This window comes from Mycobacterium kansasii ATCC 12478, from assembly GCF_000157895.3.
GTDB lineage: Bacteria > Actinomycetota > Actinomycetes > Mycobacteriales > Mycobacteriaceae > Mycobacterium > Mycobacterium kansasii.
The window spans coordinates 3,280,968-3,396,310 of record NC_022663.1 but is presented as its reverse complement, the minus strand read 5'-3'; the positions used below and the strand labels follow the sequence as shown (position 1 = coordinate 3,396,310).

101 protein-coding genes and 7 pseudogenes (1 of these 108 only partly in view) are annotated in these 115,343 nt (G+C 65.5%); 62 read left to right on the top strand and 46 right to left on the bottom strand.

Features of this window, described 5'->3' with window-relative positions; translation table 11 throughout:
• Window positions 1-67 precede the first annotated feature (67 nt).
• A complete protein-coding gene (locus tag MKAN_RS14845) occupies window positions 68-1,219 on the top strand; it encodes a PPE family protein (protein ID WP_023369309.1) in 1,152 nt (383 codons plus the stop codon).
• Window positions 1,220-2,050: 831 nt separating this feature from the next.
• Here the strand turns inward: MKAN_RS14845 and MKAN_RS14840 are convergent.
• Complete coding sequence (locus MKAN_RS14840; protein WP_023369308.1) at window positions 2,051-4,027, bottom strand: cytochrome c oxidase assembly protein; 1,977 nt, start codon at window positions 4,025-4,027, stop codon at window positions 2,051-2,053.
• Between the two features lie 162 nt (window positions 4,028-4,189).
• Between MKAN_RS14840 and MKAN_RS14835 the strand changes: the two genes are divergently transcribed.
• From MKAN_RS14835 to MKAN_RS14790, 10 genes are all read left to right on the top strand, one after another.
• The gene (locus tag MKAN_RS14835; RefSeq protein WP_023369306.1) at window positions 4,190-4,828 is read left to right on the top strand and encodes a DUF5134 domain-containing protein; all 639 of its coding nucleotides are present in this window, start codon (window positions 4,190-4,192) and stop codon (window positions 4,826-4,828) included.
• 124 nt (window positions 4,829-4,952) lie between these two features.
• On the top strand, window positions 4,953-6,059 hold the full coding sequence (locus MKAN_RS14830) for an ABC transporter permease (protein ID WP_023369304.1): 1,107 nt from the start codon (window positions 4,953-4,955) through the stop codon (window positions 6,057-6,059).
• An 81-nt stretch (window positions 6,060-6,140) separates the two neighbouring features.
• Window positions 6,141-6,839: an ABC transporter ATP-binding protein gene (locus MKAN_RS14825; RefSeq protein WP_036395008.1), complete on the top strand. Its 699-nt coding sequence runs from the start codon at window positions 6,141-6,143 to the stop codon at window positions 6,837-6,839.
• Between the two features lie 102 nt (window positions 6,840-6,941).
• Window positions 6,942-7,604 carry a peroxiredoxin gene (locus MKAN_RS14820; protein WP_023369300.1) on the top strand — a complete coding sequence of 221 codons (663 nt, stop codon included), beginning with the start codon at window positions 6,942-6,944 and terminating at the stop codon, window positions 7,602-7,604.
• Between the two features lie 28 nt (window positions 7,605-7,632).
• A complete protein-coding gene (locus MKAN_RS14815; protein ID WP_023369297.1) occupies window positions 7,633-8,778 on the top strand; it encodes a LuxE/PaaK family acyltransferase in 1,146 nt (381 codons plus the stop codon).
• Between the two features lie 2 nt (window positions 8,779-8,780).
• The gene (locus MKAN_RS14810) at window positions 8,781-9,179 is read left to right on the top strand and encodes an iron-sulfur cluster assembly scaffold protein (RefSeq protein WP_036394872.1); all 399 of its coding nucleotides are present in this window, start codon (window positions 8,781-8,783) and stop codon (window positions 9,177-9,179) included.
• Window positions 9,180-9,243: 64 nt separating this feature from the next.
• Complete coding sequence (locus MKAN_RS14805) at window positions 9,244-10,380, top strand: cysteine desulfurase family protein (RefSeq protein WP_036395006.1); 1,137 nt, start codon at window positions 9,244-9,246, stop codon at window positions 10,378-10,380.
• On the top strand, window positions 10,377-11,483 hold the full coding sequence (locus MKAN_RS14800; RefSeq protein ID WP_023369291.1) for an ABC transporter permease: 1,107 nt from the start codon (window positions 10,377-10,379) through the stop codon (window positions 11,481-11,483). The genes MKAN_RS14805 and MKAN_RS14800 overlap by 4 nt, the downstream gene beginning before the upstream one ends.
• A gap of 15 nt (window positions 11,484-11,498) precedes the next feature.
• Window positions 11,499-11,813, top strand: coding sequence for an acyl carrier protein (locus tag MKAN_RS14795; protein WP_023369289.1), 315 nt, complete (start codon window positions 11,499-11,501; stop codon window positions 11,811-11,813).
• Window positions 11,814-11,842: 29 nt separating this feature from the next.
• Entirely contained in the window at window positions 11,843-13,492 is a 1,650-nt protein-coding gene (locus MKAN_RS14790; RefSeq protein WP_160937865.1) for an AMP-binding protein, read from the top strand.
• A 7-nt stretch (window positions 13,493-13,499) separates the two neighbouring features.
• Here the strand turns inward: MKAN_RS14790 and MKAN_RS14785 are convergent, their stop codons facing one another.
• The 4 genes from MKAN_RS14785 to MKAN_RS14770 form a co-directional block, all read right to left on the bottom strand.
• Window positions 13,500-14,306, bottom strand: coding sequence for an SDR family NAD(P)-dependent oxidoreductase (locus tag MKAN_RS14785; RefSeq protein ID WP_023369285.1), 807 nt, complete (start codon window positions 14,304-14,306; stop codon window positions 13,500-13,502).
• 568 nt (window positions 14,307-14,874) lie between these two features.
• Window positions 14,875-15,645 (bottom strand): 5'-methylthioadenosine/adenosylhomocysteine nucleosidase, encoded by a 771-nt coding sequence (locus MKAN_RS14780; protein ID WP_036395004.1) that lies wholly within the window; start codon window positions 15,643-15,645, stop codon window positions 14,875-14,877.
• A 25-nt stretch (window positions 15,646-15,670) separates the two neighbouring features.
• Window positions 15,671-16,540, bottom strand: a complete 870-nt coding sequence (locus tag MKAN_RS14775; RefSeq protein WP_023369281.1) for an SDR family oxidoreductase — start codon at window positions 16,538-16,540, stop codon at window positions 15,671-15,673.
• 31 nt (window positions 16,541-16,571) lie between these two features.
• Window positions 16,572-17,342, bottom strand: coding sequence for a DUF2127 domain-containing protein (locus MKAN_RS14770; RefSeq protein ID WP_036395002.1), 771 nt, complete (start codon window positions 17,340-17,342; stop codon window positions 16,572-16,574).
• A 294-nt stretch (window positions 17,343-17,636) separates the two neighbouring features.
• Here MKAN_RS14770 and MKAN_RS14765 point away from each other — a divergent pair, with 294 nt between their 5' ends.
• The 4 genes from MKAN_RS14765 to MKAN_RS14750 all read left to right on the top strand — a co-directional run bounded on the left by MKAN_RS14765 (window position 17,637) and on the right by MKAN_RS14750 (window position 21,450).
• Window positions 17,637-18,449 (top strand): SDR family oxidoreductase, encoded by an 813-nt coding sequence (locus tag MKAN_RS14765; protein WP_036394999.1) that lies wholly within the window; start codon window positions 17,637-17,639, stop codon window positions 18,447-18,449.
• On the top strand, window positions 18,450-18,764 hold the full coding sequence (locus tag MKAN_RS32765; protein ID WP_023369275.1) for a DUF222 domain-containing protein: 315 nt from the start codon (window positions 18,450-18,452) through the stop codon (window positions 18,762-18,764).
• 128 nt (window positions 18,765-18,892) lie between these two features.
• The gene (locus tag MKAN_RS14755) at window positions 18,893-19,879 is read left to right on the top strand and encodes an AAA family ATPase (protein ID WP_023369273.1); all 987 of its coding nucleotides are present in this window, start codon (window positions 18,893-18,895) and stop codon (window positions 19,877-19,879) included.
• A 128-nt stretch (window positions 19,880-20,007) separates the two neighbouring features.
• Window positions 20,008-21,450, top strand: a complete 1,443-nt coding sequence (locus MKAN_RS14750; RefSeq protein ID WP_232336961.1) for a DHA2 family efflux MFS transporter permease subunit — start codon at window positions 20,008-20,010, stop codon at window positions 21,448-21,450.
• 57 nt (window positions 21,451-21,507) lie between these two features.
• On the opposite strand, the gene MKAN_RS14745 is transcribed toward MKAN_RS14750, so the two are convergent.
• Window positions 21,508-23,229 (bottom strand): PE family protein, encoded by a 1,722-nt coding sequence (locus MKAN_RS14745; protein ID WP_023369269.1) that lies wholly within the window; start codon window positions 23,227-23,229, stop codon window positions 21,508-21,510.
• A 146-nt stretch (window positions 23,230-23,375) separates the two neighbouring features.
• On the opposite strand from MKAN_RS14745, the gene MKAN_RS14740 reads away from it, so the two are divergent.
• On the top strand, window positions 23,376-24,533 hold the full coding sequence (locus MKAN_RS14740; protein ID WP_023369267.1) for a Zn-dependent alcohol dehydrogenase: 1,158 nt from the start codon (window positions 23,376-23,378) through the stop codon (window positions 24,531-24,533).
• A 712-nt stretch (window positions 24,534-25,245) separates the two neighbouring features.
• Here MKAN_RS14740 and MKAN_RS14735 read toward each other — a convergent pair.
• The gene (locus MKAN_RS14735; RefSeq protein ID WP_036394995.1) at window positions 25,246-25,899 is read right to left on the bottom strand and encodes a TetR/AcrR family transcriptional regulator; all 654 of its coding nucleotides are present in this window, start codon (window positions 25,897-25,899) and stop codon (window positions 25,246-25,248) included.
• Between the two features lie 149 nt (window positions 25,900-26,048).
• On the opposite strand from MKAN_RS14735, the gene MKAN_RS14730 reads away from it, so the two are divergent.
• The 3 genes from MKAN_RS14730 to MKAN_RS14720 all read left to right on the top strand — a co-directional run bounded on the left by MKAN_RS14730 (window position 26,049) and on the right by MKAN_RS14720 (window position 28,688).
• Window positions 26,049-26,708, top strand: coding sequence for a TetR/AcrR family transcriptional regulator (locus MKAN_RS14730; RefSeq protein ID WP_036394870.1), 660 nt, complete (start codon window positions 26,049-26,051; stop codon window positions 26,706-26,708).
• Window positions 26,708-27,685 (top strand): LLM class flavin-dependent oxidoreductase, encoded by a 978-nt coding sequence (locus tag MKAN_RS14725; protein WP_023369261.1) that lies wholly within the window; start codon window positions 26,708-26,710, stop codon window positions 27,683-27,685. Before MKAN_RS14730 ends, MKAN_RS14725 begins: the two co-directional genes overlap by 1 nt.
• 196 nt (window positions 27,686-27,881) lie before the next feature.
• Entirely contained in the window at window positions 27,882-28,688 is an 807-nt protein-coding gene (locus MKAN_RS14720; RefSeq protein WP_036394992.1) for a polysaccharide deacetylase family protein, read from the top strand.
• A 36-nt stretch (window positions 28,689-28,724) separates the two neighbouring features.
• On the opposite strand, the gene MKAN_RS14715 is transcribed toward MKAN_RS14720, so the two are convergent.
• From MKAN_RS14715 to MKAN_RS14700, 4 genes are all read right to left on the bottom strand, one after another.
• A complete protein-coding gene (locus MKAN_RS14715; protein ID WP_036394990.1) occupies window positions 28,725-29,921 on the bottom strand; it encodes a PPE family protein in 1,197 nt (398 codons plus the stop codon).
• A 220-nt stretch (window positions 29,922-30,141) separates the two neighbouring features.
• On the bottom strand, window positions 30,142-31,314 hold the full coding sequence (locus tag MKAN_RS14710; RefSeq protein ID WP_023369255.1) for a CaiB/BaiF CoA transferase family protein: 1,173 nt from the start codon (window positions 31,312-31,314) through the stop codon (window positions 30,142-30,144).
• Window positions 31,314-31,901, bottom strand: a complete 588-nt coding sequence (locus MKAN_RS14705) for a UGSC family (seleno)protein (protein ID WP_023369253.1) — start codon at window positions 31,899-31,901, stop codon at window positions 31,314-31,316. Before MKAN_RS14705 ends, MKAN_RS14710 begins: the two co-directional genes overlap by 1 nt.
• A gap of 32 nt (window positions 31,902-31,933) precedes the next feature.
• Window positions 31,934-33,046 (bottom strand): hypothetical protein, encoded by a 1,113-nt coding sequence (locus MKAN_RS14700; protein ID WP_023369251.1) that lies wholly within the window; start codon window positions 33,044-33,046, stop codon window positions 31,934-31,936.
• 100 nt (window positions 33,047-33,146) lie between these two features.
• On the opposite strand from MKAN_RS14700, the gene MKAN_RS14695 reads away from it, so the two are divergent.
• Window positions 33,147-34,097 (top strand): LysR family transcriptional regulator, encoded by a 951-nt coding sequence (locus tag MKAN_RS14695; RefSeq protein WP_023369249.1) that lies wholly within the window; start codon window positions 33,147-33,149, stop codon window positions 34,095-34,097.
• Here MKAN_RS14695 and MKAN_RS14690 read toward each other — a convergent pair.
• Complete coding sequence (locus MKAN_RS14690; RefSeq protein ID WP_023369247.1) at window positions 34,094-34,699, bottom strand: TetR/AcrR family transcriptional regulator; 606 nt, start codon at window positions 34,697-34,699, stop codon at window positions 34,094-34,096. The two genes, MKAN_RS14695 and MKAN_RS14690, sit on opposite strands and share 4 nt — an antisense overlap.
• Window positions 34,700-34,764: 65 nt before the next feature.
• Between MKAN_RS14690 and MKAN_RS14685 the strand changes: the two genes are divergently transcribed.
• From MKAN_RS14685 to MKAN_RS14675, 3 genes are all read left to right on the top strand, one after another.
• A complete protein-coding gene (locus MKAN_RS14685) occupies window positions 34,765-35,595 on the top strand; it encodes an alpha/beta fold hydrolase (protein ID WP_023369245.1) in 831 nt (276 codons plus the stop codon).
• A gap of 113 nt (window positions 35,596-35,708) precedes the next feature.
• Entirely contained in the window at window positions 35,709-36,089 is a 381-nt protein-coding gene (locus MKAN_RS14680; RefSeq protein ID WP_036394868.1) for a hypothetical protein, read from the top strand.
• A gap of 151 nt (window positions 36,090-36,240) precedes the next feature.
• A complete protein-coding gene (locus MKAN_RS14675) occupies window positions 36,241-37,629 on the top strand; it encodes an acyltransferase family protein (protein WP_080674242.1) in 1,389 nt (462 codons plus the stop codon).
• A 57-nt stretch (window positions 37,630-37,686) separates the two neighbouring features.
• Here MKAN_RS14675 and MKAN_RS14670 read toward each other — a convergent pair whose 3' ends face one another.
• The gene (locus MKAN_RS14670; RefSeq protein ID WP_023369239.1) at window positions 37,687-38,157 is read right to left on the bottom strand and encodes a MarR family winged helix-turn-helix transcriptional regulator; all 471 of its coding nucleotides are present in this window, start codon (window positions 38,155-38,157) and stop codon (window positions 37,687-37,689) included.
• A gap of 77 nt (window positions 38,158-38,234) precedes the next feature.
• On the opposite strand from MKAN_RS14670, the gene MKAN_RS14665 reads away from it, so the two are divergent.
• Window positions 38,235-39,176: an extracellular catalytic domain type 1 short-chain-length polyhydroxyalkanoate depolymerase gene (locus MKAN_RS14665; protein WP_042312388.1), complete on the top strand. Its 942-nt coding sequence runs from the start codon at window positions 38,235-38,237 to the stop codon at window positions 39,174-39,176.
• A 37-nt stretch (window positions 39,177-39,213) separates the two neighbouring features.
• Here MKAN_RS14665 and MKAN_RS14660 read toward each other — a convergent pair whose 3' ends face one another.
• Complete coding sequence (locus MKAN_RS14660; RefSeq protein WP_023369235.1) at window positions 39,214-40,206, bottom strand: ABC transporter ATP-binding protein; 993 nt, start codon at window positions 40,204-40,206, stop codon at window positions 39,214-39,216.
• Window positions 40,207-40,210: 4 nt separating this feature from the next.
• The gene (locus tag MKAN_RS14655) at window positions 40,211-41,260 is read right to left on the bottom strand and encodes an ABC transporter permease (RefSeq protein WP_023369233.1); all 1,050 of its coding nucleotides are present in this window, start codon (window positions 41,258-41,260) and stop codon (window positions 40,211-40,213) included.
• A gap of 333 nt (window positions 41,261-41,593) precedes the next feature.
• Between MKAN_RS14655 and MKAN_RS14650 the strand changes: the two genes are divergently transcribed.
• From MKAN_RS14650 to MKAN_RS14635, 5 genes and pseudogenes are all read left to right on the top strand, one after another.
• Entirely contained in the window at window positions 41,594-41,971 is a 378-nt protein-coding gene (locus MKAN_RS14650; protein WP_023369231.1) for an STAS domain-containing protein, read from the top strand.
• Between the two features lie 154 nt (window positions 41,972-42,125).
• Window positions 42,126-43,898: an N-acyl-D-amino-acid deacylase family protein gene (locus MKAN_RS14645; RefSeq protein ID WP_023369229.1), complete on the top strand. Its 1,773-nt coding sequence runs from the start codon at window positions 42,126-42,128 to the stop codon at window positions 43,896-43,898.
• A 104-nt stretch (window positions 43,899-44,002) separates the two neighbouring features.
• A pseudogene (locus MKAN_RS30500) lies at window positions 44,003-44,160 on the top strand (2,3-dihydroxybiphenyl 1,2-dioxygenase); the annotation flags it as partial.
• 65 nt (window positions 44,161-44,225) lie between these two features.
• Window positions 44,226-47,231, top strand: coding sequence for a protein kinase domain-containing protein (locus tag MKAN_RS14640; RefSeq protein WP_023369227.1), 3,006 nt, complete (start codon window positions 44,226-44,228; stop codon window positions 47,229-47,231).
• Window positions 47,232-47,416: 185 nt separating this feature from the next.
• Window positions 47,417-48,385, top strand: coding sequence for an adenylate/guanylate cyclase domain-containing protein (locus MKAN_RS14635; protein ID WP_023369225.1), 969 nt, complete (start codon window positions 47,417-47,419; stop codon window positions 48,383-48,385).
• Window positions 48,386-48,395: 10 nt separating this feature from the next.
• Here the strand turns inward: MKAN_RS14635 and MKAN_RS14630 are convergent, their stop codons facing one another.
• Entirely contained in the window at window positions 48,396-51,665 is a 3,270-nt protein-coding gene (locus MKAN_RS14630; protein ID WP_023369222.1) for an MFS transporter, read from the bottom strand.
• A 367-nt stretch (window positions 51,666-52,032) separates the two neighbouring features.
• Between MKAN_RS14630 and MKAN_RS33015 the strand changes: the two are divergent.
• Window positions 52,033-52,173, top strand: a pseudogene (locus tag MKAN_RS33015) (hypothetical protein); the annotation flags it as partial.
• Between the two features lie 139 nt (window positions 52,174-52,312).
• Here the strand turns inward: MKAN_RS33015 and MKAN_RS31490 are convergent.
• A complete protein-coding gene (locus MKAN_RS31490) occupies window positions 52,313-52,495 on the bottom strand; it encodes a hypothetical protein (RefSeq protein ID WP_023369220.1) in 183 nt (60 codons plus the stop codon).
• A gap of 117 nt (window positions 52,496-52,612) precedes the next feature.
• On the opposite strand from MKAN_RS31490, the pseudogene MKAN_RS32035 reads away from it, so the two are divergent.
• Both MKAN_RS32035 and MKAN_RS14615 read left to right on the top strand, forming a co-directional pair.
• A pseudogene (locus tag MKAN_RS32035) lies at window positions 52,613-52,753 on the top strand (group II intron maturase-specific domain-containing protein); the annotation flags it as partial.
• Between the two features lie 1,116 nt (window positions 52,754-53,869).
• Window positions 53,870-54,646 (top strand): cytochrome P450, encoded by a 777-nt coding sequence (locus MKAN_RS14615; protein ID WP_023369216.1) that lies wholly within the window; start codon window positions 53,870-53,872, stop codon window positions 54,644-54,646.
• 141 nt (window positions 54,647-54,787) lie between these two features.
• Here MKAN_RS14615 and MKAN_RS30495 read toward each other — a convergent pair whose 3' ends face one another.
• Entirely contained in the window at window positions 54,788-54,934 is a 147-nt protein-coding gene (locus MKAN_RS30495; RefSeq protein ID WP_023369214.1) for a hypothetical protein, read from the bottom strand.
• A gap of 161 nt (window positions 54,935-55,095) precedes the next feature.
• Between MKAN_RS30495 and MKAN_RS33010 the strand changes: the two are divergent.
• Both MKAN_RS33010 and MKAN_RS14610 read left to right on the top strand, forming a co-directional pair.
• A pseudogene (locus MKAN_RS33010) lies at window positions 55,096-55,359 on the top strand (FAS1-like dehydratase domain-containing protein); the annotation flags it as partial.
• On the top strand, window positions 55,360-56,136 hold the full coding sequence (locus MKAN_RS14610) for a hotdog family protein (protein ID WP_082273803.1): 777 nt from the start codon (window positions 55,360-55,362) through the stop codon (window positions 56,134-56,136). It begins immediately after the preceding pseudogene.
• Window positions 56,137-56,200: 64 nt separating this feature from the next.
• Here the strand turns inward: MKAN_RS14610 and MKAN_RS14605 are convergent.
• Window positions 56,201-56,392 (bottom strand): annotated as a pseudogene (locus MKAN_RS14605) (helix-turn-helix domain-containing protein); the annotation flags it as partial.
• Window positions 56,393-56,660: 268 nt separating this feature from the next.
• On the opposite strand from MKAN_RS14605, the gene MKAN_RS14600 reads away from it, so the two are divergent.
• A complete protein-coding gene (locus tag MKAN_RS14600) occupies window positions 56,661-58,286 on the top strand; it encodes an FAD-binding protein (protein WP_023369207.1) in 1,626 nt (541 codons plus the stop codon).
• Between the two features lie 166 nt (window positions 58,287-58,452).
• Window positions 58,453-60,690, top strand: a complete 2,238-nt coding sequence (locus tag MKAN_RS14595; RefSeq protein WP_023369205.1) for an NADP-dependent isocitrate dehydrogenase — start codon at window positions 58,453-58,455, stop codon at window positions 60,688-60,690.
• A gap of 51 nt (window positions 60,691-60,741) precedes the next feature.
• On the opposite strand, the gene MKAN_RS14590 is transcribed toward MKAN_RS14595, so the two are convergent.
• A complete protein-coding gene (locus tag MKAN_RS14590; RefSeq protein WP_023369203.1) occupies window positions 60,742-60,966 on the bottom strand; it encodes a DUF2905 domain-containing protein in 225 nt (74 codons plus the stop codon).
• A gap of 217 nt (window positions 60,967-61,183) precedes the next feature.
• On the opposite strand from MKAN_RS14590, the gene MKAN_RS14585 reads away from it, so the two are divergent.
• Together MKAN_RS14585 and MKAN_RS14580 are read left to right on the top strand one after the other, a co-directional pair.
• Window positions 61,184-61,588 carry a nitroreductase family deazaflavin-dependent oxidoreductase gene (locus tag MKAN_RS14585; protein ID WP_023369200.1) on the top strand — a complete coding sequence of 135 codons (405 nt, stop codon included), beginning with the start codon at window positions 61,184-61,186 and terminating at the stop codon, window positions 61,586-61,588.
• Window positions 61,589-61,666: 78 nt separating this feature from the next.
• Complete coding sequence (locus tag MKAN_RS14580) at window positions 61,667-62,884, top strand: GNAT family N-acetyltransferase (RefSeq protein WP_023369198.1); 1,218 nt, start codon at window positions 61,667-61,669, stop codon at window positions 62,882-62,884.
• A 449-nt stretch (window positions 62,885-63,333) separates the two neighbouring features.
• On the opposite strand, the gene MKAN_RS14570 is transcribed toward MKAN_RS14580, so the two are convergent.
• A complete protein-coding gene (locus MKAN_RS14570) occupies window positions 63,334-64,251 on the bottom strand; it encodes a universal stress protein (RefSeq protein WP_036394859.1) in 918 nt (305 codons plus the stop codon).
• A gap of 343 nt (window positions 64,252-64,594) precedes the next feature.
• Here MKAN_RS14570 and MKAN_RS14565 point away from each other — a divergent pair, with 343 nt between their 5' ends.
• Window positions 64,595-67,351 carry a cation-translocating P-type ATPase gene (locus MKAN_RS14565; RefSeq protein ID WP_023369192.1) on the top strand — a complete coding sequence of 919 codons (2,757 nt, stop codon included), beginning with the start codon at window positions 64,595-64,597 and terminating at the stop codon, window positions 67,349-67,351.
• Between the two features lie 248 nt (window positions 67,352-67,599).
• Here the strand turns inward: MKAN_RS14565 and MKAN_RS14560 are convergent, their stop codons facing one another.
• Window positions 67,600-68,316: a SagB/ThcOx family dehydrogenase gene (locus MKAN_RS14560; protein WP_023369190.1), complete on the bottom strand. Its 717-nt coding sequence runs from the start codon at window positions 68,314-68,316 to the stop codon at window positions 67,600-67,602.
• Window positions 68,317-68,885: 569 nt separating this feature from the next.
• Here MKAN_RS14560 and MKAN_RS14555 point away from each other — a divergent pair.
• The 4 genes from MKAN_RS14555 (at window position 68,886) to MKAN_RS14540 (ending at window position 72,823) form a co-directional block, all read left to right on the top strand.
• The gene (locus MKAN_RS14555; protein ID WP_023369188.1) at window positions 68,886-69,491 is read left to right on the top strand and encodes a TetR/AcrR family transcriptional regulator; all 606 of its coding nucleotides are present in this window, start codon (window positions 68,886-68,888) and stop codon (window positions 69,489-69,491) included.
• Between the two features lie 27 nt (window positions 69,492-69,518).
• On the top strand, window positions 69,519-70,730 hold the full coding sequence (locus tag MKAN_RS14550; RefSeq protein WP_023369186.1) for an acyl-CoA dehydrogenase family protein: 1,212 nt from the start codon (window positions 69,519-69,521) through the stop codon (window positions 70,728-70,730).
• A gap of 23 nt (window positions 70,731-70,753) precedes the next feature.
• Window positions 70,754-71,947 carry a glycosyltransferase gene (locus tag MKAN_RS14545; protein ID WP_023369184.1) on the top strand — a complete coding sequence of 398 codons (1,194 nt, stop codon included), beginning with the start codon at window positions 70,754-70,756 and terminating at the stop codon, window positions 71,945-71,947.
• A gap of 207 nt (window positions 71,948-72,154) precedes the next feature.
• Window positions 72,155-72,823, top strand: coding sequence for a CPBP family intramembrane glutamic endopeptidase (locus tag MKAN_RS14540; RefSeq protein ID WP_225722942.1), 669 nt, complete (start codon window positions 72,155-72,157; stop codon window positions 72,821-72,823).
• Between the two features lie 91 nt (window positions 72,824-72,914).
• Here the strand turns inward: MKAN_RS14540 and MKAN_RS14535 are convergent, their stop codons facing one another.
• The gene (locus tag MKAN_RS14535) at window positions 72,915-73,634 is read right to left on the bottom strand and encodes an NUDIX hydrolase (RefSeq protein ID WP_023369181.1); all 720 of its coding nucleotides are present in this window, start codon (window positions 73,632-73,634) and stop codon (window positions 72,915-72,917) included.
• Window positions 73,635-73,734: 100 nt separating this feature from the next.
• On the opposite strand from MKAN_RS14535, the gene MKAN_RS14530 reads away from it, so the two are divergent.
• Window positions 73,735-74,649: a ribonuclease Z gene (locus tag MKAN_RS14530; RefSeq protein ID WP_023369179.1), complete on the top strand. Its 915-nt coding sequence runs from the start codon at window positions 73,735-73,737 to the stop codon at window positions 74,647-74,649.
• A gap of 245 nt (window positions 74,650-74,894) precedes the next feature.
• Here MKAN_RS14530 and MKAN_RS28795 read toward each other — a convergent pair whose 3' ends face one another.
• Window positions 74,895-75,539: a hypothetical protein gene (locus MKAN_RS28795; RefSeq protein WP_023369177.1), complete on the bottom strand. Its 645-nt coding sequence runs from the start codon at window positions 75,537-75,539 to the stop codon at window positions 74,895-74,897.
• Window positions 75,540-75,743: 204 nt separating this feature from the next.
• On the opposite strand from MKAN_RS28795, the gene MKAN_RS14515 reads away from it, so the two are divergent.
• On the top strand, window positions 75,744-76,175 hold the full coding sequence (locus MKAN_RS14515) for a hypothetical protein (RefSeq protein WP_023369174.1): 432 nt from the start codon (window positions 75,744-75,746) through the stop codon (window positions 76,173-76,175).
• Here MKAN_RS14515 and MKAN_RS14510 read toward each other — a convergent pair.
• The 6 genes and pseudogenes from MKAN_RS14510 to dnaB all read right to left on the bottom strand — a co-directional run bounded on the left by MKAN_RS14510 (window position 76,172) and on the right by dnaB (window position 83,994).
• Window positions 76,172-77,335, bottom strand: coding sequence for an AAA family ATPase (locus tag MKAN_RS14510; RefSeq protein WP_023369172.1), 1,164 nt, complete (start codon window positions 77,333-77,335; stop codon window positions 76,172-76,174). The two genes, MKAN_RS14515 and MKAN_RS14510, sit on opposite strands and share 4 nt — an antisense overlap.
• 251 nt (window positions 77,336-77,586) lie before the next feature.
• Window positions 77,587-78,594 (bottom strand): glycoside hydrolase family 6 protein, encoded by a 1,008-nt coding sequence (locus MKAN_RS14505; RefSeq protein WP_371685993.1) that lies wholly within the window; start codon window positions 78,592-78,594, stop codon window positions 77,587-77,589.
• A 296-nt stretch (window positions 78,595-78,890) separates the two neighbouring features.
• Window positions 78,891-80,105, bottom strand: a complete 1,215-nt coding sequence (locus tag MKAN_RS14500) for a cytochrome P450 (protein WP_023369168.1) — start codon at window positions 80,103-80,105, stop codon at window positions 78,891-78,893.
• 89 nt (window positions 80,106-80,194) lie between these two features.
• A pseudogene (locus tag MKAN_RS32760) lies at window positions 80,195-80,509 on the bottom strand (type II toxin-antitoxin system RelE/ParE family toxin); the annotation flags it as partial.
• 421 nt (window positions 80,510-80,930) lie between these two features.
• The gene (locus tag MKAN_RS14495) at window positions 80,931-81,647 is read right to left on the bottom strand and encodes a hypothetical protein (RefSeq protein WP_036394970.1); all 717 of its coding nucleotides are present in this window, start codon (window positions 81,645-81,647) and stop codon (window positions 80,931-80,933) included.
• Between the two features lie 535 nt (window positions 81,648-82,182).
• Window positions 82,183-83,994 carry a replicative DNA helicase gene (gene dnaB / locus MKAN_RS14490; protein WP_023369162.1) on the bottom strand — a complete coding sequence of 604 codons (1,812 nt, stop codon included), beginning with the start codon at window positions 83,992-83,994 and terminating at the stop codon, window positions 82,183-82,185.
• A gap of 313 nt (window positions 83,995-84,307) precedes the next feature.
• On the opposite strand from dnaB, the gene MKAN_RS33005 reads away from it, so the two are divergent.
• Window positions 84,308-84,622 carry a hypothetical protein gene (locus MKAN_RS33005; RefSeq protein ID WP_133163516.1) on the top strand — a complete coding sequence of 105 codons (315 nt, stop codon included), beginning with the start codon at window positions 84,308-84,310 and terminating at the stop codon, window positions 84,620-84,622.
• A gap of 156 nt (window positions 84,623-84,778) precedes the next feature.
• On the opposite strand, the gene rplI is transcribed toward MKAN_RS33005, so the two are convergent.
• The 8 genes from rplI to MKAN_RS14440 all read right to left on the bottom strand — a co-directional run bounded on the left by rplI (window position 84,779) and on the right by MKAN_RS14440 (window position 92,090).
• Window positions 84,779-85,237: a 50S ribosomal protein L9 gene (rplI, locus tag MKAN_RS14480; RefSeq protein WP_023369158.1), complete on the bottom strand. Its 459-nt coding sequence runs from the start codon at window positions 85,235-85,237 to the stop codon at window positions 84,779-84,781.
• A gap of 41 nt (window positions 85,238-85,278) precedes the next feature.
• Complete coding sequence (gene rpsR / locus MKAN_RS14475; protein ID WP_023369156.1) at window positions 85,279-85,533, bottom strand: 30S ribosomal protein S18; 255 nt, start codon at window positions 85,531-85,533, stop codon at window positions 85,279-85,281.
• 44 nt (window positions 85,534-85,577) lie between these two features.
• Window positions 85,578-86,090 (bottom strand): single-stranded DNA-binding protein, encoded by a 513-nt coding sequence (locus MKAN_RS14470; RefSeq protein WP_023369154.1) that lies wholly within the window; start codon window positions 86,088-86,090, stop codon window positions 85,578-85,580.
• Between the two features lie 262 nt (window positions 86,091-86,352).
• Window positions 86,353-86,643: a 30S ribosomal protein S6 gene (rpsF, locus tag MKAN_RS14460; protein WP_023369150.1), complete on the bottom strand. Its 291-nt coding sequence runs from the start codon at window positions 86,641-86,643 to the stop codon at window positions 86,353-86,355.
• 210 nt (window positions 86,644-86,853) lie between these two features.
• A complete protein-coding gene (locus tag MKAN_RS14455) occupies window positions 86,854-87,492 on the bottom strand; it encodes a DJ-1/PfpI family protein (protein ID WP_023369148.1) in 639 nt (212 codons plus the stop codon).
• A complete protein-coding gene (locus MKAN_RS14450) occupies window positions 87,492-89,126 on the bottom strand; it encodes a glycosyltransferase family 87 protein (RefSeq protein WP_036394968.1) in 1,635 nt (544 codons plus the stop codon). Before MKAN_RS14450 ends, MKAN_RS14455 begins: the two co-directional genes overlap by 1 nt.
• Window positions 89,127-89,131: 5 nt before the next feature.
• On the bottom strand, window positions 89,132-91,645 hold the full coding sequence (locus tag MKAN_RS14445) for a transglycosylase domain-containing protein (protein ID WP_036394850.1): 2,514 nt from the start codon (window positions 91,643-91,645) through the stop codon (window positions 89,132-89,134).
• A complete protein-coding gene (locus tag MKAN_RS14440; protein ID WP_023369142.1) occupies window positions 91,638-92,090 on the bottom strand; it encodes a DUF5318 family protein in 453 nt (150 codons plus the stop codon). The genes MKAN_RS14445 and MKAN_RS14440 overlap by 8 nt, the downstream gene beginning before the upstream one ends.
• 155 nt (window positions 92,091-92,245) lie before the next feature.
• Between MKAN_RS14440 and MKAN_RS14435 the strand changes: the two genes are divergently transcribed.
• The 11 genes from MKAN_RS14435 (at window position 92,246) to MKAN_RS14385 (ending at window position 103,455) form a co-directional block, all read left to right on the top strand.
• Window positions 92,246-93,115: a DUF1707 SHOCT-like domain-containing protein gene (locus tag MKAN_RS14435; RefSeq protein WP_023369140.1), complete on the top strand. Its 870-nt coding sequence runs from the start codon at window positions 92,246-92,248 to the stop codon at window positions 93,113-93,115.
• Between the two features lie 177 nt (window positions 93,116-93,292).
• The gene (locus MKAN_RS14430) at window positions 93,293-93,835 is read left to right on the top strand and encodes a PadR family transcriptional regulator (RefSeq protein ID WP_023369138.1); all 543 of its coding nucleotides are present in this window, start codon (window positions 93,293-93,295) and stop codon (window positions 93,833-93,835) included.
• 73 nt (window positions 93,836-93,908) lie between these two features.
• A complete protein-coding gene (locus tag MKAN_RS14425) occupies window positions 93,909-95,018 on the top strand; it encodes an inositol-3-phosphate synthase (RefSeq protein ID WP_023369136.1) in 1,110 nt (369 codons plus the stop codon).
• Window positions 95,019-95,201: 183 nt separating this feature from the next.
• Window positions 95,202-96,821 (top strand): PPE family protein, encoded by a 1,620-nt coding sequence (locus MKAN_RS14420; protein WP_023369134.1) that lies wholly within the window; start codon window positions 95,202-95,204, stop codon window positions 96,819-96,821.
• Window positions 96,822-96,967: 146 nt separating this feature from the next.
• Window positions 96,968-97,882 carry an alpha/beta fold hydrolase gene (locus MKAN_RS14415; protein WP_023369132.1) on the top strand — a complete coding sequence of 305 codons (915 nt, stop codon included), beginning with the start codon at window positions 96,968-96,970 and terminating at the stop codon, window positions 97,880-97,882.
• 36 nt (window positions 97,883-97,918) lie between these two features.
• On the top strand, window positions 97,919-98,707 hold the full coding sequence (locus tag MKAN_RS14410; RefSeq protein WP_023369130.1) for an LLM class F420-dependent oxidoreductase: 789 nt from the start codon (window positions 97,919-97,921) through the stop codon (window positions 98,705-98,707).
• Window positions 98,708-98,827: 120 nt separating this feature from the next.
• Entirely contained in the window at window positions 98,828-99,589 is a 762-nt protein-coding gene (locus tag MKAN_RS14405; RefSeq protein WP_023369128.1) for a GntR family transcriptional regulator, read from the top strand.
• A 40-nt stretch (window positions 99,590-99,629) separates the two neighbouring features.
• Window positions 99,630-101,441: an ABC transporter substrate-binding protein/permease gene (locus MKAN_RS14400; protein ID WP_036394846.1), complete on the top strand. Its 1,812-nt coding sequence runs from the start codon at window positions 99,630-99,632 to the stop codon at window positions 101,439-101,441.
• Window positions 101,438-102,184 (top strand): amino acid ABC transporter ATP-binding protein, encoded by a 747-nt coding sequence (locus tag MKAN_RS14395; protein ID WP_023369124.1) that lies wholly within the window; start codon window positions 101,438-101,440, stop codon window positions 102,182-102,184. The genes MKAN_RS14400 and MKAN_RS14395 overlap by 4 nt, the downstream gene beginning before the upstream one ends.
• Before the next feature lie 63 nt (window positions 102,185-102,247).
• Entirely contained in the window at window positions 102,248-102,748 is a 501-nt protein-coding gene (locus MKAN_RS14390) for a MarR family winged helix-turn-helix transcriptional regulator (protein WP_023369122.1), read from the top strand.
• Window positions 102,749-102,789: 41 nt separating this feature from the next.
• Window positions 102,790-103,455, top strand: coding sequence for an SDR family oxidoreductase (locus MKAN_RS14385; protein WP_023369120.1), 666 nt, complete (start codon window positions 102,790-102,792; stop codon window positions 103,453-103,455).
• A 90-nt stretch (window positions 103,456-103,545) separates the two neighbouring features.
• Here MKAN_RS14385 and leuS read toward each other — a convergent pair whose 3' ends face one another.
• Window positions 103,546-106,473: a leucine--tRNA ligase gene (leuS, locus tag MKAN_RS14380; protein WP_036394963.1), complete on the bottom strand. Its 2,928-nt coding sequence runs from the start codon at window positions 106,471-106,473 to the stop codon at window positions 103,546-103,548.
• 195 nt (window positions 106,474-106,668) lie between these two features.
• Here leuS and MKAN_RS14375 point away from each other — a divergent pair, with 195 nt between their 5' ends.
• Together MKAN_RS14375 and MKAN_RS14370 are read left to right on the top strand one after the other, a co-directional pair.
• Window positions 106,669-107,793, top strand: a complete 1,125-nt coding sequence (locus MKAN_RS14375) for an LpqN/LpqT family lipoprotein (protein ID WP_023369116.1) — start codon at window positions 106,669-106,671, stop codon at window positions 107,791-107,793.
• A 76-nt stretch (window positions 107,794-107,869) separates the two neighbouring features.
• Entirely contained in the window at window positions 107,870-108,220 is a 351-nt protein-coding gene (locus MKAN_RS14370) for a hypothetical protein (protein WP_023369114.1), read from the top strand.
• A gap of 78 nt (window positions 108,221-108,298) precedes the next feature.
• On the opposite strand, the gene MKAN_RS14365 is transcribed toward MKAN_RS14370, so the two are convergent.
• Window positions 108,299-108,907 carry a YqgE/AlgH family protein gene (locus MKAN_RS14365; RefSeq protein WP_023369112.1) on the bottom strand — a complete coding sequence of 203 codons (609 nt, stop codon included), beginning with the start codon at window positions 108,905-108,907 and terminating at the stop codon, window positions 108,299-108,301.
• A 108-nt stretch (window positions 108,908-109,015) separates the two neighbouring features.
• Between MKAN_RS14365 and MKAN_RS14360 the strand changes: the two genes are divergently transcribed.
• Window positions 109,016-110,335 carry an MFS transporter gene (locus tag MKAN_RS14360; RefSeq protein ID WP_023369110.1) on the top strand — a complete coding sequence of 440 codons (1,320 nt, stop codon included), beginning with the start codon at window positions 109,016-109,018 and terminating at the stop codon, window positions 110,333-110,335.
• An 11-nt stretch (window positions 110,336-110,346) separates the two neighbouring features.
• Window positions 110,347-111,114 (top strand): annotated as a pseudogene (locus MKAN_RS14355) (TIGR03084 family metal-binding protein); the annotation flags it as partial.
• 278 nt (window positions 111,115-111,392) lie between these two features.
• Here MKAN_RS14355 and MKAN_RS14350 read toward each other — a convergent pair.
• Both MKAN_RS14350 and MKAN_RS14345 read right to left on the bottom strand, forming a co-directional pair.
• Window positions 111,393-111,713 carry a DUF2710 family protein gene (locus MKAN_RS14350; RefSeq protein ID WP_023369105.1) on the bottom strand — a complete coding sequence of 107 codons (321 nt, stop codon included), beginning with the start codon at window positions 111,711-111,713 and terminating at the stop codon, window positions 111,393-111,395.
• Window positions 111,714-111,770: 57 nt separating this feature from the next.
• Window positions 111,771-113,003 (bottom strand): DUF5632 domain-containing protein, encoded by a 1,233-nt coding sequence (locus MKAN_RS14345; protein WP_036394844.1) that lies wholly within the window; start codon window positions 113,001-113,003, stop codon window positions 111,771-111,773.
• Between the two features lie 80 nt (window positions 113,004-113,083).
• On the opposite strand from MKAN_RS14345, the gene MKAN_RS31165 reads away from it, so the two are divergent.
• A complete protein-coding gene (locus MKAN_RS31165; RefSeq protein WP_023369101.1) occupies window positions 113,084-113,227 on the top strand; it encodes a hypothetical protein in 144 nt (47 codons plus the stop codon).
• A 4-nt stretch (window positions 113,228-113,231) separates the two neighbouring features.
• Here MKAN_RS31165 and MKAN_RS14340 read toward each other — a convergent pair whose 3' ends face one another.
• From MKAN_RS14340 to MKAN_RS14325, 4 genes are all read right to left on the bottom strand, one after another.
• A complete protein-coding gene (locus MKAN_RS14340) occupies window positions 113,232-113,537 on the bottom strand; it encodes a DUF2694 family protein (RefSeq protein ID WP_023369099.1) in 306 nt (101 codons plus the stop codon).
• Window positions 113,538-113,544: 7 nt separating this feature from the next.
• Window positions 113,545-113,862 carry an ESX-1 secretion-associated protein gene (locus tag MKAN_RS14335; RefSeq protein WP_023369097.1) on the bottom strand — a complete coding sequence of 106 codons (318 nt, stop codon included), beginning with the start codon at window positions 113,860-113,862 and terminating at the stop codon, window positions 113,545-113,547.
• Window positions 113,863-113,902: 40 nt separating this feature from the next.
• Window positions 113,903-115,174, bottom strand: a complete 1,272-nt coding sequence (locus tag MKAN_RS14330; RefSeq protein WP_023369095.1) for a DUF4226 domain-containing protein — start codon at window positions 115,172-115,174, stop codon at window positions 113,903-113,905.
• Between the two features lie 62 nt (window positions 115,175-115,236).
• A protein-coding gene (locus MKAN_RS14325) for a DUF4226 domain-containing protein (protein WP_023369093.1) crosses the window boundary here: on the bottom strand, window positions 115,237-115,343 show its 3' end. It continues 256 nt past the right edge of the window; the window shows 107 of its 363 coding nt (coding positions 257-363); the start codon falls outside the window, past its right edge; its stop codon occupies window positions 115,237-115,239.

Here is a 115,343-nt window from a genome sequence, read left to right as displayed (position 1 = left end):
CGGCCGTTGCGGCCGCCGACGCGATGACAGCCGGCTAAGTCAGCCGAGTTGGGACGAGGGCACATACATGATGGATTTCGGAGCACTGCCACCGGAGATCAACTCCGCCAGGATGTACGCCGGTCCGGGTGCGGGTTCGCTGCTGGCCGCGGCGGCGGCGTGGGAGTGTCTGGCCGCCGATCTGTACTCGCTGGCCGCCGCATACCAGTCGGTGATCTCAGGGCTGTCGGTGGGTTCCTGGCTCGGTCCGGCGTCGATGTTGATGGCGGCCGCGGCGGCGCCGTATGTCGCGTGGATGAACGCTACCGCGGCCCAGGCCGAGCAGGCCGGCATCCAGGCCATGGCGGCGGTGACCGCGTTCAATGCGGTGTTCTCGATGACGGTGCCGCCACCGGTTATCGCGGAGAACCGGGCCATGCTCATGACACTGGTCGCCACCGATATCCTCGGGCAGAACGCCGCGGCGATCGCGGCGACCGAAGCGGAGTACGCGGAGATGTGGGCCCGGGATGCCGCTGCGATGTATGGCTACGCGGCTGCCTCGGCGGCCGCGTCAACGTTGACGCCGTTCGAGGAGGCCCCGGAAACCACCCACGCCGACGGGCTTGCCAGGCAGCTCGCATTGGTCGGGGAGGTCGAAGCCGCCGCCATCAGGCAGCTGATGTCCGAGGTGCCCCGGGCGCTACGAATGCTCAGTGAGCCGGCACCGTGGCAATGGCTGGTGGAACTGTGGAGGGGGATCTCGCCACACCTGGGCACCTTCAGAGACATCGTGTCGATAGGTCAGAACTGTGTTTCGGTGACCAACAACACGCTTGCCATGACCCAGATGGGGGCCGCGATGTCCAGGGCGGTGCCCGCCGCGGTCAGCGAGGCTGCCGGTGCCGCGGCCAAGGCGATTGCGGGCGGGACGACAGCGCTGGGGTCGGCTTCCGGCGGGCTGGGCGGTTCGGGGTTAGCGGCCGGGTTGGGCCGGGCGGCTTCGGTTGGTTCGTTATCGGTACCGCAAAGCTGGGCCGCGGCCAATCACGCGATCAACCCAGCGGTTCGCGCGTTGCCGGGTACCAGCCTGGGCAGCGCTGCGCAAAGCGCGCCGGGACACATGCTGGGCGGGCTACCGCTCGGGCCGACACCCTCCGGCGGTGGCAGCGGTGTGAACGGCGCGTTGCGGATCCCGCCGCGCGCCTATGTCATGCCCCGGATCCCGGCGGCGGGCTAATGCCACGGCCGCGATCCGGTGGCGTGCGACCGGCGTCGAATTGGCATCAAAGTGCCTGCGTTCCTTGCGTTGTCGTCGGGGGTTTGCGCCGGGCTGTGCGGTTGGCCGCGCGGTGGGGTGCGCTGTGGCCGTGGCGTTGAGCGTGGGTTGACGGCGCCGACTGGGTCGTCACGGCGTTCAGCGTGAGCTCACGGCGTTGAGCGTGAGCTGGGGGCGTCGAGACGTGCCACCATGGCGTCGAACGTGAGCTGGGGGCGTCGAGTGTGAGCTGGGGGCGTCGAGTGTGCCGCCAGGGCGGTCCGACCGCGAAATCCCCGCCCTGCGTGCACGCTCAAAGCCGTAACCGCACGCTCGATACAGCAGCACCACCGCACACGCGATACAGCAGCACCACCGCACGCTCGATACGGCAAGCACGCTCGATACGGCAAGCACGCTCGATACAGCAGCACCACCGCACGCTCGATACGGCAAGCACGCTCGATACGGCAAGCACGCTCGATACGGCAGCGCGCTCGATACGGCAGCACCACCGCACGCTCAAAACCACCACGGCACACTCGATACCGCGGCATGACAATCGACGCCGGTGAGCCCGCGAGTCTGCTGGGTCCTCGCCGAATACCCTCCATGGCAAGAGGTTCGAGCGAAGCCACGCGCATCGCCGCCGAAACAGACGTCAAGGCGCGCATCCAAAGCTGCGTTCGCCGACATCGACACCCCGAAGAATCCAGGCTGGAGGTATCCGATCGCCGAACAGATCGCGCTGCGGCCGGTCCGAGTCCTCGGATTCCGAATAGGACTACCGAGGTCCGGGCTCCGGGAGCTCACTCATCGGCGCATCCGGGACAGTTCGCGAAGCATCGCGTTGTAGGCATCCAGGTCGTCATCGGCGTAGTTGCTGTCCGCATGCCGGTCCTCACGGGCAGCGACCCGCCGGTCCTGGCGCGCCCATTGCGCCACCAGCGCCACGATCACTATGATAATGGGCAGTTCCGTTGCACCCCAGGCGATTCCGCCGCCAAGATGTTGATCGGCGACAATACTCGGCAGCCAGGGAAGACCAACCGACTGGTAAAACCCGCTGCCTATTGCCGATGACGTGGTCATCAACGCGATGCCGAAGAAGGCGTGAAATGGCATCACCGCGAACAGCAACCCGATTCGACCCGGATAGGGAAGTCGGCGCGGTCCCGGGTCGATACCGATGATCGCCCAGTAGAAGAGGTACCCGACGATCAAGAAGTGGACGGCCATGAACTCGTGGCCCCAGTGGTAGCGGACCAGGATGTCGAACAACGGTGTGAAGTAAACGATGTAGGGCGAGGCCACAAAGAGGATGAACGCGGTAATCGGATGCGACAAGAACGCCGTCACCCGCGAATGCAGCAGCCAGGTCAACCACTCGCGGGGGCCGGGCGGCTGTCCGTCACCGGCGGCGGGCAATACCCGCAGCGCCAAGGTGACCGGGCCGCCCAATACCAGCAGCACCGGGACGAACATGTTCAGCGTCATGTGCTCGGCCATGTGGACGCTGAACATCGCCGACCCGTAGGCGCGCAGGCCCGAGCTGCTGGTGAAGACCAGGACGACACAGCCGGTCAGCCATGCCATCAATCTGCCGACGGGCCAGGCGTTGCCATTCTTCCGCAGACGCACGTAAGCGACCACATACCCGACGGCGAGCACCACGCCAAGAGTCCCGACCAGGCTGTCGAACCGCCACTCGGTGACCAACGTGACGACGTTCGGCGGCTGCGGCAGTTCGTACCCGAGAAAGACGTCCCACGCCGAGAACTGGTGTGTGACATACCGCGGCGCGGTCTGAATCGCCATCGCAGCCACCGCAGCCATCACGGCCATCATGGTCAGAGCCCCGGCGATACGGGCACCGCCGGAACCTGCGGGCCGGACGAACAAACCCCAACAGTCCGATAACCACACCAGCGCTACCACCAGGCCGGCCGCAAGACCGAGGCGAGCAAAGTCCGAATCGAACGACCAACCCGGGATCAGCAGATACAGCAGCACCGCTCCGTAGGACAGCGTCAGCGCTCCGCAGGCCACCTGCATCACCTGCACAGCCCGGCCCGGGGTCGCGGTGGCCACGGCCGTGGCAGTCTTCAGCCCGGTCAGCGTGGCAAGGGCCAACGTGAAGACGATCGCGGCGCTGGTCGTGTAGTCATGGTCCGGCCCCTGCCCCGCGTTACCGGTGACCGCCGTCGCAACCACGGCGATCACGGTGGGAATGAGCAACACGAAATGGCCGACCCATCGAGTGATGAGGCGCAGCGTGACCGCGACCACGAGCGCGCCGATCGCCGCCACGATCCACCCCCGTGCGACTTCGGAGGCGCCGACGGCATCGAGCAGCGCTCCACCGCCCAGCAACTGCGACGGCGCCACACCGGCATCGTGGGCAGCCTGAATGACCACCATCACCACTGCAAGCCCCAGCCAGGCAACGGAAACCCGCTCTGCCACAAGGTGAACCCGGAATGCCGCCGCATCGATCAAGCCGTCGTGCTCCGGGCGCGACGCGATCACGACGTACACCAGTGCACCCAGGCACACTGCGGTCGCCAACGACGCCAGAAAGTATCCGAGCGGCTCCGCGATGCAGAGGAACCCACCGGGATACGGGTTACCCGCCGTGGCATAGCGGCGCGCTCCCGACGCCAGCCCGTAGCCAGCCAGCACACCCGAGATGCCGAGCAGACCAAGAAGCAGCCCGGCCAATGCCCACGAGATCGACCGCGAGGCCGGCACCGCCGACGGCGAACGGTCAGCGGTCACGTCGGTCTGCACCCCACGAGCTTACGGCCCGACGTCGCACCGGACGCCCGTTGCCCAACCTCGGATTCACCGGCCCCACCTACCGGCCGCGGACCGCATATTCTTCGGAGGCCGTCGTTACCGATCCTGAAAGTGACGTCATGACCTCCCCGAATCCCGGCGATCGAGCTCCACATGGTCGATGAACTGCTGCTTCGTTGGCTAGTGACCGGACTTTTCGTGCTGAGCGGCGCCAACTACGTCGTCGCGGCCATCGGCCAGCGGGGACGGTGGGTCTACCTCGTCAGCAATGGGCTGCATCTGGTGATGGCGATTGCGATGGTGGTGATGATTTGGCCCTGGGGCATCCATGCACCGACGACCGGACCCGCGGCCTTCTTTCTGCTGGCGGCCGGGTGGTTTATCGCACTGACCGTCGTCTCGGCCAAGACGATCGCCCAGTGGACGGCAGGCAGCTACCACGCATTGATGATGCTCGCCATGACATGGATGTACGTCGTGATGAACGGTCATCTGCTGCCCGGCAACCCGGTCACCCCCCACCCGGCATCGACGGCCGTCTCGATGCCGGGCATGGAGATGTCGGCGATGCCCATGCCGCCGGAGAGCAGCCAGCCGGGATGGGTGGCCTCCGTCAACTGGTTGTGGTTCCTGGTCTTCACGATCGCGGCGATCGTGTGGACCGCCGTCTCCCTGGCCGGATGGCGGCGCGGTGCGACTGAATGCAAGCGCGACATCCTGGCGCAGACCGGCCGGATATCGATGGCACTAGCAATGGCTATCGTTTTCGCCGCCCTGCTCTCTGGTGGTTGACCGGAGTACACCGCAATCGTGGCGAGTCGGACAACTTCCATGGAACTTCTTGCCACTCTTCTGCGACTACCTCCTTTGTGGTTTGGGTTACCAGGTTCGCGTGTGATCAAGGGCTTGTAGCTGGGTGATCGTCGCCGTCAAGAATCTCGTCGCTGAACGTGCCCGGTTGGTGTTCTCGGTGTTGGGAGTGGGGATCGCGGTCCTGTTGGTGTTGGTGATCTCGGGCATCTTCGTGGGCACCACCAATCGGGTCACGACCTACATCGACCACTACAAGGGAGCCGTGTGGGTGGTACAGCCCGGGGTGTCGCAGATGTTCAAAGCGGTGTCGTGGTTGCCCGGCGACGGCAGAGAGCGCCTGCTGACCGTCCCCGGGGTGCAATCGGCGGATCCGCTGCTGGGCTCGCCGTCCGATTTTGTGCACAACGGCACCCACACCGCCTACTTCGTGTTGGGCTATGACACCCGGACCGGTGTGGGTGGCCCGTGGTCGCTGGCGCAGGGCCGCAACGTCGCCCGCTCCGGCGAGGTGGTGCTGGACCGGGTGCTGGCTACGAAGAACGGAATCCGCCTCGGCGACAAGGTTCGAATCGTCGACGAGAATTTCACCGTCGTCGGGCTGTCCAACCAGACCGCCGCGGTGACGAACTACTACGCGTTCATATCGCTGCCGGACGCTGCGCGGCTGCTGCGGGCCGGAAATCGGGTGTCCTACTTCCTGGTTCGGCCCCGGGACGGCTACACCGCCGAACAGGTCGCCGCCGCGATCCACCGTGACATGGCGGGCATGGATGCGTTGACCGCTGCGTCCTTTGCCGAAAAGAGCCGCGACATAGTCGTTTCGATGATCGGGCGGCCGTTGAAGACGATGATCGCGATCGCGGTGTTGGTGGGTGTCGCGCTGGTGGGTTTGACCGTGCTGGCGGTCACCAATGAGCAGCTGCGCGACTTCGGGGTGCTGCGGGCACTGGGCGTGCGCCCAATCCAGTTGTGCCGCACCGTGCTTGCCCAGGCCGCCCTGATCGCCGGGCTGGGCTATCTGGCCGGCGCCGCCGTCGCCTACGGCGCGCAGTTCCTGATCGCCGACCGTTTGGGCGATGTCACCGTCGAGATCACCCCAACCATGCTGGCCACGATGGCCGCCGCCACCGCCGTCATGGCCGTCCTCGGATCACTGATCCCGGTGCGCCGTGTCGTGCGGATCGATCCCGTCACCGCCTTCAGACACTGACCCGAAGTGAGGATGCCCATGCGCTGCCCGGTGTGCCATCACGACGCCTCGGCCCCGCGATGTGCTCAGTGCCGCAGGCCGATACCGGAAGACACGTCGGGTCCGGTGCTGCGACTGACCGATATCACCGTTGACTACGGCGGCGGTGCGACGGCGGTGCACGCTCTGCAGGGCGTCGACCTGTCCGTCGAACGCGGCGAGGTGGTCCTGGTGGTCGGACCCTCCGGGGGCGGCAAGACCACCGCGCTGCTGGTGATGGGTCTGCTGCTGACCCCCGACGGCGGCACGGTGCAGATCTGTGGCCACGACGCCGGCCGGTTGTCCGAGCGCCGGCGTGCTGAGCTGCGGCTGGCCCGGCTGGGCTATCTGTTTCAGGACTACAACCTGCTGCAATCACTGACCAGCGTGGAAAACGTCGCGCTACCACTGCGTTACGCGGGCGTGCGCAAGCCAGCGGCGATCGCCCGCGCCCGGCAACTGCTCCACGAGCTGGACCTGGGACATCGCGCCCACCATCGCCCAGCCGCATTGTCCGGAGGCGAGAAACAGCGGGTGGCCGCGGCTCGTGCGCTGGCCATGGGCCCGGACGTGATTCTGGCCGACGAACCCACCGCCAACCTCGACTCGGCTACCGGGAAGAAGGTCAGCGCGCAACTGGCCAGCGCGGCCAAAGCCCAGGACTCCGCGGTGGTCATCGTGACCCACGATGCACGGCTCGAAGACATCGCCGATCGGGTCCTCCACCTCGAAGACGGCCGACTACTGGCTGCCACGGCCTAGAAGCCGAACTCGCAGCCCCCCAATGTTTCCCGAGACACCCAACGCGAATGGCAGCGGCTGCGCCGCTGATGGCAACACACTCGACCGGATTGGAGCCACTTCATGACACTGACGATCGGCAGCACCGCCCCGGATTTCGAAGCCACGACCACCGATGGACCGATCAAGTTCCACGAGTGGATCGGCGACAGCTGGGCGGTGCTGTTCTCCCATCCCCGCGACTTCACCCCGGTATGCACCACCGAACTCGGCTATCTGGCCACCATCAAGCCGGAATTCGACCGACGCAATGTGAAGATCATCGGGTTGTCCACCGACCCGCTCGACAGCCACGCCGCATGGTCGAAAGACATCGCATGCACCAGTGGTACGGCGCCCAATTACCCGCTGATCGCCGACACCGACTACGCCGTATCCAAGGCATACGGGATGTTGCCCGCCACCATCGGCGGCGACCCCAGCGACCACCCGCCCGCCGAACTCGCCACGCTACGAAACGTATTCGTCATCGACCCGAACAAGACGATCATGCTGGTGATGATCTACCCCATGACGACCGGCCGAAACTTCGACGAGGTGCTGCGGGCTATCGACTCACTTCAGCTGTTGAACAACGGGTTGGCCACCCCGGCCCAGTGGCGACAGGGCGACGACGTGATCATCGCTCCCTGGATCTCCGACGAGCAGGCTCGCCACACCTATCCCGACGGCTGGCAGGGCCCGCTTCCTTACCTCCGTTACGTTCCAAGCCCCCAAGGGCTTTAGGTTGTGCTGGGGGCTGAAGGAGAACGTCGTGGATTTGGTCACCATGCTGGGCATGCCCGGCGATGCGTTGCGCGCACCGGCCTACGAGGCACGCACGTCGCTCACCAACGCGCTGCGGAAGGCATTTGAACATCACTTCCAGCACAACGGCTTTTATCGCGCACAGTGCGATGCCGCGGGGGTCACTCCAGCCGATATCCATGACTACGGCGACCTGCACCGGATTCCGCTGCTGCCGGTCGGCATGTTCAAACAAACCGGCGCCCACGTGCTGTTGACGTCGGGCCTGGAAGACATCGAGATGGAGATCCGCTCTACGGGCACCAGCGGAGTGCCGTCGGTCGCTCGCCGGGATACGTTGACCGTGACCCGCGCATCGGTCGGGCTCTTGGGCTGTTATCGCGACTTCTTCGGCATTTCGCATGGCGCGGGATTGTTCCTCTGCCCGTCGACGGCCGAAATCCCCGAAATGGGCATGGTCAAGGTGTTCAATCTGCTCACCGGCCTGCTGGACGATCACAGCTACCTCGTCCGCGACTACTCCTTTCACCCCGACGAGGCGCTCGCCCGGCTGCGCCACTGGGAAGGCAGGATGACCAGGCACATCGTCGGCCCACCGTTCATCGTCGCCCGGTTCATGAGATACCTCGAATTGGAGGCGATTTCATTGACCCTGGATCCCGAGTCGCTGATCATCATGCTCGGCGGCTGGAAGCAATACACCGGACGCTCGATCAGCCGCGCGGAGTTCAACGACAAGGCCGAACGATTGCTGGGTATCCACCGGACCCGGATCCGCGATATGTACGGGATGATCGAATCCAACATGCTGGCCATCGAGTGCGAGCACCAACGCAAACACGTCCCACCGTGGTGCTATGTGTCCATTCGCGACATCGCCGACCCCACAACCGAACTCGGAACCGGACAAACCGGTGGTATCGCGATCCTGGACGCTCTCAACACGGCCTATCCCGGCTTTCTGCTGTCCGACGACGTCGGCGAGGTCGACGAGGGCACCTGCCGCTGCGGCCGTACCGGCCAAACCGTGCACTTCCGCCGCCGCCGACATGGGGCCGAATTGGGTTGCTGCGCTGTCAGTATCGAGAAGTACCTGGATTCCCGCGAGGTCGTCACCGAATGCGAACTCGCCCAGACAAGCCGGCGGGCATAACCATGTCGCGATACAGCCCTACGGTGGTCGATCACTTCAACAACCCCCGCAACTGCGGGCGGCTTGCGAACCCTGACGTCTCGGCGTTCGTCGGCAACCCGGTATGCGGTGACCAGATACTGCTCACCGTACGAGTCGAGGCGGACGCTGTCAGCGAGGTTGCGTTCGAGGCGTATGGCTGTTCTGCTTCCCTTGCCGTCGGTTCTATCCTGACCGAACGCCTCGGCGGCATGACGATCTCCGATATCGCCGCTCTGGACGCCGCACGAATTCTGCAATGGTCGGGCGGGCTCGGACCTGACCAACACCACGTCGCAGTGCTGGGTGCCGACGCGGCGCACCGGCTTGCCGATAACTACCGCAAGGGAATTCACGACGATGGCACCTGTTTCGCCGGTTGACGGCCGGGCAGCCGTGTCCGTATCGCCGATCCACCCGGGTACCGATGGGGTCGACGGCCTCTACTTGGACTATGCGGCCACGGCGCCATTACATCCGGCTGCGGCCCGGGCTGTCCATGCCGGCCAACAGCTGCTGGGCAATCCGTCGAGCGGCCACGCGGCGGGTCGCGCGGCCGCCGACGCGCTGCGCGACGCGCGCCGCTCGATTGCCCGGCTGCTGGGGGTGACTCCCCGCGAGGTGGTGCTGACTTCCGGTGGTAGCGAAGCGAATGCGCTCGCATTGTGGGGAACATTTGCCGCCCACGGGTTCACCGGTCACCTGGTGACCACCTCGATCGAACATTCAGCCGTCCTCGAAAACGCCCGCGCACTCGAAAAATTGGATGTCGCGGTGACGATCGTCGATCCCGGCCCGGGTGGTCATGTCGAGGCGGCGGCGGTCGCGGCCGCGATGCGCCCCGACACGGTGCTGGTGTCGGTGATGCACGCCAACAACGAAACCGGCGCAATCCAGCCGGTGCACGAGATCGCGGCGCTGGCCGCCCACGCCGGCGTGGCCTTTCACATGGACGCCGTGCACACCGCCGGCAAGCTCAGCCTCGACGCGGTAGGCGCGTCGCTGATCTCGGTGTCGGCACACAAGTTCGGCGGCCCGCGTGGCGTGGGCGCACTGGCCGTCCGCAACGGGCACCCACTGGTGCCCATGGTGCGCGGTGGGCCGCAGGAGAACCGGTTGCGCGCCGGAACCGAGAATGTCGCGGGGGCCATGGGAATGGCGGCCGCCGTTGAGGTTTGCCTGCGGCGCAGGTCGATGGGCCACCGCCTGGGCATCCGCGAGCGTCGTGAGCAATTGATCCTGGGCCTGGCCGGCACCGGCGGTGTGCATGTCAACAGCACCGAGCCGGTGCTCGAGGAGACGATCAGTGTGCGATTCGACGGTGTCCGCGCCGACACCCTGGCCGATTCGCTGGATATGCAGGGCATCTACGTGTCGACCGGGTCGGCCTGCCACGCCGGTCATGACGCCGTGTCGCACGTGCTGACCGCAATGGGATTGACCGAACGGGCCGCACGATCCACCGTGCGGTTCTCCCTTGGCCCCGAGGTGACGCCCGACGACATCGACCGCGTGGTGTCGGTCACGACGCAAGCGGTCCAGCGGCTGCGTGGCATCGCCGGTACGACAGGAGCTCGTCAGTGATCATCGCCGTCAAAAATCTCGTCGTCGAGCGTGCCCGGTTGATGTTCTCGGTGTTGGGAGTGGGGATCGCGGTCCTGTTGGTGTTGGTGATCTCGGGCATCTTCGTGGGCACCACCAATCAGGTCACGACCTACATCGACCACTCCAAGGGAGCCGTGTGGGTGGTACAGCCCGGCGTCGAACAACTGTTCCGCGCCGTGTCGTGGTTGCCCGCCGACGGCAGAGGCCGCCTGCTGACGGTTCCCGGTGTCCAGTCGGCCGATCCGATCCTGGGCCAACCGTCCGACTTCGTCCACAATGGTACGCAGACGGCGTACTTCGTCGTGGGTTACGACACCCGGACCGGTGCGGGTGGCCCGTGGTCGCTGGCGCAGGGCCGCAACGTCGCCCGCTCCGGCGAGGTGGTGCTGGACCGCGTACTGGCCAGCAAGAACGGAATCAAACTCGGCGACAAAGTCCAGATTGTCGACGAAGATTTCACGGTTGTGGGGCTGTCCAACCAGACCGCCGCACTGGGCAACTTCTACGCGTTCATCTCGCTACCCGATGCAGCACGGCTGCTGCGGGCCGGAAATCGGGTGTCCTACTTCCTGGTCCAGCCGCGGGACGGCTACACCGCTACCCAGCTCGCCGCCGCGATCCACCGCGACCTGCCCGACATGGACGCTCTGGCCGCTGCCACGTTCACCGACAACAGCCGAGCCATCATCATTTCGATGATCGGGCGGCCGTTGAAGACGATGATCGCGATCGCGGTGTTGGTGGGTGTCGCGCTGGTGGGTTTGACCGTGCTGGCGGTCACCAATGAGCAGCTGCGCGACTTCGGGGTGCTGCGGGCCCTGGGGGTGCGCCCAATCCAGTTGTGCCGCACCGTGCTTGCCCAGGCCGCCCTGATCGCCGGGCTGGGCTATCTGGCCGGCGCCGCCGTCGCCTACGGCGCGCAGTTCCTGATCGCCGACCGTTTGGGCGATGTCACCGTCGAGATCACCCCCACCATGCTGGCCACGATGGCCGCCGCCACCGCCGTCATGGCCGTCCTCGGATCACTGATCCCGGTGCGCCGTGTCGTGCGGATCGATCCCGTCACCGCCTTCAGACACTGACCCGAAGCGAGAATCATGACCGAAAACCGCTCCGCGCTGATACTCCCGGAGGCCGGCGAAGTCATCGGCGCCTTCCGCGATGCCCTCGAGAAGGTGCTGGCGCCCGAGGATCTCGCGCAGGTTGACCTCGTCCGGGTCGACTCCGAAACACCGCTACTCAGCCTGCCCATCGACTCTGCCGTACTGATGTCGTTGATGACCGAGCTCGAGGACAGGTTCGCGGTGTTCATCGACGAAGAGGCGGCATTCGCGTTCGAAACCGTCGCCGATATCACGGACTACGTGCGACGACGGCTGACCGACAAGGCCGGCCGGCTGGCCGGCGCGTGAGCGTCTTCTCGCCCGGGGCGCTCGCGCATGTGCGAGCTAACGCACCGGCAATGTCAAGTGGCGCCATCGATTACACTCGGCTGCTACAGCAGGATCTGCAGCAGATCGATTTCTACGGCACCCGCGAGCACCTCGCGACGCTCCCCGGGCACGCCCTGGCGCACCAAGTGCTCGTCCGCGCCGGCGCACTCGCCGCCAACGGCCTCCGGCGCGGCGACCGGATCGTGATGGTGTCGGCCAATACCGAGCAGTATCTGGCGACGCTGCTGGCGGCCCTGCTGATCGGGGCGCTGCCCTGCGCCGTCGCACCGCCGCCCACCCCGTCAGACGAAAAGTCGGCGGGGGTCCAGCATCTGCGTGCCGCGATCCGCGTCGTCGATCCCAAGTTGGTGGTGGCGCAACCCCGCGTTGCGGTCGCGGTGCCGCACGCGCGCGTGCTCGTATATGACGAACTCCAAGAGGCCCAACCCCTTTCGTTGCCGGTCGGCCACACGCCCGAGCCGAGTGACGTCCATCATGTCCAGCTCACGTCGGGTTCGACGTCCGCGCCCAAGGCGGTGCTGCTGACGCACGGCAATGTCGCGCACAACATCGGCGCCATCGGCTACGCGACGGCCATTGCGCGGGGCCACGACCGGGCTTTCAGCTGGTTGCCGATGTATCACGATATGGGCTTCATCCAGGTGCTCGGCGGGCTGCTCTACGGATTGCGGGTGGGCATCATGACACCACTGGCATTCCTCCGGGACCCGCTGTCGTGGGTTCGGCAGATGACGCATCATGGTTCGACACATACCGCGGGTCCGCCATTCGCATACCGGGCCACCGCCGACGCTTTCCAGCGTGCCAGCGGGACAGTGGAAATCGATCTGTCGGCACTGGCATATGCGTACGTCGGCGCCGAGCCGATCGCCCACTCCACGGTGCGCTACTTCACCGACACCTTCGCCCGACTCGGATTGCGCCGCGACACCCTGGTTCCGTGCTACGGCATGGCCGAGTCGGTGCTGGCCACGACTTTGGCACTGCGACCCGCGGCCACGGCTGCAACGGATTTCGGCCGCGTCCGGGTGCGGGAATCGCGGAGACACCAGATACCGGTTGTTTCGTGCGGTAAGCCGGTGGACGGCCTGCGGCTTCGTGTTGTGGACTCCGACGGCGTGGAGCTGCCGGCAGGAACCGAGGGCCAGATCCAGGTGAGCGGTCCGTCGATCATGCTCGGCTATCGCAACGGCGACGGCTCGGTCACCTGCCCGCCCGACGGCTGGCACGACACGGGAGATCGTGGATTCGTTTCCGAGGGCGAACTTTTCGTGGTGGGCCGCAGCAAGGAGATGTTGATCGTCCGTGGCCGGAACTTCCCGCCCTACGACGTCGAGCGGGCAATCGACGCCATGCCCGACATTGGGCCCGGGCATACGATCGTCTTCTCAGTCCCAGATGCACGACGTGGCAGAGAATCCGTCATCGCCGTAATAGGCACGAATACCGCCGAAACCGAACATCATCGAATCCGCGCCGACGTCGCGACGGCGGTACGAACCGCATTCGGATTCTCTCTCGACGACATCGTGCTGGTTCCCACCGCGGAGATTCCCCGCACCACGAGCGGGAAACTGCAGCGGCTCAAGGCCCGTCAGCGATATCTGGGCCGCCGCCTGCATGTCGCGGCAACCTGATAGGGGCTCAACTGCGTTTCAGCGCCGGGTGATTGCGCGCCAGGAACGGCAGCATCCACTCGGGTGGCGCGATCCGGAAAAGACCGGCGGCGACACGGTTCACCAGACCCGGGACGACGACGGCCTTGCCGGCGGCCAAACCCTCGATTCCGGCCTGAGCCACTTGGGCGGCGGGTTTCCACATAATGCGCGGCAGGCTGTTTTCGGCTTCCTCCTTGGTGAATCCGGCCGCGTCACCGAACCCGGTGTGGACCGGTCCGGGACACAGTGCGGTCACCCCGACCCCGGTGCCACGCAGCTCGCCGCGCAGGCTATGGGTATAGGACAGCACGAACGCCTTGGCCGCGCCATATGCGGCTTGTCCGGGTAAGGGACCGAATGCGGCCACCGACGCCACGTTGAGCACCGCTCCCCGACGACGTTCGACCATGCCCGGCAGGAACCTGCTGCACAGGTCGACGACGGCGGCCACATCGACTTCCACCAGGTTGAGTTCTTGAGCAGGAACGGATTTGGCCACAACGCCCAGCGTCGAGAGTCCGGCGTTGTTGACCAGGATATCGGGTGCCAGGCCGAGCGCGACGACCCGATCCAGCAGGCTCGCCCGGTCATTTCGCTCAGACAGATCGGCGGGCAGCGGATGCGCATGCGGGCCCAGCCGACCGGCGAGTGCTTCTAAACGGTCGGCGCTGCGCGCCACCAGGACGACCTGGTAGCCACGCTGGGCGAGAATCCGCGCAAGTTCCTCGCCGATACCCGAGGACGCCCCGGTGACGACAGCGGCGCGGTCATTTCCTGGTGGGGGAAGAGGCATACGGCGACCTTACCCGTCAGCCCCCGTTGGACTCTTGCCACGTTGCCGATCCACGCCCGACCCGGGACTGCCACACAACGACCACCCAGCGAACGCTCCATGTGACTTTGGGCCGCCATATTAAAGGACTTTCGGCCGTCGCCATACCGATGATCGCGGTGCCATAGTGGTCATTGCCAGGGCAACCTGGCGGTCTGCCCGAAGTGCAGCAGCCCGTTTTTGGGCGAGGCCTGAAAGGGCCTGCTTGACCCACCGTCAGAAGACGGGGATCTGCCTTCGGGCAGACTTTTCATGTCTGCTCGGCCGCGCTCTCCGGCGACCGTCGCCAGCGGCCTACATTGGGACCGTCGTCACCATCAGCGAAGTCTTGGGCCGCGGCAATCACTCTCGTGGACCTCGGGCTCATGCCGCCGTATCGAGTGTGGGGTGACGGCTTTGAGTGTGCGTGTAGGGCGGGAACATCCGCGGGCGGCCCGCCCTGACGCCGCACTCGGCGCCATCAACGCACACTCGGCGCCAGCTCCGTCCCGCAGCGAAGTGCGCTGGTTCAGCATCGCTTCACGGACAACTAAATCGTGGCATGGCGGGTGAGCACCGGGAGCAATCGCAGCAGGATCCGGGCCGAGCCGTCGGCGACCTCGTTGACGAACCGTTTGAAGTCCAGACCGGAATCGCTGCCGGCAAGATCGGAGAGCGCACGGATGACCAGCCACGGGATGCCGAAGGATTCGCAGACCTGCGCCAGCGCACCGCCCTCCATTTCGATTGCGTGGCCGCCGAATTCGTGGTGAAGCCGGCTGCGGGTGCGCTCACAGTGCAGGTATTGATCGCCGGTCAGCACGGTGCCGAAGGTGATCCGCGGCGGGCGGCCGTGGCCACCTGCACCAGTCGACAGAGGCGGCAGGGTGAACCCGTCTAGACGGTCCCGCACGCGCTCGATCAGCCCGGGGTCCGCCCGATAGCCAAGCTGATCGGTCGGTTTGATGAAGGGGATGTGTCCGGGTTGGTAGGGCTGCAGCTGCTCGTCCTCCACGAGGCCGAAGTCGTGCTGGACCACCCTTTCGGCGATGACGACGTCGCCGATCTGCAGCTCCGCATTCAGCCCGCCGGCGACACCGGTGAAAACGATCGTGCGGCAACGGAATCGGTCGGCAAGCAGCGTCGCAACCAGACTTGTGTTGACTTTGCCCATGCCGGCCGCCGCCAAGACCACCGGGTGGTCGTCGAGCACACCGATGCCGAAGGCGACCTTGGCGATCTGGTGGCGTTCGGGCCCCGACATCAAACCCAGCAGGTAGGACAACTCCTGCGGGATCGCGCAGATGACCCCGATCGTCACGGTGAGCCCATCGGCCGCAGCCCGGTCACCGATCACCGGTAGTCATCATGCGGGAACCGCGGCGGAACCGCATGAGGTACCCGGGCAGTCGGCGCACCGGCACCGGCTTGGGCCAGTCGTCGGCCCGGAAGTATGCGTCGGAACCGCCGTCGACGAACACGACACTGCCGCAAAGGAAGTCGGCGGAGTCCGACAGCAGGAAGCAAATCCAGTCGGCCATGTGCGTGACGTCGCCGAATCCACCGATGGGAATAGGGAACGACCGAACGGCTTTGGCTTGCGTAGGGTCCGACAGCTGCTCCTGCAGTAACGGCGTCATGATGGCCCCGGGCGCAAGAGCATTCAGTCGGATACCCGCACCGGCCCATTCCGGCAGCACGGCATGGCGCCGAACCCAGCGGCTCACCGCGATTTTCGACGCCGCGTACATGATCGAAGGCGCCCCTCTGCCGAACAACTTCACTGACCGCAACGCCCCAGCGGCGTCATTCTCCAGCAGTGCTCGCACGGTTCGCCGGGGAACCGCTGGAACCGTCGTCGTCGAGTTGCTTCCGATAACGACCACCTTCGCACGTTCGGCGGCGGCCAATGCCGGCCGCCACGCGTGCAACAACTCGACCACGCCCAGGTAATTGACCTGCGCGATCCGTCGCAGCCGGTCCCGCCCCGGGCCTGGCCCCAATCCCGCAGCGAGCACGGCACCATCGAGCCTGCCGCCCGAGGCCGCCACGACCCCGTCCGCGGCCTGCGCGCGTCCCTGGGGTGTCGACAAGTCGGCGACGACGTCGGCGTCTTTGAGGTCGACGCCGATCACCGTATGGCCGTGATCCCGGAGCCGGACCGCGGCCGCGCGGCCCATCCCGGATGCCGCTCCGGTGATTGCGTAGGTGCCCATTGCGATCTCCGATCCTGCTCGTGCGACGCCATCAGGCCGTCATGGCTGCGCGTTCCAGGTCGAGCAACTGCTCGCCGTGCCGTTCTTCCTCATATGCCTGGCGGCCACCGCGCAGCCCGAACAACCGCTTCGAGATCAACAGGTACAGCACCGCAGCCATATTGATGGTGAAGGTCACCACCCGGGTCATGGTGATGCCCTTGGTCAGGTCATGGATCTCCAACGGCAGGAACAGCGAGGTGGCCACCACCGCGAAGTATTCGCCCCAACGCTTCAGCAGCCATAGGCCCACGCCCTCGACCACCTGCAAGACCGCATAGGCGGCCAGCATGAACGTGATCAGCGCCAGCGTGGAGGGCTTTGCGGCCAGCGCCTTCTCCAGTTCGTGTATCGCCGACATTTGATCGACTTTGAACCCGGCCGCCCGAAAGACCGGCAGGTCGCGATCGAGGGTGGCTTGAATGGCTCCACGTGCCCCGCGAAACTCCCACACCGCCCACGCGGCGAGACCGAGTACCACGGCCCGAAACAGCCGCTCGACCGCGAGCACCCGGATGATGATGGCCTGGCGTAACGCCTTGCCCCGCATGATCAGTGGTGCGTCTTCGGGACGGCCCCGTCCATGCGGCTCACCGAGGGTGAAGTCGCCGCAGCGAAGACAGCGCCAGACATCACCGAGCTTGGTGGTGGCGCTCAGCCGGTCTGCCAGTGCCTCGTCGTCGGGTGCATAGGTCGCGTGCCCGCTGACCGCACACGCAATCAGCTCCCACCGGTTCACGCCACGAGTTTCGCGCTTGGCCACGAGCCGATCATTCAGTGCGGGTGGCGAGCCGCGCAAGACAGCGCGCACACCTCCCGGCAGTTCCGGTCGGAACCTCGACGAGCTGCCCGGACGCTGGACGTCCGGACCCACCGCGCCGAAGAGGCCGGCCAGTTCGCCGACACCGTTCTCGGCGAGACACGGTCCCATCACAGCGGCCGTGTCGGTGTGCGACACACGAGGCCGCACCATCGAGCACGTCTAACTTAGGTTTGACCACCTGCGGCGGTGACCGGCCATCGCAGTTGTCTCCCGAACGGAGGTAGTGACATGGCTGTGCATCGCGACGTGTTGACCGTCATCGGTGTCGGCGGCATCGGTGAGGCGATTGCCCGGCGGTCTGGCTCCGGCAAGACGGTGCTCCTAGCCGACAACAACGACACGACGCTGGCATCCGTCGTCGAATCCCTCTCCGCTGCAGGCCATCAGGTGCTGGGTCACAGTGTCGACGTCGCGTCAGCGGAATCAGTTCGAGGGCTCGCCCAGTACGCTGCCTCCCTGGGCAATGTCACACAGGTGGCGCATACCGCCGGGCTCTCCCCGGCGCAAGCTTCGGCGCAAGCAATCCTGGCTGTCGACCTGCTCGGCGTTGCGCTGATGCTGCAAGAATTCGGCGAGGTCGTCGCGCCGGGCGGCGCGGGTGTGGTGATCGCCAGCATGGCGGGCCACCTGGTCCCGCCGCTGACCGCCGAGCAAGAGCACGCGCTGGCCCACAACCCACCGGGTGACCTGCTATCGCTCGACTTCGTCAGCCGGGTCGCCGAACCGGCCTTTGCCTACCCGATCGCTAAGCAGGCCAATCAGATTCGAGTGCGTGCCGCGAGCGCGCAGTGGGGCCGCCGCGGAGCAAGGATCAACTCGATCAGTCCCGGCATTATCTCGACGCCAATGGGGCAACAGGAACTGGATTCCGCCGTCGGCGACGGCATGCGGGCGATGATCGCCAGGTCGGGCACCGAGCGCATCGGTACCCCCGACGACATCGCAGCGGCGGCGGCCTTTCTGCTGGGCCCGGACGCATCCTTTATCACAGGTATCGATCTGCTGGTCGACGGTGGCGTCATCGCGGCGGTGCGGTCGGGCAGCTAATTGGCGCCCGCGCTGCACGACAAATCCGTCGTGTTGCTGGGGTTGTCGCGGATAGGTGGGCAGATCGGGTGCCCGGCTGGGTGGACCAAGCCACCCGAGCGCGCCGAAGCCCAGCTGGCCCGCCAAGCCAGCCAGTTTCGCCGCGAACAACTCGCCGAGCTGGCGGCCACGCTCGCAGATTGGCTCAACCCCGACGGCACCTACCGCTTATCAGCGCCCTTCCCATCCATCAGCGGCCGGATGCAGAGGCGGCCGACCCGGCGGCATGCGCCGATCCACATCGCCACATCCAGACGCCGACTTATCCAGACGTAGGGTGCAACCTGGTGCTAAACAGGGTTCGTGCATCGTTTTGCTCGGCATCCACTTCGCGCTCAACGCGCATCCGGCGATGTCGGACATCGAGCCATAGAGGCGAACTACACCGGCGTGGGGAGGCCGTCGTGACCCACGGAATGGTGCTCGGCAGGTTTTTGCCGCCCCATGCCGGCCACGTCTATCTTTGTGAGTTCGCGCACCGGTGGGTGGACGATCTGACGATCGTCATCTCGGTACGGGCCCGAGATCCGATATCGGGCAGCCAACGCTTGGCGTGGATGCGCGAGCTGTTCCCCTTCGATCGCGTGATTCGTCTTTCCATGGAGAACGTGAAGCATCCGTCGGAGCAACCGCCGTCGCGGGCAGTGTTGAAGGCGAGTTTGGAGAAAGTTCTCACGGTACGTCCCGACTTCGTCTTTGCTTCCGAGCCCTATGGCGCGGACCTCGCCCAAATCCTCGGTGCGCGTTTCGTGTCAGTCGATCAGGCTCGCGCAGTCGTTCCGGTCAGTGCAACCTGCATCCGCACGGACCCGTTTGCGCACTGGCAGCACATCCCACGCTGCGTGCGGCCCGCTTTCGTGAAACGGGTCAGCATCCTCAGCGCCGATCCCACCGAGGCAGGCGCCCTCGCCAGGGCGCTCGCGGAAAAACTGGGGACGAAATGGGTTCCCGAATGGTCAGGGACGCCAAGGGATTTGAACGGTGACTCGCCGGCGGGCGTGGATTGGACCGAAGTCGTTCGCGGACAGATCGCTTCGGAGGAAGCCTTGGCGCGCGACGCCGATCGAGTACTGATCTGTGCTACCGATCCGCTGGCGACCACCGTGTGGGCCCAGTTGCTGTCGGGAAGCTGCCCGCAGGAACTCCACGAATTGGCCCGGCGCCGCTACGATCTCACCCTCCTCATGACGCCCGATTCGTCGTCGGACACTGCCGGTGTGATTTATCCGCTCAACGCGGGTGTCGACTTCGTCGGCCGCTGCGAGCGCGCTCTGCGCGCGGTAGGACGACCATTCGTCGTTGTCAACGGTGGTTGGGAAGAGCGGACTGCGGCGGCCCTGCGCGCTGTCGAAAAACTGACGCCTTCCCACCGCGCGCGGGAATTGCGGTGATACGCCGCCCGGACGGGCGGCGACCCGACCCGCCCTCGCACTCCGCGAGCCGAGATCAGCGCAGCAATGCCGACAAGCTGGACGCCAGGCTGTGGTGGATAGCAGGTGTGTGCGTCCTGGGCTCATTCATGAATCTCTTGGACACCACCGTTGTCACGGTTGCACAACGCACGTTCGTCACCACCTTCGGCTCGACCCAGGCCGTTGTTTCCTGGACGATCACCGGTTACACGCTCGCATTGGCCGCCGTGATTCCGCTGACTGGTTGGGCAGCCGACCGATTCGGTACAAAACGAATCTTCATCGGTTCCGTTGTCGCGTTCACACTGGGCTCACTGCTGTGCGCGGTCGCACCAAACATCACCCTGCTGATCATCTCTCGGGTGCTGCAGGGCTTCGGCGGTGGCATCCTCACGACGCTGACCCTCACCATCGTGAACCGCGAGGCAGGTCCCAGACGGGTCGGCCGCGTGATGGCTGTGCTGGGGATCCCGATGGTGCTCGCGCCAGCATTCGGGCCTGTCTTGGGTGGTTGGCTCATCGACAGCTACAGCTGGCAGTGGATCTTCTGGATCAACCTGCCGGTCGGTGTGGTCGCAATCGGCCTCGCCGCAATCGTATTGCCCGACGACGACTCGGCACCGTCGGAAACCTTCGACGTCATCGGGATGCTGCTGCTGTCACCGGGCCTGCCGGTGCTGTTGTACGGGATGTCCGAAATCCCAAACCGCGGCACCGTGACCGACGGGCACGTCTGGATACCCCTGGCCGTTGGTACGGCGTTGATCGTCGGGTTCGTCTTTCATGCCCTCTACCGGTCGGATAAGCCCCTGATCGACTTACGCCTGTTGACCAACCGAGCGTTCACGCTCACCAATGTCGCCATGTTCTTCTACATCGTGTCCACGTTCGGCGCCGGGGTGCTGTTTCCCAGCTACTTCCAGCAGCTGCTGAACCAGACACCGTTGCAAGCCGGGATGAGCGTTGTCCCTCGAGGAATCGGTGCCGCGGTGAGTATGCCGTTGGCGGGAACGTTGATGGACCGACGCGGCGCTCGCGGGGTTCTTGTCATCGGCGTCGCGCTGAACGTCGCGGGCATGGGTGTCTTCGCTTACGGCGTTGCCCACCAACGCGAGTCCCTGCTGCTGCTGCTGGCCGGTCTGACCATGTTGGGGCTGGGCATGGGCTCCACCCGGATGCCGCTGGTCGCGGTGGCCATGCAGACACTGGCCCCAGATCAGATGGCCAGGGGTTCGACGATGGTCAAGGTCAATCAGCAGGTGGCAGCCGCGGTGGGGACCGCGCTCCTGTCGGTGATCCTGACCGGCCAGCTCCATCAACCGGTGATGTCGCAACAGCTTTCCCGGAGCGACCTTTCGCACGCCTACACCGCAGCGCTTGTGGTGGCGGTCGTACTGGTGGGATTGACTTTCATACCGCTGGCATTCTTGTACCAGAGGCCGAAAGCCATGGTGCCGAGGCACACGTCATCGCACCGAATCACACCAGAACGGGGCGAGCCCGGTGGGGCCGTGCAGCCCAGCGGGCGGTCATCTCCCGGTACTCACTGACTCGCTCGCTCTTGCGCGGCCTTCGCAACCGGCGTCTCTCGTCAGGCACCCTCGAGGTCACGGCGCGTCGAAGTTATGCAGGGTCTGATTTGTCCCCTCACTCACCGTGACGTAGCCGGCCCCGTCCGGATGGAAGGCGATCGCCTCACCCTGGGATTCATTCGAAACCGCCGGTCCCATAACGGGCTGCCGGCTGAACGGCGACCAGGCGCTGCTGTTCGGGTCCCGATTCCACAGCAGCACATCGCGATAGGTGCGGACCGCCAATTCCGAACCGTCCGGTGAAAAGTCGGCGCTGGTGACGAGTTTCGAGTTGGTATGCGCCATGTCCAGAGTCGCGACTTGTTGCAGCGTCGTATCACCGGAACTTCCCCACGCAGTTGCCGGAGCGGCATAGACGCGGGAACTGTTGGCACTGGTCTTCTCGATGACCATCAGGTTGCCCGAACGCGGATCGACGGCCAGCGACTCGGAATTGATCTTTTCTCCATTGGGATAGACAAGTCGAAGCTGATCGACTCCCGTCAACGTTGTGTTCGTGGGGTTGGTCGCCGTGCCGGTCACCGTCGGCTCGGCGACGCGGTAGATGACGACGTCGCTGCGCGACAATCCGTTGTCGCCGATGTCGCCGACATAGATGTAGGACTTGCCGTCGGCTCCGGTGGCGACCTCGATGTCTTCCCAGTCGACAGCTTTCGCACCACCAAGCGTGTAGCTGCCCAAGGTTTGACCGGTCTTTGCGTCAACGGCGAAGATTCGCGCCGAGTCCCCCGAATCATTGTGCACCCAAACAACCTTCGGATTTCTGATGCCGGCGTCGACGCCCGATATCTCCTTGAGGGCACCGTCGGTGATGGTTCCCCCGTTCGACGAGGCGAGGTCGCCGGAACGGGCCGCGTCGACCGCGTTCTGACCGGGATCAACCGGCCCGCCGGGATCCGACGGTCCACCCGGATTGCCGGGCGCACTGACCTGGGTGCCGGGGGACCCGGTGGAACCGGCATGGCCGGCCAGTCGTCCACCGGCGCCGCCGGCTCCGCCCGGGCCCGGGTCGGCACCCGAACCGCCCATGCCGCCGTTGCCGCCGTCGCCGATCAGCTGCGCGGGGCCACCGACACCGCCGGCGCCGGCCGCGCTGCCCGGCACACCGGCCCCGCCGGTGCCGCCGCTTCCGCCGTTGCCCCACAGCGCACCCCCGGCGCCGCCCCGTCCGCCGGGCGGGGCCCCCGAAACGCCCGAAGCGCCCGCAACACCGGCGCCGCCTCGGCCACCGGCGCCGCCGTTGCCGATCAGACCGGCGCTGCCGCCGTTACCTCCGGCCTGACCGGGCCCGCCCGATCCGCCGTCGCCGCCATTGCCGTACAGCAACCCGCCCGGCCCGCCGTCGTGCCCGGAGCCGGGTGCCCCGTTGGCACCGTCACCGACCAGCGGACGGCCCAACAGGTTCTGTGCGGGCGAGTTGATCAGGTTGAGCGCCGCCTGCGCGAGCGGATTGGCATTGGCCGATTCGGCGGCCGCATACGATCCCGCACTCGACGTCAACGACTCCACGAACTGCTGGTGGAAATCGCTGACCCGCGCGCTCAGCGCCTGATAGTCCCGGGCATACGCGCCGAACAGTGACGCCACCGCCGCCGAGACCTCATCCGCAGCGGCTGCCGTTATTGCGGTGGTTGGCAGCGCTGCCGCGGTGGTCGCGGAATTCAGCGCCGCGCCCATAGTTGCCAATTCGCTCGCCGCGGACGACAACAGCTGTGGAACCGCCACCACGTACGACATCGCCGTTCCTCCACCAAACTATGTAATCAATCGCTTGATAGTATCGGTATCTAGCCTTTCGCGGTGTCGTTATCAAGCAAGTAATCAATCGATTGATAGTATGTCGTCCCGCCGTTCCGGGGAGCCATGATGGATGCGAGGGATCCATGAGAAGCCGCGCCGCGATTCTCTATGAGTACGGCCGCCCGTGGACGGTCGATGAGTTCGACCTGGATCCGCCCCGTTCCGGCGAAGTCCTGGTGCGTCTCGCGGCCACCGGGTTGTGCCACTCCGACGAACACATCCGCCAGGGCAGGCTGGCTCCCCCAGCAGAAACCCTGCGCTCCCTGGGACTCCCGGCAATGTCGCCGACGATCGGCGGACACGAAGGCTCGGGCGTCGTGGTCGACATCGGCGAGGGAGTCCGGCGCTTCGCGCCCGGCGACCATGTGGTGACGTCGTTCGTCGCCGTGTGCGGTCAGTGCCGATGGTGCGCCTCGGGCATGGAATACCTCTGCGACACCGGAGCCGGGACGCTCGCACCCGGCATGCCGACCGACGGCACTTTTCGGCACCACACCGTTGACGGGCGAAACCTGGGACACATATCCAAGATCGGGGCGTTTGCCGAACACACCGTTGTGTCGGCCGATTCGCTGGTCAAGATCGATCCGGGCTTTCCGTTGGTGCCCGCCGCGCTGCTGGCATGCGCGGTTCCGACCGGATACGGTTCGGCGGCCCGTCGCGCCAGGGTGCGCGGTGGGGACACCGTGGTGGTGATCGGCGCCGGCGGGATCGGCACCGCGGCCATCCAGGGCGCGCGGATCAGTGGCGCCGCCCGCATCGTCGCCGTCGATCCCGCCGAATTCAAGCGCACCTCCGCGCCGACATTCGGTGCCACCCATGCGGTGGCGACCGCGTCGGAAGCGCTCGAGTTGGTACGCGAACTAACCCGCGGTGTGATGGCCGACGCCGTCGTTGTGTCCCCCGCGATGATAGAAGCGGCCGACGTCGACGCGGCGCTGAAGCTCACCCGCAAGGGCGGCACCTGCGTGCTCACCGGCCTGCCAGCACCGAAGACGTCCTCGGTCGACGTCGCGTTGCAGGAATTCATATTGATGAATAAGACGTTGTGCGGCACGGTATTCGGCTCCTGCAATCCCAAGAGCGACATTCCACTGCTGGCCACGCTGTACGAATCCGGGCGACTGCTCCTCGACGAAATGGTTACCAAGCGCTACGCGCTAGCCGAAATCAACGACGCCTACGCCGATCTCGCCGCCGGCGAGCTGATCCGCGGAGTTATCGACTTCGACCTGGGCTGAGACGCGCTCGGTCCCGCGTTTCCCAACGGGCAGGCGGTGGTTCATCAAAAGTGCCCGCCGCAATCACCCGGCGGGACGCTTCTCATAGGCTGTGTCGGCTCGAGTCGGGCGACGTCCGTCACCTGTCGACTCACATGCTCACCGGGTCGAATGCTGCCATGCTGCCGTATCGAGCGTGCTGCCGTATCGAGCGTGCTGCCGTGCTGCCGTATCGAGCGTGCTGCCGTGCTTGCCGTATCGAGCGTGCTGCCGTGCTGCCGCATCGAGCGTGCTTGCCGTGCTGCCGTATCGAGCGTGCGGTTACGGCTTTCAGCGTGCACGCTGGGCGGGGATTTCGCGGTCGGACCGCCATGGCGGCACACTCGACGCCCCCAGCTCACAGTCGACGCCCTGGCGACACACTCGACGCCCTCAGCTCACGCTCGACGCCCTGGCGGCACACTCGACGCCCCCAGCTCACAGTCGACGCCCTGGCGACACGCTCGACGCCCTCAGCTCACGCTCGACGCCCTGGCGGCACACTCGACGCCCCCAGCTCACAGTCGACGCCCTGGCGACACGCTCGACGCCCTGGCGGCACACTCGACGCCCTCAGCTCACGCTCGACGCCCTGGCGGCACACTCGACGCCCTGGCGGCACACTCGACGCCCTCAGCTCACACTCGGCGCGCTCAGCTAACACTCGGTGCCAGCGAGACCGCATCTGCAGCAATCAGGATGACGGGCCATGGTGTGCCGCGGACGTGGAGCCGAACAGCGCGCCTCTGACCAATACCTTGGCCGAGCTCAGCGCCGCCTGGTACTCCTCGGGCGGCAGGGTGGCGGCCAACTCGGTCAACCCGTAGATGAGCGCATAGATCGCCTCCACGGTGGCCCGCGCATCGGGATCAGCGAGTTCGCCGCGCTGATGGGCGTCCCCGACGATGCCCTCGATGATCTCGCGGAACGTCGTGAATCCGCGATCACCCACCTCGGCCGCCGCGGGCCAATCGGAGCTCACGATGTTTCCCGCCCGGATCGCCCACTCGAAGGCGGCCAGATCCGGGTACTCACGCATCAATTGGCCACATTCGTCGAGCACTGCTTCGATCCGCTCGACGATGTCGCCGGGGCCTTGCGCCGCCTTCCGAAGTCGTGGCATAGCGGCCTCGGCCCTAGCCGCGATCGTCGCCTTGATCAGTTCCGACTTGTTCGGAAAGTAGTTGTACAAGCTGGCACTGGTCATGTCGGCCGCTCGGGCGATCTCGCGGATCGTCGCCTGCGAGTAGCCGACCTCGGCCACGCACCGCATCGTCGCAACGATGATGCGCCGACGGGTCTCCTCGCCGCTGGAGCCGACGGGGCGGCCAAGCTGTGCCCGGGTCATGGTGAGCGTGTTCCTCACTGGCATGGTTGCCCGCCCTGGCGGGCGGCATGGTTCGACACGGTCGAATATATTCGACTGATCGATTAGTTCCGGCGTCCGCGCAGGCGGACGGTGGGTGACCGACAGACCAACGGAGGACGCCGCGCGGCATGACCGTTAGCTCTTCTGCGTCGGGGTCTCAATTGGGCCGACCGGTGGGCGCATATGGTGAGCAGACTCGGCAACGGATCATCGCCGCGGCCATGCGCTGCGTTGCCGAGGTCGGCTACTCGCAGGCGACGATCCGCGAGATCGCCCGAGCGGCCGACATGACCAGCGGCAGCTTGTACCACTATTTCCCCAACAAGTCCGAGTTGCTCAACGCGACCGGCGAGGAGATCGAGCAGATCGTGTTGCCAAGGCTGCGTGCGGCCGCGGCCCAGTCCGACGACGTCGTCGACCGACTCGATGCGGTGCTGGACGAGTCGACACGGCTGATTCACGACTACCCACACCTGGCGGCGTTCCTGCGGGCCGTCCGCATAGAAAGCAATGCCCGGTCGTCGCGCGACGGTCCGAAGTATCCGGGCTCCAAGGCGCTGCGCGATGTCGTCAGCGAAATCGTCGCGGACGCGCACCGGCACGGTGCGCTGTCCCCGGACACCGGCCCGACCGGAGCCGTGGAGGCCATCTGCGCGTTGACGCGCGGCCTGTCCGAGCAGGCGGCCAGCTTGGCGCCGGAGGCATACGCAGCCACGCTGGGCTCGGCAAAGAGGCTGATCCGGGGCACGTTGTTCGCGGGCGCCAGCCGCCCGGTCAGCGGGCAGTGATGAGTCTGCTCACCGCACTGCGGCTGAACATGACCAATATCGCCGATCCCGCGGGCCGGCACACCGGTCGCTATCAGGCCGCGCTGGAGATGGCCGAGTTCGCCGATACCCACGGCTTCACCGCCGTCAGCGGCGAGGAACATCATCTGTCCAGGACCGGTTGGCTTCCGTCGCCGCTGATTCTGGCCGCTGCGGTCGCTGGGCGCACTCGCAGCGTGCGGATCAGCATCAATGCCCTCATCGTTCCGCTCTACGATCCGATTCGGCTCGCCGAGGATATCGCCGTGCTGGACAACCTGGCCCGGGGTCGGTTCAGCTTTGTGGCCGGAATGGGTTACCGGCCTGAGGAATACCACGCCGCCGGCAAGGACTGGTCGCAGCGCGGCGCATTGATGGATCGCTGTCTGTCGGTGATGCTCCAAGCGTGGGCCGACGAGCCTTTCGAATATGAGGGCGCACTCGTCAACGTCACACCGAAGCCGCATACCCGCCCCCATCCGATCGTCTTCGTCGGCGGTATGACTGGTGCGGCAGCCAGGAGAGCTGCGCGCTTCGGGTTGCCGTTCTCGCCGCCGATGGCGATGCCCGAACTTGCGGCGGTGTATCAGCAGGAGCTGCGCAACCAGGGCAAACAAGGCTTTGTTTATCACCCCGAAAACGGCAGTACCGTCACCCTGCTGCACCCCGACCCGGACGAGGCCTGGTCCCGTTATGGCAGTTACGTCATGAACGAGACCGCCGAATACAGCGCCTGGAAGCGGTCGGGCGTGCCCCGGCCCAATGAGCAGCCGGCCGGCTCGGTCGAGGAGCTGCGGGACCTGAACAACGTCGAGATCCTCACGCCCGAGCAGTTGATCGGCCAGATTCGCAGCGGCCGAAAGGAAGTCGTGATGAACCCACTCGTCGGCGGACTTCCGCTCGATGCCGGCTGGGCGAGCTTGCAGCTGCTGACTGATGAGGTCTTGCCCCAGGTCTGACGCGGTCTGATGCCGTGCTCCAGATAACAGAATGCCGACCCCGCCGCGTTCAACACGACATATCGATGCTGGTAATGGTACGGTTCGCTGCTGTGGTGGCCCCGTTCTTCCTTATCGGCATCCCCGATGCGGGTGTGCCCGGTTCGCCACCTGCCCGGTTGCGCGGGCGTTCGATTGCGACCGTCCTATGTCAGAGCTGAATCGTCGCCGCTTCCTGGGATCGCTCGCCGCCGCAACGGTCGTCGGCGTGGGCGCGGCCCGGTGCATGGTCGAGCCGCAGCCGCGCACCTTCGCGCAGACCCCGGTGGCTGCCACGCCGACTTCCGGCCCGACCGTCGCCGGTTTGTTGCCCCCGCCACCGCCGAGTGCGCGAATACGGTTGCCCGGCGGCGGCGTATTGAGCCAGCTTCCCGGTAACGGCGACTTGCTTGCGCTGACGGTCGACGACGGTGTCAATACCGAGGTGGTCCGCGCCTACACGCAGTTCGCCAAGGACACCGGCGTGCGGTTGACATTCTTCGTCAACGGAACATACGACTCTTGGACCGACAACATGGCGCTGCTTCGGCCACTCGTCGACTCCGGGCAGATCCAACTCGGCAACCACACCTGGTCACACCCGGATCTGACGACGCTGTCGAAAAGCGAGATCGCTCAACAGCTCACCCGTAACGACGAATTCCTGAAGAAGACGTACGGCATTGGTGCGAAACCGTATTGGCGTCCGCCTTATGCAAAGCACAATGCCGCAGTTGACGCGGTGGCGACCGAGCTCGGTTATACGGTCCCGGTGCTCTGGTCTGGCTCGCTGTCGGATTCGACGTTGATCACCGAGGAATACATCGTCAAAATGGCCGATCAGTATTTCATCCCGCAGGCCATCGTTATCGGCCATCTCAACCATCTGCCGGTGACCCACGTTTATCCGCAACTCGTCGAAATCATCCGCGCCCGTAATCTCCGTACCGTCACCCTCAACGACGTATTCCTGAGAACGCCGTAGCCGGCACACGCGTAACGCGTTGCTATCGAATGTGTTTCAGCCAGCCGGGTAGCCAGCCGCGCCGACACCCTGCGCGTCCCAGGTGGCCGGCAGCATCGGAGCCCGGGTACTGGCGCCGAACTCGTCACCGACCACTTGGGATGCATAGTGAGTCAACCCTGCGGGCGACGAAGAAGCGACGGTGCCGTGAGTCCCGGCAAATCCCGACGTTCCAGCGCCGGGGGCTACCACCGAGAGCGACGCACCAGAAGCACCCGGTACCAATCCGGCCAGCGCGCCGAGTTGGGGTATCGCCGCGGCCGGTGCGGCAACGGCCCCGACCGCCGGGAAGGCGCCCAGGCCCGCCGCGAAACCGATAGCCGGAAGCATGCCGGCCGACAGGCCGAACGGAAGCGCAATCGACCCGCCCGTTGCGCCGGCGATGACCGCGCCCAACATCGGCCACGTCTGAAAAGCCTGGTACGCCAACGAGTAAAGCATCGGGGCCCATTTCAGGAAGGTGGCGAACGGATCGACGAGCAAGTCATTGATCTTGTTCACCACCGGGTGCACCATCAACATGACCGCCTCGTGAAAACTCCAGGTGTCGGCATCGGTGCACACCTGGCACAGTTCCCACACCCGCATCAGGTCCATGACCACTGCCTCGAGCAGGTGCCAAGGGACCCCCACCGCGGCGGACGCCGCAGCTTCGGCGCCCGAAACGACATCGGGTTTGACCACCACCGGAGCGGGCGTGGCGGGCGGTACCGAGGCCAACGCTGTACCAGCAACTGCCTCATAGACGCACATCGTGGTGGCGGCTTGGGCCCACATCCGCGCATAGTCTGCTTCGTTGAGTGCAATCGGGATCGTGTTGATGCCAAAGAAATTCGTCGCCACCAGCACTGCATGCATGGCGTGGTTGCCGGCCAGTTCGGCCGGTGTCGGCATCGCATCCAGGGCGCTGACGTAGGCAGCCGCCACGACCTCGTGCTGAGCAGCCAGCCGGGCACCGTCCACACTCGTCTCGACCAACCAGGCCAGGTAGGGCAGGTGAGCGTCCGCGTACCACCGGCCGCTGGGGCCCTGCCACGCGCCGGCTTCGACCGTCGCCAACACCGCAGTGAGTTCCTCTGCAACCGAAGCATATTCGTCGCTCAGCGCTGTCCACGCCGCAGCGGCCTCGTGCAGCGGGCCGGGGCCGGCGCCGCTGCTGAGCAACGCCGAATGCACCTCCGGAGGCGTCGCCATCCAGACCGGCGCAGCAAGAACCACTCCCGATGTCACCGCGCAGACTCTCCGATCCCATGTCGACGACAGGCACCCCGTCAATGACCGGAGCAGCCGATTACCTCCGCCGGACTTTAAATCTGACCGAACATAACTGTTGCGGAATGCGGGGTTACCAGAGCATGTCTGTGCGCCGTGAGTAGTCTGTGAGTGAGTTGTCCGGTAGCTGTGTTCCAGGTGATCACGCGGTCTTGCGTCGCGGCTTCAGGCGGGCCACCCAGGCACGGATGTCGTTGCTGTGTTCGCCGAGGCGCGGTGCCCTGGTGCGGTAGGTCACCGGTGTGGCGGATAGCTTGATCGGGCTGGCCACCTGGCGACCGAGTGCGTCGCCGTCCTCGGTATTGCGAATCGGGTGCAGGCCCAGCCGCTCGGCCAGGGCAATGGCTTCGGCGATGTTGTTGACGGCGCCGGCGGGAACTCCGCGTGCCGAGAGGGTCTTCGTCCAATGCTCGGCCGATTCGGTTGCCAACGCGCCTTCCAGGTGCTCGCGCAACGGTGCGCGATTGCGCACCCGCAATTCGTTGGTGACGAATCGCGGGTCTCGGGCCAGGCCGGAGATACCCAGCGCTTCGCAGAGCCGGCCGAATTGCTTGTCGTTGCCGACGGCGAGCACGATCGTCCCGTCGCCGGTCGGGTAGCTGTCGTAGGGGGCGATGCTGGCGTGTCCGTTGCCCATTGCCCGCGGAATCTGTTCGGCCAGAACGAAACCGGCCGACTGGTTGGCCAGCGCAGACAGTAGTGCCGACATCAGATTGATCTCGACATGTTGGCCACGCCCGGACCGGTCCCGCGCGCGCAGCGCCGCGAGGATGCCGACCGTGGCAAACAGGCCCGCCAGGACGTCCACCAGAGCGGCGCCGACCTTGGTCGGGCTGTCGCCGTCGACCCCGGTGATGCTCATCAACCCGCCGAGCGCCTGGACCAGCAGATCGTAGCCGGCCAGTTCGCGTCCCGCCGCGGTACCGAACGCCGAGATGCTGCAGTACACCAGAGCCGGATTCACCGCACGAACCACTGGCTCGTCCAGGCCGAAGCGCGCCATGGTTCCCGGGCGGAAGTTCTCCACCAGCACGTCGGCGCGTTCGGCAAGGGCCCTGGCCACCCGCAGGTCCTCGGCATCGTGCAGGTCGAGCACGATGCTGCGTTTGTTGCGGTTGACGCTCAGGTAGTAGGCGCTTTGGTCCGCGACGAACGGCGGACCCCAGGACCTGGTGTCGTCGCCGCCGGGTGGTTCGATCTTGACGATCTCGGCACCCAGGTCGCCGAGGGTCATCGTGCAGAACGGTCCGGCCAGCACCCGAGAGAAATCGGCCACCAGTAGCGACGAAAGCGGCCGTGCTGCAAAGCCATTCATCATGTCCCGACCGGCCCGAACACCGCCGGCACCTTGCCGTTGCGGCGTGGCACCGGAGTAACACCGAACCAGATCCGAAGGGCTTGCGGAGCGATCTCGGCGGCGCGGCTCTCGAGTTGGTCGAGGGTCAGGCTGCTGATCGGATGGGTGGCGACGGCAGGCTCCAGGCCCGCCATGCCGCGCGATTCACGTTGCAGCTGGGCCTCACGCTCGAACTCCGTTGTCACGATGACCACGGTCGGCACCCCCGCCTGTTCCAGCCGCACCGCGTCGTTGACGCACGCCGAGCAGCATGAGCCGCAGTCGCCGATCGCGGTGAGCGCGATGTCGTTTTCCGCCGCGATCCGCCTGATCAACTCGGGGTCGGCATCCGAGGAGAAATGGCGCTTGTCGTAGTAGGTGACTGAGGTGAATGTCAGCCTGGCGCTTGCTAATTCGCGCACGGTGGCCCGCAATAGTTTGGCGGCGTTCCATTTCGTGTTGCTCAGCACGCCCAGGCGCAGTCCGGCGAACCGGTTGGGTCGAGGGGCCATGGGGATGGCTGCCACCTCGATCGCGCCGCAGGGGTCATAGGCAAAGTCGGTCATCGGGGTTCTCCTTTGTCGAGTTCGTCGGGAATTCACAGGCGGCACGAACCGTCGGAGCACTCGAGGTCGCGTCCGCTTCCGGCGGAGCCGACGACGGAGTCCTCGACGGCACGTAGCACCGGGGTGGTCGCGGTGCTCCAGCCGGGCAGGAAGGCCGAAAACCGGCCCGCGGATCCGCCCGCGACGAACAGGTGAATGTCGTCGGGGGTGAACACGATCGGCACCCGCCGGCCCGACTCGCGCGGATACCACTTCGGCAGGTTGCGGTTGTAGGTGTGCCCGCCCGGTGGTGCGTACCGGTTGCCGTAGCTCACGTCGTCCCAGTCGTTGGTGCCGTTGAGCCACAGGTAGCGACGGACGTCGTCGCGGGTCCAGCCGAACGAGGCGATGGTGTGCGCGTGCTCCACACCGATGACCACCGTGCAGGAGCCGCCGAGCACCGCGTTGTTGTGGGCGATCGTGCTCATCGCCGAGGCGATGGAGTCCAGAATCCCCTGCGGGTCATCGGAAATGTGATTGGTCACGCTGTGCGGGGCTTCGGCCCCGATGACCAGGACGGTGCTGTCGTCCGGGGCGTAACCGTGCTCGACGTGATACGGAGCCCACGGGCTGGCCGCTTCGTTCTCAGCGATGCAGAACGTGTACTTGCCGGGGTGGCCCAGGGTGCTCTTGTCCAGCTCGCCGGGAATGCCGCCGCCGACGGTGAGCATGATCAGGCGAATCGCGCGGCCGATGGTGGCGTTGGCGCGGTTACCCGAACCGAATACGTTGCCGCCGGAGTTCATTCCGATTCGGCGGGCGATCGGCCCGTTGACCACGATCAGCGGCGAGACGACGTGCGTGGTGGCCTGAATGCCGTTGAGGTTGAACCGCGTATCGGTCAACGCCAGCACGGCCGCCCGCACCACGGGGGCGTACTCGGGTTTGCATCCGGCCATCACCATGTTGACCGCCAGCAGTTCCCGGGTCAGGCTGCCCCATCGCGGCGGGATACGCGCCACCAGTTCCCCGGGCTGCCCGCCTAACACGTCCAACACCGCGGCGACGCGCTCGGGTGTCGGCGGAACCACCGGGAGCCCGTCGCTCCAGGGCTGGTTGAAGTAGTACTCGACGAGGTCGCGTTCGTCGGTGAGCACGGCGGTCATGCGGTTGCCTTCCTGGTCTTGGGCGCTTTCGAGACCACGTTAAGGCCGCTGCATCTTCATCGTCCAAGACATATTGGCACATGCAATATATCTTCAACATATGACAGATCCGGAGTTGCGCTTGCTGCGTTACTTCGTGACGGTCGCCGAGGAACGACACTTCGGCCGCGCCGCCGAGCGACTTCACATCGCCCAGCCGCCGCTGAGTCAGCAGATCCAGAAGCTGGAACGCCAACTGGGAGTGGAGCTCATCGATCGCTCCCGCCGCCCGATCGAGCTCACCGACGCCGGCCACGCCCTTCTCGCGGAAGCCACACTGGCACTCACCCACGCCGAGCGCGCCTTTGCCGCGGCGCGCAGGGCCGCCACCGGCCAACTCGGCCATCTACATGTCGGCGCGCTGCAGGCAGCGGTGGACGGTGTCCTGGCATACGTGATGCGCGAACATCGCCGCCGCTACCCCGAGGTCAAACTCGAAGTCGCCGAACTCGATACCGCTGAGCAGACGGCGCAGCTGGTGGCACACCGTATCGACATCGGCTTCCTGCGCGGACCGGTTGACGAGCCGTCGTTGACCATCCAGACCCTTCTGGACGACCCGCTGGCCGCGGTCGTCTGCGAGGATCACGCACTCGCCGGACACCGGCGCCTTGCCCCGTCACTGCTCGCAGACCAGCCGATGATCCTGTGGACCAGAAGTGCGGCGGCTACCACCTACGCTGACGTCGTCGAACTGTTCCGCATGCACCACATCGAGCCGCCGATCGTCGACGAAGTAGCCCGGATTCAGACGATCCTCGCTCTGGTGGCATCCGGTGCCGGAAGCGCGTTATTGCCAACGTCTTTCATCAACCTCAGCCGTAAGGGAGTCCGGTTCATCCCGCTGCACGGCCCGCTGCCGTACCGCCCGCTGGCCCTGGCATGGCGTACCGCCAACCAATCACCGAGTGTGCGTTGCTTTCTCGACGTCGCCGTGGCGGAGTCGCCGCGATACCTAGAAGACCTCAGCCGGCATTATCCACAGCTCGCCGCTCAATCGGCGGAATCCTAGGCCTCCAACAACCCGTCGATGAGCCGTCGCAGCACCTGCCCGATCTCGCGGCGGGCGCGTTGTTGATCCTCGGCGGTGGCGATCGCCATGGCCGCCTCGTCTAGGGCGCCGATCATCACCGTTGCCAGCGGTCGCACCGGTAGCGCAGCCAACTGGCCGGCCCGGATGGCTTCGGTGAGCAACTGTTCGGTCATCCCCAAGCTGTAGCGCTGGGCGACGTCACGGAAGGCGCTCCAGCCCAGCACGGCTGGGGCATCCAGCAAGATCAGCTGCCGCACCTCGGGATCGCCGGACACGTCGAGCCAGGCATCGACCGCGGCACGGATCGCATCGGCGGGCGTGGTGGCTCCCGACGCCGCGACCAGGGTGGCCATCCGGGCCATCACATCATGTTCGACCGCCTCCACTACATCGCGGAATAGCGCCGCCTTGTCGGCGAATTGGTGATACATCGCACCGCGGGTGACTCCCGCCTGTTTGGCGATCTCCGGCGTTCCCACCTCCGCGTAACCCCGCGCGCCCCACAGCGTGCGGGCGGCCGAGATCAGCGCCTCGCGGGTGGCCGCGGAACGCTCTTCCTGAGTCCGCCTCTTGATTTCCATACACCCTGTCGGTAACTTACGAACAGACAGTCTGTTTGTAAGTGTATCTGGATTAGGAGTCATCCATGTCGACGATCGACATTAGTGCCGGGACCATCCATTACGACGTAACCGGACCCGCCAACGGCCGGCCCGTCGTGTTCGTGCACGGGTACATGATGGGTGGTCAACTATGGCGGCAAGTCGCCGAACGGCTTGCCGGCCGGGGTCTGCGGTGCCTGGCGCCGACCTGGCCGCTCGGGGCGCATCCGGAACCGCTGCGTCCTGGTGCAGACCAGTCCATCAGCGGTGTCGCCGGGATCGTCGCCGAATTCCTCGCCGCCCTCGACCTGCAGGATGTGGTGCTGGTCGGCAACGATACCGGCGGGGTGGTCACCCAACTCGTCGCGGTGCACCATCGCGAGCGAGTCGGCGCTCTGGTGCTCACCAGTTGTGATGCGTTCGAAAACTTTCCACCGCCCATCCTCAAGCCGGTGATCCTCGCCGCCAAGTCCAAGCCGCTGTTCCGGGCCGCCATCCAAACCATGCGGGCACCGGCGGCACGCCGGCGCGCCTACGACGACCTGGCCTACGCCGACATCGACGAACTGACCCAGGCCTGGGTGCGGCCGGCGTTGTCCAATCCGCGGGTTGCCGAAGACCTGCGCCACTTCTCGCTGTCGCTGCGCACGGAGGTCACCACCGGCGTCGCCGCCCGGTTGCCCGAGTTCGACAAGCCGGCGCTGATCGCCTGGTCGGCCGACGACAAATTCTTTGCGCTCGAGGACGGTGAACGCCTGGCCGCGACCATCCCGAACGCCCGCTTCGAGCTGATCGAGGGAGCGCGGACATTCTCGATGGTGGACCAGCCAGATCGCCTCGCCGATCTGCTGTCCACGGTGGCCGTGCGCACCTAGCGCGCACCGCGAGCTCAGTCGTCACCGCCCGCCCCACGATCCGGACAAGCTTCGCCGAAAAAGTTGGCGCGGCAGCACCGATACGGTACTGAAACGGCATAGAATTCCGCTTTGTGACGACCCCGTCGAACCCCTGGGGCGACGAACGACGGAGACTCTCGCATCAGCTGCCGATGCGCGATCACTTTTTCGGCCGTCACCAGGCACGACGGCTCAGCCGCCGCTTCGCCCGGGTGGGCGTCGAAATCCCATCGGGACGGCTACGGGAAATGTTGGTCGGTATGCCGGTCTCAGACGACGAAATGACAAGTGTCAGTTTTGCTTTGATCGCCATCCGGATAAACCACGAAAACCGTGTGGCCAAGGTGCGGCGCCTTCAGCGCCGTTGCCGGCAGGCGTTGATCTCGGTCGGCCTGGCCCTCGTCGCGTTGAACTTCCTGCTCTGCATCGGATACCTCTTCCTGACGTTGACCCAGCAGGCGTCGTCGTGGTGAATCACCGCCGCGCCGGACACCGGCCAGCCCACGCTGCTCTGCGGGAAGCGAAGCGATAGCCGCCAGCACCGCACTCCCGGTAGCCGTACCCAGCCGGAAGGGGTAGAACTACGCAGGCCTGGCGGTGCGTCGATCCGCCATGCTGCCCGACATGACAACACTCATCCGCTTTCCCGGCCCCAGCGAACTCGCCGCCCGCACCCCGGCCGACCGCGACCGTGCCATCGACGTCATCCGCATCACGGCCCTGCTTGGAGTCATCGTCGGCCACACGGTGATGGCAATCAGTGTCATCCGCGGTGGCGTACTCATCTGGGACAACCTGCTGACAACCTCGGCGGTGTTCCAGGCGCTGACCTGGATCTTCCAGATCATGCCGCTGTTCTTCTTCGCGGGCGCGGCGGCCTGCCTGACGTCGTGGCGACCAGGCACCAACTGGGGCGACTGGCTTCTGAAGCGCTGCAGCAGGCTGTTTCGCCCGGTGTTCTACTACCTCGGGTTCTGGGTGATCGCCCTGATATCTCTGTATCCGATACTGCCCCAGCATGTTTACCAGCCCGTCGCCGGCATCAGCATTCAGTTGCTGTGGTTTCTCGGCGCCTACGTGCTGGTGCTGGCCGCAATGCCGCTGCTATCTCGAATCACTACCACCGGGCGCCTGGCCGCGGGCGTGGCCGCGATCTACGCGGTAATCGCGGTCATCGACGCGGTCCGGCTGCACTGGCCCGCCGCCGCGGCGCTCGGTTATCTCAACCTCGCGGTCTGGCTCATTCCCGGCATGTTCGGCGTTGCCTACCGCCGCCGCTTGCTCTCCGGGCGCGCCGCGCTGGGCACCGCCGCGGCACTGTTCGCCGTCGACGTCGCGCTGCTTCGGTGGGGACCGTATGAGCTGAGCCTGGTCGGTATCGAAGGGCAGCGGCTGCCCAACATGAGCCCGCCGTCGCTACTGCTGGCCGGTCACGCAATCACGTTGAGCGCGTTGGCCATTGCGGCGGCGCCGGCGATCGCCCGCTGGGCCCGCCGGCCGCGAGTGTGGTGGTTGACCGCAATCGGCAATACCGGCGCCATGACGTTGTACCTGTGGCACATGCCGGTACTGCTGGCGGTGCAGCTGCTCTTCGACACCGCCGGCCACCCCCGCTACCCGGGACAGCCCGGTTTTCTCACGACCAGCGTGCAGCAGCTGCTTCTCATGGCAGCCGTGATGACGATGCTCTTCGTCGTGCTGCGGCCGCTGGAGAACAATCCGCTGCCCGGCTGGGATGGCGCACCCGCCATCACGTCGCGCTGGCGGGGGGCGGTAGTGGGCATGCTGCTGTGCGTGGCCGGGGCAGCGATCCTGGCCGCGGTGAAGTGGGGCCTCAAGGACGACGGGCTTGCCTGCGTGGCCGTCATGCTCGGCGCACTAGTGGCTGCTCGGGCCGCGGCCGCAGCACGCTGGACAGGGCCCGCCGTCAGCGGTTGTCGCCAAGGCGTTCCCGAATTGGTCACGGCTTCAGAAGGATTGGGCGCTCCTCGATGCGGCTTGCGCATGCGCTAGCCGCGATTGAAGCCGGGTACTGTCCACCTTGTACTGCTGTGACGGGGTGGCCTAAACCTAAAGCGACGCCGCGTCGGGAGTCTCGGCGTCGGACCCGGCGAGCAGCATCTGCAAGCTCTTCCGAAGCTCGGCCAGCCGGCGCCGCCCCAGGATCTGTGTCCAGCGCTCTTCCACATCGATTGCGTTGGACCGCATCACCCCAAGCGCCTGGCGACCTCGGGGCGTCAGCTGGACGAGTCGGGCCCGCGAGTCGGCGGGGTCGGGTGCTCGGGTGACATAGTCGTGGCGTTCCAGTGCCGCAACGGCCTGGGCTACCGCCTGCCGGCTAACGGCAAGGCGCTCAGCCAGATCCGAGGCGTGCAGACTCCCGGCGGCCAGCGGCACCAGCAGCACTGCCTGCGCGGGGCGCAACCCGTCGAGCCCGGCCGCGGCGAATGCCGCTCTCAACCGCGGCGCACCGGTTGCGGCCAGTAGTTGCACCAGGGCCGGCACGGTCGGTTCCCACTGGGCATCCAGAAGACGTCGCATAACCGAACAGTGTCGCACTCACCGGCATATTGACAAGTTACTTGTCATTCCGCGGGCGTGGTGTCACCATTGAGCTCATGGCCTCTGGACACGTGTGGGTGCGTATGACGGTGCTGCTGGGCGCGCTGGTGATGTCGGTGGGCGGGTGCTTTGGCCCCGGGCACGCGACCGGAGCCCCCGAGCCGACGACAATTCCCACCGGCCAGTCCAGCCAGAGCATCCGATGGCGTGGCGACAATCGGACTTTCAATCTGTACCGGCCGCAGGAACTTCCCGATGCGGTGCCGCTGGTGGTGATGATGCACGGCGGCTACGGCAACGGTACCCAGGCGGAACGGGCCTATCACTGGGATGCCGAAGCCGACCGGGGACATTTCCTGGTCGCCTATCCCGATGGTCTCAACCGCGCCTGGAATGCCGGGTCGTGCTGCGGCCTGCCGCAACGGACCGACATCGACGACGTCGGCTTCATCACCGCCATGGTCGCCGCCATCGGGCGACAGATACCTCTCGACACCACCCGTGTCTACGCCACCGGCATGTCGAACGGAGCCATGCTGGCGCTTCGGTTGGGTTGTCAGACGGACATTTTCGCCGCCATCGCGCCGGTAGCGGGCACGCTGTTGACCGATTGCTCACGCGCACAGCCGACGTCGGTGCTGCAAATCCACGGCACCGCCGACGAAAGTGTTCCCTATGCCGGTGGACCTGGTAAAGCCCTGACTGCCAACGGAACTCCTCGCGTCGACGGCCCGTCGGTGCCATCGGTGAACGCCACCTGGCGGAGCATCGACGGCTGCGGACCGCCGTCGGCGAGCACTTCGGGGGTGCTGACAACCGAAACCGCCGGGTGCCCGGACGGACGTACCGTCGAATTGATCTCAGTAGCCGGAGCCGGCCATCAGTGGCCCGGCAGTACCCGCGGCCCACTGTTGGAAAGGCTGGGCCTGCCCGAACCGTCGACAGCGCTCGACGCGACCGAAACCATCTGGCAGTTCTTCAGCGGCCACCACCGCTAACGGCACAGCGCTGACGTCGGTTGGACTCGACGCAGCATCAGTCCCCGGCCAGCGCACGGTGCTCGATCAGGTCGCGCAATCCCCCCGCACCGAGGCGCTCCCGGAAGGCCAGCGCCGTATAGCCGACGGCCGTCGCGTCGGTGCGGGCTCGCACGGTCGCCGAACGCGGCAGGTGAAACAGCACACCCATTTCGCCGAAGTAGTCGCCGGGCCCGGCCACTTTCACCAATTCCTCACCGCCGTCGGCTAATTCGTGCACGATCTCGAACTCACCTGCGGACACCACGTAGATCAGGTCGCCCATCGTGCTCTGCTCGAACAGCACCTCGCCAGCCTTCAGTTGCACCGTTTCGGGCGGCCGGTTGGTGTCGGTGAAGTCCGGCGTCAGCTCGACGACACGATCGGCCATGGGCAGCATCCGGCTGTCATGGGTCGCGACCACCACCACCCGGTCACCGTCGGCGAGTTCGCGGATCAGCCGCAACACCTCCTCCACCTGGATGAAGTCGAGGTGTGCGGTGGGTTCGTCGGCCAGGATCAACGGTGGATCCAGCGCAATCGCGCGCGCGACCGCGACCCGCTGTTGCTGCCCGCCACTGAGATCGCCGGGCCGGTGCTTCATTCGTTCGGCGAGATGGACGCGCGTCAAAAGTTCCTCCGCCCGCTTGCGCGAGGCGGCGCGCGACATCCCGGCCGCGCGCATCGGAACCATCACGTTTTCCAGGGCGGTGAGGCTCGGTACCAGATTGAACGCCTGGAAGACGATGCCTACCTTGTCGCGCCGGTATTTCGCCAGCGCGGCGCCCTCCAGCGTGGTGATGTCGACGTCTTCGAACTTGATCGCCCCCGACTTCGGCCGCAGAATGCCGCCAAGACAGGACAGCAATGTCGTCTTCCCGCAGCCGCTGGGCCCGAGCAGGATCACCAGCGACCCGGCCTCCACGTCGAGGTTCAACCCGTTGATCGGCCGCAGTGCATACCCGCCGCTGTAGTACTCGACGACGAGATTCTGGATGCTGAGATCGCCCACCGGCTCAGGGACCTCCGAACGCGAGCGCTGGATCAACGGTCACGACGCGCTTCAATCCGGCAAGGCTGGCCAGCAGGCCGATCAGGGTCGCCACCACCGGCAGCGCCAGGTAGGCCCAGCCGGGGACCGCGACGATCATCGGGAACAGCGGCGCCAGCAGCTTCGACAGGATGACGCCCACCACCGCGGCGAGCAGGGAGACGACCAGTGCCTGCAATGCCAGCCCCGCCATGATCGAGCGCGTCGGCGTGCCGATCGCCTTGAACACCGCGAAATCGCGCAGCCGTTCCAGCGCCGAGAGGTACACCACCGAGCCCACGATCAGTGCCGCCACGATCCACAGCAGCACCGCCACGATCGAGATCGAATTCACCGCAACCCGCAGGGGCCGTACCAGGTCGTGGACCGCGCCCGCGCGATCGTAGGTCTGGTAGCCGTCCGGGAGGTGCCGGGGGGCTCCGTCGACCCCGATGGAGGTGACCATCGGCTGTCCGTTGTAGGCCAGTTGCTGTAACCCCTCGGTGGTCAGGAAGATGTTGGGGATCTTTGCCAATGCGGTCGAATTGGGGACGATGCCAACGATCCGCAAGGTATGCGCACCGACCTGCAAGGTGTCGCCGAGGCGGCGGCCCAGCGTGCTCGAAACCGCCACCTCGTCCGGCTTGGCGGGGGCCCGGCCCTCCGAGATCTGCGGCATGCCCGGGCCCCGCTCGGGTGCGCCGAAAGCGGTGACATTTCGCGTCGATGTGCCCTCTTTCATGATCGTCCCGACACACCCCAGGGGTGCCGCGGCCGTGACACCGGGCTCGGCGGCCACGCGGGCCAGATCAGTGTCGGGGAACGGGGTCGAACCCAGAAACGGCCCCGCCGCGCCGGTCTTGACCACGAATTGGTCCACGCCCATCGAGTCGACGGTGTGCTGGGCCTCGACCCGGAAGCCGTTCGCGAGTCCGGTCAGAACCAGTGTCATCCCGAAGATCAATCCGGTACTGAGGACGGCAATGAAAAGGCGCCGCTTTCTCCATTGCATGTCGCGCAGGGCCGCGAAGAGCATTCCCAGAACCTACCAACGTCCCCGTCATCCCGGTCCAGGTTTGTCCGGGCGGGCCGCGTACCGGGCCGGCGACAGCGTCGAACGCCACAGGTAACATGGGCATTCGGTCGATCCCGGCCCGGGAGAGGATCGCTGGCGGGATCCTCGGGCGCTGTTGTCACGGCGACATCGCGTCGGCGTCGCGGCTCAGCTGTGCAGGATCGACAGGGTTGAGACAACAGCCCCAGGTTTGCCCCAGGCCCGCCCCCAGGCCCACCCAAGGCTCACCCCTGGCCCAATTGTGGTTGTCTGGGAACCAGCGATGTCGCTCCAGCAACGGATGTGAGATGCAGCATGATCGAACAATCTGGCGACCCGGCAACACCGACGGCTTTCGGCGTCCAGCAATCCCAGGCAGATCATGCCGTTGTACTGGCCGTATCGGGTGAAGTGGACATGCTGACCGCCCCGCAGCTCGCCGAGGCGATACAGACCGCGCTGGCTGCCGGCCCCCCGGCCCTGATCGTCGACCTGTCCAAAGTGGACTTCCTGGCCTCGGCCGGAATGACCGTCCTCGTGACCGCCAACGCTCAGGTGGTGGCCCCCACCCGTTTCGCGGTGGTGGCCGACGGCCCGGCCACCAGCCGGCCGATCAAACTCATGGGCATCGACTCCGTGTTCCCCCTCTACCTGACACTTGATAGCGCCCTCAGCAGTCTTGCCGGGGAGTGAATTCAGCGCGGCCCCGCAGCTTGACTTCGTTGACTCAAGGGATCGCGACGCTTACCGTCGACACATACGCTACGCACGGTAGCGTAATAATCCGGGGTTTGCCGCCTGCCGCGCGTCGCAGCCGGTGACCGGAAAGAGAACTCAGAGGGACGCCATGTTCGATCTGAAGATCGTCGGCGGCACCGTCGCGGACGGCACCGGCGCCCAGCGGTATCGCGCTGACATCGGCATCAAGGACGGCATGATCGTCGACGTTGTCCGCCGCGGATCCAACGACCCTGCGATGGCCGGCCTGGAGAGGGCCGGTGCCGCCGAAACCATCGACGCGACAGGGCAATTGGTGGTGCCCGGCTTCGTCGACATCCATACTCACTACGACGGTCAGATGAGCTGGGACGGCTTGCTCGAACCGTCGAGCGGGCACGGGGTCACGACGGTGGTCACCGGCAACTGCGGGGTGGGATTCGCTCCCGTTCGCCCCGGCCGGGAGGACTGGCTGATCAAGTTGATGGAGGGTGTCGAGGACATTCCCGGCACCGCCCTGACCGAGGGCATCACCTGGGGCTGGGAGAGCTACCCGGAGTACCTCGACGCGATCGACAGCCGCACGTTCGCTATCGATGTGGGCAGCCAGCTTCCCCACGGCGCCGTGCGCGCCTACACGATGGGTGAGCGCGGGGCCCGAAACGAGCCGGCAACCGCTGACGACATCGCGGCGATGAGCCGGCTGGTCACCGAGGCGGTCGAGGCCGGCGCGCTGGGCTTTTCGACATCCCGCACGTTGGCACACCGAGCGATGGACGGCGAGCCGGTGCCCGGCACCTTCGCCGCCGAGGACGAGCTGTTCGGTCTCGGCCGCGCCATGGCCGCAGGCGGCCAGGCCGTCTTCGAACTGGCACCGCAGGGGGCAGCGGGCGAGGACATCGTCGGGCCGAAGCGGGAACTGGATTGGATGCGGCGGTTGAGTGGTGAGATCGACCGGCCGGTGTCGTTCGCGCTCATCCAGGTCGACGCCGACCCGAACCTGTGGCGCGAGCAGCTGGACCTGTCTGCGGCCGCGCACCAGGCGGGCAGCCGCCTGCATCCGCAGATCGCGGCGCGCCCCTTCGGCATGATGATCGGCTTTCGCGGGCACCACGCCTTCGGCCATCGGCCCACCTACCGCCGGATCAAGGCGCAATGCGGCCGCGACGAGCTGGCACAGCGGCTCGCCGACCCGGCGGTCAAGGCCGCCATTCTCGCCGAAAAAGATCTGCCCATCGACCCGACGGTGCTGTTCGACGGCATGTCCGCCTTCGTTCAGCACGCCCTGGGACGTCTTTACGCGCTCGGCGATCCGCCCGACTACGAGCCCACGCCCGACCGCACGGTCGCCGCGATCGCGGCCGCGCGGGGCGAGGACCCGCTGGCAACCCTCTATGACCTGATGCTCGAGGCGGACGCGACTGCCATGTTGATGCTGCCGTTGTTCAACTACGCCGACGGCAACTGCGATGCGATTCGGGAGATGATGTTGCACCCCGCCGGGGTGCTGGGGCTTTCCGACGGCGGCGCCCACTGCGGGATGATCTGCGACGCTTCCTATCCCACGTTTCTGCTGACCCATTGGGCGCGCGATCGTCGCCGCGGGGACCGGCTGCCGCTGGAGTACGTGATTCGTAAGCAGTCCCGCGACACGGCGCAGCTGTTCGGCCTCACCGACCGCGGCACCATCGCGCCCGGAAAGAAGGCCGACCTCAATGTCATCGACATGGACAAACTCACCCTGCACCCCGCGGCAATGGCCTACGACCTGCCGGCCGGCGGCCACCGAATATTGCAGGGCGCAAGCGGATACACCGCCACGATCGTCAGCGGGACGGTCACGCGCCGTGACGGCGTAGACACCGGTGCCCGCCCCGGCCGCCTGGTGCGCGGTGCGCGCTAGGGGTCCACTTGGGTTGCCCGTCGGGCAGCGAAGTCGGTACGGCTGATGGCGGCTCAGTGGCAATTCACAGTTCTGCGCCCGGTCTTGCCGTCGCGAGTGATGAGGGCGTACACCTGATGGTCGAAATCGAAAACGCCGACGACGCGGGGCTGCGCCTGCACCGGGCGCTGCGCCGCCAGGCCTGCCCGTGTCGGCCACGCCGGGCCGCCACGTCAACGACCTGATGCCGTCGTTCTCTATGAAGACCCCCGGCGGGTTCGACGCAAATATTCCGCGCGGGCGGTCGCTCCACTAACCTAATGAGCAGTCCCAGCTCAAGGAGCCAGCGTGGGCATCGATGCAGCATTTGAGACCTCAATCGGGGTGGGCGATCCGATCGCCGCGGATTTGAGTGCGGCGGGCTTCAAAGATGCCGAAATAATCGGAAGGGGCGGGTTCGGCGTCGTCTACCGCTGCCGGCAGGTCGCACTGCAGCGGGAGGTGGCGGTCAAAGTCCTCAGCGTAGAGCTCGACGAGAATCGGGCCCGATTCATTCGCGAACAGCAGGCAATGGCTCGCTTGACGGGTCATCCGAACATTGTGCCGGTGTTGCAGGTTGGCGAGACGACGTTCGGTCACCCGTTCCTGGTGATGCCGTATTGCGGGCTGGGCTGTATCCAGGACCGAATCCATCGCCTGGGTGTCCTGGAGGTCGCCGAGGCACTGCGGTTGGGGGTGAAGATCGCCGGGGCGTTGGCGTCGGCGCACCAGATCGAGATTCTGCACCGCGATATCAAGCCGGCCAACATTTTGCTCAGCGACTACGGGGAGCCCGCGTTATGCGATTTCGGTATCTCCCGTATGAGCGGGGCCTACCACACGGCGACCGGGGTGGTATCGGGTTCGCCCGCGTTTCTTGCCCCGGAGTTGCTAGGTGGCGACGCGGCGAGCGCCGCGTCTGACGTATACGGGTTGGGTCTGACCCTGTTTACCGCGCTGACCGGTCATGCGGCCTTCGAGCGGTGCGATGGCGAGGAGGCGGTAGCACACTTATTGCGCATCGCCACTGAACCGCCGCCGGATCTGCGGCGATACGGCGTACCCGAACAGGTGGCCGCCGTGGTGGAACGGGCGATCACCCGCACAGCGGGTGACCGGCCCTCTGCGCTGGAGCTGGGCGAATTGCTCCAGCAGGTGCAGGCACGGCTGGGGCTGCCGGTTGACGACATGGCGCTGGAGGGCGGCCAGGGACCCGAAAGACGGCGTCGTCACTCGGTTGTGCTGTCCTCCGAGGCCGGTGCGGGGGGCAAGCTGCCCGCGCCCGTAGCCAGTTTCGTGGGACGCGGCGCAGAGACAACCCAATTGCACGAGTTGTTGTCGACGTCGCGTCTGGTCACGCTGAGCGGTATCGGTGGGGTCGGCAAAACCACCCTCGCCGCCCAGACGGCCGCCGGACTGCAGCTGCAGTTCGCCGATGGCGTGTGGTGGGTGGAGTTGGCCGAGCTACGCGACGGCGCCCTGCTGACGGAAGTAATCGCCTCGACGTTGGGAGTGCGCGATCAAGTGGGCCGCGAGCTGTCCGACGTTTTAGTCGACTACCTCGCGCAGCGTCAGGCGCTGCTGGTATTCGACAACTGCGAACATCTCATCGACGACGTGGCAAAGCTTGCCGACGTGTTACTGCGCACGTGCCGGCATCTGAAGATCCTGGCCACCAGCCGTGAAGTCCTCGACATCGAGGGGGAAGCGGTGCTGCGGGTCGCTCCGCTGCCCTGTCCGACCTTCGACGGAGAGCCCACTATCGGCGCGCTGTCGGACAACGAGGCTGTGCAGTTGTTTGTGCAACGGGCACGTGCGGCGGTGCCGGGGTTCCAACTCGACGATCACAACACCACCGCGATAGCCCGAATCTGCGCTCGGGTGGACGGGTTGCCCCTTGCTATCGAGTTGGCCGCCGCACGCATGCGTGCGATGTCTGCCGAGCAGATCGCCGAGGAACTCTCCGGCCGCTATGAGTTGCTCACCCGCGGCCGGCGCGGTGCCCACAGCCGCCAGCAAAGCATCGCTGCGTGCGTGGGATGGAGCTATGACTTGTGCACCGAATCCGAGCAACGGCTCTGGTGCCGACTGTCGGTGCTCGCCGCGAATTTCGAGCTGCCCGCTGCGCGCGATATCTGCGCCGACGACATGCCCGGCAGCCAATTCTTGGACTTGGTGTGCGCGCTGGTCGACAAGTCCATCTTGATCCGCACCGAATACGACGATGTGGTGTGCTTCCGGCTGCTGGAGACGCTGCGTGACTACGGAAAGGGGCGCTGCGCCGACGCCGAGCGTCTGACACTGGCTCGCTGCCACGCCGGTTGGTATCACCGGCTGGTCGTCGATGCGGAGGAGCAATGGTTTAGCCCCCAACAACTTCAGTGGGTCAGTCGGCTGATGCGTGAGATGCCCAATATTCGCGAGGCGTTGCAGTTCAACTTGGGCGACTGTCCAGCAAGGGCGGCGGAAATGGTCGCCGCCTTGCGCCGATTCTGGATGTTCCACGGCATGCTCAGCGAAGGGTTCCAGTGGACCAGCCGTGCTCTGGCCGTCGTAGCGTCAGAGCCGAGTGTGGCTCGCATCCGCACCTTGTTCACAGCGGCTCACATAGGCCTCGAGCGTGGGGATCTGGGCGCGGCCATGGGTTGGCTCACCGAGGCGCGTCAGCTGCTCGAAGTCATCGACGACCCGCTCACCCGAGGCAGGATCAGCTACCTCGATGGGTATACCGGACTACTCACCGGCGGCATTGACCACGGACGCCAGTGCCTATTGCAGGCGATAGCGTCTACTGACGACTTCGAAGTCCAGGTGGCCTCGATGTCGGCGTTGTGCTGGATGGACTTGATCTGCGGCGACGCCGCAAGTGCCCTGGCTTGGTCTCAGAAAGCCCTCGCCTTGACCGAAACGCGCGGCGACTGGGCGTTGCGCGGAATCGCGACCGGCGTGGTTGGGGTCGCGCACTGGGCGCTCGGTCAATTGCAGACCGCCGAGCAGCTGCTCCAGCAGGCTTTCGAGCTTTCCGTCGCGGTCTACGACACATTTGCGTTGGCTAATGGGTTCGAAGTGCGTGCATGGATCACCGAATCGCTCGGCCAGCCGCGGCAAGCCGTCGTTCTGATGGCAGCCGCTGCCGAAATAAGCCGGGTTAGCGGGGCGCCGCTGGTTTCCTCGTTCGTCGGAGGATTCCACGCCGAATGCGAACGTCGCATACGGGAGCAGCTCAGTGCCGAAGAATTTCAGGCAGCTTGGGACGAAGGCAGCGCGACCAGCATGTCCGATCTCGCAAGGGTCTTCCTTCAACCGTGTAGTTGAGGTTTGCGTTAATTTATTGAGCCCAGAAGAGGTTAAACCCACTACACTCCCAACCTGGGAGGTCGTACGGCAGCCTCACCAGCTAGGCGATGCGTAACTTCCTCGGCGCCGGCCGGGAAACTGACGATCCCCGGCGTCTTGGGCGTCGGTACCGAGCGTCTCTATTCCCGTGAGGAGGGCACAGGGTGGAGGACCGGGACTCGGCCTCGCCAGGTCAGGAAACGGCGGAACCGCTGGGTTTTCTGGTCGGGCAGGTCAATGGTCGAGATGTGGTTGTGCCGATCTTCGATCAGCTGTACGTCGGCCGCCAGTGCCTGGGAATCAGCGAGCAGCGCAGACTTCTGGTTGCCGATCAGGCGGTATCACGCAACCACCTCGAAATCCGCTTGGATGTCGTGGCAGATCAAGCTTTCGCGATCGATACCAGTACCAACGGAACATGGCTGAACGACGTGCGACTGGAACGCGCTATTCCGGTACGCATTCAAAGCCATGACCGCATCCGAATCGGCAAAGTCGAGTTGACATTCCAGACGGATCGATTCACCGCAGTTAGACACATAGATCCGAATCTGACGTACACCGAGATTAGTGAAGCGGCCATGGTGATGGTCGTTGGCGATATCACCAGCTATTCGACGATCTCGGAAGCCACGGATCACAAGTTGATTGCCCAGGGTTTGCAGGCCCTCTGGAAGCAACTTAGTCGTGTGCTGCACGAATACCATGGCACGCTCAACCACTACGCTGGTGACGCGCTATATGCCGTATGGGACCTGAAAGCCCTTCCCCAGGCCAACGAACTCGCGATCGACTTCGCATTGGCCGCAAACCACCGGGTCGAAGAGATCGGACCCGAGCTACCGCTGCGTCAAGAAGACGGCTCACCCATACAGATGGGTTGGGCCGTGGTGCAGGGAAAGGCCGCGCTCACCTCGATGGTCAGATTGTCCGAGGCCATCGTGGGTGACTCGACCAACGTGGCTTTCCGGCTGTCCGGCATCGCGGGGCGAGCCGGGCGTGCGCCAGTCATGGTCACCGATGTCGTCCACGACGCCGTCGAGTCGCAATACGTGTGGGGCGACCCCGAGGAAGTTGCGATCAAGGGCCGGCACGGGAAGCAGATCGTTTACCCGGTGCTTAAGCGCTTGTAGGTGGTGACGCTTACGCCCTGCGCCCGGCTGCCGCGGTCGTTAGCTTCATAATCTGCGGCAATGCCTCGCGGGCCGCCATCCGACCCGCTTCTCGGGCGCGATCGATCTGATGGAACTCCAGAAACCCGATGCTGCTCGTGTCCGGTTGGATGACCACATCGGCCTGGGCCATTGCCGCAGCCGACGCCATGCCGCTGCCAATCGTCATGGTGCGCATGAGGGTATCGACGATGCCGGGCATTCGGGGAACTCGCGGGCCCGGTGTGCTCGAGGTGGAGTCAGGGCTGCTGCGTGAGATTATGCTCACCGCGATCACCGGGCCTTCTTGGTCGGCCAGCGTGTCAACCGGCAGGTTGTTCAGCACTCCGCCATCGACGTGCAACGTACCGTTATAGAGCCCTGGCGGGTATAGGCCCGGGAGGCGCAGGGAACAGCCGACCACCTCGGCGAGCGGACCTCGGCGGTGCACGACGGCCCGTCGGGCGATTAGGTCGACACTGACGCAGCGGAACTGTTTTGGCAGCTCCTCGATTAGCCTGTCTCCGTAGGCCCTACGCAACAGGACCATCGTGCGCTGGCCACGGATGAGCCCGGCCCGAGGCAGAGTGTAATCCCTGATGGGGTTGTGCCGGACGAACGACTCGTAGACGCGCGCGTCCGTACCAGCGGCGTCCACACCACAGGCTGCGACCGCCGCAATGATTGCTCCCATGCTGGTGCCGGCGTACCGGTCGATCGTGATTCCGGCCGCCTCCAATTCGTCGAGGACCCCGAGGTGCGCAAAGGCCCGGGCGCCCCCGCCACCCAGGACCAGCCCGATCGAGCGGCCCGCGATGCGTGCGGAGAGCGGGCGCAGGTCGTCGTCCACGACGTCGGGTCGCACCACATGCACCGAACGCGGCGTGATCAATTCTTCCCAGGCTTGTCGCTGGTTCCGGTCTGCGGGCGGTCCCCCTAGCACTAGGTCGGCGCCCGCGGCTTGTGGTGGCAGAGGTTGTAACGGCGGCCCGGGTTGACCGGCGACCAAGATGACGCGGTCGGCGACACGTAAACAGAAGTCTCGCCATGCGAGATCGTCCTTCGTCGCATGCAGCACCACCTTGTCGGCGGCCTGCTCGGCGCGTTCGAGCCCATCGCGGTCAACCCGGCCGGGGTCCACCGCTCGTAGCTGTGTCGAAAGTAACGTGACGAGTTCACCGGCCACCAAAGGTACGGGTGCGTCGGTGTCGACACCGACGACCGATATCACCACTTGAGGCGCCGTGGGACGCGGAGCCGCCGGAATTTGCCGTAGCCGGGTGGCCAGGCTGCGGACCAGTGTCCTGAGCACGCCAGTGTTGGCAATCGCGTCGAATTGCGTCTTCGTGAGTCGCACGAGCGTGCAGTCGCGCACGGCCCGGATTGACGCAGAGCGTGGCGCGTCGACCAACAGCCCTAGTTCGCCGATCACATCGCCGCGCCCGAGCTCCCGCACCACGGCATCATGCTGAATCACATGCAGGCGGCCATTTTGCACCACATAGACGGCGTCGGACTCGTCGCCCGCATGGAAGAGGTAGCACCCGGCGTCCAGCTCGACCCGCTCCGCACGGTCCTGCAACTCCCGCAGCGTGTCGGCGTCGAGCTCGGCAAAAAGCGGCAAGGCCCGGAGGTCGACGTCGCCGGAAGGTGCGGGCGCCGGTGCTTCCGGTATGACCACCAGTGGAGCCGGGGGTTCGGATGCTGCCACGTCGACTGGTAGCGCGGGCCCGGGTTCGGGCACCGCGTGATGGACGTTGCGAGTTCGGCCCAGAACCAGCGCCCCAACCGCGACTGCCACGAAGCAGACCGCCGACGTTGTCCACCCTCGACGCAGCGCCTCGTCGGCCGCACCCCGAATGGGGCTGCCGATCACAATCACCAGGACCGCGATACCGATTACCGCGCCGACCTGGCGGGCGCTGCTGACAACCGCTGAAGCAGTCGCGTAGCTACTTCCGGCGCCCAGGCCTGCCAGGGCGGCCCCGCCGAGCATCGGCAATGTTGCGCCGACTCCCAGTCCCTGCAGTAATTGGCCGGGCAGCCAGGCACCCAGGAAATCGGGCTTGTTCCCGACGCGCTCGATGTACCACACGAGACTGCCCGCCCAGATCAGTGCGCCGACGACAACGATCGCCCGATAACCGTGCTGATCCGCGACCCGGCCGAGCACCGCAGCGACGACGGCTGCGACCAGGGCGGCGGGCGCGATTGCAAAACCCGCCTGCAGCAAGGTGTAGTGCCAAACGTAGTTCAGGAAGAGCACGTGGGTGAGCAGGTAGGCGTAGAACCCGGCGGCCGCGACAACCGTGAGCGCGGTGCCCGACACAAACGATTGAATCCGCAGAAACGCCGGCTCGATCAGAGGTGCGGGGTGGGAACGCGAGCTCAGCACGAATCCCGCCATGGCGGCCGCCGCGGCCAGGAACGATCCGATAGCTCCGGGGTTGGTCCATCCCCAGTCTGGACCTTTGATCAAGCCGAGCGTCAACAACCCCAGGGCGATGGCGAGCAGCGACGCCCCACGCAAGTCGGGTACTCGCCGCCGTCCTGGTGCACGGCTCTCGACCAGGCCGCGGCGAGCCACCACGACAGCGATGATCCCCAGTGGGAGATTCACCAGAAACACCCACCGCCAGCTCGACGCCTGCACAAGAGCACCGCCGATCGGCGGGCCCAGGCCCGAAGCGAGGGCCGCTGCCGCGCCCCACAGGCCTACCCCATGCGCGCGGCGCGCGGCGTCGAACCGCTCCACGACCAGGGCCAGTGATGCTGGCACGAGTACCGCGGCACCGACACCTTGGAGCACGCGGAAAGCAACCAACTGTGTGACGGTGTCTGCAGCCGCACACAGCACGGACGCGATCGTGAACAAGCCGACGCCGTAGATGAACATTCGCTTGCGCCCGAGCAAGTCCGCAAGCCGGCCCGCTGCCACCAGGAACGCCGCAAAGACAATGTTGTAGGCGTTGAGCACCCAGGACAGACTGCTGATGCTAGAGCCGTGGAAATACCGTTGGATGGCCGGAAACGCGATGTTGACGATCGTGGAGTCGAGGAATGCCAGAAATGCACCGAACGACGCCACCAGCAACACCGCGGTCGGGGACGGCTGGCGGCGTCGCGTGAGCACCAAAGGCGACCCGCCCGCGCGGTTACGCCGCCTGCCCGAGGTCGCGGCAACGGTGCTCTTGTCGTTGCCGCTCAACCACTCGGCACCACTTCCGGTAGTTCCCTTGTGCGCAGCAGCCTTGTGTGCCATGGCTGGTGTTCCTCCTGAGCGCCGCTACCTACTCGTCGGAAAGGGACAACATCGATAGTCAATTTCGACCGTGGTCCAGACTATGCGCCGAGTGGTGCGCTTTTCGGGAATTTGCGAACCGAATTGTCAATTCTTCCTCGGGGCCGCCGTGCCGGGTGTCGACACCGGTATGTGTGCAGTGCCGCATGAGTACCCGGCGGGCACCCTAGCCCGGCCACGCCGCGACTCCTCGGTCATACCGACGACTTCGAAACGGCTGTGCGGGAGGGTAAGTCGCTGTATCCTGCCGGAAGTTTGATCCCCGTAGTGAACGCGGACGCTCCAGCGCAATCGCCCAACACCGCAATGCCAGTCGCTGCTGAACTCCATGTTGTCCTTCTACATGAGGACCCGGCGGGTTCAAGGTCGAATTCGGCTGTGAGGGAAGGCCAGTCGAGACAAAGACTGGATCGCCCCGGAAAGCGCGGCGGTCATTGTGTCGGCCGGTATCGATTGGCGTCCTCCGTAATTCGGCTCGGAGGTCGTTTCGACCCGCATAACGTTCGGCTTCGGCTCCCCCGAAACGCCGCCCGCCCTGCTCATGCTCGCCCTCGGCGGACACCGACCCGCCCTACCCACCGACCCGCCCTACCCGTTTTGTGGTGGGCTTACCCGTCCGCGCCGGCGAGGCCGGCCAGGATGCCGCCGAGCCCACCGGAACCGTCGGCTCCATCGCTGGCGGTGCCGCTGCCGCTGTTCCCGCCGGCGACGCCGGGCGTCGCTACCGCCCGCACCACCGTTGCCGGCCAGGCTGAACGAGGTGAGATTGCCGCCAGCGTGCCGGTCGACAAGAGCAGGATCTGCCAATCGACGAGGGGTTCGAGTTCCTCGGGTTCGCATCCAGCGGCAGCTCAAGAGCGGGCACGACCAAGCACTACGTCTACACCTGGCCGTCGAAGAAGGCACTTGTGTCCCTCACCGACAAGGTCAGGAATCTGACGCGGCGACACAAACATCGAACGCTCGCTGATCTGTTGCGCCGCCTCAACCCCGTCCTGCGGGGATGGTGCAACTACTTCCAGCACGGGGTGTCCAAACGCACCTTCGACTACCTAGACCACTTCACCTGGTGGCGGGTAATGACTTGGCTGCGCAAACGGCACCACGGGCTGGGATGGGGCGTCTTCCATCGACTGGCACGCGCCTTCTCGACCACTGCCGACACCGCACTGGTCAACAACGCGGTCAACATGGCCGTCGACAACAGAACCCGAAGTGGCCCAACGATTCCGCATGCCGACCACGGCACGCAATTCACCTCCTGGGGCTTCGGGGAGAACATGCGTCGATGGGGCTTGCTCGGTTCGTTTGGGACCATAGGCGACTGCCTGCCATGGAGGCGTTCTGGGCGCGGATGCAGGTCGAGCTGCTCAACATCCGTAGATGGGCAACCACGATCGAGTTCGCCGCCGCCATGGCCTATTACATCGACAATTTCTACTAACGTCGAACGCCGCCAAAGCTACCTCGGTAATATCAGCCCTACAGAGTTCGAAACGCTCTGGACATCCACCTATTCGATCCCTCAACTCGCATGACCGTGGCTCGAAATGGCGGGGACAGATCAGGTGGACCACTATCGGAGACTTGGCGGCGCCGCCTCGGTATTCTGCTAAAATCTCGCTCACAACAAACTGTCTGCAACCATGACATTTAATAACCTGACAACGCCTGGCGCGGAATTCTGCTTGGAGCCCGTTCCGGTGGAAGCGGACCGTGAGAGGACGGCGCGCTTGAGTCATGAGCGGGGAACCGAGAACCTTGGCGAAATCGAGTTCGTACCGAGCCCCCGTATGTTCCTTTGGCTGCGCTTCTATAACGGGGCGCATGTGCACGACCACCCTCGCTGGACGCCAAGTTTGCCGTTGATGCGCCCGACGGCCAGTTCCACTGACAGTGCATGCCAATGCGGTCTCGTGTCCACTGAACGGTGACCAGATGATGAACGATCACACCGGCGAGTCAAATCGGGTCGGGCTGTTATTCCCGTCTGCAAGGACCTGCCCCTTCGACGCGCCTTCGGAGTACACCGAATTGCGAGAGGCTGGCGGCCTGCACAAGGTAACTATCTGGGATGGATCGCAACACTGGCTGGCGACACGCCCCGCCGACGTTCGCGCGGTGCTAACCAATCCCGCGTTGAGCGCCGACGTGCCGCTCTTCCAATGCCCTCTCGCGCGATTTGCTCCATCCTCGGTGTTCCTTACGAGGATCGCGCGATCTTCCAGCAGCACACCGATGCCTTCGGCGATCTCGACGCACCACCAGAGGAGAGGCAGCGCGCTGTAAACAAGTTCGTCGCGTACAGCCGCGAGCTGGTCGAATGTAAACGACACGATCCCGCAGACGACATGATCAGCCGACTTGTGGCCGAGCACACCGGTGAGGACGGTTTTGCATTAGACGACCTGCCTGTGTTGATCTTTTTCCTCGTCAATGCGGGCTACAAAACCACAGCAAATATGCTCGGACTGGGTACGTTGGCTTTGCTCCTCAATGACCCCGAGCGTCATCGATTGTGCCAGGATCCCGCGCTTGCTGCGAGCGCAGCGGAAGAAATGTTGCGCTACTGGAGCATCGTGTCCGACATGCGCCGTATTGCCTTGCGGGATGTCGAGATCGGCGGACACCTCGTCCGTGCGGGCGAAGGCGTGATCGTGTCGCTGCTCGCCGCAAATCGTTGCCCGGAGGCGTTCGGCTCCGACGCCGAGCGCATCGATATCGCACGCAACCCACGCCAGCACCTTGCGTTCGGGTTCGGTCCCCACCTGTGCCTAGGTCATAACCTGGCCCGAATCGAATTAGAAGTTGCCTGGCCACGGCTATTCGAACGAATTCCCGACTTACGCCTCGCGACATCCGTGGATGAAATCGAATTCAAGCAGAATTCAATCGCATACGGCGTCAAGTCACTGCCGGTCAGCTGCGGAGACAAGCCGTGACCACTACCGAGCCGACGCGGGTGTCCGGACGGCCACGGCAGCCAGCACGCCGCTGCGGCCACCGCAGTGCTCGGAGAAGGAGGAATCACCGATGACCGAAAGGGTCATTGACAGTGGCGAGTGGACCGAGGAAGTTGACGCCTATATTGCCGGGATGAACGCGATCGCCGGGAAATCCGGACCGTCGCCGCTGTTCGATGAGAACTTTTCCATGAAATCGACTGGGTGGCTCGAGGACAGCATGTCGTTGATGAGTTCGTCGGTAATGGCCAGCAATGTGTCGCGCATACCCCGTGTGTGCTTCAGACTGAATTAACGTGTGAGCATGCGCCGCAGTCGCACGTGCTCGGGGCCATCGAGGCGCAAGAAGACGCCGCCTTCGACGTCTTTTTGGTTCGGATAGATTAGCGGAAATCCGTCGATGCGTACTCAACGTCTGCGCGGCGGCCGTGGGTGACACCAACCCACTGTGGACTGACCCCGAATACGGAGCTTCGACGGCCTGGGGGTCTCCGATCGGTCAGCCGGTGCTAGAGGCCTGCCTGTCCGAGGGCAGTTCCATACCGCAGCTACCGCAGCAACCCGGGTGGCAAGTGATGAACGGGGGGTGCCAGCGTCGGTACCAGGAAACGTTTCGGCCGGGTGACGTAATCCGGGGGGAGGATGTTTGGCACGGTTTCGAGGAGAAGATCCGCCCAGGTAGGCGCAACCGGTTGTTCATCGCGAGATCGGAGCGCCGTTACATCAATCAATACGACCGTGTGGTGGTGACGCGTCTTGGCGGGGCTGTGATCAGCGTATGGCCGCCCGAGTCGGGTGAGCCGGCCGGCCGCAACCTTGCCGCCAGGCGACGCCGCCGTTATACCGCAGACGAGTTGGCCGCAGTGCGTGCCGATTACGAGCGGGAGTGTTCCGGTGAGGCGCGCCGCGGCGCGCGGCCACGCTTCTGGGAAGACGTTGAAGTTGGGCAACCCGTGATCGGCGGGCTGAAGGGCCCCTATGACATCTCTGACGCGGTCGCGTTTGCCGGCGCCGTCAGCGCCTGCTCAGCGTTCGCCACGAGGTGGCGTGAGCCGACCGGTGTCGACCAGGCTCTCGTCGATCCCGAGACGGGTGCGCCGCACCACGTCGTCGATTGGCACTTCGAGGACCGGATAGCACAGCAGCGCGGCGTTCCCTACGCACTTGCGTTTGGTACGCAAATGGAGATGATGCTGTTGCATGCTGTCACGAACTGGATGTCCGACGAGGGTTTCATCACCTTTGTCGATCTCCAGACTAGATCGGTGCTGTTGATGGGCGAAATCAGTTGCACCACGGGCAAAGTCATTGATAAGCGCCGAGACGGCAGGTGCCACCTTATCGAACTGGAGATGGCTTCGCAGACGTTGGATGGAGTGCCCTACATGACGGGAAAGGTTGTCGTGGACCTGCCTTCACGCGACGGATACTCACCCGCCGCCAGACGGCTAGAGCAACCGACACCCTAGTCACACACACACCGCCGTCCGCCGCGTAGAACATCATCTGGATTGAGTGATGCCAGCCAACTCAAACCAGGATGGCTTCTTTGGATTCGAAGTGGTCATACCGGCTGCCCGGCGGAATGCCTGCAGCGTCGGCGGTTTCCTGCAGCGAAGTCCGCAATCCCGATGACGCGATCAGCGAGGCGGCGGTCTCGAGGATCTCGGTCGGGCGGGTTCCGGTGTCGCTAGCGGTACCGGCTTTGGCCATGGCTGGCTGCATCGCGACCTTGTTGAGTGCGGCGATCACCTCCGGGTGGGCCACCGCGTGGCCCAGGCGAGCGCCGGCCAGCCCATACGCCTCGGAGAATGTCCGCAGTCGAGCTTCTGGAGAAATGGGAGCGATCAGATCTTGTTTCGCATCGGGTGACCCGGCCGCCGATACGCCCCTCCTCGGGCACCCCAGATTCGACCGCTCGACCGAGATGGAGACAGAATTAGAACCTGTTACAGTTCACCCCACAACGCGCAACCCGAGTGGGAGTACTGGCATGGCTGGTGACAAGTCGGCGCGCATCGGCGAGTCCGCCGATGTCGTGGTGATCGGGTTCGGCGCAGCAGGTGAGTGCGCGGCCATCGCCGCCCGCGAACGCGGCGCAGATGTCATCGCGCTGGACCGCGCCAATGGTGGTGGTGCAACGGCGATCTCGGGCGGGATCATCTATGCCGGCGGCGGCACCAAAGTTCAGCGGCAGGCCGGGGTCAACGACAGCCCCGAGCAAATGCTGGCCTATCTCCGCCTCGAAGTCGGTGATGCCGTCAGCCAGGAGACCCTGGAGTCATTCGTGCGCTCCAGCCCCGAAATGATCGACTGGCTGAGCAGCTACGGGGTGCCGTTCAGCCCCGCATTGTGCCCGTACAAGACCTCGTTTCCGAACAACCACTACTACCTTTATCACTCGGGAAGTGAAAACGCCGGCGCGTTTCGCTGCCACACCCCGCCCGTCCAGCGCGGGCATCGCGTGCAGGGCCGCGGCACCTCGGGCCGGAAATTGTATGCGCCGTTGGCCAAGGCTGCACTGGCCCTTGGCGTTCGGTTCTGGCCCCATACCACGGTCACGAAACTGATCCAGGATTCTTCCGGTCGGGTGACCGGAGTCGATGTGCTCACCATGCACTTCGCGCCGCCACGCATCCAGCGCCGTTACGCTGCGGCAGCGAAGCTTTCGGCAAAGCCGGGCATCTACTACCCGCCACTTCGCCGCCTGATGGAAGGGCAGTTGCGAAGGCTCGAGCGGCGTTACGCCCAGCCGGTCCGCATCCATGCGCGCCGCGCCGTGATCATCTGCGCCGGCGGCTTCATCGCCAATACCGAGTGGGTGCAGCGGTTCGCGCCCCAATACGTGGGCGGTCTGCAGTTGGGCACCAGCGGCGACGACGGTACCGGCATCGCACTGGCGCAGAGCGTCGGAGCGGTGACCGACCGGATGGACAATGTCTCGGCCTGGCGCTTTATCACCCCGCCGAGCGCGTTCATCGGCGCCGTCATCGTCGACCGGGGCGGGCATCGCGTCATCGACGAAAGTCGCTACGGAGCCGCGGTTGGGCAAGCCATGATCCAACAGCACGAGGGCGCCGGCTGGCTTCTCGCCGATGCCGCGTTGATGCGGGAGGCCCGGCGTCAAATGATCAAGCAGCCGTTGTGGTTTCAGCGTGCCCAGGTTGCGGCGCTGATGTTGGCCGACGCGGTGACGGCGCCGTCGCTGCCCGAGGTCGCGAAGGCAGCCGGTATCGATCCCGACGGCCTGGTGGCCACGGTCGCGGCACACAATGCCGCGATCGACGCCGGCGCACCGGACCCCGCCGGAAAGCCCGCCGAGTTTGTGCGGCGGATCAGCCAGGCGCCGTTCACCCTGCTCAACATTTCGGTGCGGCCAAGCCTGCTCAACCCCACTCCGATGCTGACCCTCGGCGGTATCCGAGTCGATGAGCGCAGCGGAGCCGTCGTCAACGAATCCGGGGATCCGATTCCGGGTTTGTTCGGCGCTGGGCGCACCGCTGCCGGCGTCTGCTCCAATTCGTACGTCAGCGGGCTCTCGCTGGCCGACTGTGTGTTCTCGGGCCGCCGCGCGGGAGCACACGCCGCCGCGGCGCCGGCCGAGCAGAGCTCACGTTGACCGATGTGGCTGGTGTGGCCAGTGCCGTCGCGCTCATGAAATCGGAGCAGGCGCAGCGAACACTTCCCGAATGATTTTCGGCACAATGGAGCCGCGATACTGGTTAGGCGCCGATCCAACGCTGAGCCCTCGAATCTGACCAATAGCGACGCCGGGAGACACACCGATGAGTGACGAGCAGCCGACCATCATCTACACCCTGACCGATGAGGCGCCGCTGCTGGCGACCTACGCCTTTCTGCCGATACTTCGCGCCTTCGCCGAGCCGGCGGGCATCAAGATCAAGAGCAGTGACATCTCCCTGGCGAGCCGGATCCTCGCCGAGTTTCCCGATTACCTGACCGAGGACCAACGCGTGCCAGACGATCTGGCCGAGCTGGGACGGTTGACGCAGCTACCGGAGACCAACATCATCAAGCTGCCCAACATCAGCGCCTCGGTGCCGCAGCTGGTGTCGGCCATCAAAGAACTGCAGGGCAAGGGCTACAAGCTTCCGGACTACCCCGCAGATCCCAAGACCGACGAGGAAAAAGACATCCGGAACCGCTATGCCAAGTGCCTGGGCAGCGCGGTGAACCCGGTGCTGCGGGAGGGCAACTCCGACCGTCGCGCACCCAAGGCGGTCAAGGAATACGCCCGCAAGCACCCCCACAGCATGGGCGAGTGGTCGATGGCCTCGCGCACCCATGTGGCTACCATGAAGCACGGCGACTTCTACCACGGCGAGAAGTCCATGACCTTGGACCGCGCGCGCGACGTGAAGATGGAGCTGGTGACCAAGAGCGGCGAGACGCTGGTGCTCAAGCCCAAGGTCTCGTTGGGCGAAGGCGACATCATCGACAGCATGTTTATGAGCAAGAAGGCCCTGGTCGAGTTCTACGAGGAGCAGATGGAGGACGCGCGCAAGACCGGCGTGATGTTCTCACTGCACGTCAAGGCGACGATGATGAAGATTTCGCATCCCATCGTCTTCGGCCACGCGGTGCGGACCTTCTACAAGGACGCCTTCGCCAAACACCAGGAGCTGTTCGACGAATTAGGTGTCAACGTCAACAACGGGTTGGTCGACCTTTACAACAAGATCGAGTCGCTGCCCGCGTCGCTGCACGATGAGATCATCCGGGATCTGCACGCCTGCCACGAACATCGTCCCGAGCTGGCCATGGTGGATTCGGCCAAGGGCATCTCGAACTTCCATTCGCCCAGCGACGTGATCGTGGACGCTTCCATGCCGGCGATGATCCGAGCCGGCGGCAAGATGTGGGGCGCCGACGGCCGGCCCAAGGACACCAAGGCGGTGATGCCGGAGTCCACCTTCTCCCGCATCTACCAAGAGCTGATCAATTTCTGTAAGACCAACGGCGCCTTCGATCCACGCACCATGGGCACGGTGCCCAACGTCGGGCTGATGGCGCAGAAGGCCGAGGAATACGGCTCGCACGACAAGACATTCGAGATTCCCGAGGACGGCGTTGCCAACATCGTCGACCTCGACACTGGCGAAGTGCTGCTGACCCAGAACGTGGAAACCGGTGACATCTGGCGCATGTGCACGGTCACCGACGCGGCGATCCGCGACTGGGTCAAGCTGGCCGTCACCCGGGCCCGCAACTCCGGAATGCCGGTGCTGTTCTGGCTCGACCCCTACCGCCCGCACGAGAACGAGCTGATCAAGAAGGTCAAGCTCTATCTGCAGGACCACTACACCAACGGCCTGGATATCCAGATCATGTCGCAGGTGCGCGCCATGCGGTACACGCTGGAGCGGCTGATCCGCGGGCTGGACACCATCGCCGCTACCGGCAACATCCTGCGCGACTACCTCACCGATTTGTTCCCGATCCTCGAATTGGGCACCAGTGCCAAGATGTTGTCCATCGTTCCGCTGATGGCCGGTGGCGGCATGTACGAGACGGGGGCCGGCGGTTCGGCGCCCAAGCATGTCCACCAACTCGTGGAGGAGAATCACCTGCGCTGGGATTCGCTGGGCGAGTTTCTGGCAATCGGCGCCAGCCTGGACGACATGGGCGCCAAGACGGGCAACAAGAAGGCCAAGATCCTGGGCAAGACGCTGGATGCGGCGATCGGCAAGCTGCTGGACAACAACAAGAGCCCGTCACGCAAGACCGGTGAGCTCGACAACCGGGGCAGTCAGTTCTACCTCGCCATGTACTGGGCGCAAGAACTTGCCGCGCAGAACGAGGACCAGCAGCTCCGGGAACACTTCGCACCCCTGGCCGACTCCTTGGCCAAAAACGAGGAAACCATCGTCGCCGAACTCGCCGCGGCGCAGGGCGCGGAGGCGGACATCGGCGGCTACTACGCGCCGGACCGGGAGAAGACCACGGCGGTGATGCGGCCGAGCAAAACGTTCAACGAGGCGTTGACCGCCGCACCGGGCTGACACCCTCCTGCGCCGCACTACAGCGGCGGCTCAGGCGCGGCCTGCCGGGCATCATCGGCGAAACAGGTGCAGCAGAATTGTCAGCACCACGCTGCCGACGATCGAGATGACCAGCATCGAGACCACCGGGACGTAGATGCGCACGTTTCCTCGCTCGATTCTGATGTCGCCGGGAAGCCGTCCGACCCACCAGAGTCCGCCGACCCACGTCAAGACACCCAGCACCGCGATGATGATTCCGGCCACCACGAGGAACGGACCTACGTTGCGGCCCATTGGACCTCCCACCCGATAAGTCAGTCGCCAGCGATCATAACCGCCCTTTTTGTTGGCTAGGGCTAGGCTAGGTACCCACTCACGTTGCGCGGCGTGGGACCAAAGGCCCTAGGCCGTCTGCGCCAGCAGACCTACCATGGGCAGACCTGAAGGCCCCACTGCGCGAGGATATTTCGTTCGCCGGTAATCGCTCCTCTGCCGAGAAAGAAGGCCGGTCATGGCGGTCCTTGATACCGTGCGAGTGTTCAACAAGCACGTGCTGAATCCGGCCATGATGCTGGTGGCTGGTCGAAAGTACTGGTACGCCAGCGTCATCGAACACATGGGGCGCCGCACCGGCAAGCGGTACGCCACACCCGTGGTGGCGGAACGAGTAACCGACGGCTTCATCATTCCGCTGCCCTACGGCACGCATACCGATTGGCTGCGAAATGTCTTGGCTGCGGGGCACGCCACCATCCGCGTTCATGGAGAAACATCTGAGGCTGTCGACCCGCAGATCATCGACCCAGCGACTGCGGCCGGGCAACTGGCCCCTCGTCAGAAGCGCGCCTTCGACCGATTCAATGTCAAGCACTATCTGAAAATGGTGCCCGCGGCCGTACCGCCGGCGCGGAAGTGATTCAGCTCGGTCGGGTTGGGCGCAGCGTCGGTATGGTCCGGCCGAGCTGCCGTCGAGGGCACCCGCCATGATGGCCGGGTGGGCATCGAGATCCGTGTTCTCGACAGTGAAGACGACCTCGTCGCGGCGGCTGGTATTTTCCGGGCCGCCATGGTCGGGTTGCCGCCCCCGCCGGACCTGCCGCCAGGCGAGCTCACCACGCTGTTCGAACCAGGCCGTACGGTGGGCGCTTTCGCCGGACGACAGCTGGTCGGCACTGCTGATGCCGTCACCTGCGGACTGACACTTCCCGGCGGAGCGGTCGTGCGGCATGCCGCCGTGACGCACATCGGGGTGCTGCCGTCGTTCACCCGTCGAGGTATCGCCACCGAGCTGATCCGTCATCAGCTGCACGACATCGCCACCCGGGGAGAAGTGGTCGCGACACTGCGCGCCTCTGAAGCGACAATCTATGAACGGTTCGGCTACGGCGTGGCGAGTTCATCGCAGAGCGTGGAGGTTCATACCCGGCGAGCCGCGCTACGTCCGGGCGTCGGAGCCGGCGGACCGGTGCGGCTGCTCGACACCGCGCAGGCATGGGACGTGCTGCCCCGAATCTACGCCGGGAACCGGTCGTCCCGGCCGGGAACGGTTGAGCGCGCACCGGTTTGGTGGCGGGGCCTGCGGCTGCGCGCCGAAGCATACTCTGGGCCTTGGTATATCGCGGTGCACGGTGAGCCGGGGGCGGAGTCTGGCTTCGTCCGCTACCGCCCCCTCGACACCGAAAGCTGGTTCGTCAGCGAACAACGCACCATCGCGGTCGAGGACTTCTTCGCCCCATCCACGGATGCCTATCTGGGCCTGCTGCGCTTTCTGCTGGGGCTGGATCTCATTGACCGCGTGGTGTTTTGGATGCTCCCGGTTGACGATCTGTTGCCGTGGTTGCTTGTCGACCGGCGGGCCGCGAAGGTCACCCGGATATACGACGAGACGTGGCTCCGCGTCGTCGACGCCTACCAGGCGCTTTCCGCACGCCGATATACGGGCGACGGTTCTGTCACCGTCGCGGTCAACGATCCACTCTTGCCGGGTAATTCGACCAGCTTCACCATCACCGGCGACGGCGCCGAACCGACTCGGCGGCGTCCGCAGCTACACATCGGCGTCCACGGGCTTGCCGCCGTTTTACTCGGCGGCACCACCTGGCGCAGCCTCGCCGTGGCCGGACTGGTCCGAGCCGACGATGCAGCCGCACTCGCCACGGCGGATCGGCTGTTCGCGGTGCCGGAGACACCGCATGCCGGATTCTTTTTCTGAGGCGCCGACGGGGCGTCTTGGGTTTTGCCGCCGATGAACTGACGCGCCAGCGCTCGCCGCGTAGTCCCCCGGGGTGGACACGGCTGGCGGCATCGTTCATTGTCAGCCGATCGCCCTGCTACTCCACCGACTCGGCCGCAGCCAGCTGCCCGACACGCTTTGGGTTCGTAAATCAGCTTTCAGTAGGGCCGGCACCACGAAGCTCGTCGAGTTCGCGCCGGATACGCGCGACTTCTGCCTCGAGTTCGCTTAGATAGTCGGCCAATTCCTCAGCGTCTGGCTGTCGACGTCGGCGCCGCCGATATGGTTCGGGCGGTTCGTAGTAGAAGCTGGCAGGCGGCCCATACGCCGCCGAAGGCGCATAAGGGTAGCCATGGCAATGCCAGGGGCCGTGTCCGCAGCAACAGCTCATCATCATCTCCCTTCGCAAGTTCCACTTCGGCTCGGCCTCAATGGGTTTGAGGTCTGCGGGCGATGATCACCGGAATCTGTGCCGAGTTGACGACCGCCCTGCTGACCGAGCCGAGCAGCATGCCGGGGAACCCGCCGCGGCCATGGCTGCCCACCACCAATAGCTGAGCGGTCTTTGCTTGTTCGAGCAGACGGGGGGCCGGTCGATCGCACACCACTACCTTGCGCACGACCACGTCGGGATAACGTTCTTGCCATCCAGAAAGACGCTCGGCCAGGACTTCTTTCTCCTGGTCCTCGATGTTGCGCCACTCAATGGGCGCCCAGTTGGTACTCGGGAAGTCGAGCGGGCCCATATCACTCCAGGCATGCAGTGCCACCAATTCCACACCACGGCGCGATGCCTCATCGAATGCGATATCGGTGGCCAACTCAGAGGTCGGTGAGCCGTCGATGCCCACCACCACAGCCGCCTGCGGCGAGCGCGCCTCGAGCACGTCCTCGTCGTGGATCACGGCGACCGGGCAGTGGGCGTGGTGGGCTAGTCCGGAGCTAACCGATCCCAACAGCGCGCCGGCCACACCGTCGTGGCCGCGGCAGCCGACTACGACCATGTCGGCGCTCTTGGACAGGTCAACCAGGGCGGGCACAATTGCGGCGTGCAGCACCTCGCTGGTGACATGCGGGGCGCGGCTTGTCGAGGTGGCCTCGGCGACGACCTTGCCGGCCTGTTCGATGATTTCGCGCGCGCGTTCTTCTTGCCAATCCGCATAGTTGGCGATTATCGGGAGGCCTGACCACCCCTCCGAGGTAGCCATAGGAGCGATGACATGCACCAAATGAATTGGCACGTTGCGCATCTCAGCATCCCTTGCCGCCCATTGGACCGCCGCTGTGGACGATGGCGAGCCATCGATACCAACCACAATTCCGGGGTGGATGTGCGAATCTGGCATGAGGACCTCCCTGATCGGACCCATAACTACGGCACGTCGTGGGCAAGCGTGTCGTCCCGGTGCTGCTTACGTTAGGCAACCATCGCGGTCGGGACAGGAGGCATTGGTCCCTAACTCATCGGGCACTGGCGCCCCGGTCTGGACCAGAGACGGCCCGACAGGGTCACACTGTGATCAATGCTTGGCCCGTGAGGCACTCGCCAGCCCGCTTGCCATAGGACCGGCACCGGGGGCCATCGTCGGCACACCGGACCGCCCTGACGGCCGGGCATCGGCGTCGTCGCTACGCTGTGTGACCTTTGCCTCCTGACGGTGCGGCGTCTGCGATGTCACGCTCGAAATGATGGGCCCAGCATTGGTTTCAACCGAGTTATTGCCGCAGCATCCGCATGCCTCGCCGGTCGCAGATGTTGCCGGTGAATTGGGTGTCGACATCGAGGTCGGCCTCGATGAGACCGCGGTCGAGCGACGCCGACGACTGTTCGGCCCTAATCTCCTGGCGACGCGTCGGCCGGTCTCCAACTTCATGCTGCTGGTTCGCCAGTTCGCAAGCCCCGTGGTGGCCTTGCTGGCAACGGCGATGGTCGTTTCATTTTCTTTCGGTGAATGGCAACAGGCGATTGCGATCGCCATCGTGCTGTTGATCAACACGGCGATCGGCTACGCGACGGAGCGCAGGGCAGTGCGCTCGATGGAGGCGTTGCGAGCGCTGGGCGGGCGCAGCGCTCGGGTACGCAGAGACGGCCGGTCCATGGTGATCAACGCCGATGCGTTGGTGCCCGGCGACGTCGTGCTCCTGGAGGCGGGTGACGTCGTGTCCGCCGACCTACGTTGCGCGGACAGCGCCGGGCTGAGCGTCGATGAGTCGGCACTGACCGGTGAGTCGGTGCCGGTTCACAAGACCGCGGAGCCGGACCCGGAAGCGGCAGCCCTTTATGAGCGCGCCGCGATGCTGTTCAAGGGCACTCATGTGGTCGGCGGCAACGGCGAAGGCATCGTGGTGGGCACCGGGCTGACCACCGAGCTTGGCCGCATCACCCGGCTGGTCGAAGAGGCCCATCAGGGCAGGTCGCCGTTGGAAGATCACCTGGCGCGCCTGTCGCGCCAGCTCATCTTGCTGACCTTGGTATTAGCGTCCGTCGTGGCGGCGGCAGGACTGCTCAACGGCAAGCCGGCGCTGCTGATGATCGAGACCTCGATCGCACTTGCGGTGGCGGCGATCCCGGAAGGCCTGCCGATCGTGGCCACGCTTGCTCTTGCCCGCGGAATGCTGCGCATGGCGCGACAAAGCGCACTGGTGGAGAACCTCTCGGCGGTGGAGACGCTGGGCTCGACCACGGTGGTCCTTACCGACAAGACCGGCACATTGACCGAAAATCGTATGGCCGTTGACGGCGTCGTCACCGTCACCGGTGGGTTCGATTTCGACTACCAGGCCAACACCGTGCTCGCCAGGGGTTTGCCCATCGACCCCTCTGCCGACGCGGACCTCATGCGTGTGTTGTTGGTTGGGGTGTTGTGCGGAAACGCTGACTACGACGTCGAAACCAAGGTCGGCAACGGTGATCCGATGGAGGTCGCGCTGTTACAGGCCGGTGCGCTCGCCGGGTTGAGTCGCGGCGATCAGTTGACCCGGTACCCGGAGGTCGCCGAGTACCCGTTCGACCCCGCTACCAAATGGATGGCGACCGTGCATCGTGATCACGACGAGTATTTTGCTGCGATGAAGGGGGCGCCCGAAGTGGTGCTGGCGCTGGCGGATCGCATCGGTGTCGCGGCGGAGCCGTTCGACGACGACCGCAAGGCGCACTGGCTGGACGTGGCCCGGGAACTGGCGACTGACGGCCTACGTGTGCTGGGGCTCGCCAAGCATGCGTGCGTGGATCCGCAGCAACTCTTCGGCAGCGGGATGGTGTTTGTCGGGTTGGTGGCATTTCGTGACCCGCCGCGGGATGACATCGCCAGCGCGGTAGGCGCGCTGCGCCGAGCGGGCATTGGCGTCGTCATGGCCACGGGTGACCATCCCAGCACGGCGGTGGCCGTCGCAAGGGCGGTCGGCATCGCAGCGACTGACGCTGTCGTCACGACCGGTGACGAGCTGTCTCACCTGAAGGACGCGCCCGAGTCGGTGCCCATAGCGCGCACGCAGGTTTTTGCCCGGGTGAGCCCGCGCCAGAAACTTGACCTCATTGACCTCTTCCAACGCGACGGCCAAGTTGTGGCCATGATCGGTGACGGCGTCAACGACGCACCGGCCCTGATGAAGGCCGACATCGGCGTCGCGATGGGTAAGCGAGGCACCGAGGTGGCGCGCGATGCGGCCGACATGGTGCTGCTCGATGACCGATTCCCGACGATCGTGATCGCCGCGCGCGAGGGCAGAGTCATCTTCGACAATATCCGCCGCTTCGCGGTCTATCTGCTCTCCTGCAATCTGGCCGAGGTGCTGGTGGTGGCGCTCGCCGTGGTCGGCGGGCTGCCGTTGCCGCTGTTGCCCCTGCAGATCTTGTTCCTCAACCTGGTGACCGACGTGTTTCCGGCATTCGCGTTGGCCACCGGCGAAGGAGAGGGCGATGTGCTCGACCAACCGCCGCGACGCCCGAAAGAGCCGATCATTTCGGCCAGTTTGTGGCGCATGATGGCGGGCTATGGAGTGGCGATCGCGGTAAGCACCCTGTTGGCGCTCGTGGCTGCCCGGTATGGCCTTGAATACGACACCGCGACAACCACAACGGTGTCGTTTGTGACCATCGCGCTGGCCCAGTTATGGCATGTTTTCAACATGCGCGGGCCCCGCAGCGCGGTGTTGTGCAACGCTGTCACACGCAACCGGCTGGTCTGGTGTGCACTGGCGATCTGCCTGGGGCTGATCGCGGCCGCCTTCACCATCCCCGTGTTAGCCAAGGCGCTGCAGATACAGGCGCTCGGTATCCAAGGATGGGCGCTGGCCCTCGGATGCAGCGTGCTGCCCCTCGCGGCAGGACAGATATGGCTCGCAGTCCGCGGGCGCAGGGGCGACCTTCAATGCCCCAGGGCTGCATCACCTCTGACGTCGGCTTCGCCCCAACTGGCGGGCGCTTCGAAATCGACGTCCGAGTGATCCTCGAAATCGGCAATGGGCTCATGAACCGGATACGTCTCGGGGTTCTTCGTCCATCGTGCGGCCGCGCAAGGTAAGCGTGCGGCCGGGTGCAGCGCCGTGCGGCCGGGTGCAGCGGCTGCGAATGAAGCTGCACCGATACCTCCCGAAGTTCAACGGTCCGCCGGCGTGCGGGGCTTCGGTAACTGCGGAATTCTATTCTTCCTGCGGAAGCTTCGCCGCCGCTGGTGAAGTGGTAGCTGTCTTCTTTACTGCAGAGCGCGCCGTATGCCCACTGGCATCAAGCACAACGCTTGCTCATCCTCCGCCAAGCCGAGGATTGCGTTTACCCGGTCGTCCAAGAATGCGCCGATAAAGACGGTTCCCAGCTCCATCGCGGTAGCCTGCAGGTACACATTTTGGGCGGCGCTCCCCACCTCCATGTGTACGTAGCGCGGCGCTCGATCACCGTATTTGACCTGTGTGCGCTGGTAGACCGCGGCGAAAACAATCACAATCGGTGCCTGCCGGATCGGGTCTTGCTTCAAAGCAGCCAGGTAGAGGTCGTCCCGCTGATCCTGGTTGGACACCCCCACCAATTGGTGTCCGGATGGCAGGTACTTATAGGTGCCAGTTCTGAGGCCCTTCACTGCGCCAGCCAGCAGATAAATTTCCAGCGGATGCAGCCCTCCGGCTGAAGGCGCTGTTCGGTAACCGTTTTCGTGCGTGATGCCCTGGGCCGCCCACAACAATTGCGAGACTTCGTCAAGTGACAGCGGTGCGTCTGCATATTCCCGCACCGACCGGCGACTTTGCATGGCTGATTCCAACGAGACCGGGCTGTCGAGGCGCACGGGCGGCAACTGAAGATGCTCGCCAATATGTTGCCGCGGCTGACCAACTTCGCTACTGCCGATCAAATAATATGTCGCCGATATAATCGATGCGATCAGGGTAATTCCGACCGCTAAACGCCATTTAGTCATAATCGCCGATCCTAATAGGTCGTCTAGCTGCGGCAGGTGCCGTTAAGATATCCGGACCGCGACCATAACTTGTTGTCATGATATTACCTGCTCCGCTCACCTGAAAGGTGTTGCGACCAAACCAGTTCCACCGCATTCATTTTCGTAAACCATTCTTCTCCACCGACATATGTTTGGCGAAGAGTGACAGTGCTAGCGAAGTCAGCGCCACGCCGCACAACGCAGCAGCCCAGATCTGCAGGATCGCTCGCCGGGCATCCGGCTACCGGGGCCTTCGACCGGCAACACCCAACTCCGCTTTTCATGGAATTCTCCGCACGACAGAGGCGATCATGGGCCACTCGTTCGCCCTGGGACAGGGTCGTTGGTCACCGGCGACGAGGCCGATAGCCCGCCTGTGGATGGCTCCGCGAGACCGCGATGATGGCCGGGACCGGCAACAGATTGATGGGCTGAATCGGCGCTGGATTGGTGCTCCAGATCTTCTCCCGGTGCGCCGCCGCAAGGCGGCGTCGGTTCGGGCGACGGGGCCGCTTGCCAGACCGCAGGTGAGTGAGTACTCTCTCACTATGCCCGTATCGGGACGCGACCGTTTGCTGTCGGCCGCACTGAAGCTATTTGCCGCCAAGGGATACGCGGCCACGTCAGTTGCCGATATCCAGCGGGCGTCCGGGCTGGCGCCCGGATCGGGCGCGCTCTACAAGCACTTCGGCTCCAAGCGTGAACTGCTCGAGGCCGCGGTAGCGCACCGTATCGACAGCATCGTGGCCGCGCGGGAGCAGTACGACGCGGGGCAACCGGACAGCGTCGAGCAGGCGGTGCGCACTGCTGGCCGGTTGATCTGGAACAACCTGAAACACAGCGAAGACCTACTCAAAGTCATGCTGCGCGAGCCCGATGCGCTCGGTGATCTCGACGAAAAGACCTGGCAAGTCATCACTGACAATGCCTATCAGCGGTTCGCCGACGAACTGGTCGCGTCCAACCGTTCCGGGCGCACCCGGATACCCGACCCGGAAGCGGCGGCCGCCGTCGCAATCGCGTCCTTGTCCCACGCCGCCACGCTGCAGGCATTGACCGGCCGAACCCCCGGAAACATCGATGACAATCGGTATTTCGAGGCATGGGTCAACCAGACGGTAAGCGTCCTCGCGCAGTATGCCGATACCCGTTGAGCACCAAACTATTTCAGGAGTAGAGCCATGACATTCTCACTGCAACTGAGCGACGACGTGATACAGGTGCGCGACTGGGTGCACGAGTTCGCGACCGAAGTGATCCGCCCGGCCGCCTCCGAGTGGGACGAACGGGAAGAGACTCCGTGGCCGGTCATCCAGGAGGCGGCCAAGGTCGGCCTGTACTCCCCCGACTTCTTCGGGCAGCAGGCAGCGGAGCCGACGGGGCTGGGCATGCTGACCGCATTCGAGGAGATGTTCTGGGGCGACGCCGGCATCGCGCTGTCGATCATGGGCACCGGCCTGGCCGCAGCAGCCCTGGCCGCCAACGGAACTCCGGAGCAACTGGGTCGCTGGCTGCCCGAGATGTTCGGCACAGCCGACGATCCCAAGCTGGGCGCGTTCTGCTCTTCGGAACCCGACGCGGGGTCTGACGTCGGCGCCATCCGCACCCGCGCACGCTACGACGAGGCGGCCGCTGAGTGGGTGCTCAACGGCACCAAGACCTGGGCCACCAACGGCGGTATCGCCAACGTACACATCGTGGTTGCGTCGGTCTATCCGGAACTCGGCACCCGCGGCCAGGCCACGTTCATCATCCCGCCGGGCACTAAAGGTCTTGCCCAGGGACAGAAGTTCAAGAAGCACGGCATCCGCGCTTCGCACACCGCCGAGGTGACGCTCGACGACGTGCGGCTACCCGCAGACTTGATTCTCGGCGGCCGGGAAAAATTTGAGGCGCGAATCGCCCGGGCGAAGTCCGGCGCCTCGGTGGGCGGCCAGGCAGCGATGAAGACCTTCGAACGCACCCGGCCCACGGTGGGAGCAATGGCGGTGGGCGTGGCCCGCGCCGCCTACGAGTACGCTCTCGAATACGCCTGCCAGCGCGAGCAATTCGGCCGTAAGATCGGCGAATTCCAAGCAGTGGCATTCAAGTTGGCGGACATGAAAAGTCGGATCGACGCGGCCCGGCTGCTGGTGTGGCGGGCCGGCTGGATGGCGCGCAACAACCAGAGTTTCGATTCGGCGGAGGGCTCGATGGCCAAGCTGGTGGCCAGCGAGACCGCCGTATATGTCACCGATGAGGCCATCCAGATCCTGGGCGGCAACGGGTATACCCGTGACTACCCGGTCGAGCGGATGCACCGTGACGCCAAGATTTTCACCATCTTCGAAGGGACCAGCGAGATTCAGCGCCTGGTGATCTCGCGTGCGCTGACCGGATTGCCCATCCGATAGCCGCCACACATTAGGTATCCGCAATGAAGGTCGTGGTGGCAGGCTATGGCAGCCGCGGCGATATCGAACCCTGCACGGCCGTAGCTCGCGAACTGCTGCGGCGCGGTCACGACGTCTGTATGGCGGTGCCGCCCAACATGCTGGGCTTTGTCGAATCAGCGGGTCTCGCCGGCGTCGCCTATGGGCCGGACTCGCGCGAACAGATGAACCCCGCCATGGATCTGGTCCGCGACTTCGTGGCCCAGACCCGCAATCCGATCGGCCTGCTGTCTCAAGTGATCGAGCATGTCAGCCGGGTCAACGCGGATAAGAGTGCGGTTCTGATGTCACTGGCGGCTGGGGCCGATCTGCTGCTGGCCAGCTTCAACGAACAACGTCTGGCCGCCAACATCGCTGAATACCACGGTATTCCGGCGGCAGCGCTGCACTTCTTCCCGGCACGTCTGTGGGCTTCCGGCGGGATGTCGCCGCTTATCACCGCCGCGGTCGACGAAGCCCAACGGCATTCATTGGGGCTACCGACACCCGAACCCGACGAACCACCACCGATGCTGGAGATCCAGGCCTACGAGGAACTCTGCCTGCCCGGACCCGCAGCCGATTGGCTTGCACCGCATGGGTGGCAGCCCTTCGTCGGCGCGCTGACACTGCAGTTGCCGACGGGTGCCGACGACGAGGTCTTGTCTTGGATGGCTGCGGGGACACCACCCATCTACTTCGGCTTCGGCAGCACACCTATCGAACGCCCCGCCGACACGGTTGCCATGATCAGTGCCGCCTGTGCCGAACTAGGTGAGCGGGCACTGATTTGCAGCGGTGTCAACGACTTCCGCGGCATCGCCCATGCCGGCCACCTGAAGATTGTAGACGCGGTGAATCATGCGGCCGTCTTTCCGGGCTGCCGCGCAGTCGTTCACCATGGCGGTGCCGGCACCACGGCCGCGGGGATGCGGGCCGGAATCCCCACGTTGATCCTGTGGCTCTGGCTCGACCAGCCGGTCTGGGCAGTCGGGGTCAATCAGCTGGGAATCGGTGTGGGACGAGCGTTTTCGGCCACTACCCAAGACACTCTGGTCGCAGACCTGCGTTCCATCCTCACTCCGCAATGTCTCGCTCGGGCGCGGGAGGTCGCTGCGCAACTGATCACACCGGCGAAAAGCATTGCCCTGGCCGCTGATCTGCTCGAAGATACCGCCCGGCGGGGAAGTACCGAGTAATTGCCGGTGCGTTCGACCCGCATATCTTGTGCGAAGCGCGATGCTTGGCGTGACGGCGGACCAGCTGCCCGTCCAGGTCGTGACGTGCCGGCACTGGCGTGACGCGGTAGCGTCACGGCCGTGGAAACAGATCGCGTCGATGAGACGGCCGCGCCCGGGCCGTCAGGGTTTTCGGCGCCGGTTCCCGATTCGGTACCTCGCTGGGGTTTGGGCGCCTTCTTGCTGGTGGGGCTGGTCCACTTCCTGGCCTCAGCCGCATTCGCCGTCGTGCTCGGCGGTAGGGGCCCGTTGTCTGCCGGAATGCTTGCACTGGCGGTGGGAGCCCCGACCGTGCTCGCGGCCGGGCTGGCCGTGCTCATCACGACGCTGCGTGGCAACGGTCCCCGCACCGACCTGAAGCTGCACTGGTCATGGCACGGTGTGGGGCTGGGATTGCTGTTCGGTTTCGGCGGGCTGTTCGTCACGGTGCCCGCCTCGGTGCTCTACGCCAAGGTCGCCGGGCCAGGCGCGAAATCCGCTGTCGCCAGCGTCTTCGGTGGCGTCCAGGCTTCCTGGCCATGGGCGGTGGCCGTGTTTGCGCTTGTGGTGTTCGTCGGGCCGCTGGGCGAGGAGATCATCTTTCGGGGGCTGCTATGGGGAGCGGTGGATCGGCGCCGGGGGCCGTGGGCTGCGCTGGCGGTAACCACCGTGGTGTTCGCGCTGGCTCATCTCGAGTTGACCCGGGCTCCGCTATTGGTGGTGGTGGCGATCCCCATCGCGCTTGCGCGGTTGTACTCCGGTGGCCTGTTGGCCAGCATCGTCGCGCACCAGGTGACCAACCTGTTGCCGGGCATAATATTGATGCTTGCCGTGGCTGGCGTCATGCCGATGCCGTGAGGCAGACCCCGGCTCGCAATCCCGGGGCCGCGACGCAGTTCAGGTGAAGAGCGCGCCGAAGCCGTGCTGCCGCCGATCGCCGGCGTGCTGCCTACTTCCAGGCGAATACCGGTTGCTCAAACTCGTCGACCGGATCGGGGCGGCCTTCCAGGCACAGCCACCGCAGTTGCAGCAGCACCGCGCCCGTGGGCGCGTGGATCAGGTGGTTGCCCAACGGGATTTGCACGACCGGCCGCGGGCTCTCCGGGATGGCGATGAATCGCGGCGAGTCGTCGCGCTGCAGTTGGTGAAGCCCCACGCGGTACACCGCCATCACCTCGTCGGGTGCGGGGCGGGGCTGCAGCCGCCCGCCACCCCAGATCACCACCGGGGTGATGACATATCCGGACCGCGTCGGGTAGTCGTCGAGCAGGCCGAGCACCGCCGAGTCGGACAATCGGATGCCGACCTCTTCGTCGAGTTCCCGCAGTGCGGCATCGACCACGCTTTCCCCCCGATCCACCCGGCCTCCGGGCAGCGCCCACTGCGCGGCGTGCGAAGTGAGGCGAGATGCTCTGCGGCACAGGAGAAAAGCGGCACCGCCAGACGCATTTACCAGACGGCTGTCGAGGCCTGACTCGGGCGGTGGCCGGCCGGCGATCCCCACGTCCACCGGCACCGTATCAACCCCGTCCTCGCCGACCTCGGAGTCGACCAGCACCACCGCGACGGCAGCGCGCCGCTTGGTCGGGTCGGTCACCGCGCGGCGGACGTGGCCGGCCAAGTGTGCCCGGATCTGCTCCCGTAGCGCGTCGTCGTAGCTGATCGTCACGGCTCGACGATAGGACGAAGCCTACGGATGTCACCAGCTTCTGCCGACGGCGCCGGACTGTGGCGGGGACGGAATTCTTCGCGGGCCGTAGTCTCGGACTGTGTCAGTCCGGGAACTGATTGTGCTCGGCACCTCAAGTCAGGTGCCTACTCGGCACCGCAATCACAACGGGTACCTGCTGCGCTGGGACGAGGAGCGGCTGCTGTTCGACCCCGGCGAGGGGACCCAACGGCAAATGCTGTTCGCCGGTGTGCCCCTCACCGCCGTGACACGGCTATGTATTACGCATTTTCACGGCGACCACTGCCTGGGTGTGCCCGGCGTGGTGCAACGGCTGTCGCTGGACGACGCACAACACCGGGTGCACGCCTACTTCCCGGCCTCGGGGCGACAATTCTTCGCGCGGCTGCACCACGCCTGCATTTTCCACGACCGCGCCAACGTGCACGCGGAGCCGGTTGCCGCTGACGGCCCGGTGGCGACGGGAGCATTCGGAGTCTTGGAAGCACGAAAGCTCGATCATTCCGTCGACGCGATCGGCTACCGCCTGATCGAGCCCGACGGCCGACGGTTCGTGCCCGAACTGCTGGCGCGCTTTGGCATCGCAGGGCCCGCGGTGGGCGAGTTGCACCGGGCCGGGTCGGTCCAAATCGACGGGCGCACTGTCGATTTGTCAGAAGTCAGCGAGGCACGCCGTGGCCAGCGATTCGCCTTCGTCATGGATACCCGGTTGTGCGACGCGGTCTACGCTCTGGCTGAGGGCGTGGACCTATTGGTGATCGAGGCGACGTTCCTGAGCGAGGACTCAGACTTGGCCGCACATTACGGGCATCTGACCGCGCGGCAGGCGGCGCGGGTGGCAGCAGAGTGCGGGGTCCGGCGGCTGGTGCTGACGCACTTCTCCCAGCGATACACCGACGCCCGGTGTTACCGCGACGAGGCGGCTGAGGTTTTCGACGGCGACCTGGTCATCGCGGAGGACCTGGCTCGGATACCGGTCCCCCAGCGGCGGTAGGTGCGGCGAGAACGGGAACGCGCGCTGCTGCTCAATGCGGTGGTAGGGCATCCGGTTGTCGCCTAGGCCTAGCGAAGAACCCGGAGGCTACCTCTCCCAGTCGATCGCTGTGGTCACGATACGGCCGGCTTCAGCCGCCGTCGCCAGTCCAACGTCACCATGTGCAGGTGCCGAAGGTCCCGAGCGGCACCGGAGCGCGAATAGGCGTGGACTTCGGCAGCGGGCAGACAAGCACGAAGGTTGCATCAGCCGCCGTGCGGGACGACCGTGAACGACGTCGAGCCGGTCACCGCGGATCCGCCCCCAGGAGGAGTAACCATCACCGAGACCACATAGGTACCGGGCATCATTATTTGAAGGTCAGGGCTCACCCGACCGGTGCAGTCGCTGCTGCGACGGTGCTGGGGATAGGCACCCGGGCCGCTGATATCCGCCGACACGTTGCAGTTCGATGAACCGACCTGCCCGCCGGGGCCTTGCGATGACCACCGAAACGTCATGTAGGGCGGGTTGATGCTGGACGGTGTGGTGGGCTGCAGCTCGAATACCTCGCCCTTTCTCAATATCAGTCCATTGCCGGAGTCGACGGACACATACACCGAGTCGATGGCGGTCGACGGCGTAGTCGCCGGTACGGGTAGGTCTCGCGGCGGCGCTGTCGGCGGAGAATCCGTCTGCGTGGGGTTGTAGCTCGGCACCCGGTAGCCCGGCGGCGCTGGGGCCGTCTGCGCCGGCGGCGTGATGCCGGCGCCGACCGACGAACCCGCGCCGGAAGCGTTGTTGGCGCCACCGCCCGCTTGCCGCGGAAACCACCATGCCAAGAAGGCCACCAGCACGCCGGCGACAGCGACCCCGACCCCGATAATCGTCCAGCGCTCAGTGCGACTCATTTCCCCCACCTTTTCCGCCCCAGCCGCAATTCTGGCACAACCGGCACGCATGAAGGTCAGCTACGACAGGCGCATAGCAGGTGGGTGCCCACGCTTGCGAAGGTCAAGATGGCGCCGTGACCGCGGCCGCTGAGCAGTGATCGGTATCGCTGCGTACCTCAATTCCGCTCTCAATTCCGCCTGGGTAACTGCGAAGATGGGCGCATGGCAATTCCCTGGGACTCGGCGGTCAACGACACCGACACCATCATCGGTTCGCTGGCCAGTAGCGACAGCGTGGCGGTCGCGGGCTCCATCGCGACCGCCGGTAGCGCCGCCGTCGCCGGGTCGGCGGCAACCGCGGGCAGTGTCGCGGTAGCGGGTTCGGTCGCCACCGCGGGTAGTGTCGCGGTCGCCGGGTCGGCGGCCATCGCGGGCAGTGTCGCAGTGATTGCCAGCGCGCTGAGTGTGTTGTGCATAGCGGTCCGGGAATGCGTGGCATGCCTGGCATGCATCGCCTGCGCCCGGTGCGTGGCCTGTGTCGGATGTGTGCGTTGTACCGACTGTGTCGGCTGCGTCGGCTGCGTGAACTGCTCCGGCCTGCGCAATGCCAAGGGCGCCAGAAACATTCACGTGCAGGCCAGCGCTCGAAGCTAGCGCGGCGGCCAATGCCATGGCGGTTGGTCGAGCAGGCGCTGGCCGGCAATGCGGGTCTCACCGAGTTCTTTGGTCAGACGGACGGTGTGCACGTCCGAGGCCTGTTGCAGGGTCGCGACAAGCGGCTCGGAGTGGGTGACGACGACAATTTGGCTGTGCTCGGATGCTGTGGCGATCAACGATGCCAAGGCGGGCAACAACTCAGGGTGCAAGCTGGTCTCGGGTTCGTTGAGCACCAGCAGCTGGGGTGGACGTGGTGTCAGCAGGGCCGCGGCCCAAAGCAGATATCGCAGTGTGCCGTCGGACAACTCGGCGGCGCCCAGTGGCCGCAGCATCCCGGGCTGGTGCAGCACGAGTTCGAAGCGGCCGTCGGCGTTGCGGATATCGACACTGCTACCCGGAAACGCGCCCTCGATGGCTTCACTGAGCGCCTCATCGTCGCCAATCTCTCGAATCGTTTGCAAGGCCGCGGCCAGATCCGCGCCGTCGTGACCCAATACCGGTGTGCGCGTGCCGATTCGGGGCTGCCGCGCGGGCGCGTCGGTGTCGGTGCGCAGATGGTCGTAAAACCGCCAGTTGCGCATCCGCTCGCGCAGCCGCATCAATTCCGGCGCACGCACCGGGTCGGCCAGCTCACTGAGCATCGAGTCGAACGGCCGCAGCACGTCGGCGATCACGTGCCAGCCACCGTCACCGTCTCGCACCCGTGCGGTCGGGCCACCACGCTGTGCTATCACCGTGGCGGGCCGCCACACCGGGCCGACCCACAGCGCCTCGACCTTGACCTCCGGATCGAGCCCGAACTCGGTGCGCGTGGCAATGGGCAGTCCGAGGTCCAGGGCATAGCCGAATTCGTCACCGGCAAAGCCCAGCTTCAGGCTGACCGACTCCGTTCGCACCGTGCCCTGAACCCGATGCCGCCCCTGGCGCACTGACCTACCGATCACCGCCGGCCCGGCCCATATCGTTGAGCTCAGCCCGCCTTCGCGGGCCAGCGCAGCCACCGCGCCGTTGCGGGCCGAGTCCGCCAGCAGGCGCAACGCTCGATACAGGTTGGACTTGCCGGTGCCGTTGGCCCCGGTTACGACGTTGAGCTGGCGTAACGGAACGACCAGCTGGCGCAGCGAGCGGTAATTCTCCACGGCGACCGTACCCAGCACCTGGCCACGCTAATCCAACGTCCACACCATCTCACGGATAGGTCCCCGTTGCGCTCGTTGCGCGCGTCGACCAACCACCGCTTGCTGAACGGGCGCCTTCTTCGGCGTTTCCCGGTCCACGACCGCACCCATGTCAAGCGGTGAACTGCCGGTCGATTCTCACCTGAGGCCATCGCGGATCTGCCTTGGCCGTACCGTCGCGCCTGACCAGCCGCGTGTGCAGTGGCCGCTGGGGCTAACCCCGGGTGGTCTTATTGGCCGGCGTTTTGGGCGAGATCAATGGCGTATTGACTCACGAAGTGACCCGCCGAAGGGCCCCCGTTGCATGATCCGTCGGATTCGCCGGGACGTTTGACCCAAAGATAGGCGTCGGCGTGCGCGCCCGCAGTAGCCGTGGTGGGCGGGGTGCCCAGGGCACGCCCGCCGGGGTTGCACCAGCTCAGTGCGGAGTCGGGCGCCGGTCCGGCGCCGTTGCGCGAGGTGTCGATTACGTAGTGCGCACCGTTCGTCATCCCCGAAATCGCCTCGCCGTAACCGATTTCCTCGTCGGTACTGAAGAAGTTCGAGACGTTGAGACTGAACCCTCGCGCATGGCCAACACCGGCCTGGTTGAGCCTGGCGGCGATTTCCTCGGCACTCAACCACCGCGAGTGTCCGCCGTCGACGTAGACGGCCGCGGCCGGATCGCGGGTCAGGGTGTCAACCGCGTAGCGGATCAGATCGAAGCGTTCCTGGCGCTGGTCAGCCGACAGGCAGTCGGCCATGTCGAGTGCATCGGGTTCGACGATGATCGCCGCCGGCGAGCCGCCCAGGCCGGACGAGATGCTGTCGATCCACTGGCGGTAGTCCGCCCCCGACGCGAACCCGCCAGACGCGTAACTACCGCAGTCGCGATGCGGAATTCCGTAGAGCGCGAAAATCGGCATGCTGCCGGCAGCCTGTGCCGCGCCGGTGTACCCGGCGACCCTCGCGCCTACCGAACCGGCTGGAAATGCCTGGTCAAGCCAGTACGCCTGCGGGGTATTGGCGACGGCGGTCAGCTGCGGACTCGGCGGATTGGCGTTGCGCGCGGCGGCCATGGCCGCCGACGCCGGGTCCACGTAGAAAGGCTGTCCAGCCAGCGGGTTTCCCGCGTCGACCAGACGCACCTCAGGGGCAGCACCGACATGCACGGCGCCGGCAGAAACCAGGCCGGCAACGGTCGCAACCGCCACAAAAGGGGCGATCCACCGAGCGACAGCACCTGCAGCTATTGACATCACGCCAGTAAAATAGTGCCGCGACGTCAGAAACGCCAATCCTCGACGACAGGTGCGGACGCCGAATCTATCTCGTGACGGGTCATCCGAGCTTGTCTCACCAACCGCCGCGTTTCCGTCGAGCATCTCGAGAAGCCTGGCCGTCGCCGGCAACCGGCACGGCGCCGGCGGAGGGGGGGTTCCCGCTCGACCGGGCAGAGGCGGCATTTGAGCTGCTCACCGGGAGCCGCGAGTGCGGGAAAGTCATGGTTACCGTTTCCTGACGCTCGATGGCGGCGGGACGGGCCCCGCCGACGTCAGCTGACGGTCAACCGCAGGAACTCCCGCCGGCGTGCGAGCACGCTGGGTAGCCATGGGCCGACGTCGGCGGCCTCGAACCACTCGGTGCGGTCCAGCAGCATCCGTAGCACGGTCGCGGTCTCGAGCCGGGCCAGCGGCGCGCCCAGGCAGAAGTGGATGCCTTTGCCGAAGCTCATGTGCCCCTTGCTGATCGGACGGTCCAGCCGGAATTCGTCCGGGGCGTCGAAATGAGCGGGATCGCGGTTCGCCGCGCCCCACAGCAGCAGCACCCGGGAGTTCCTCGGCAGCGCGGCACCCGCGAGTTCGGTGTCGCCCAGGACATGGCGGTAGTGCGCGCGGAACGGCGGCTCCAGCCGCAGGGTCTCCTCGATGAAGACACCGAGCAGATCCGGCTGGTCGCGGAGCCGCCGCTGCAGCGCCGCATCGGTGGCCAGAATGGACACCGCGGTGCCCAGCAGTGATGCGGTCGACTCCCCGCCAGCGCTGAACAGCGAGACCAGGATCAGCTGTGCGGTGAAGGCGTCGAGCTCGCCGGCCGCGTACGCCTTCGCCAGCACACCCATCAGGTCGTCACGCGGGCTGGTCGCGGCCACCCGCAGCCGCGTCGTGATGTAGGCGCTCAACTCGCCAATCGCGGCCATCGACGCGGCCAGCTCGTCGGCCGACATCAGCCCGTCGAGCAGCTGGGTGCTGGCATAACCCCATCGCGCCAGCTGGTCGGCGTCGGCCTCGGGGACACCGATCAGGTCGGCGACAACGCTCATCGGCAACCGGTTGGCGACGGCGTCCATCCACTCGATGGTGCCGTCGTAAGCTGCTGTGCCCCAGAGTGTTTCGAATACCCGCGTGATCAGCGGCTGCAATGCCTGCACGCGTTTGGCGGTGAACTGGCCGATCATCAGCTTGCGATGCGCAGCGTGCACGGGGTCGTCGGCGGTGACCAGGATGTGCGTCCGGCCGCCCACGCCGTCCATCGGGAATGGGACGACCCCACCCGCGGGGGTGAATGTCATGGTCGCGGTCAGATTCGACGAGAAGACCTCGGGCCGGTTGACCACATCGGTGATCGCCGCCCAGCTGCTGGCCAAGTAGAACTCCGAATCTCCGACGCGATGAACGCCGCCCTCACTCCGCAGCCGGGCATACAGCGGGTAAGGGTCCTGGATGGCCGCGTCGTCGAAGAACTCGGCCGGGTCGATGGTGGCAGTCATTGCGTGTCCCGCATGGTTGAAATCAGTATCGGGACTCTACCCCGTCTGCTGCTCTGCTTGGCTTCGGCACCTCGGTGCACAGGTCGGTCGAGGTGCCGGTCGACATCCATTCGTTGGTGGAGTATGCGCGCCGCATCGATCACGTCGACGCTTGGCAATCCGGTAGTACAGCGTGCGCGATCCGACAGGGCGCTTCCGGTAGTCGAGGCGGATTTCGTCGCAGGCCCTTCCGATCATTGGATTGTCAACGACTCGCTCGATTCCCGCTGGATCTCACGAACGTACTTCTCGGCCTGATCGCCATCCCAGGTCTCATAGGTGTAATGCCAGATCTGTTCTGGATCCGCGCGCGCGGCGGGCGAAAGTACATACCGGCTATTGGTATCAACGCGGAAGCGAGCGATTCTCCGCCGCCCATGATCGCCTCGGAAGCATCTGACAACGGCGAGCCACCAGGTCCGCGCAGCCCCTGGCCGTCCATTCCGAGCTCGGCTCGGTGGTCCCCTCGATTCGTCACGGTGACACCATCCCGTAATGCGCCGAATGGGAATGCTTGATGCGCCAAGTGAATTGGCCCATCGACATGCCGCGGCCCCGACAGATCCGCGATAGGTGCGCGTGGGGGCAAATGCTTCCGGCTGATGCCCGGTGATCCAACCAGTCGAGCGTGGCCGTCTTCCATGAAGCTCAGGAATCCCTCCAGGGCCACGCAGAGGGCGTGTGGCCCAGGCTGCCCGCGGCCAGGTCCGCAATGCCGCCGCCGCGCCTGAGCGGTGGCGGGTCGGCCGCCAACTCCAGCGGTGGTGAGTCAGTGATCCGGTCGGCTCACTGATCGACGGGATCCTGGTCCATGTTGCGCTTCGAACGCGCAGGCGGCCGCGTCGACCGCCGCCGCGGAATGCGTTCGGTGATGGCACTCAGCGAGTTGATCATCCTGTTGAGCCGATCGACAGCAGACTCGAGGGTGTCAGCGGTGGGCGTCAACGTCTCCACGGCGGGCGCCAGCCGACTCAGGATTTCAGCGGCTTCGGTGAATTGTTCGAGCGGTCCGTTCTTAGCCAGCAGCTTGTCGATGACGCCGTCCTCGGCGAACATCCGCTCGACAATGCCGTCCTCGGCGAACATCCGCTCGACCGGCCCGTCCTCAGCGAGCAGCCGATCTGCGAGCCCACCGGGCGCCAGGATCCGCTCCAGCGCGGTACCTTCAACGGATACCCGATCGAGTAAACCGCCGGGCGCGGTCAACAGGTCCACAACCCCACCCGGACGCATCAGCTTGTCCGCCGGCCCGCCGCGGACCAGAGCGCGCCCCATCGCCCGGTCGTTTTCGGTTAGTTCGGCAACTCGATTGGCGCCTATGATTGCGCCGCGCAACGGAAATAGGTCGGTAATCGGATCTACGGTCTTCGGGCCTTCCTCGCCCAAGGATTGCTTTACAGCCCCGAGCGCCATGGCCGCAACGGCGAGTCCGGCGTCGGCCACTGCGACGCCGGCGCGGACAGGGGCTATCGCTGCACCGATAATGACCTTGCTGATGTTCACGCGGCAAGTGTATGGCTCGGCGTCGTCTCCGTGGACGACGGCGCCAATGGGGTCGCGGTCAATCCAGACGATGACTACGTCGCCAAACAGCGCTTCTGAACGGGGCCGACGTCGCCCAAAGCTGTCCCGCGGCGCCATAGCCGATCATCCGCGCGCAGCCGCGCCAAACCCATGTCCGTCGGCCGCAACTGTGCCATGAACGCCGGTTGCCCAAGAACGAGTGCGCGAAAATTGTGTGGGGTCACCCCGAGAGAATGAAATCCCTTGTCCAGCATGTAGGTTCGCAAACTGCGTAGCGGATGCCGATCGGTCTGACGACGAGTTGTCGACGCCTTGTCTCTGCTGCGGCCCATGGCGATCACCTCGGCCCGGCAATCGGATCAGACTGCTTCGGTGACCTGCCCGTCACATGGCCGTCGACACACCCTTGGGATTGAGCAACCTGTGTGTCTCACGAAGTTGGCGCATCCGCCATCACTCGCCATCACTCGTGAGATTCCGCCAGGGTTCTTGAGAACCTACACACCCAAACTACTCACCGAGCCATGTTGGCGAACCGCGACAGGTGCAGCTGGTGCGCAACAGTCACCGTCTTGGTCGGACCGTTACGGTGCTTGGCGAGAATGAAATCCGCCTCTCCCCCGCGTGGATCGTCACGGTCGAATGCGTCCGGCCGGTGCAGCAAAATGACGACGTCGGCATCTTGTTCGAGGCTTCCCGACTCACGCAGATCAGACAACATCGGCTTCTTGTCGGTGCGCTGCTCGGGGCCGCGGTTGAGCTGGCTGATCGCGACGACCGGAACCTCGAGTTCTTTGGCGAGCAGCTTGAGTTGCCGCGAGAATTCCGACACCTCGACCTGGCGCGACTCGTGCTTCTTGCCCGAGGTCATCAGCTGCATGTAGTCGACCACCACCAGACGCAGGTTGGCCTTCTGCCGCAGCCGGCGCGCCTTGGCGCGGATCTCCATCATCGTCATGTTCGGCGAGTCGTCGATATACAGTGGCGCCTCGCTGATTTCGCTCATCCGCCGGGCCAAGCGCGTCCAGTCGTCATCGGTCATGCGGCCCGAACGCATGTCGGAGAGCTTGATTTTGGCCTCCGCCGACAACAGCCGCATCACGATCTCGGACTTGCTCATCTCCAGCGAGAAGATGATGCTGGCCTGGCGGTGTTTGATCGAGCACGACCGCAGGAAGTCCAACCCGAGGGTGGAGTTGTGGGTCGGCACCATCCCGCGGCCGGCCAGATAAAGATGCGCGGCGTTGTCCACCTCGACGCAGCGCACCGCGACACTGGGCACCCGGCGCACCGAGACGACCCGCAATACCGGTGCCAGCGTGGCGGTGGGCCGGTGTTCGGCGCACGGCACCATGGAGCCGGCCGGCGTGATCGTGTCCAGCCCACAACGCAATTGAGCTGACGTTCGGATCCCATGGCCGGTCGGCCACTGATGTTCGGCATCGGCGACAATCGTTGTGCCGTCGGAGAACTCGATCTGATAGCACGGGCGTCCCAACATGACGCCCGTCGCGCCGACCACCCGCGTCGGCAAGCCGTTGGCGTCGAGCAACTCATCGCCGACGGCGACGTCGCCCATCGTGGTCCAACCGGCCGGTGTGGGCAGCGGCGTCTCCAGCGCCAGCGCCTTGCCCACTCCCGGACGCGCCGCGACGATGATCATCTGCCCCGGGTGCAGGCCGTTGGTCACCTCATCCAGTTCGCTAAAGCCCGTCAGCACACCGCGCGAGACACCTCCATTGGAGGCGATGGCGTCGATCTCGTCCATCGTCGGCTGCAGCAGATCCTCAAGCGGCACAAAGTCTTCCGACAACCGCCGATTGGCGACATCGTAGATTTCCGCCTGGGCGCGGTCGACCACCTCGGCCACATCGGCGCCCTCGGCACCGGCATAGCCGTACTGCACCACCCGGGTGCCCGCCTCGACCAACCGGCGCAACACCGCCTTCTCCGCGACGATACTGGCGTAATAGCCCGCATTGGCGGCGGTCGGCACGGTCGAGATCAGGGTATGCAGATACGGTGCGCCGCCGATGCGGCGCAGTAGCCCGCGACGGTCCAGTTCGGCAGCGACCGTTACAGCGTCGGCCGGCTCGCCGCGCCCATACAGGTCGAGAATGGCGTCGTAGACGTTCTGGTGTGCAGGACGATAGAAATCACCGGGCCGTAGCCGTTCCAGCACATCGGCGATGGCGTCCTTGCTCAACAGCATCCCGCCCAGTACGGACTGTTCCGCGGCAAGGTCCTGCGGGGGTTGGCGGCCGAAGTCCTCAGTGGGAGGCGGGGCATCCATGCCGGGGTGGGCGAGATCGTCGACGACCGCCATGGGCCCTCACCTCCTCCGACATGAGCATCCGAACACACATTCGACCGCCGACAATCAGAGCGTAAATCAAGGCTCCGACAACAATCCCCACTCCCAGCTCGGTTGGCCGGTTACCCGACGGGGTGCTACGCCACCCACATCGTCACCGCCCCAGCTCAATTGGCCGCCCGAAGGCACCCGCATCGCCTGCGCCGGGACGACGCTAAACGTTGCTGGCCGGTCCTCCAAGGGGCCGTTGTTTATGAAGCTGTGCATGGTGTGTGCATATCCGTTGACCCCTGTGTTGAACGGGGTGTGCAAAACCTGTGGATCAATGCGGGTTGTTGCAACATCACTGCAGATAAACGCCATACAACGGCACACGTATTGTGTGGACAACAATCTCCTCGGCGTGTCGGGCCAGGTTACCGCCTCGGGCGTGTTGGTTTTCGCCGAGATTTTCGGCGAGTTAAGCCTTGGTGACGGCGAGGGCTCCAAGTCACCATCGGAAAAGTTCGCCAGCGGCAAGCCTTCCGGCATCGCGCTGGGCGGGCCGGCCGCCAGTAATGAGCAGCCGACGACCCGGTCGGGGCATCGATGGGCTCGGCCTGGTGGACAGCTCTGGCGGGCTTGGACGGCGCTGGACTAGTGCCCCGAGTTGTAGGACGCAACCGCGACTTTCCTATCGGCCACATCAGTCTCCACCGGTTTGTGGTGTGCACCGGGTCGGTAAGAGACCCGTGTGAAAGATGCGCTCGCCGGCACGGGACTCCGGCGAGCGCGGAAACCTAGCGGCCGACGGTCGCTAAGAGCCCGCGACGACGTCGAGCGAGATCTCGACGTCGACTTCCGGGTGCAGGTGCACCACTACCGGATGCGTGCCCACCGCCTTGATGTGGGCCTTGGGTAGCCGGAGGATCCGCTTGTCGAGGTTCGGGCCGCCCGCCTTCTTGATGGCCGAGACGACGTCGCTCGCGGTCACCGAACCGAACAGCTTGCCGGAGTCGCCCGCCGTTTTCACCGGCAGTGCAACCGGGCCAAGCGCTTCGATGGCCGCCTTGATTTCGTTGGCATGCTCGCGGTCGCGCACCGCTTTGGATTCGCGGGCGCGGCGGATGTCGTCGGCCTGCCGTTGGGCCCCGCGTGAGGCCATGATCGCCAGTCCGCGGGGCAGCAGGAAATTGCGGCCGTAGCCGTCCTTGACCTCGACCGTGTCGCCGACGGAACCAAGGTGGTCAACGTCCGCCGTCAGAATCAGCTTCATCGTTTGCGTACTTTCGTTGGGCTTGCAGCGCTTACGGTCGGCTAGCGCGCCGACGAGGTAAAGGGCAGCAGCGCGACTTCACGGGCATTCTTCACCGCGGTTGCGATGTCTCGTTGGTGCTGAACACAGTTGCCGGTGACCCGGCGCGCCCGGATCTTGCCGCGCTCGCTGATATAGGTCCGCAGCAGCGCGGTGTCCTTGTAGTCGATCTTCTGATCCTTCTTCGCGCAGAAGACGCATTTGCGCGCCTTGACCGGCTTTTCCGGAGCCGGGCGTCGCTTGCTGGACTTGGCCATGGGTTTCTTTCTTTCCGTAGCTCAGTGATGGGACGTGATGTCGATCAGAACGGCGGCTCGTCGTCACCGCCGAATGAGCCCGAGGCAGGGGCGCTGCCCCACGGGTCGTCACCGGGACCGGGTGTCCCGCTGGCCGGCGGGGTCGCCGGTCGGGAACCGCCACCGCCGCCAAAGCCGCCGCCACCGCCGCTTCGGCTGGCCTTGTTGACTTTGGCGGTGGCGTACCGAAGCGACGGCCCGATCTCGTCGACCTCGACCTCGACGACGGTGCGCTTCTCGCCTTCACGGGTTTCGAACGAACGCTGCTTGAGCCGGCCGGTCACGATGACGCGCGCACCCCTGGTCAGGCTTTCCGCCACGTTTTCCGCGGCCTCCCGCCAGATGTTGCAGCGCAGGAAAAGCGCCTCGCCGTCCTTCCATTCACCGGTCTGCCGATCGTAGATCCGGGGCGTCGACGCGACGGTGAAATTCGCGACGGCAGCACCCGACGGCGTGAACCGTAGCTCGGGATCAGCGGTCAGGTTCCCGACGACGGTGATGGTGGTGTCACCAGCCACAATAGTTCTCCTTGTTCCGCCCGATCCTCGCCTGGCGGGTAGTCATGAGCGTCTTTGACTCGAGCCTATGCAACGGGGCTGACAGCGACGGCTGGTGCTCGATTGCCCAGCTCCTCCGCCCCCGCTTCGCGGCCGCATCGTCGCCGGGCTGGTGCTCGATTGCCCAGCTCCTCCGCCCCCGCTTCGCGGCCGCATCGTCGCCGGGCTGGTGCTCGATTGCCCAGCTCCTCCGCCCCCGCTTCGCGGCCGCATCGTCGCCGGGCTAGTGCTTGTCGGCGCGCATCACCTTGGTGCGCAGTACCGACTCGTTGAGGCTCAGCTGGCGGTCCAGTTCGGATACCGTCGCCGGGGCAGCTTTCAGGTCGACGACGACGTAGATGCCCTCGGAGTGCTTGGCGATCTCGTAGGCCAACCGCCGCCGGCCCCAGATGTCGACCTTTTCGACTTTTCCGCCGTCTTTCCGGACGACGTTCAGGAACGTCTCCAGGGACGGGGCGACGGTGCGTTCGTCGAGGGTGGGATCGAGGATGATCATGATTTCGTATGGACGCATAGGGACCTCATCACCTCCTCTGGTCTTTAGCGGCCACGGTCGGTCCGTGGCAGGAGGGTCGCCTGCGTCGGCAACCGCCCCAGGCTACCGGATAGCGCGCCGACCAGAAAAATCACTGAACGCAGCCGCGGTCCGCGCCCAGCGTGCACCGGCGGTCGGGTCTCGAGCCGGACCACAGCCCTCACGGCAATCTCGCGGCCAGAAAGCCGGTCACTTCCGACTGCGCAGGAATTCGGCGGCCCGGATCCTCGTCGCCTCGTCGGCATTGGCCAGTGATCCCGAGGCGAACGGCGGCCGCGGGTCGTATTCGATGAGCAGCTGGGCGGCCTGGGCGGCTTCCCGATCAACCAGCAGCTCGACCAACCGCAAAGCCATGTCGATGCCGCTGGAGACCCCGGCGGCGGTGATGATGCGCTGCGGCAGGTGTTCGACGACGCGGTCGGGCACATACCGCGCGCCCAGCTCGTTGAGCAGCTCTGCGGCGCGCCAATGCGTCGTGGCGGTCAGGCCGTCTAGCAGCCCCGCGGCGGCGAGCAACAATGCTCCGGTGCACACCGAGGTGGTGAATCTGGTGTGGGGGTGGACCGATTGCAGCCAGCCGCAAATGATTTCGTCGTCCAGCAGCACCCGGGTTCCGATGCCACCGGGAAACACCACGACATCGGGTGTGCCGACTTCCTCGAAGGTGGCATCGCAGACCAGGCCGAGCATGCCGTTTTCGGTGCGCAGCTCGCCGCGTCGGTGCCCGACGAAAACCACGTCGATCGACGGAATACGTTGCAGAACTTCATAGGGACCGACGGCGTCCAACGCGGTGAACCTCGGGAACAGCGGGATGGCGACCTGCATCAGGGCTCCCGCACGGCAATAGCGGCAGGCGCCGTCAGCCCCGGCCGCGATGCGCCTGGGCGCAGCCAGTTCGGCAGCCAGCCGGGTGCGGCGTCTGGGGCACGGTCGTAACCACCGCCCGCGGGATCGTCGACTCGCCCATTCCAGCGCACCAAATCCTCCCGGGGTCGATATATCTGTCGAATTATCAACGCACACAGCACGATAACAGCAATGTCGCGCAACAACACCGTGGTGGTGAACCACTGCTGGGGCAGTGATCGGTTCGGATTACCGTAGAGGTAGTACATCCGCGGAACCCATACCAGTGCGTCGATTGTCATCCACGCCAGCAGAATCCGGCGGTGCGGCAGGGCAAGCACGGCCAGCGGTACCAACCACAGCGAAAACTGCGGGCTCCACACCTTGTTGGTCAATAGAAAGGCCGCCACCACCAGAAATATCAGCTGCGCCACCCGCGGCCGCTGCGGAGCAGTGAATGCGATGTAAGCGATTGCGGCACAACACAATGCAAACAGCACCGTCACGACCGTATTCAGGACCATCGGCGGCTCCCAGAAGCCACGTACGGGATCGAAGCCGCGCCAGCCGGTGTAGGACTTCACGACGTTGTACAGCGAATCCATGTCGTCGCCGCGCCGGGTGTTGAGCCGAAAGAACTCCGACCAGCCCCGCGGATAGAGCACCATGATGGGCAGATTGACCGCCAGCCAGGTCACCGCGGCGGCGAGCGCCGTGCGGCCCACGGCACCCAGGCGCCCGGTCCGAATTCCCAGCACGACCAGCGGACCCAGGAACAACAGCGGATACAACTTGGCCGCAGCGCCTAAGCCGATCAGCAGCCCGGCCAGCCACGGTCTGCGCCGCGCCCAGGCCAGCAGTCCACCCATCGCGAAAGCCGTTGCCAGTGCGTCGAAGTTGGTGAATATCTGGAAGATCAGCAGCGGTGATGCCGCCACCAGTGCCGCATCCCAGATCCGGCGGCCGGCCAGGCCCGAGGTTGCCCACACGGTAGCCAACCAGGCGATTGCCAGCCCGAACGCCGCGGCGTTGAAGAACATCACCACTTCGGCGATCACCGGTAGCGGGGTGACGTTGCTCAAAGCGGTGTAGGTCTTGGCAATAGCCATCGACATGTATTGGTATAACCCGGTCAACACCGGATATTCCATGTAGCGCACCGCCAACCGCCCGTTGTATTGGATCTGCGGTGCGCCGGTACTGTCCGTTTCGACCCAGCTGGATTTGTAGGGAAACTTGCCCTGGCTCAACAGCTCTGCGCCGTAGAGCGGAACGGTGTCGGAGTAGCACAATTCGTAGTAGGCGCGCTGATTGTCCCAGTTGGCCACCCTCTTGTCGCCCGGCCCGGTGCCGGTGGTCTGCAGGCACGCGGCCTTCGTCGACCAGCCGAGCGCCAGAAACACCAGCGCGATCACGAACATCACCCGCAACGGAGTCATGAACCGGGTACGACCGATCAAGGCGTGCCGGCCCACCGGTCCGCCGACGACGTCGGCCAGAGCAGCGCCCAAAACGTCGGTGCGGCTGGGACAATCGCGGGTGTCTGCACTACGTAGGTCGCTGGCCAACGGCGCGGGGGAGGTGAGTGAGCCGGTTGCTAGACGGGTCCGGATATCCGTCACGGTGGCGGTATGGGATTGTCAGCCGGCGGTGGTGCGGACGGCGGCCCGGGCGCGAGGGTCACGGTGGTGGGCGGACCGACGGGAATGGTGATCCCCGGCGCCACTTCGACGGTGGGTTGAATGACGGTCTCCGAAGGCGGCGCCGCTGACGGCGGAGGCGGCGGCGGTGCCGGCACACCGGCGTAGCCGCCTATCTCGGTGGGCTTGGGGAAGGTCTCGTTCTGAGTGCCCTTCAGGGCGCCGTCCATGGTCGCCTTCCAGATATCCGATGGCAGACCCGAGCCGTAAACCGCTGCGCCCGAGGCTGTCACCAGCGGCTCGTCGCCCTTGACCGTCCCGACCCACACCGCGGTGGACAGCGACGGGGTGTAGCCGACCATCCAGGCGTCCTTGTTGGCGGTGGTATCACCCAATTGCACCGTGCCGGTCTTGGCGGCCGAAGGCCGGCCGCCGGCCAGATTGTGGCCGCGTGAATAGCCCGCGATCGGCATCATGGCCGCGGTGACGTTGTCGGCCACGGCTTTGGGGATGCGCTGCTCACCGGAGTCGTCCTGGGTGGCGGCGTCGAAAAGGACCTGGCCTTCGGCGTTGACTACCTTTTGGACGAAGTGCGGCCGGTGATAGATGCCCGACGCGGCCAGCGTGGCGTACGCCGTTGCCATATCGATCACCCGGGTTTGGTACTGGCCCAACACGATCCCATTGTTCGGCGGCCCGCCCTTGCCATCCTCGGACAGGGTGTGGGGTACGCCCGGGAAACTGTCGGCCACACCCGCTTGGTGGGCGGCGTCGGCGACGGCCTGGGGGCCGCCCTTCAGTTTGAGCATCAGCCGGTAATAGGAGGTGTTCAGCGACATCTTGAGCGCCTCGGCGATGTTGCACGTCCCGCAACCCTCGCCGTCGACATTGGTGATCTTGATGCCGTCGACCGTTAGCGGTGAACTGTCGACCTGATAGCCCAGCCCGATCCCCTGCTCGAGGGCCGCCACCAACGCGAACACCTTGAACGACGACCCGGTCTGCAATCCGGCCTGGGCGAAGTCGTAGCCGTTGGCGTTGTCGCCGCCGTAATACGCGCGCACGCCTCCGTTGTGCGGGTCGATGGACACCACCGCCGCCCGCATATCGGGATCCTGCCCGTCGAGGTACTTGGCCACCGCCTTTTCGGCCGCCTGCTGGGCTTGCGGATCGATCGTGGTGGTGACCTGCAACCCCTGGGTGTTCAGGGTCTGCTCATCGATGTTGAACAGCTCCAGTAATTCCTTGGTCACCTGTCGCTCGATCAGGCCGTTGGGGCCGGTGGTCTGGTTTTCCGCGCGGGCCTGCTCCGGCGGGACGGTCTTGGGGAACTGCTGTTCAGCCCGGTCCTGGGCGGACAGGGCCTTGGTCTCGACCATGCCGTCGAGCACCCAGTTCCACCGCGCGACTGCACCTTCCGGGTCGACCGCCGGGTCCAGCGTGGACGGTCGCCTGATAAGCGCCGCCAGCAACGCACCCTCGGACACGGTGAGCTGCTCGACCGGCTTGTCGAAATAAGCCTTCGAAGCCGCCGAGATCCCGTAAGCACCCCGTCCGAAGTAGATGATGTTCAAATACGCCTGCAGCACGTCGTCTTTGGACCACTCCCCGGACATCTTGGTCGCGATGACCAACTCCTTGGACTTGCGCATCAGGCCGCTCCACCCGTGCTGCGCGGAACCGACCAGCGCGTTCTTGACGTACTGCTGGGTGATCGTGGAACCGCCCTGCAGGTCGCCGCCGAACAGGTTGTTTTTCACAGCCCGGGCAAAACCGCTGAACGAGAAGCCGGGGTTGGAGTAAAAGCCGCGGTCCTCAGCGGCGATGACCGCCTGCCGTACGTGCAGCGGGACCTGGCTGAGGTTGACGTCGACGCGATTGCCTTCAGGTGGAACGATTTTGGCAATTTCGGAACCGTCGCTGGCCAGAATCGTGGAGACCTGGTTCGTGCGGATGTCCCCAGGCCTCGGCACGTCGACAATGAAGTAGGCCATGGTGAAGGTGACGATCGGCAGCAAGATCATTACCGCTGCGGCCAAACCGACCGACCGCCGCACCCACTTCCAGTTGATCTGCTGGATCCAGTCGGGCCACGGCCTCGCCGCCCGAGCGCCCCTCGGGCCGCCCGGGCCGGCAGGCCCCGGTGGACCTGCTGCGCCGCTCAGCCGCTCGTGTCGAGGGCGCGGCTCAGGAGTGTTCAGCGCAGCCTTGACCTGTTCCAGCGGGTCGCGATGCAGGGGTGTCGTCGGCGGATTGTCCAGGGCAGCCCTGACTTCCTCGATCGGGTCCGCGTGCCGAGAAGATCGGTCATCGGTCACCGGCGGGATGATCGTGGTCATTCGATCGTCGGGCGGAACCTGGCGGCGCGGGCCCGCCGACGAACGCGCCTCCTCTGGGCCCCCGGGGTTCCCGCGAGCTTGGTCCACACCCTCAGTCGCCGGCCCGCCTGAAGCGTCACTCGACGACTGGTGGTGGCGCCCTTCGCTATTCACTGGCCGTGCGGGCGCCGTTGCGCGCCGTCCGCGTTCGAGCTGCCCCTCTCGGGGCCCTTGGAGGTCGCGCCGGCCGCGCTGGACGTGCCGCGCCCAGGACATACGACTTGACCAGGTGATTCCAACTGCAGGTCCGGCACACCTCCACGACGTGCACCGCAAACTCCGTGAACCGGGTGGCGAGCATGACCAGCTCCTCGGCGGTCCGCGCCGAGCCCGAGATCGCGCCCAGGTGCTCGCCGAACACCCAGGACACGATTGTCAGCTGCTCCTTACGGCAGATCGGGCAGACCACTCGGCTCGGTTTCCCGTGAAACTTTGCGGCGCGCAGCAGATAGGGATTTGCGTCACAGACCTCGGAGACGCCGGTGCGCCCCGAGTACACCTCGGCCAGCAGTGAACGCCGGCGAAGCGCATAGTCCACCACCTGTCGCTGCAGTTGCACGCTGACCAGAGTACGTCGCTTTCACGTCGTGACGATGCAGCCCGGCACGGCCTGCGCACATCCCGGGCAGGCGTGGCGGCAGCCCGACCCGCGCCGCCTTCCGGCATCCGATGCTCTATCGCGTCGCCTCAAGCCCGACTTCTACGATCATCCCCGTGGCGAAATGGCTGGGCGCACCGCTTGCTCGTGGAGGATCGACGACGACCCGCGCCAAGGACAGCGACCGGCAAGACGCCTGCCAGATTCTTGACGCCGCGCTCAACGACGGCCAGCTCTCGATGGAAGAGCACCGCGATCGGGTGAGCACCGCCACCAAGGCCGTGACGCTGGGCGACCTGCAGGACCTGATCGCCGATCTGCAGTCCGAGCGTGCACCCGCGGAGGTTCCCGCACTCAAGTCCCGGGCGCGGCGCAACGGATTGGGGCTGCTGGTGGCCGCGTTCGGGGTGTCGGTGCTGTTGGGTGTCGGCATCGGCTGGGGTCTGTACGGCAACACCAGCTCACCGCTGGATTTCACGACGGATCCGGGAGCCAAGCCCGACGGCGTCGCGGCCGTGGTGCTGACCCCGCCGAAGCAGCTGCACTCCCTCGGCGGGCTCACCGGTCTGCTGGAGCAGACGCGCAAAAGGTTCGGCGACACCATGGGGTATCGCTTGGTGATCTACCCGACGTACGCGGTGCTCGATCGCAAGGACCCCGCCGACGACCGCAGGGTGCTGAGTTACACCTACCGCGGCGGCTGGGGCGATCCGACCAGCTCCGCCAAGAGCGGCACCGACGGGTCCCTGGTCGACCTGGGCAAGTTCGACGTAAAGGCGACGGTGGGGATCATGCGGGGCGCCGCGGAGACGTTGGGCATGAAGCCGTCCGACGTCACCAACATGTACCTGGTCATCGACCCGGCCGAAGACCCCACCACGCCCGGGGCACTGTCGCTGTCGGTGTATGTTTCCAGCGACTACGGCGGCGGCTATATCGTCTTCGCCGGTGACGGCACCGTCAAACAGGTGAGTTACCCGTCGTAGCGAAGCCGGCAGTCGACGTCGGCAGGTCGCCCACACGTGACGAACAACTCACCAACGCCGCGTGGTGTTGTGGCAAATATATCGAAACGATACGATGACGCGAGGCGTCGAACTGCTAAGTAGTTCACGCAACCAGCCATAAAGCAGCCATACAAGGCATACAAAGGGGGTGAGTCGATGCTGGAGCTTGCCATCCTGGGCCTCCTGATCGAGTCGCCCATGCACGGCTACGAGTTGCGTAAACGGCTGACCGGCTTGCTCGGCGCATTCCGGGCATTCTCGTACGGCTCGCTGTATCCGGCGCTGCGCCGGATGCAGGCCGAAGGCCTGATCGCGGAGAATGCCGCGCCTGCTGGCACGCCGGTGCGGCGCGCACGCCGGGTATACCAGCTGACCGACGAGGGCCGGCGGCGCTTTGCCGAACTCGTCGCCGACACCGGCCCGCACAACTACACCGATGACGGCTTCGGGGTGCACCTCGCGTTCTTCAACCGCACTCCGGCCGAGGCCCGGATGCGCATCCTCGAAGGCCGTCGCCGGCAGGTCGAAGAACGCCGGGAAGGCCTGCGTGAAGCGGTGGCACGGGCCAGCAACTCCCTGGACCGCTACACCCGGCAACTGCACCAGCTCGGGCTCGAATCCAGCGAGCGTGAAGTCAAGTGGCTTAACGAACTCATCGCCGCAGAACGGGCAGCGCCCAATCATGCTGAACAGACGTGAATCTGCACCAAAACCCCTGCAACACAACGACACAAGACACTGCCCGAAGCTATGAGGTTAGGAGAACGCCCGAATGAGTGAGTACAAGCCGGTAAGGGCGCCGGAGGCGCAGCCTGAGGTACGGGTCGCCATCGTCGGCGTCGGCAACTGCGCGTCCTCGCTGGTCCAGGGCGTCCAGTACTACCACAACGCCGACGAAAACTCGACGGTGCCCGGGCTGATGCATGTGCGGTTCGGTCAGTACCACGTCCGCGACGTGAAGTTCGTGGCCGCATTCGATGTGGATGCGAAGAAGGTCGGCTTCGACCTGTCGGAGGCGATCTTCGCCTCGGAGAACAACACCATCAAGATCGCCGACGTGCCGCCGACCGACGTGGTGGTGCAGCGCGGCCCGACATTGGATGGCATCGGCAAGTACTACGCCGACACCATTGAGCTGTCCGACGCCGAGCCCGTCGACGTGGTCCAGGTGCTCAAGGACGCCAAGGTCGACGTGCTGGTCTCCTACCTCCCGGTGGGTTCGGAAGAAGCCGACAAGTTCTACGCCCAGTGCGCCATCGACGCCGGGGTGGCGTTCGTCAATGCGCTGCCGGTGTTCATCGCCTCCGACCCGGTGTGGGCGAAGAAGTTCGCCGATGCCGGGGTGCCGATCGTCGGTGACGACATCAAGAGCCAGGTCGGCGCCACGATCACGCACCGGGTGCTCGCCAAGTTGTTCGAAGACCGTGGTGTGCAACTGGACCGCACCATGCAGCTCAACGTGGGCGGCAACATGGACTTCCTCAATATGTTGGAACGGGAACGGCTGGAATCGAAGAAGATCTCCAAGACGCAGGCGGTCACCTCCAACCTGCAGCGCGAGTTCAAGACCAAGGATGTGCACATCGGCCCGTCCGACCACGTCGGCTGGCTCGACGACCGCAAGTGGGCTTATGTGCGACTGGAGGGCCGTGCCTTCGGTGACGTGCCGCTGAACCTGGAGTACAAGCTCGAGGTGTGGGATTCGCCGAACTCGGCGGGCGTCATCATCGATGCGGTGCGCGCAGCGAAGATCGCCAAGGACCGCGGTGTCGGCGGACCGGTGATCCCGGCATCGGCCTACCTGATGAAGAGCCCGCCGCAGCAGTTGCCGGACGACATTGCGCGCGCACAACTCGAAGAGTTCATCATCGGGCCCGACTAGAGCGTCTCTCCGCCGCTGGCTTTCCCACACGTGAACGTGGGTTGCCGACGGCTAGGTCCCAAACCCTCCCCCGGTGACGAAGGTCCCTATTCCCCGGGACGGATCGTGTGCCATCTTGAGCGCAAGTTTTGACTGCGTTTTCGTCGACCTGTCGACGATAAATGGGGTGAGAGGCCAACGCTCATGAGCTTTTTGGTATTGCCGCCGGAGCTTAATTCGGCTCTGATGTTCTCGGGTGCGGGCTCGGGCCCGTTGTTGGATGCGGCTGCGGCCTGGGAAGGGTTGGCTTCGGACCTGGGAACCGCGGCGTCCTCCTTTTCGTCGGTGACGTCGGGCCTGGCCGGCCAGGCGTGGCAGGGCCCGGCGTCTCAGGCGATGGCGGCGGCGGCCGCCCCGTACTCGGGGTGGTTGAATGCGGCGGCGGTGCAGGCCGCTGGCGCGGCCGGGCAGGCCCGGGCGGTGGTGAGCGCCTTTGAGGCCGCACAAGCGGCCACGGTGCAGCCGGTCATGGTGGCGCTCAACCGCAATTCGCTGGTGCAAATGGTGCTGTCGAATTGGTTCGGCCTCAACGCCCCGGCGATCGCCCAATTGGAGGCCGACTACGAGGCGATGTGGGCCCAGGATGTGTCGGCGATGTCGGGCTACTACTCCGGGGCGTCGGCGGCGGCCGCGCGGTTGTTGCCCGCGCAGAGTCTGCAGGACCTGCTGGCGGCCCTGCCCAACTTGGGCATCGGCAACATCGGCAGTGCCAACCTGGGCAACGGCAACAACGGCAGCGTCAACGCCGGTAATGGAAACACCGGCAACCAGAACCTGGGCAGTGGGAACAAAGGCAGCTTCAACATCGGCAGCGGGAACAGCGGCAACGCAAACTTCGGCAGCGGAAACATCGGCAACGACAACATCGGCTTCGGAAACACCGGCGACCCGAGCACCAGTTCCAACCCGGGCGCTAACTTTGGCATAGGTAACACCGGCAACGGAAACTTCGGTGTCGGAAACAGCGGCAACCTCAACGTCGGAGGCGGGAACACCGGCAACGGAAACCTCGGCTTCGGACTTAGCGGCAGCAATCTGATCGGTTTCGGGAATGCGTACTACAACTCGGCGACTGGTCAGTTCACTTTCGCAGGGCTGAACTCAGGCGTCGGTAACTTCGGAATCGGGAACTCGGGCACCAACAACATCGGCTTCTTCAACTCGGGCCACCACAATGTTGGCATCTTCAATTCGGGCACGAATCCATATTCGGCGAACGCATTCACCAACATCGGCTTCGGCAACTCCGGTTTTTTCAACTTCGGCTTCGGAAACTCCGGCACCGGAAACACCGGCGTCGGGAATGCGGGCATCGTCGACACCGGCTTCGGGAACTCGGGGGTGCAGGACACCGGCTTCGGAAACGGCGGCTCATTCAACACGGGCTTCTGGAATTCCGGTGACACAAACACGGGCATCGGAAATTCGGGAAACACAAACACCGGCTTCTGGAATTCGGGCAACGTGAACACGGGCTTAGGGGCTACCACCGACACCGGCCTGACTAACTCGGGCTTCAGCAACATCGGTGTCGGGATGTCGGGCTTCTTCAACACGGCCGCCGGTGGCACGACGAACCACAACATCTCGGGCGTTTTCAACACCGCTACCGGTGCTATCACCAACGGCAATAGCTCCGGCTTTGGCAACACCGGCGTCCCCGGCATTATCTTCGGCCCTGCCCTCAGTGGCGGCAACTCGGGCTTGTTCAACAACGGCACCTTCAAATCGGGCTTCTTCAATCTCACCGGCCTGTTTGCGTAACTGATCGGGTGTCAGGCTCCCGACTCGCCGGTGAGGCAGCCGGAAGGCTCGTCGACCAGCGCGATGGTGGCCGCCACTCCCCCGATGAAAAACGGTCCCCCGTGAGGCTCGCGTGACGGTTGGGCATGACTCGTAGAGTCAGAGCCGTGACCGAGATTTCCGACGACGAACTGACCGGACTCTCCGAGTTCGATCTGCTGGCCGAAAACGCCGAGCAGGCCGGTGCTACCGGACCGCTGCCGGCAGTAGAGCGGGTGGAAGCCGACACCGCTGGCGGCAGAATCAGCGCGCTGCGCTGGGGCGGCTCGGCGCCGCGAGTGGTGTTCCTCCATGGCGGCGGCCAGAATGCGCATACCTGGGACACCGTGATCGTCGGCCTCGGCGAGCCGGCGCTGGCGGTAGATCTGCCGGGGCACGGTCATTCCGGTTGGCGCGAGGACGGCGACTATTCGCCGCAGCACAATGCCGACGCCCTGGCCCCGGTGCTGCGGGGGCTGGCACCGGCGGCCGAATTCGTCGTCGGGATGTCGCTGGGCGGGCTCACCGCGATCCGGCTGGGCGCGGTCGCCCCGGAGCTCGTCGACGAGCTCGTCGTCATCGACGTCACCCCGTCGGCGCTGCAGCGGCACGCCGAAATGACCGCCGACCAGCGCGGCACGGTGGCGCTGATGCACGGTGAGCGAGAATTCCCCAGCTTCCAGGCGATGCTGGATGTGACCACCGCCGCGGCGCCGCATCGCGAGGTGAAGGCGTTGCGCCGCGGCGTGTTCCACAACTCCCGCCGCCTCGACAACGGCAACTGGACCTGGCGCTACGACGCCATCCGCAGCTTCCCGGACTTCGCGAGTTTGTGGGACGACGTCGACGCCTTGTCGGCGCCCATAACTCTGGTGCGCGGCGGCAACTCAGGCTTCGTCAGCGACGAAGACGTTGCCGAACTCGCCCGGCGGGCAACACATTTCCGTGGCGCGCACGTCGTAGCGGATTCGGGCCACTCGGTGCAAAGCGACCAACCGCGCGCGCTCGTCGACATCCTGCGCGGAGTGTTGGGCAGACGCTGACCGTTCCGCCCGGGGCGCCGGGCCTACCGTGGTCGTATGACCTCAGCCGTGCATCCCGATCTACCCATCCGCATCGGCGTGCAGCTCCAGCCGCAACACGCCCCGCACTACGGCGATATCCGCGACGCCGTCCGCCGCTGTGAGGACATCGGTGTCGACATAGCCTTCAACTGGGACCACTTCTTCCCACTGTATGGCGCTCCCGACGGTGCGCACTTCGAGTGCTGGACCATGCTCGGGGCGTGGGCCGAGCAGACGTCACGCATCCAGATCGGCGCCCTGGTGACCTGCAACTCCTACCGCAATCCGGAGCTGCTGGCCGACATGGCCCGTACGGTCGACCACATTTCGGACGGCCGACTTGTGCTGGGCATCGGTTCAGGCTGGAAACAAAAGGACTACGACGAATACGGCTACGAATTCGGCACCGCCGGCAGTCGCCTCGACGACCTGGCCGCCGCACTCCCGCGAATCAAGGCCCGACTCGCAAAACTGAATCCACCACCCACCCGTGATATCCCGGTGTTGATCGGAGGCGGCGGCGAACGCAAGACGCTGCGATTGGTGGCCGAACACGCCGACATGTGGCACAGCTTCACCGCCGCCGACGAATTCGAAGCGAAGGCCGCAGTGCTCAATCGGCACTGCGCCGACGTCGGCCGGGATCCGGCCGCCATCGAACGCTCGGCCGCCGTAACGGGCGGGATCGCTGACGCCGAAGCCCTCGTCCGGCTTGGGGTCACGCTGCTGACGGTCGGCTGCGACGGCCCCGATTACGACCTGACCGCCGCCGAGCAGCTCTGCAGATGGCGAGACGGTCATTAGTTTGCGTTTGCGTCGATTTCATCCGCCAAACGCCCGATAGCGCGCTGCCAGTCATGAGAAACTTGCCAGCGCCGATAGCCGGAGCGGCTGGAAGAGACTCGACGGAAACCGACGGAACCGATGCCTAAGAAATATGGGATCAAGGAAAAAGACCAGGTCGTTTCGCACATCCTCGACCTGATTCTGACTGGCAAACTGCGCAGCGGCGACCGTGTCGACCGCAACGAAATCGCGCAGGGTTTGGGGGTCAGCCGCGTCCCGATACAAGAGGCACTGGTGCAACTCGAACACGACGGCGTCGTGTCGACTCGCTATCACCGCGGGGCGTTCGTCGAGCGGTTCGACGAAGCCACCGTCCTTGAACATCACGAGCTCGACGGCCTGCTCAACGGCATCGCCTCGGCCCGCGCCGCAGCCAACCCCACACCGCGGATTTTGGGCCAGCTCGACGCGCTGATGCGCTCGTTGCGTATGTCGAAGGAACCGCGGACTTTTTCCGAGGTCGCGCACGAATACCGGCGAACGGTCAACGACGAGTACGCGGGGCCGCGGCTGCGCGCCAGCATCCGTGCCTCGCAAAACCTGATTCCTCGTGCCTTTTGGCTGACCTACCAGAACGGCCGCGACGACATGCTGTCGTTCTACGAAGACGAGCACTCCGCAATACATCGGCGTGATCCGGAAGCCGCGCGGGCCGCCTGTATCGGGCGATCCCAGCTGATGGCGCACACGATGTTGGCCGAACTATTCCGGCGCCGGGTCTTCACGCCGCACGGCGGGATCGGGCCGGACCAGATTCCGGTACGCCTGGCCATGGCTCCGGAGCCATCGGCAGTCGGCGCTCTGGCCGGCACTCGCGAGCCGTCGTCGATCATGCTCTGAGCCGCACGCGCCATCCGGTCGGCCCGATACGGTGGCGGTGATGAGTCCACGCGTGGGTGCCCGCACCAGAAGCGGGCACAGACTGTCGGCCGCGGCCGCGACAATACTGATCCTCGCTAGCCTGGCAACCGCCGCGCCCGCCGCGGCAGACCGGCATCAGTGCGCCCCCGCCGGTGTGGACAGTGCCACGGTTCTGCCCGCCAACCTGTCCAGGGCTGGCGTGGCGGGCGCCGACGACGACACCGACACCACCGCCACCGTCGTGCCGTTGAGCTCGATCGATGTCAACGCGTTGGGGCTGGGCACCCCCGGGGTGCTGACGGTGGGCACGCTCTCGGATGCCCCGCCGAACGTCTGCATCAACTCGACCGGACGGTTCACCGGCTTCGACAACGAGCTGTTGCGCGCCATTGCCGCCAAGCTTGGCCTGCATGCGCGCTTCGTCGGCACCGACTTCTCCGGGCTACTTGCCCAGGTGGCATCGCGACGTTTCGACGTCGGCTCGGCATCGGTGAAGGCCACCGATGCGCGCCGGCGCACGGTCGCTTTCACCAACGGCTACGACTTCGGCTACTACTCGCTGGTGGTGCCTCCCGGTTCGGCGATCACCAGTTTTACCGACCTCGCCGCCGGTCAGCGCATCGGCGTGGTCCAGGGCACGGTCGAGGAGTCCTACGTCGTCGACACCTTGCACCTGCAACCGGTGAAGTATCCCGACTTCGCCACCGTGTACGCCAGCCTGAAAACCCACCAGATCGACGCGTGGGTGGCCCCGGCGAATCAAGCAGCGGCGGCCATGCGGCCGGGCGATCCGGCGGTTACCGTCGCAAACACCTTCAGTACCGAGGACTTCGTGGCCTATGCGGTCGCCAGGGACAACCCCGCTCTCGTCGACGCCCTGAACTCGGGGCTGGACGCGGTGATCGCCGACGGAACCTGGGCGAAGCTCTACAGCGACTGGGTTCCCCGCACGTTGCCGCCCGGGTGGAAACCCGGCTCGAAAGCCGTCGCCGCCCCGACGCTGCCGGATTTCGCGGCGATCGCGGCCAGCCAGCACCGCAAGCCGGTCCAGCCGGCCGCACCAAAGTCGACCCTTGCGCAGCTTCGGGATTCCTTTTTCGACTGGGACATGTACCGCCAGGCCATCCCGGCGCTGTTCCACACCGGGCTGCCCAACACGCTGATCCTGACTGTCAGCGCCAGCGCAATAGGGCTGGCAATCGGGATGGCACTGGCGGTCGCCGGGATCTCGCACAAGCGCTGGCTGCGGTGGCCGGCGCGGGTGTACACCGATATCTTCCGCGGCCTGCCCGAGGTGGTGATCATCCTGATCATCGGGCTGGGCGTCGGCCCGATCGTGGGCGGGCTGACCAACAACAACCCCTACCCGTTGGGTATTGCCGCATTGGGGTTGATGGCCGGCGCCTACGTCGGCGAGATCCTGCGATCGGGAATCCAAAGCGTGGACCCCGGCCAGCTGGAGGCCGCCCGTGCCCTGGGTTTCAGCTATTCCGCGGCGATGCGACTGGTGGTGGTGCCGCAGGGGATACGGCGAGTGCTGCCGGCATTGGTCAACCAATTCATCGCGCTGCTGAAAGCCTCTGCCCTGGTGTACTTTCTGGGCCTGGTGGCCAAACAGCGCGAACTCTTCCAGATCGGCCGTGACCTCAACGCGCAGACCGGTAATCTGTCGCCGTTGGTGGCAGCGGGCATTTTCTACCTGCTGCTCACCATCCCGTTGACGCACCTGGTGAACTACATCGACGCCAAGCTTCGGCGCGGCCGCGCGAGGATCGACCCGCAGGATCCCTCCGAGGTGGTCAGCTCGACCATCGGTCAGGAGATGACGTGACGGGCGACGCCCGCCGGGCCCCGGTTTCGTTGGCGGCCAGGGATATTCACCAGGCGCTGGGTGGTAACGCCGTGCTGCGCGGCGTCGATCTCGACGTTCCCGCAGGCACCACCGCGGCGGTGATCGGCCCATCGGGCTCGGGCAAGTCGACGTTGCTTCGCACCCTCAACCGGTTGCACGAGCCGGACAGCGGCGACATCCTTCTCGACGGCCGATCGGTGTTGCGGGACAACCCCAACGAACTGCGCCAGCGGATCGGCATGGTGTTCCAGCACTTCAACCTCTTCCCGCACCGCAGCGTGCTCGCCAACGTGGCTCTGGCACCGCGCAGGTTGCGTGGGTTGTCCGGCGACGCGGCCCGGGATATGGCGCTGGGTCACTTGGAGCGAGTTGGCCTGAAACACAAGGCCGATGCCCGCCCCGGCATGCTGTCAGGCGGCCAACAGCAACGCGTTGCGATTGCACGCGCGCTGGCTATGGCACCACAGGTGATGTTCTTCGACGAGGCGACCTCTGCGCTGGATCCCGAAATGGTCAAGGACATCCTGGCACTAATCGCCGACCTCGGCGCCGACGGGATGACGATGGTGGTCGTCACCCACGAAATGGGCTTCGCCCGCTCGACATCGGATGCGGTCGTCTTCATGGATCACGGCAAGGTCGTGGAAGCCGGTCCCCCGGAGCAGATCTTCGAGGCTGCACAGACGGATCGACTGCAGCGGTTCCTGGCCCAGGTGCTTTAGGCGCCGCTGACAGTCACCACACAGGTCTTCAGCGATCGCCATGTCGGGTTAGACTGCCGACTTATGGCGGACAGCGAATCCATCGCACCTGAGGTGACGGAATTGGCGGAGGGTTTGCACCGCGCACTGTCCAAGCTGTTCTCGATCTTGCGCCGCGGGGATCCCAACGGCGCGGTTGCCGGTGAGTTGACGCTGGCGCAGCTGTCGATTCTGGTCACCTTGCTCGATCGGGGTCCCATCAGGATGACGGACCTGGCCGCACACGAACGGGTGCGGACCCCCACCACCACGGTGGCCATCCGCCGGCTGGAAAAGATCGGGCTGGTGAAGCGTTCCCGCGACCCGTCAGACCTGCGGGCCGTACTGGTCGACATCACGCCGCAGGGGCGGGCGGTGCACGCCGAGTCACTGGCCAACCGGCATGCCGCCCTCGCCGCGATGCTCAGCCAGCTCCCCCACTCCGACCTCGACACGCTGACGAACGCGCTGGCGCCGCTGGAACGCCTGGCCAGCGGGGAGCCGGCCACTGCCACCGCGGACGATGCTGCCCGCAAGCAGGCGTGAAAACAACTGACCGCCAAGCTGATTGGTAGCCGCTCGAAGTCATGCCCACTGCACTCATCACCGGCGCCAGCCGCGGCATCGGCTCGGCGATTGCCACCGCCTTGGCACCGACACACACCCTGCTGCTGGCCGGCCGGCCCTCCGAGCGTCTCGACGCCATCGCGGAACGGTTGGGCGCCACCACTTTTCCGATCGAGCTGGCCGATGACAGCACGATCGAGGCCAGTTGCGAAGTGGTCGATGAACTCGACGTGCTGGTGCACAACGCCGGGTTGTCGATCCCCGGCCATGTCGCTGATTCGCACGTCGATGAGTGGCGCGCCACCTTTGCCGTGAACGTCTTTGGCGCGGTCGCACTTACGCTGGCGCTGTTGCCGGCATTACGGCAAACCCGTGGTCAGGTGATATTCATCAATTCTGGTGCCGGGCGCAATGTTTCGCCGGGTATGGCGTCCTACTCGGCCAGCAAGTTCGCCTTGCGGGCCTTCGCCGAATCGTTGCGCGCCGACGAGCCGGACCTACGGGTGACGACGATCTTCCCCGGCCGCACCGACACCGATATGCAGCGCGAACTGGTCGAGTTCGAAGGCGGCAACTACGATCCCACCAGGTTCCTGCGGGCCGAAACCGTCGCCGCGGTGGTCGCAAACGTGGTAGCCACCCCGCCCGATGGTCATGTCCACGAAGTGGTCGTCCGGCCCCGCTAGCTTCGCTTGCTAGCGCTAGCCGCCGAGTGTGCACCACGCTACGGGTTTTCGGCGTGTGTCGCGTCGGCCAATTCGCATTCGTCGGGGGATTCAGACCACCAGGTTGATCAGCCGGCCCGGAACCACGATCACCTTGCGGGGCGTGGCTCCGCCCAGGAACGCCTGCACCTTTTCGTCGGCCAGCGCGGCGGCTTCGACCGCCTGGTTGTCCGCCTCGGCGCCCACCACGATCCGGCCACGCACTTTGCCGTTGACCTGCACCGGGTATTCGACGGTCTCGTCGACAAGGTATGCCGGATCTGCCTCGGGGAAGGGACCGTGCGCTAACGAGACGGCGTGGCCCAGCCGCAGCCACAGCTCCTCAGCCAGATGCGGAGCCAACGGAGCCAGCATCAACACCAATGGCTCGACCGCCGCGTGCGGCACCGCGTCCCGATGCTCTTTGGTGAGGTGGTTGGTGTATTCGATGAGTTTGGCGGCCGCGGTGTTATTACGGAGTGCCGCATAGTCTTCGGACACACCCGCGATCGTGCGGTGCAGTGCCCGCAGCGTGTCGGTGTCCAATTCCGTCCCGTCGACCACCCGCGTCTCGCCGGTGTCCTCCTCGACCACCAGCCGCCACACTCGTTGCAGAAAGCGGTGAGCTCCGACGACGTCCTTGGTGGCCCACGGACGCGACGCTTCCAGCGGGCCCATCGACATCTCGTACACCCGCAACGTGTCCGCGCCGTATGCGTCGCAGATCTCGTCGGGTGATATCGAATTCTTCAGGCTCTTACCGATTTTGCCGAATTCCTGGAAGACCTCCGTCTCGCCGCCGGAATCCGGGTAGAAGAAGCGCCCGTCGCGTTCGACCACTTGATCTGCCGGCACGTACGATCCGCGCGCGTCGGTGTAGGCGAAGGCCTGAATGTAGCCCTGATTGATGAGCTTGCGATAGGGCTCCCTTGAGCTCACGTGACCCAGGTCGTACAAGACCTTGTGCCAGAACCGCGAATACAGCAGATGCAGCACCGCGTGCTCGGCGCCACCGACGTACAAGTCGACGCCGCCGGGGTCCTCCGGGCCGTGTTCGCCCGGCCGCGGGCCCATCCAGTACGCCTCATTTTCCCTGGCGCAGAACCGCTCTGAATTATGCGGATCGGTGTAGCGCAGCTCATACCATGAGCTTCCGGCCCATTGCGGCATCACGTTGGTGTCACGACTGTACCGCTTGAGGCCGTCACCGAGGTCGAGCTCCACATGGACCCACTCGGTCGCCTTGGCCAGCGGCGGCGACGGCTCGCTGTCGGCGTCGTCGGGATCGAACAGCACCGGTGAATGGTCGGCCACCTCTGGCAATTCCACCGGTAGCGCGGCGTCGTCGAGCGCATGCGGGCGTCCGTCGCTGTCGTAGACGATCGGGAAGGGCTCACCCCAATACCGTTGCCGCGCGAAAAGCCAATCCCGCAATTTGAATTCAATTCGGGCCCGGCCACGGGCCTCGGACTCCAGCCGCGCGGTAATAGCCTGTTTGGCGTCGCTCACGTTCATCCCGTCGAGGTAGCCGGAGTTCACCAAGACACCGTCGCCGGTATGCGCGGACTGCGAAATATCGCCGCCGGCAATGACTTCCACGACCGGCAGGCCGAACGCGCGGGCGAAGTCCCAGTCCCGCTGATCGTGGCCCGGGACCGCCATGATCGCCCCGGTACCGTACCCGGCCAGCACATAGTCGGCGATGAAGATCGGCACCGGTTCGCCGTTGGCCGGGTTGATCGCGTAGCTACCCAGGAAGACGCCGGTCTTGTCGCGGCTTTCCTGACGCTCCAGATCCGACTTGGCCGCAATCGCACGGCGGTAGGCGGCGACGGCGTCCACGGGTGTGGCGGCGCCGTAGGTCCACGACGGGTCGACGTCGTCGGGCCAGGCGACGGCGACCAACTCGTCGACCAGGTCATGCTCGGGAGCCAGCACCAGGTATGTCGCGCCGAACAAGGTGTCGGGCCGGGTGGTGAACACCTCGATATCAACTCGCGAACCGGCCCGGCGACCCGTCGCAATAGTCGCCGAAAATAGCGCTGCCGCGCCCGTCGAACGACCAATCCAGTTGCGCTGCATGGTCTTGACCTGCTCCGGCCAGTCCAGCACGTCGAGGTCGTCGAGCAACCGGTCGGCGTAGGCGGTGATGCGCATCATCCATTGCCGCAGCCGCTTGCGGAACACCGGGAAGTTGCCCCGGTCGCTGCGGCCGTCGGCGGTGACCTCTTCGTTGGCCAGCACCGTGCCCAGCCCCGGACACCAGTTCACCATCGAATCGGCCCGGTAAACCAGTCGGTAACTGTCGATGACGTCGGCCTGTTCCCCCGCCGACAACCTGGCCCACTCCCGCCCATCGTCGAGAGTTCTTGCACCGGAATCGAATTCGGCACACAGCTCGGCAATCGGACGGGCCTTGTTGGCTGCGGTGTCGAACCACGCGTTGTAGATCTGCAGAAAGATCCATTGCGTCCACTTGTAGAACTCGACGTCGGTGGTCGAGAAGCTGCGACGGCTGTCGTGGCCGAGACCCAGCCGGCCCAGCTGCCGCCGGAAGTTCACGATGTTGGCCTCGGTCCGGGTACGCGGGTGGGTGCCGGTTTGCACGGCGTACTGCTCCGCGGGCAACCCGAAGGAGTCGAACCCCAATGCGTGCAGTACGTTATTGCCCTTCATCCGGTGGTACCGCGCGAAGACATCGGTCGCGATGTAGCCCAGCGGATGACCGACGTGCAATCCCTCGCCGGAGGGATAGGGAAACATGTCCTGGACGAAGAGCTTGTCCGCAGGTACCGGCGAACCGTCCGCGGCAGCCAATGATCCGACCGGGTTGGGCACGTTGAACGTCCCCTCGCGAGCCCAGCGGTCCTGCCAGGTCCGCTCTATCCCCGCCGCCAGTTCTGCGGTATAGCGGTACCGCGGCGCGTCGGATTCCGCGTCCCTGACACTGGACGTGCCACCGGAGGCGCTGCCCGGCGTCGTGGTCGGCGATTCGGTCACGCCCAACAGGGTATAAGGACGCCCCTTCGAGGCCGGCGGCCAAGCCGCCGGCCACGGGTTGGTCTCGGTTGCGTTGCACACCGGTCAGAGGTTCATCCCAGCTCGATTTCGGCACTATTGGCGCCTTTAAGAATTCGTTAAATTCAGCTCGATAACGGGCATTGACGCCCGAGTAGTTCGGAGGGACCGACGCACATGATCCACATCGCGCGTACCTGGCGGGTCTTCGCAGGGGGCATGGCTGCCGGTTTCGTCGGCGTCGTACTCGTTGCGGGCGGGAAGGCATCGGCCGAACCGCTGTATCCCCAACCGCCTCTTCCAGCGCCGGTTCCGATGCAACCGGCGGCGCCGCCCGTCCAGAACCTCACCGCGGTTCCCGGCGGTGTCAGCAACAGATTCGCCCCGGTTCCCGCACAGGCGCCGGCACCCGCCCCGGTGGTGTCCGCGCTACCCCCGGCGGCCGTGGCGCCGACGCCGCCAGCGGTCACGCCCGCCGTGACCGGGACCTTACGAGAGTTCCTCCAGGGCAAGGGGGTCAAGTTCGAGCCGCAGCGGTCGCAGGGGTTCAAGGCGCTCGACGTCACCCTACCGATGCCGCCTCGATGGACTCCGGTACCCGACCCCAACGTGCCCGACGCCTTCCTGGTGATCGCCGACCGGGTCGGCGGTAACAGCGTCTACACGTCCAACGCGCAGGTAGTGGTCTACAAACTGGTCGGCGACTTCGACCCGGCGGAGGCCATCGCGCACGGCTTCGTCGACAGCCAGAAGCTACTGGCGTGGCGGACGACCAACTCATCCATGGCCGACTTCAACGGCTTCCCGTCGTCGATCATTGAGGGCACGTACCGCGAGAACGACATGACGCTAAACACCTCGCGCCGCCATGTCCTTGCCAGTTCGGGGGCTGACAAGTACCTGGTGTCGTTGTCGGTGACCACCGCGGCCTCGCAGGCGATTGCCGATGCGCCTGCCACGGACGCCATCGTCAACGGATTCCGGGTGACGCCTCCCGGGGCGACCGGTCAGGCGCCCGGGCACAGGGGAGCAGCGACCGCGCCCGCTCCCCAAGCTCCCACCCCGGCGATCGCGCCCGCTCCCCAAGCTCCCGCCCCGGCGATCGCGCCCGCTCCCCAGGCTCCCGCCCCGGCGATCGCGCCCGCTCCCCAGGCTCCCGCTCAGGCGACGCATTCGGCTCCGGTGGCAGCCCCAGCCCCGCAGGCGTCGGCACCTCACCTAAACCCCGCATCACCGTCGCTGCCCGGGGTGACAACCACGCTGCCGCCGCTGGTCACCCTCACACCCGTCCCGTCGCGCTGAGTCCAGCGCCTCGGACCGATCGGCGTTGGGCGGATCGGGTCGGGCGGATTCACCGGCGAACTCGTATTGTGAGCCCATGCTGATTGCGGGTGTGCTGTGCGTGTGTGCGGCGGTGGCTTCCGCCGTCTTCGGGGTCTGGTCGCTCTTCCATACCCGCACCGCCGATCCGACGGAGCTGGCGCTGCGCGCAATGGCACCTACTCAGTTGGCGGCCGCGGTCATGCTGACCGCCGGAGGTGTCGTGGCACTTGTGGCGGCTGCGCCAACGGCTTTGGTGGTGATGGTCGTTTGTATTGCGGGCGCGTTCGGCACGCTGGCCACCGGCTCATGGCAGAGCGCCCGCTACGCGCTGCGCCGGGGCGCTGCCACACCCAAGTCGGCTGATTGCGGCGGCGATTGCGCGGCCTGCACGTTGTCGTGCCGATGAATTCGGCATTGGGCCGTCGGTTTTCCTGACATGTCATCCGCTGGCGGGCCCGCGGAGTCGAGTGTGCTTGGTCTTGGCTTAGTTGCGGCTGAGGTCGATCGGATGGGTGGCCAGCAGCGAAAGCGGTAACGGCTGCCGCCGCAAGACCTGCCCCCACAGGTCGGCTCTGGGCGGAACCAAGACGTCAGACGGCAACGCCGACAACACAATCCAGTCATCACGTTCGATTTCGCCTTCGAGCTGACCGATAGTCCAGCCCGAGTACCCGGCGAAGATCCGCACACCTTCTACCACCGGCGCCAGTAGGTCGGGGTCGGCGTCCAGATCCACCATCGCCATGCGGCCCGCAACATGGCGTAGACCCGGCACCCCGTCCGGATCCGCACCGACCCGCAGTACGGCCAGGCACAGGGCAGCGTCGCGCTTGACCGGGCCCCCGATGAACATCGTCTTGGGTTTGGCAGCGAGTTTGGCCCACTGCGGCAAGACGTTGTAGACCGCTGTCTCGCTGGGTCGGTTGAGCACCACACCCAAGGTGCCGCCCTCGTTGTGCTCGACGATGTAGATCACGCTGCGCCGAAAGGTCGGCTCCAGCAGATCGGTGTTGGCCAACAGCAAAGTACCCGCTCGCACACGTTGTGCGGCGGGTGCCATGTAGTCCTCGGGATCTTCCTGCGGCGCCACCACACCATCATCGCACTCACCACAGCATCGCCGGGCCAAACAAGCACGGTCGAAAGATATTTGTACTGTGATTGGGTCGGCACAGCGCGAAACCAGCATTGCCTGCGCCCGATGGTGGAAGTGGGTTTTGTGATTCGCAGCCAGACGCAAGCCAGCGCACCGGTCGCCCTGTGGCGGTCAATACGTGCGCTGCCCGACTTCGGGCGACTGCTGCAGCTTCGCATAGCGAGTCAATTCGGTGACGGCCTCTTCCAGGCGGGACTCGCGGGAGCACTGCTGTTCAATCCGGACCGGGCCACCGACCCGATGGCGATCGCACGAGCTTTCGCGGTGTTGTTTCTGCCGTATTCGCTGCTCGGTCCGTTCGCCGGGGCATTGATGGATCGTTGGGACCGGCGACTGGTACTCGTCGGCGCCAGCATCGGCCGGCTAGCCTTCATCGCCGGGATCGGCGCGATCCTGGCGTTTCGCGGCGGCGATCTGCTGCTGCTGATTGGGGCGTTACTGGCCAATGGTTTGGCCCGGTTCGTGGCATCGGGCTTATCCGCATCGTTGCCCCATGTGGTGCCACGCGAGCAGGTGGTCACGATGAATTCGGTCGCCACCGCGTCAGGTGCGGTCGCGGCCTTCCTGGGCGCGAACTTCATGCTGTTGCCCCGCTGGCTGGCCGGCGGCGGCGATCACGGCGCCGCCGTGGTCGTTTTCACCGCCATTGTCCCGGTGCTGATTGCGTTGCTGCTGTCGCTGCGGTTCGCCCCGCGGGTACTCGGTCCGGACGACACCAAGCGCGCGATCCACGGGTCGGTCGTCTACGCAGTGATCACCGGCTGGCTACACGGTGTGCGTACCGTTGTGCAACAACCGACGGTTGCCGCTGCGCTGTCCGGCTTGGCAGCACACCGGATGGTGGTCGGCATCAACTCGCTGTTGATCTTGCTGCTGGTCCATCACATGAAAGATGCGGACGTCGTCGGGTTCGGCACCGCCCTGATGTTCTTCGCCGCCACGGGTCTCGGGGCATTCCTGGCCAACGTGTTGACCCCGGTCTTGATCCGGCGGTGGGGGCGCTACGCGACGGCCAACGGGGCCCTGATCGCGGCCTCCACGATCGAAATCGCCGGCGCCGGCCTGGTAATCCCGATCATGGTGGCATGCGGATTCCTCCTGGGGGTGGCCGGCCAGGTGGTCAAGCTGTGCGCCGACTCCGCGATGCAGATAGACGTCGATGATGCGTTACGCGGGCACGTGTTCGCCGTGCAGGATGCGTTGTTCTGGGTCTCCTTCATCGCCTCGGTTACCGTTGCCGCGGCGTTGATTCCAGCTGACGGGCACGCGCCCGCGTTCGTGTTGTTCGGTTCGGTGATCTATTTGACCGGGCTGGTGGTTCACAGCATCGTTGGCCGACGGGGCCAGCCGGTCAACGGCGACTAAGGGAGGTAATGATGGCGGGTCCGGGTCCGATCGTCGCTGACTTGCGGGCCGAGAGCGACGACCTCGACGCGCTGGTGGCGCCTCTTCCGCCGCAGCGATGGGCCGAGCCAACACCGGCGCCGGGCTGGACCATCGCACACCAGATCGGCCACCTGTTGTGGACTGATCGGGTGGCGCTGACCGCGGTCACCGACGAGGCCGGGTTTGCCGACGTCCTGACCCAGGCGGCGGCTGATCCTGCCGGCTTCGTAGACGCCGGCGCCGAAGAGCTCGCGGCCCGGCCGCCGGGCGAGCTGCTCGACGACTGGCGGATGACCAGGGGCCGCTTGCACGATGCGCTGCTGACGGTTGCCGATGGCCGCAAACTACCGTGGTTCGGGCCGCCGATGAGCGCGGCGTCAATGGCTACCGCGCGATTGATGGAGACCTGGGCGCACGGACTCGACGTCGCCGACGCCCTCGGTATCAGTCGGCCCGCGACCAACCGGCTGCGCTCGATCGCGCATCTCGGTGTCCGCACCCGCGACTACGCGTTCTTCGTCAACAATCTGACCCCCCCGGCCGAGCCTTTCCGGGTCGAGTTGCGCGGCCCTGACGGAGACACCTGGTCTTGGGGGCCGGCCGATGCCGCCCAGCGCGTCACCGGATCCGCCGAAGATTTCTGTTTCCTGGTCACCCAGCGGCGGGCGCTGGCCACCCTCGACATCGCCGCGGAAGGGGAGGACGCGCAGCGGTGGTTGACGATCGCTCAAGCCTTCGCCGGCCCCCCGGCAGCGGGCGATGAGCGCGCGCCAGCGCGCGAAGAGAGCCGCGGCCCATCAACCCGGCAGCGGGCGATGAGCGCGCGCCAGCGCGCGAAGAGAGCCGCGGCCCATCAACCCGGCAGCGGGCGATGAGCGCGCGCCAGCGCGCGAAGAGAGCCGCGGCCCATCAACCCGGCAGCGGGCGATGAGCGCGCGCCAGCGCGCGAAGAGAGCCGCGGCCCATCAGCCCGGCAGCGGGCGATGAGCGCGCGCCAGCGCGCGAAGAGAGCCGCGGCCCATCAGCCCCGCTGACGTCAGTGGAGCGAGCCGCCGTACCGTGCCTGGTTTTCGGCCTCTGCTTCCTCACGCAGCGCCGCGATTGCGGCGTTTAGCCTGTCAGCCAGTTCTCCGTGGGAATAGCCGGTCATGACGCCAGGATGCAATCTCAACTTGAGCAACCGCCCATCCGAATTGGCAATCGCGTGAATATCTCCCAGATCCACGCTGTAGGTGACGGTTTCCGCCTGTGCGACAAGCGCTTCCCACTTGTCGGCCGCCTCGCTTAGCTCACGAAGAACCGATTCGACGAGGTCTTTGTCGCTCAGTTCCGCGCGATCACCAGACCCCGGCACCAAAACAGTATGTCGACGGCTCCAACCAGCGTCAATTCAACCGTCCGCCAACTTGACCGGCTATTGGTTGAGTTCGCGGAACCAGGCGAAGTGATAGTTGGCTGATACCGGGTCTCCGGTGACCCCGCTTTCGGTGGCCGCCAACAACATACAGTTGAGCAACAGCGCGGGGTCGACATTCGGATACTGGGCTACGACCGCATGCCGGGCGGTATCGAGATGCACTCGCAGCAGGTCGATTTCGTCTTCGCCGACGCCGCCTCCAGCGGCCGCGGCCTGGGCCAGCAGGTGCACGATCCGGGGCAGTCCGTCGCGCCAGCGGGTAACCCCGCTCAGCTCCGATGCCAGGTTGTCCGATGTCGGTAACTCGCGCGGCTTCGGCGAGGGCGTGGTCGGAGTGAAGTCACTTGTCCAGCCCAGGAAGTCGCCGGGGCGATAGGTCGCCAGACGCGCCGTAGTACCGATTAGCTTGGCGATGCCGCCGCTACGGCGCTGCGGCTCCAGCAACTGCACACCTTCGGGGAGCATGAGCCCCGGAGGTACCCAACCGTGGGCCAGGTCGGTGACCAGTACCGTCAGCCCGTCCGCGCGCTGCCCGACCGCCCAGTTCAGCCGCGGTTCCTGACGAGCCACGAAGGTCAGGAGCCGCTGCAGCCGTTCGTCGTCGGATTCGGGCGCGGCCACGCCCCGCGCCGGCGCCACCGATTCGGCCACAGCGATCTCCGCTTCAGGAGGCGCGGCCAGCTGGACGTGTTCCTTCTCGTGGGCGCCCGGTTGCTCTTCCCCTATGGCGTCCTCAACGACGGGAAGCACTCGGGTGCTCGCCAGGTCGTCGGCGGCACCCGGGTGTTCGTCCTTGATGGCGGGGAGCACCCGGGTCCGCTCTAGATCCGTCCCGCCCGAACCAGCGGTTGCCGACGGACGCGGGACGACCGGCGGCGCCGGCTGCCCGCGGAGTTGCCGCAGTGTCGATTCGACTCGTCGCACCGCCCACGCGCGAGCCTCGTCGATCACCGCCGCTTCGGCCGCGCGGCGGGCGGAATCAAGCATCACCGCTGACCTGAGCGTCCTCAACTCGTCATTGGCAGAACTGACGATCCGGTCTAGGTCGGCTTTCAGATACGCTGCCAGCGCGGCGGTTTCGGCGTTGTTCGGCGACAGCTCGGCAGGCCAGAGCCCGCCGATCACCCACGGGGTGCAATCGGGGGGAGAGCTGAATGCCGGAATCGTGAGGGATTCCTCCGTCGCTCTCCGTAGGCGCTGGCGGGCCGACCGCCTGCCGAAGATGGCCACCGGCCAAGCGTACCGGGACCCTGCGCGCCTCCACAGACGCCTGAATTGTGCCGGCTTCATGGCCTCGGTAGCGTAAAGCCATGGCTGATTCTGCGCTGCAGCAGCAACTCGACGAGGTGCGGACCTTACTGTCCCACGCACGAGAATTGTTCGGCGCCAATCCCATCGAACCGCCCACCGATATCGTCCCGGGTCCCGAGACCGCCAAGACCTGGATGCTGTAGAGGATCAGCGCCGGCGACGGCGCAGTTGGTGCGCCAGTAGTTTCTCAATCGCCGCGTCGAGATCTTGGTCGGTCGGAACGCTGGCGGACGGCGTATGCCCGGCCGCGATGATCTCATCGCGTACTTCCAGCAAGGCCTTGAGGCAGGAGACGTCTGCGGTCCGCAGGATTCCCTCGGCCAAAGTCTCGGCATCGGTCTCCATGGCGCCCTCACTCAGCGTGACGCTATGCATGTAGCCACCACGACAGGAGCGGACCAGGATGTGCCCGCTGGGGTGCACGGTGTCGAAAGCAGGATTGGCGTCCGTCATCGACCTGTCATCGATCGGGGTCGAAGACTCTGCTGATGTCCCGTGCCGCGTCTTGGTCATGGCGTTCCCACATGGCGGCCGACGTCCTCAGGCTCTGTGCGATATCGGCATGGTCATCGGCTTGCTGCTCGTAACACTGGCGCCGCAACTCGAGGAGTTCACGGCCGGCGCCCCGAAGCTCGGCGAAGATCGGCCCGAGCGACTCCAGGCTCTCCAGGATCGCGGCATGCGACGACGGCACGGTGCGCAAATACTCCGAAGTCTGCTGATGATGGGCGGCGGCCTCACGTAAGTGCGCCGGCACCACATGGATTCGATCTGCCATCCGCGTCTCCTTTTGTGTGCCGGCGCTCAGGCCGGCGGGGTCAGTATTGCGAAGCGGCCGAGGGAGCCGCCGGCCGGGTCGGTGTCGGTACGCCGGCCCGGGCCGGCCCGGTCGAAGTCGCCGTGGCGGGCGGATGCTCCCAGCCTAGGAAGCTTGGCCCGCCGATGCTGGAAACCTGTTGAATCTGGCCGTCGAGCAGTGCCTTGTCGCGGCCAAGAGCGAGCGTATGCCGATCGACGAAGAAGCCGATGTCTCCAGGTTCGAGCCGAGCCGGGTCTATCGGGTCGGTGACCGGCGTGCCCGGCGGCGGCAGGGCAATTCCCTGCTGTTGGAACGCATCTGGGATCGGCACTCCGCCGGCTGCGGCCTTGATGGCCGCTGCCAGTTGGGGGTTGGCGGCGGTGACCGTCTCACCGTTGGGCAACGTGACGGCCGTCGGACCGGTCGGTGGCGAGTCCGGCTTGTCCGGTGATGGTTGCGCGTCGGTGTCTCCCCGGTCTTCCCGGTTTTCTGTGGGGTCATCAGCGTGGCCGGCTCGCTCGTGGTCGGGATCGCCGGAATCCAGTTCGCGTTCGTCGCGGTCGGCGAGCCCCGGTTCAGATCCCCGGAGCAATCCCGAAAGGGGAGACCCGCCCCAACCGAGGCCGGGCATCGGCGAGGTTGCCCCTGTCGGTAACCCCGGCATAGGTACGCCGCCGAGGTTGGGTATGCCGGGCGTCGTCGGCGCCATCTGCGGCGCCGGGGAACTGCCGCCGGGCATCGGGGCCTCCCCGTCCGGCAACGCCGGATCGTCGAACAACAACGAATCGAGAAGCGGGTCGTCAGACAGCAGATCCGCCAGCTGACCCCCACCATCGCCGGCCGCGCGTGCGGGCGTCGCCGGCCCCGGCCCGACCGCCCCGGCCTCGTTCTTCGAGGCGTTGTACAGCGACGTCCACGCCGCCATCAGGGTCGCCTTCGACGTGTCATCGAGGCTGGCGTTGGCGACCACCTCACGGATATCTCTGAGCTTGCCGATCAGGAACCGCTGGAAATCACGGGCTCCCGCCGGTGTGTCCAGATCCGATCGCGTCCGGACCGCCGCTTCGGTCTCCTGCTGAAGTTGGTTGAGCGCGTCGCGACCCTCGACAGCGGTCAGGTGTGCGTTCAGGATCGCCGAAACAACTTGCAGGTCGAGCTGCGAACTCACCGAATTCTGATGTGCCAGCGCGGCTTCCGCTCCTGCGATCGCATCGGCGGCCGTTGCCTGACCGCTATCCGGCGGTGCGGATGCAGATTCACCCCGCTGCGGGCGATCACGCGACCCTGCCATGCCGCGTGACAGTACCCAGGCGCTCGGGCGCCCACAATTCACCTCGGTTCGCCGGTGCGCGGCTAACCCGCGGGGCCGGCATACTGTGCCAGCAATCGGGCCAGCACAGCACTTTTGGTGTGATCGAGTTCGCGGGCACCGGCCACGATCGTGGTGATCTCGCGTTGCT

Bases quoted from the DNA above. Each gene is read 5' to 3' on its own strand.
- MKAN_RS14685 (WP_023369245.1), top strand. From the start codon at position 34,765: ATGTCGACGATCGACATTAGTGCCGGGACCATCCATTACGACGTAACC.
- MKAN_RS14700 (WP_023369251.1), bottom strand. From the start codon at position 33,046: ATGACCGCCGTGCTCACCGACGAACGCGACCTCGTCGAGTACTACTTC.
- MKAN_RS30495 (WP_023369214.1), bottom strand. From the start codon at position 54,934: ATGCGCGACACATTGCTGGCCATTACCGACGAACTCATCAACGACATG.
- MKAN_RS14775 (WP_023369281.1), bottom strand. From the start codon at position 16,540: ATGGGCACCTACGCAATCACCGGAGCGGCATCCGGGATGGGCCGCGCG.
- MKAN_RS14400 (WP_036394846.1), top strand. From the start codon at position 99,630: ATGAGTCCACGCGTGGGTGCCCGCACCAGAAGCGGGCACAGACTGTCG.
- MKAN_RS14505 (WP_371685993.1), bottom strand. From the start codon at position 78,594: ATGTCAATAGCTGCAGGTGCTGTCGCTCGGTGGATCGCCCCTTTTGTG.
- MKAN_RS14650 (WP_023369231.1), top strand. From the start codon at position 41,594: ATGATCGAACAATCTGGCGACCCGGCAACACCGACGGCTTTCGGCGTC.
- MKAN_RS14675 (WP_080674242.1), top strand. From the start codon at position 36,241: ATGACAACACTCATCCGCTTTCCCGGCCCCAGCGAACTCGCCGCCCGC.
- MKAN_RS14615 (WP_023369216.1), top strand. From the start codon at position 53,870: ATGCCCTCTCGCGCGATTTGCTCCATCCTCGGTGTTCCTTACGAGGAT.
- MKAN_RS14845 (WP_023369309.1), top strand. From the start codon at position 68: ATGATGGATTTCGGAGCACTGCCACCGGAGATCAACTCCGCCAGGATG.
- MKAN_RS14655 (WP_023369233.1), bottom strand. From the start codon at position 41,260: ATGCTCTTCGCGGCCCTGCGCGACATGCAATGGAGAAAGCGGCGCCTT.
- MKAN_RS14750 (WP_232336961.1), top strand. From the start codon at position 20,008: ATGAATCTCTTGGACACCACCGTTGTCACGGTTGCACAACGCACGTTC.
- MKAN_RS14375 (WP_023369116.1), top strand. From the start codon at position 106,669: ATGATCCACATCGCGCGTACCTGGCGGGTCTTCGCAGGGGGCATGGCT.
- MKAN_RS14410 (WP_023369130.1), top strand. From the start codon at position 97,919: ATGACCTCAGCCGTGCATCCCGATCTACCCATCCGCATCGGCGTGCAG.
- MKAN_RS14335 (WP_023369097.1), bottom strand. From the start codon at position 113,862: ATGGCAGATCGAATCCATGTGGTGCCGGCGCACTTACGTGAGGCCGCC.
- MKAN_RS14705 (WP_023369253.1), bottom strand. From the start codon at position 31,901: ATGACCGACTTTGCCTATGACCCCTGCGGCGCGATCGAGGTGGCAGCC.
- MKAN_RS14550 (WP_023369186.1), top strand. From the start codon at position 69,519: ATGACATTCTCACTGCAACTGAGCGACGACGTGATACAGGTGCGCGAC.
- MKAN_RS14670 (WP_023369239.1), bottom strand. From the start codon at position 38,157: ATGCGACGTCTTCTGGATGCCCAGTGGGAACCGACCGTGCCGGCCCTG.
- dnaB (WP_023369162.1), bottom strand. From the start codon at position 83,994: ATGGCGGTCGTCGACGATCTCGCCCACCCCGGCATGGATGCCCCGCCT.
- MKAN_RS14360 (WP_023369110.1), top strand. From the start codon at position 109,016: ATGGTGGAAGTGGGTTTTGTGATTCGCAGCCAGACGCAAGCCAGCGCA.
- MKAN_RS14710 (WP_023369255.1), bottom strand. From the start codon at position 31,314: ATGAATGGCTTTGCAGCACGGCCGCTTTCGTCGCTACTGGTGGCCGAT.
- MKAN_RS14555 (WP_023369188.1), top strand. From the start codon at position 68,886: ATGCCCGTATCGGGACGCGACCGTTTGCTGTCGGCCGCACTGAAGCTA.
- MKAN_RS14715 (WP_036394990.1), bottom strand. From the start codon at position 29,921: ATGGCGACGCCTCCGGAGGTGCATTCGGCGTTGCTCAGCAGCGGCGCC.
- MKAN_RS14590 (WP_023369203.1), bottom strand. From the start codon at position 60,966: ATGGGCCGCAACGTAGGTCCGTTCCTCGTGGTGGCCGGAATCATCATC.
- MKAN_RS14545 (WP_023369184.1), top strand. From the start codon at position 70,754: ATGAAGGTCGTGGTGGCAGGCTATGGCAGCCGCGGCGATATCGAACCC.
- MKAN_RS14665 (WP_042312388.1), top strand. From the start codon at position 38,235: ATGGCCTCTGGACACGTGTGGGTGCGTATGACGGTGCTGCTGGGCGCG.
- MKAN_RS14330 (WP_023369095.1), bottom strand. From the start codon at position 115,174: ATGGCAGGGTCGCGTGATCGCCCGCAGCGGGGTGAATCTGCATCCGCA.
- MKAN_RS14690 (WP_023369247.1), bottom strand. From the start codon at position 34,699: ATGGAAATCAAGAGGCGGACTCAGGAAGAGCGTTCCGCGGCCACCCGC.
- MKAN_RS14455 (WP_023369148.1), bottom strand. From the start codon at position 87,492: ATGCAGGTCGCCATCCCGCTGTTCCCGAGGTTCACCGCGTTGGACGCC.
- MKAN_RS14630 (WP_023369222.1), bottom strand. From the start codon at position 51,665: ATGGCACACAAGGCTGCTGCGCACAAGGGAACTACCGGAAGTGGTGCC.
- MKAN_RS14740 (WP_023369267.1), top strand. From the start codon at position 23,376: ATGAGAAGCCGCGCCGCGATTCTCTATGAGTACGGCCGCCCGTGGACG.
- MKAN_RS14370 (WP_023369114.1), top strand. From the start codon at position 107,870: ATGCTGATTGCGGGTGTGCTGTGCGTGTGTGCGGCGGTGGCTTCCGCC.
- MKAN_RS14340 (WP_023369099.1), bottom strand. From the start codon at position 113,537: ATGACGGACGCCAATCCTGCTTTCGACACCGTGCACCCCAGCGGGCAC.
- MKAN_RS14565 (WP_023369192.1), top strand. From the start codon at position 64,595: ATGGGCCCAGCATTGGTTTCAACCGAGTTATTGCCGCAGCATCCGCAT.
- MKAN_RS14795 (WP_023369289.1), top strand. From the start codon at position 11,499: ATGACCGAAAACCGCTCCGCGCTGATACTCCCGGAGGCCGGCGAAGTC.
- MKAN_RS31165 (WP_023369101.1), top strand. From the start codon at position 113,084: ATGGCTGATTCTGCGCTGCAGCAGCAACTCGACGAGGTGCGGACCTTA.
- MKAN_RS14500 (WP_023369168.1), bottom strand. From the start codon at position 80,105: ATGACTGCCACCATCGACCCGGCCGAGTTCTTCGACGACGCGGCCATC.
- MKAN_RS14645 (WP_023369229.1), top strand. From the start codon at position 42,126: ATGTTCGATCTGAAGATCGTCGGCGGCACCGTCGCGGACGGCACCGGC.
- MKAN_RS14735 (WP_036394995.1), bottom strand. From the start codon at position 25,899: ATGACCCGGGCACAGCTTGGCCGCCCCGTCGGCTCCAGCGGCGAGGAG.
- MKAN_RS14810 (WP_036394872.1), top strand. From the start codon at position 8,781: ATGTCGCGATACAGCCCTACGGTGGTCGATCACTTCAACAACCCCCGC.
- MKAN_RS14595 (WP_023369205.1), top strand. From the start codon at position 58,453: ATGAGTGACGAGCAGCCGACCATCATCTACACCCTGACCGATGAGGCG.
- MKAN_RS28795 (WP_023369177.1), bottom strand. From the start codon at position 75,539: ATGAGTCGCACTGAGCGCTGGACGATTATCGGGGTCGGGGTCGCTGTC.
- MKAN_RS14385 (WP_023369120.1), top strand. From the start codon at position 102,790: ATGCCCACTGCACTCATCACCGGCGCCAGCCGCGGCATCGGCTCGGCG.
- MKAN_RS14820 (WP_023369300.1), top strand. From the start codon at position 6,942: ATGACACTGACGATCGGCAGCACCGCCCCGGATTTCGAAGCCACGACC.
- MKAN_RS14585 (WP_023369200.1), top strand. From the start codon at position 61,184: ATGGCGGTCCTTGATACCGTGCGAGTGTTCAACAAGCACGTGCTGAAT.
- MKAN_RS14420 (WP_023369134.1), top strand. From the start codon at position 95,202: ATGAGCTTTTTGGTATTGCCGCCGGAGCTTAATTCGGCTCTGATGTTC.
- MKAN_RS14390 (WP_023369122.1), top strand. From the start codon at position 102,248: ATGGCGGACAGCGAATCCATCGCACCTGAGGTGACGGAATTGGCGGAG.
- rpsR (WP_023369156.1), bottom strand. From the start codon at position 85,533: ATGGCCAAGTCCAGCAAGCGACGCCCGGCTCCGGAAAAGCCGGTCAAG.
- rpsF (WP_023369150.1), bottom strand. From the start codon at position 86,643: ATGCGTCCATACGAAATCATGATCATCCTCGATCCCACCCTCGACGAA.
- MKAN_RS14560 (WP_023369190.1), bottom strand. From the start codon at position 68,316: ATGACTAAATGGCGTTTAGCGGTCGGAATTACCCTGATCGCATCGATT.
- MKAN_RS14695 (WP_023369249.1), top strand. From the start codon at position 33,147: ATGACAGATCCGGAGTTGCGCTTGCTGCGTTACTTCGTGACGGTCGCC.
- MKAN_RS33005 (WP_133163516.1), top strand. From the start codon at position 84,308: ATGCGGGTTGTTGCAACATCACTGCAGATAAACGCCATACAACGGCAC.
- MKAN_RS14785 (WP_023369285.1), bottom strand. From the start codon at position 14,306: ATGCCTCTTCCCCCACCAGGAAATGACCGCGCCGCTGTCGTCACCGGG.
- MKAN_RS14430 (WP_023369138.1), top strand. From the start codon at position 93,293: ATGCTGGAGCTTGCCATCCTGGGCCTCCTGATCGAGTCGCCCATGCAC.
- MKAN_RS14600 (WP_023369207.1), top strand. From the start codon at position 56,661: ATGGCTGGTGACAAGTCGGCGCGCATCGGCGAGTCCGCCGATGTCGTG.
- MKAN_RS14745 (WP_023369269.1), bottom strand. From the start codon at position 23,229: ATGTCGTACGTGGTGGCGGTTCCACAGCTGTTGTCGTCCGCGGCGAGC.
- MKAN_RS14570 (WP_036394859.1), bottom strand. From the start codon at position 64,251: ATGCCAGATTCGCACATCCACCCCGGAATTGTGGTTGGTATCGATGGC.
- MKAN_RS14725 (WP_023369261.1), top strand. From the start codon at position 26,708: ATGAGTCTGCTCACCGCACTGCGGCTGAACATGACCAATATCGCCGAT.
- MKAN_RS14425 (WP_023369136.1), top strand. From the start codon at position 93,909: ATGAGTGAGTACAAGCCGGTAAGGGCGCCGGAGGCGCAGCCTGAGGTA.
- MKAN_RS14730 (WP_036394870.1), top strand. From the start codon at position 26,049: ATGACCGTTAGCTCTTCTGCGTCGGGGTCTCAATTGGGCCGACCGGTG.
- MKAN_RS14835 (WP_023369306.1), top strand. From the start codon at position 4,190: ATGGTCGATGAACTGCTGCTTCGTTGGCTAGTGACCGGACTTTTCGTG.
- rplI (WP_023369158.1), bottom strand. From the start codon at position 85,237: ATGAAGCTGATTCTGACGGCGGACGTTGACCACCTTGGTTCCGTCGGC.
- MKAN_RS14515 (WP_023369174.1), top strand. From the start codon at position 75,744: ATGGCAATTCCCTGGGACTCGGCGGTCAACGACACCGACACCATCATC.
- MKAN_RS14405 (WP_023369128.1), top strand. From the start codon at position 98,828: ATGCCTAAGAAATATGGGATCAAGGAAAAAGACCAGGTCGTTTCGCAC.